The organism is Aureimonas fodinaquatilis (assembly GCF_008369445.1).
GTDB classification, from domain to species: domain Bacteria; phylum Pseudomonadota; class Alphaproteobacteria; order Rhizobiales; family Rhizobiaceae; genus Aureimonas; species Aureimonas fodinaquatilis.
Genome location: NZ_VTWH01000002.1, coordinates 114,584 through 229,926, shown reverse-complemented (window position 1 = coordinate 229,926; position 115,343 = coordinate 114,584). Strand labels below are relative to the sequence as shown.

Below are 115,343 nucleotides of genomic sequence, written 5' to 3'. Positions count from 1 at the left end.
GAGACTTGGCCTTGAGGAATGCGAGTTACGTTGTTCATGGCGTTGTCCTGTCTGAGGCTTCGGAGCTGGTTCGTCCTGCCAGCCTTTTCCGTTCAGCCAAGTCGCTGGATGGCGAGTGAATGTTTGGTCTTCGAGACGGCGCTCTTCGGCGTATCGCTGAGCACCGTGAAGAATGGCCTGGAATTCGAAATCCTTCCGGGCTTTGGCGAATGCCTTCTCCGCTTGGCCCCTGCCGACCTTCCGAGGATACGCTGCCCAGAACTGCTCGAACTCTTGTTCGGATTGGCTGCGAGAGGCCCCCTTACGCGCGGGTATATCTCTCGCGGGTGGATGGGGGTGTGTTTGGGGGGTCTGGGGGGAAAGAGAGGGGGAAGGAGGGGGAGCGTCACTACCGTCACAAGCGTCACTTTCCGTCACTTGTGACGCTTTGTTACGCCTGTAGCGCTCTTGCCGAATTGCTCCCGCCGATCTCTGTTTGGGAAGTTCCGCCTCAATAGCTTCCGCCGCTACGAGCGCATGCTCTATCGTTAAGCCAGCGGCAATCATTCGACGGATAGCGGCAGCGATGCTCATGACACGACCTCGACCGTAATGCCGTGGTTGTCCTGCATAAGCTTTGCCTTGAGGCGGAACACAGGCGTGATTGTGCCTTTGCCGCCTTTGTTGCCCTTCACATCGACAACGCGCTCACGGCCCGTAACGCTGTCGTAGAAAACGAAATCAGCGTTGTAGACAGCAACGATCTGGCCGTTCTCGCCCTTGAGGACGAACGGCACCTGGTGGCGGATGTTGGACACCTCGCCTTTTTCTTCTCGCCTCTCCAGCTTCAGAAAGTAGTTGTACTCAGCCTTGCTATCGAACTTGATGCCGTTGTGTTCGACACGTACGTTGCCGTATTTCGACCGCCGCGGCTTGCCTGTCATTGCACGGAAATCGGTTTCGGAAATGATTGAGGTCATAGCAACCTCGGCTGCATTCCGAGTTCCTGCATATACAGGTCTAGGATTGCTTCTTGCTCTTGGCGCTCATTGGTGTCCTGCTTGCGCAGTGCGATGATCTTGCGCAGAACCTTAGTGTCAAACCCGTTGCCCTTGGCCTCGGCGTAAACGTCCTTGATGTCATCCGCGATTGTCTTCTTCTCTTGATCCAGCCGCTCTATCCGCTCAACGAACGAGCGAAGCTGAGTGCGGTCGTTTTCCTCAATACCGTTCGTTGCCATTGTCGTTCGTCTCCTTGATGCGTTGTTCGTCCGGCGTTTCTGAGCGAAGCTCAGGGGCGATCCATTCCGCCAGATCGGCAGCTCTCGTCCTGAGCAATAGCGCCCAGCCGATCCGCCGATTGATTGATATGCATCGCCGCCAGCCGCGCGGTTTCTGCGCGAAAGTCGGCATGTTGTTTCCTCGCGGTAATGACTGCCTGCATCTCCACGATCTCGCGGTACTCGATGCGGCTCGCCTCATTGTCCCAGATCGCCCGCACGCGGCGTCGGGTCCATTTGGGGTTAACCTTGGAAAGGGAACGATAGGCGCGCTCAAGCATGGATTTAACCGGCTCGCGGATACCGCGTTCGCCAATCACTTCATCCATCAAGTGCGCTGCTGTCGTGTCAGACATTTCCGTATTCCTGGGTGAAAATTCCAAGATCTTGGGTGAAAATTCCGCGTTCATGGGTGGCTCCAATGTCAAATTGATCGACATGGAGAGAGCCGCTGACGGAAACCTTCTTGAAAACTGCAAAGACCCGCCGAACACGGGCACTGAGGGCTGCTGCGCCGGCAAGCGCGCTGCCCATGATCCGAACAGCCCCGGCAAGGGCGACGGATCGGAATTTGAAACCTATATCGCTGGCTTGATCGCCAATGCGCTGATCGCCAAGCGATGGAGGGAGAGGAAAGCTAGTCATTCAGATAGCATCCATAACTATGCCGATGACTACGCAGACCGCCCCAATAAGCATGCCGACCACCAGCGACGCCGGGTCAAAACTCTCCAGTGTATTTCTGGCGATGAGCTGACCAAAATAGCCAAAAGTGCCGCCAGAAACGGTGGCAATCAAAAACCTCATCGCGCATCCTCCACACGCAGAAGTCGCGCAGCCTTAACCAGCGACAATCCATCCTTGGCTGGACGCGGGATATGAGCGATGGGAAAGCCTTCTTTGGTGATGATCACGAAAGGCGCTCGTCCCATATCTCGGCAAAGGCGAAGGGCGACAGAGGGTGTCATGCGAACCTCGAAGGTGCCGCATGTTGAGCCGGCTGATACTCAGGGTTGATGATCCGAATGCAGCGAGCACGGGAAAACGATCTTTCGATATGGCCGCGCTCTTCCAACGCCACCATCAATCGATGCGCGCCGCTTTTCGACCGAAGGCCAATTGCCTCGACCATTTCCTCACACGAAGGCGCAATGCCATGCTCGTTGATGTAGTCGCGGATGAATGCCAGCAGATCACGCATGCGGGCGGTCATGGTCATGGGGTTGCGCGGGCGATGCTCCATCCGTGCATGAGCGTCCCGGACAACTTCCGGGTTCTGCTCAAGGTACTTGATGACCTGATCTCTGGAGCGAAGGGGCTGGAACGTGCTCATGCTGGCGCGCCTTCAGATAGAGGGCGGCGAGCACGATGACGGCTGCGACGAGGATAAAGGTCTGGCCTAAGATCGTGGCGAGAAACGCCACTGGCCCTCTCGACATCCAGAACGCGAAGAGGCGGGCACACCTTCCACTGGCTCACAGCCTGATAAGTTATGCCAAGCCGCGCTCCGAGAGACACCGCCCCTCCAGCGCTGACAATTGCGGCCTGCAAGGCCGATAACATGGAGTTTTTATCGCTCATGCCCAATACAAGCATGACTTGCTTAATAATGCAAGCCAGTCTTTTGTGGACGGCGATCAACTTGCATCGCACTACAACAGTATGAACAGAACGCTCGGAAATGTGATCCGGACTGCTAGGAAGCAGCGCAAGAAGACCCAGAAGGAAGTTGCGGCAACCCTCGCTGTGACTTACCAGGCCGTGGGCCAGTGGGAACGCGGCGACAACGAAATAAGCATGACCAACTTACGCAAGTTGGCTGGTTTTCTTGGAATAGACCCTGTTTCCGCCCTCTCTGGCGAATTGCGTTTCGTTGACATAGAGCAAGCCTTGAACGAGGTTCAGCAGGTCACAGATCCTGCACCAATGCCAGATCGAGGCCCGAAGGACGTTCCCGTTCAGGGCGTCAGCTATGGCGGTGGCGATTCAGACTTTACGACCTACAGCGATGTTGTGGACTACGTAAGGAGGCCTGTCGGTATTGCCCACGTCAAAGACGTTTTTGCCCTGCATGTTCTAGGAACCAGCATGGAGCCGCGCTTCGAGCCGGGCGACTTAATCTATTGCGGTGGGCGGGAGCCAATCCCCGGCGATGACATCGTGATAAAATTGAAGCCCGAAGCGGAACATGAAAACGGCAAAGGTTTCATCAAGCGGCTTATTGGTCGTCAGTCCGGGCTTCTGATCTGTCGGCAATTCAACCCCGCAAAGGAGGTTGAATTTAAGCTCGCCGACATAGATCGCGTATACCGCGTAATCCCAGCGAAAGAGCTTCTCGGCTTTTGATTTCTCGAGCATCTCGAAAAACCCCTTGAACTGATACAGCGTCTCCCGGCTTGCCCTCGCTTTTGCAGGCTTGGCACCGCAGCTTTGCGACAAAATCTCGCATCGGCCCGCTCTGACGCCTGCACACCCTTTCGAGATCGTGAGTATTCAGCCACTTCTCTCGACCACAATCACTGCACTCCACTGCCAAAGCCTTTAAATGCCACACTGGCGGGCTGTATCCCGTCATATCTGCCCTGCTCCGTTCCCTTTATGTTCTCATTATTGATTCGTCAGCGGCGAGAGTCGAGTCTGCCATCTTCATTTTTTATGCAAGTTTCGCTTGCACTTTTATGCAAGCAGTGATTGTATGTCTCCAACACAGGAGATGACCCATGCAGCCCATGAAGATCATAGGCCCCTCGCAAGCCGACAATAACCGGCGCGTTGATGGCATCATTCAGGCGGTGAAATACGCCGTCTACATCGCGCTTATCATGATCCTCGTTTTAATGGGGCTCTACGATGTCTGAGGTGAAGCACACGCCCGGGCCATGGATAATTATTGGAGAAATGGTTGAGCACGGCTGCTGCTGGGATGCCGCCATATCAGCAAAAGTCCCTCTCGGAGATGGGAAATATGGAGGCGATAAGGCTCTGATTGCGGAATGCAATATTGAGAATTCCCCCCTGATCGCCGCAGCTCCTGATCTGCTGACCGTGGCAATAAGGTTGGCTCATGCGGCGAGCATGGAGCCAGGAAAAGACAGGCTGGCTGCGTTTCAGATTGTGGCCGACGAAGCCCGCGCCGCCATCGCAAAAGCGGAGGGCCGGTCATGAGCCGCACAGCCAATCATCCCAGCCTGATCATGGCTTCCATCCTGACAGCCACCCTTTCCTACCTCACTGCAATCTCTCCCATTGGCGAGATCATTGCTGCTTACTGGAGGGCGATGTGATGGCTCGTGAACAATATCCAAGTGAAAAGGCAGAGCGCTTTCAAATACGCCTACCAGACGGACTGCGCGAGGAAATCAGATCAGCAGCAGAGCGTAATGGCCGCAGCATGAATGCTGAGATCGTCCACCGCCTGCAAAGCGTCGGGTCATTGCGCGATCAGTTCGCGGGTCAGGCTTTGAGTGGTTTTCTGGGCAATAGCAAATCACTCGGACTTCAGCACTATCCGGCAGAGGCGGCAGGCGCAGCCTACCGCGTAGCTGACGCCATGATTGCAGCTCGCGAGGTCAAGCCATGATCCGCGAATACGCAAAACCAATCTTGGAACTCCTGACAATCGCTCTGTTCATAGGTGCGGGATACGTCTTCGCACAGCTCGGCAGCGATTACGTCCTGGAGTCCCGTCAATCCTTCAATTCATCCTACGCAGAGGTGCAGAAATGATCCCCTCTTGGATAAATCAACCCCATGTTGAGCTGTATGTCGAGGATATCCCTATCATCCTCAATGGCTATGAAATCGACGCCTATTTCAATGCGACGGTGACATTCTACCTCGAGGAAGCAGGCAACTTCGACATTGGAGAAGCCTTCATTGAAACGAGCAAGGCATCCGGCAAGCAACGGGTTGTTTCACTGCAAAGGATCGAGAACGCCCGCAACGGCCATTCGGTCAATCTTGAGCACCACTTGGATGACTGTCTCTGGGAGCACTGCCTGAAGCCTGCCACGTCCGACTGGATCATGGACAAGCTTCAAGAGGAAGCCCGCAACTGGGAAGACCCAGACCAAGAGCGTGACATGCGCCTCGGCTACGATCTGCTGGAGGCTGCGGAATGACGCATCGAGCCAGCACCATCATGCCAGAGCCGACAATCGTCGCTCCTGATTACGCCGGATACACCGAGTTTACCGCTCGTGCTGCGATAGCCGACCTGATTGCAGAACACGGCCATGCCAGAGCGCGTCAACTCATCAAGCAATTCATGGATGAAATGGAGGCCCGTCATGTCGGAAGCCATTGATATGCGGCATCACAACAATCCTCCAGAGGCAACACCTTTTGAGATTTCCCGTGACGAGATTGAAGCGCTGTACGAGGAAGCCAAGCACTGGCTGGACGGCGACGACATCGTTGAGCATGCCGTTGCTGAGCAGGTGTCAAAGCTCATGGACGAAATCCGCAAAGCCATCAAGGCAGCGGATAACCGTCGCAAGGAAGAAGTGAAGCCGCTGGATGATGCCAAGAGCAAAATTCAGGCTCGTTACAATGAGCTGATCGGCGAGACGAAAAGCGTCACCGGCAAAGGCCCGATGGCTCTAGACGCCTGCAAAAAGGCGCTCGCTCCATATCTGAAGAAGCTGGATGATGAAAAGCGGGCCATCGCTGAGGTTGCGCGCATTGTGGCTGATCGAAAGCGCGAAGAAGCTGAGGCAGCTATTCGCGCCAGCCGTGAAGCTGATCTGGCACAACGTGAGGAAGCCGAACGCCTCCTGCGTGATGCACAGCAGGCGGAAACCGCTGCGCGTCGAGCCGCGAACGACAAGGCCCAGGCCAAGGGTGGAAGCCGCGCCACATCTCTGCGTACCAGCTATGTCGCTGAAGTTGTCGATATGACGGAGTTCGCCCGCTTCTGCTGGAAAAACCATCACGAAGAACTGTCGCAGTTTTTCCGCACTTTGGCCCAGCGCAAGGTGGATGCGGGGACGCGCTCCATTCCTGGTGTCGAAGTGCATGAGCATCGGAGTGTTGTCTGATGAGCATCGTCACAAGCCCAACAATCAATAAACTGATGACTTCCCTGCTGGCCTTTCAAGGCAAAGTCGAGGGCGTCCATAAAGACAGCAAAAACCCGCATTTTAAGAACAGCTATGCCTCGCTTGAGGCCGTGGTGGAGGCTGCGCGCCCACACCTTCAGGAAAACGGCATAGTCTTCAATCAAGCACCTGGCATCGTGGTCGATGGCTGCATTGAGGTAACGACACGCCTGACGCACGCCGAAAGCGGTGAGTGGATGCAGTCCACCATGCATGTGCCAATGTCCAAGCGTGATCCACAGGGTGCGGGATCAGCGATGACCTACGGCCTGCGCTATTCCCTGATGGCCGCCCTAGGACTGCCACCGCTGGATGATGATGCGGAGAGCGCTATCGACCGTAATCAGCAGCGGCCAAAACCCACGGCCCGGGTCAATGACCGCAATGCTGTAATTGCCGACACCATGATTGAGGCGATGAAAATCTCGCCGGATCAATTGGCACTCGAGAAATGGTGGATGAAGCAAAAATCTGAGATCGAAGACCTCGATGAGGTGAGCCGTAACCGTGTTCTGAACACGGCTCGTGACCTGAGGAAATCCCTGCCCAAGGCAAGCACGCTGGAGGCCGGGTGATGACCACACGAGTTATAACCAACGAAATCCAGCGCGATGCTCTAACCGCGCTCATTGCCAGCCGACCGCTGCCATTCACAGCCGAGGTCGTCAAAGGCAAGCGCCGCAGCGTTGAGCAGAACAGGCTTCAGCGCCGATTGCTCAACGAGATAGCCGCTCAGACGGATCAAACCCATGAGGAAGTGCGTGCTCTCTGCAAGCTGACAATCGGCGTGCCGATCCTGCGGGCAGGAAGCGAACTGTTCGCCGAAAAATACGACCGCTTGATCAAACCAATGCCCTACGAGCGCAAGCTTGAGATGATGGCAGAACCTATCGATTTTCCGGTAACGCGCCTCATGAACACAGCGCAGAAGACGGCTTACATTGAAGGCATCTATCGGGTGTTCTCAGAGCAAGGCGTGATCTTCAGCGAAGATCAGGAGCGCGCACGATGATTACGGCCATCAAGCATCGTCGTGACGCCCTGCCCCGGACATCACCTCATCGCGGCATCTTGCACAGCATTATCCAAGCGCACACGCACGAGGATCTACGCGCAGCGATATTCTGGAGCGGATGGGAACAGGATCTTCGCCGGTCATGCCGCGAACTGGCGGTGAAGCAATGACCCGCCGCGAGTTCACCAGAGAAGTTCGGGCCAAGATCGTGGATCGAGCAAGGAATGCCGACGGCTTTGTCGTCTGCGAAGGCTGTGGCCTCGTGCTCAAAAAGAAACCGTACCAGATCGACCACACGATTCCGGATGCCATGCATAGAGACAAGAGCAAGCCGCTCAAGCCGGACGACGGCAAGCTGCTTGGTCAAGCCTGCTGCCATGCGCCCAAAACGAAGAAAGACGTTGCCGACATTGCCCGCGCCAAGCGCCTCGAAGCGAAATTCGACGGGTTCCAAACAGACAAGAAATCTGCCCTCAGCAAGCCGGAAGGCTTCAAATTTGACTGGGGCCGTGGCCGCTACGTGAAGACATCAAGGGAGACGCAACCATGATTACCGCATGCCTCCTTTTCATCCCGCTCGAATTCGCCGCCGTCGCATTTCTCTGCGGTCTGGCTGGCTTCAACAACCGTCCAGCTCGAACAGGAGCAAAGCCATGACACAGGCAAAGCACACGCCTGGACCTTGGTCCGTGTTCATTGACGATAGTGGCGGTCAATGGACTGGCTGGCCTTTGTCAATATCCGCCGTCAACGAAACCGACAAAACAGTCGTACGGACAGGCGGGCAATGGCCATACGAGTGGGATAATGCAACAAGCCAGAGAGAAGCTGTTGCAAACGCCCAGCTGATTGCCGCAGCGCCTGATCTGCTGGAAGTCCTCAAGCGCATTGATAGCGTCATGGATTTTTCCGGCACCCAATATTCGCAATTCGACGGGCTGCAAGAGCAGATGCTTGCCGCCATCGCAAAAGCTGAGGGCCGGTCATGAAGCTCGCGATCATCCTTACCGGCATCGTGCTGGCATCCCCTGCTCTGGCAGAGACACCATCCAAACCTGTCGAGCAGCCCAAGCAAACACTGGTGCAGAAATGGTTCAGCACGAACCAGCAGTCACAGCACCAGGCGCAGGCTCAAACCCAAGGACAGACCCAGCAGCAGAATGCGACAGCCAATGCGACCGGAGGCAATGCTGCCGCATCGGCCAACAACGGAGGCGTCAATGTCACGTCGAAAAACGTCACGGTTGTCGCGCCGTCCATCAGCGGCAATGGCGACACGAATGCGGTATCGCTCGGAACGCCCTTTGGTGCAGTCGGATTTGCACTTCCTACTGCGGGTTACAAGTCAGGACAGGTGGTCCGAAATATTATTTCCATCGGAAATGATAGAGCCTTGCTCTACACACAATGCAGTATCCGGGAAGCACACGCCACGTTGATGCTCAAAGGTGTCCGCTGCGATCTTGCGCGGGCTGGGCGTTATCAGGAGCTGGCCGCTTACGAAGCGTCATTGAAGCCGGTTGCCGTCAAGAAAGCCCCTGCGAAAAAGAAGGTGCGGAAGGCGAAAGCCAAGCCTGCATGTGGCTGCAAATGACGGGGCTGCGCGTTCTTATTGGCGGTGAGCACAACGGCGTTGTGCGCGATGCATTTATCGCGCGAGGACACTACGCTGTGTCGTGTGATTTCTCGCCATCAAAGGTCGGCGGTCCTCATCATCAGGGCGACTGGTCTGACATAGAGGGCGATGGCTGGGATTTGGCCATCTTCCATCGCACATGCACATTCTTGGCCAATTCCGGCGCAAAGCATCTGTACCTGAACATGAGCAAGAACGGTGGCCTGAACGAGGATCGCTGGCTTGAGATGGGTCGGCATGCATGGGCGTTCTGGCATCACATGCAGAACTGCCCTGTACGCTTTGCCGCATGGGAAAACCCGGTGATGCTGGGATATGCGCAGCTCATGATCGGCAAGCCTGATCAGATCGTCCAACCTTGGTGGTTTGGCCACGATGAAAACGGCCCGGACAACGTGAAAAAAGCAACAGCTTGGCGGCTTAAAGGTGGCCTACCGAAGCTGGGCCCCACGGGGACATTGGATGGTTCCACGGCACGCGACGAAGTTCATCAGATGGCACCCACCGCAGACCCGGAGGAACGACGCATGGCGCGATCCAAATTCACGCCTGGGCATGCCGAGGCAATTGCAGAGCAATGGGGCGATTGGGTCCGGATGTGCAAGGAAGCCGAGCTTCTGGAAAGGAACGTCGCATGACCACAGACACAAAGCCATTGGCGGTGAGTGATGACCTGAAACAGCGGCTGCGGCGCGATTTTGGGGATTGGGTGGCTGATCCAACATATGACACGCGCATCGAAGCAGCCGACCGCATTGAAGCACTGGAAGCCCGCAATGCAGAGTTGGAGGCGGGGCTTCATCCATTTGCAGAAGCCGCAGAGCTAGCATTGATCAGCGGTAATCCGCCCGGAAACCACGTTGATGCCAACAGATTTTTAAAAGCCCGCGCCCTTCTGAAAGGAACCGACCATGACGGATGAACCTCTGAGGATAGAGGAAGACGTAGATTTAGCCGTCTTTATGGCTCTGGGGCTCAAACCGCATGCCACTGGTCGGTTTAGCCAGCACCAAACCATCCGAGACACCCCAAAACCTATGAAGACAGCCAAACGCAAGCGCCGGGACAAGTCCAAGGCTGCGCGCAAGGCTCGGCACGTCGCGAGGAAATCACAATGACGGTTGAACTGAAACAAGCCGTTGAGCGGGTGGTGTTACTACTGCGCAATCCGTCCTTCTTCCATGCCACGACGTTTGAGGACCGCGAGGATATCCGCACTGTTCTGAACGCCCTATCGACTGCCCGCCGTGATGCTTTCGAGGAAGCGGCAAAGGTGGCATTAACATTCGAGGATTGGGGCGACTATTCCGGTCTTCTGGAAACGGCATCAATTCAGATCGCCGAACGCATTCGATCCCACGCTGATAGCGATGAGCCCGCTGCCGATACCGACAATGAAGCTACTCTGAAAGACCGTATCGAAAATGCTGTGCAGGCCATGTCCGAGACACACAGGTCTTGGGAAGCGCGGTGTCACTCTATTATGGGAGCGCTTGATTACGATTTTGGTTGGAGTGACCCGAAGATGGATGCGGAGCCCGCAGCCGATACCGGGCAGGCGGTGACGCTGACTTATACCAACTGGCGCGGCGAAACAGACGCCCGCTCCATCGTGCCGATAACCGTTTGGTTCGGTTCCACTGATTGGCATCCCGAACCGCAATGGCTACTCAAAGCCTTTGATGTTGCCAAAGAGGCAGAACGTGATTTTGCGCTCAAGGACTTTGGACACCCCGCCCCGGTCGATGCTGAACGGATAAGGATTGCCCTGCGAAATATTGCTGAAGGCAATCTGGGAAGCGGCCCCGGTCAGGCAAACTATGAGCGAATACGTCAGGTCGCCATAGCTGCCCTGCGCAAGCAGGAGGACGGGGAATGACCGCAATCCGCTGGAAACTGTTCAAGCTCATATCGCGCATTGGATGGGCAGTTTGCCCTGAGCCACATAGATCGCGGCTTCAAAGGGCAATGCCGACTTGGCGTGACGTGGAGGCCAAACGATGACCATCCTTGAATTCATCTTCTCATCGTTCTGGACGTTTGCCGGAACAGTTATGTTGATTTTGTGCATTGGGCATGCGGCTTCGGTGATCGCACTGGCAATGCGAGGGAAAGGAGGGTGAGCATGAGCGCGCAGCTTGAACGCGTAATTTCTCCTGCCGCTGCTGTGGAAAAGCTGTTGATGGCGGGTGTCCGTATTTCCGAGCGCGCTTTGAGGCGAAAAGCAAGGGAGATCGGGGCGTACAGAGAGGTTGGGAGAGAGATGTTTTTTCTTCCGGAAGACCTCGACAGAATAATGGAGCCAAAATGCTCGAACTTAAAAAACGTCCGAAAAGCCCGTACTGGTATGCCCGCGGCACGGTCGGCGGTCGCAGGGTTGAAATCAGCACAAAATGCGAAAAGCTTGCCGACGCTAAAGCCTCGCTCCCCGGCATCATCGCGGAGTTATGCGCCGATACGTATGATCAACAAGCCGAGTTAACGTTCATTCAGGCGCTGGATCTGTATGAGAGGCAACATCCGAACGCGCGTTTTCTGAAACCTGTTCGACGGCATTTTGCTGACAAACTGGTATCGGAAGTGACGAACGCAGAAATGCGCCGAGCAGCAAATGCGCTCTACCCCGGTAGGTCACCAGCGACAATCCGACGGCAATTATACACGCCTGTGAAGGCCATTCTGAACTGCGCCGCAGAGGATGACCTATGTGTCGCCCCTCGCATCAAATCTCCAACTGGCGATAGGAAAAGAACAGTGTTTACTACCCCAGCTCAAGCCGATGCCATCATTATTTCGATCAGCAAAAACGCGAACGCTTTTCTTCCTGCGCTCGTGACAATGCTCTTCGGTCAGGGCTGCCGAACCGGTGAAGCACTTTCTCTGGATTCTCGTGACGTATCACTCGACCACAAGTACGCAATTCTTCGAAACACAAAGAATGGCGAGGAGCGCAGGATTTCGTTAATTCCCCGCGTTATCGCCGCGCTATCCACGCTGCCCACAGTCGGTGTGGATGGGCCTCTTTTCAGGCGTCACGATGGGATGGGTTTTTCAATGCGAAATGCTGGTGGTGGTCAGATAGCCAAACCATTTGCACAGGCTGTGAAGGATGCGGGGCTGGACGAGAACACGATAACCCCGCACGTCTGCCGTCACACCTGGGCGACATGGTTTTACGCTCAGACCAAGGATGTTCGAAGGTTGCAAGATGAAGGCGGCTGGAAGTCGGGAGAGTGGCAGCGATACACCAAGCTTGGCACACCGTCCCTTGCATTGGACGCGTTGAATTCTGGATGGGATTTTCGAGAACTGGGGGAGAATTGGGGGAATGAGGCCCTGAGAGCCTGAGAAATAGGGATTTTCTCTCCCCTGCTAAGGGAGTATACCGGTGACGGTATCGTGGGTTCGAATCCCATCCTCTCCGCCATTTCAGGCCTTTAAGCAGGCTTTCCCCCACCACTACCTCTGTATTAAGAGTGCCGAGCGAAGCAGAATTTGCAGGAACATGCGCACTGAGGTGGGGAAATTTGTAAAAGCTAAAAACAGCGCCCATTTAAATTTAATTGGGCGCTTTCCTGGAAGCGCTTGGAAAGCCTTCGCTTTGTCCAATGAGATTAGTCTTTGACACTCATAATTGTCACTGCCGTGGCGTCGTGCGCCCATAGAACATAGGTAGTGAAGGCTGGGTGAGGCCTAGGAGGTTCACTGCGGAAATAGAACCCGGATGTGTCCGTCTCCTCACACGACGGGCGGTAGCTAACATGCGCGCCAGTTTTAAAGCCGAAGACCGTGATTTCGTCTGCCTAAGTACCAACGCGACAACCATACATCCTTTCAATTTAAACCTCACATTCTTATGAATGTTTAAATTTCATATCATTGGCACTCATAAGCACGCGACCACTAGACAATTCATCTATATGATGTTTCTTTCCTGCCAATAATTGTAGGAGCATTCAGTGGGCGTTAGAAAAGAGCAAATGTATTGCAGGCATGAGGACAAGATTGTTCTCGCGGAACGCAACACCCCCAACCACATACTCCATTTATTGCTAACAGTTTTCACATTCGGGCTCTGGCTAATTCCATGGTTTTTGATGAGCCAAACGTCTCGCGCCCATTTCTGCCCAAGCTGCGGACGTCAAGCAGATGGCATGTGGCTCTATCGCAAGATGGAGAAGAAACGCAAAACCGAAGCGTTCAAGCAGAAGATGGAAGACGCTCGCAATCGCCAGGCCGGGTAGACAGGATGGGGCTTGGCACCCCGATCAGGCAGCCTTCACGTTATCATTCGCAGCAACATTTCTGGCTGCAGGGTTGAGCGATAATCCTCTCCTGCACCCATGCTGTATGGAATCACCGTTGCGGATCTGCCCGATAACCAACCTCGGCCTGCGGCGTAAGCATCTGGCGCGGCTGACGTCTCATGTAGCGCTACGTACATCAGGCCAGATTTGCGACCCTGATCGCTGTGCAGCTGGCCGATATGCGCATAAGCATATTTGGTCCGTCGTATATCCACCGGAGAGCTGAACCAGTTGGGCAGCAAATCTTCAGCAATTTGCAGATCGTAATCTGCGCCAGTTCCCTCCCGCCAGGAGAGCATGCCGAAATGGTTGCTCCGCGCGTAATCACCGTCATGTCAACTTTGCCAACAATAGGCGTCGATGGCCCGGGCTTTTCGAGGCAAAGCGAAGGCACTGGCCATAGAGCTAAGCCGTTTGGTTTAGCAGTAACGGCAGCCGGCTTGGATGCAGGTCTGATAGCGCCTCACGTCTGTCGCCACACTTAGGCAACTTGGTTCCACGCTCAAACCAAGGATTTGCAAATTCCATAAGGTGAAGGAGAATGGAATCTCGCGAGTGGCAGAGATGCACCAAACTTGGAACCCCGGCATTTGCATTTCATGCCGTGAATTTCGGGTGGGATTTTCGAGAATGGGCAGAATGAAGCGCGGTGATCCTGAGAAATAACGATCTTCTCCCCCTATTAAGGGAGCAAACTGGTGACGGTATCGTGGGTTCGAATCTCATCCTCTGGGCCATTCACGGTTTGCGACAATCCAGCTATACCGCTGAAAATCCGGTCTCGCCCGCTGTCCTTCGCGGCATATAAAAGACGGTCTGTGCGGCTGAACAACACTTCGTAAGGCTCACCCTTCAGTCTTTCAGAAATGCCAAAGCTGGCTGTAACTGAGAAAACCTCACCTCTGGATTTAAACTCCGTCTGGTTCAGGCGTTTGCGCAAATCACCCACGCGCTTTCGCGCTTCAGACAAACTCAACCCTGGGAACAAAATAGCAAACTCTTCGCCGCCGACACGCCCGCAGATGTCAACAGAGCGCAGATGCGATCGCAAAATCTCGCTGAACTCTCGCAGAACCGTGTCTCCGGCCGTATGACCGAAGCGATCATTAACAGATTTAAAGTGGTCGAGGTCACACAACACCATAGATGCAGGACCAGCAGCGAGCATCAGCGCGCCCTTGGCATTATCCTCAAACCCCCGGCGGTTCAAAAGGCCGGTCAACGATTCCGTATTGGCCAGAATGGCCAGCTCTTCCCGCAAATGGTCGATGGTCATCACTGCCAGGCCAAAATTAAGCAGAAGGCCACACATGACAGCGCCGACCATTGTCAGAGCCGCAAGCGCAAACCAATCGGGCACCGGACCTGACCCTGCAAGAATAACGATGTTCATCACCACCACGATGACGTGGCTGGTGAGGCCGATGAACAGACCTGCACAACCGATAAGTGCACCGATTGAGCGGCCTCTTGTTTTCAGAAAAAGCCGCAACAGAGCAACCTGCGGAACGATTTGCCCGGCTGCATATAAAATTGCGAGATGCTCTTTGTTGTCGAAGAGAATTACGGTCAGAAGTGAACAAAGTGCGCTTGCGCCAACGGCAGTCTTTATACGCAGATCACGACCGTAAAAGCCTCTCACTCCGGACCAAAGCAACCAGAACCCGAACACGATAAGGCCAAATGCAAGTGAGGCGACCGGGGCGGCAAGGTTGCCGATTTGAAACGGCAACAAAAGACCGCCGGCAGCCTGCGCTATGCAACCGACAAACCAGACGCGCGCTGAAATGAAGCTGCGATGCTGCCAGCAGACAGCCCCCCAAACCGCACTGAGAGCGATGCCGATCACAGCGATCATGACGTAAATTGTCAGAAAATCCAACCTGGGAAGCACATCGAGAAAGCTCATCGGGTCTTCGAACGTCCGGCCGTTTCAAACAAAAAGCCCCGAGCGGTCATAGCGCAGGTGCTCTCTCAGAATTTGCACTATCAAGCGCCATTACCAGCCGACCCATAGAGAAATTGCGGTGAGTGCCCGATGAATTCATTCACTAACTTGATTACTCTAGCTATTGGGTTTTTTTTGTGGCCCGTCCTAACAACGCATTTCGGCCGCTCAGAGTTGCCGTAGCTGAGAAATTCAATCTAGCTATCAAACATCTTTCGATTAATGTCTAAAGCATATAATCAGGTACATTAGAACCTGTAGTTGTGTCGTGCGGAGGATGTTGAATGAAACGCCGCAGTTTTTTGTCGATGGCTGTAACTGCTGTCGTACTGCCTGTTTTGCCTGCTCTTGCGCAGCAGGACATTCAGGCGCAAATCCGTGAGGGATACATCTACACCTACCCGATGGTGAAGAATTATCTGACGATGTATCAGTATGCCCTGGAACCGGGTGGCGCCCAATATAAAGGCCCGCTCAACAGCTTGGTCAGCATTGCAAGGGTCTACACGCCTGAGGACACGGCAATCATCACGCCGAATTCCGATACTCCATACTCCTTCATCGTTTTTGATCTGCGCGCCGAGCCAGTGGTGGTTACCATGCCGGCGATTGAAGATGACCGCTATTACTCCCTGCAGCTGGTTGATCTCTATACAAACAATGTCGACTATCCGGGTACACGGCTGGATGGCAATAAAGGTGGCGATTTCCTCATCACAGGCCCGGGCTGGGACGGTGTTGTTCCTCAGGGCATCAAACGGGTGATCGAAATGCCCACCGAGCTCGGTATTGGCATTGTGCGTACGCAGCTTTTCTCTCCTGACGATTTGAATGAGGTCAAGAAAATACAAGAGGGATACAGGGCACAGCTTCTGTCCGAATATGCCGGGACCGAAGCTCCGCCCGCGCCGAAAGCCGTTGACTGGCCACCAATATCGGAAGAATTGATGGCGTCAAACTACTGGCAACTGGCCGCATTCCTCCTGCAGTTTGCACCGCCATATGAAGGCGATGAAGCGCAACGGGAAATCCTGACCAATTTGGGCGTTGTCGCCGGCGAAGACTGGCCGCCTCAAAAACTGCCTGCGGACACGGTCTCGCAGATGAAAGCAGGCGCTGTAACGACGTATGACGAGATCAGAAACACTGCCGCGCAGATTGTGGATTCCTCAAAGGCATTCGGTTCCCCTGAGCAGATGAAGGGACAGTATATGGTCCGCGCCTCTGCCGCGCAGGGTGGCATATATGGCAACAGCCTGGAGGAAGCGCTCTATGTCATGTACGTCTTTAATGACGATCGAACTCTGTTGGATGCAACCCGCGACAGATACAGTCTATCCTTTGATGCGAACATGCTCCCACCGGTGGACGCATTCTGGTCAATAACCATGTACGATCAACCCAGCCAATTTCTGGTTGCCAATGAGATGGATCGTTACCTGATAAATTCATCCATGCTTTCTGGTTTGAAGAAGGATGATACGGGCCGGATCACCTTGTATCTCCAGCATGAAAGCCCGGGTCCCGAACTAGAGTCCAACTGGCTTCCCGCTCCGGCCGGCAAATTCTACGCTGTTATGCGGCTATATCTGCCGAAGGCTGATGCCCGCGACGGACGTTGGGTACCACCAAAAATTGTGCGGCGGGGCTGAACTGAATTCTTAGCAAACCTGCGGGGACCTGTCGAAGAACAGATGCGTGGGTCGTCATGAATTTCCACACGCCACAAAGCGTGGCCGTCAGTGGAACCATAAGGGGGCAATCGGTGAGATTTCGCAGCACACTTTTCACTCTGATGATGCTTTCAGCCTGTTTGCTGGCATCACCGAAGGCCAATTCTGGGCAACCTGATGCGACAGTTGAAGAAACGCGGGAAATCGCTCGTGATGCCTATGTTTACGGTGTGCCGATCGTCACTAGCTACGCTACAATGTACGCTTTCTCGGTGGACAGGAACAATTCCCAATATAAGGGACCGTTCAACTCACTCCTGAACATTGCACGCGTTTTCACCCCTGAAGACACCGCCTTTGTTACCCCGAACTCCGACACGCCCTATACCTTTATCGGGCTGGATCTGCGTGCAGAGCCAATCGTTCTAACGGTGCCGGCTATCGAAAAAGAGCGCTATTTTGTGTTCCAGATGATGGATATTTACACATTCAATTTCGATTATCTGGGCACTCGGGCAACGGGAAATTCTGGTGGCAACTATCTGTTTGCCGGACCGGATTGGGACGGGGAAATGCCAGATGGCATTGAGAGGGTGTTCAAGGCCGAAACGTCGTTCGTGAACATTGTGGGCCGCACGCAGCTTTTCAATCCCGCCGATCTGGACAATGTCATTGCCATTCAGAAAAAGTATCAGATTCGTCCGCTTTCTGAATTTTTGCAGACGCCCACCCCACCAGCGGCACCTGTTATTGACTGGGTGAAGCCTGTTAACCCATCGCCTCAAGAGCTGTCACCCGAGTTTTTCAACGTTCTTGCATTTGCACTTCAGTTCGCGGAGCCGGTGCACCCCACAGAAACTGACCTACGAAAACGTTTTGAACGGATTGGTATCGTGGCGGGCGAGCCGTTCGATTTCGCACAGCTTTCGCCAGAACTGCAGGATGCGTTGAAAGCCGGAATGGCGGATGGTCAGAAACAGATTGATGAGAGACGAGAGAGCCTCGGCGGCAATGTCGACGACCTTTTTGGCACCCGATCGTTCTTGGAAAATGATTATATACGGCGCGCCGTCGGCACTCAGGTCGGCATCGGCGCCAATTCCAAAGAAGAGGCAATTTACCCGCTTTATGAAAAGGATTCTGACAATCAGCGACTGGACGGTTCTACCGGCCAGTACCGCTTACGCTTTGCAGGAGGCGAATTTCCACCGGTGAATGCGTTCTGGTCGCTTACCATGTACAAGCTGCCGGAACAGTTTCTGGTCGCCAACGCGATCGACCGCTATCTGATCAATTCGCCGATGCTGCCTGAGCTGAAAAAGGATGCCGACGGCGGAGTCACGATCTACATTCAAGCGGAGTCGCCCGGAGCAGATCTACAAAGCAACTGGCTGCCTGCACCCGAGGGTCCGTTTATGCTGGCTTTGCGTTATTATCTGCCACAGGCTTCGCTCATTGATGGCACCTGGAAATCACCCCTCGTTGAACGCGTCCGATAAACCCGCAGGCAAAACCTCGCAACATCCCCTGCGCCGCTCATTTCAAGTGTTTTTGTGAGCCATCCGCCATTTGCATAGACGGTCGATCAACACTTTTGGCACACTCGCTTCAGCTTGCAAGCAGTGAGCGGTTGTGGCAATGGCACTCTATCAACCCTGGACCCGGTGCAATTCCGGGTGGCTCTTCCGGCCGCCGATCCGCCGGACACTCAAATTAAAACCCATACAGAATAAGCTCGGCACACTTCTGCTGGCCGCGTGGGTTGTATTGTGAGTCAATGTTTCCAACTGAATACCTGCGTCGCAACTGGTTCTCCAATGTCCGTGCCGATATCCTGGCCGGTATTGTTGTCGCACTGGCCCTTATTCCCGAAGCCATTGGCTTTTCCATCATTGCGGGTGTTGATCCACGCGTCGGGCTCTATGCCTCTGTGGTCATTGCCATTGTCATTTCCTTTGCCGGCGGCAGACCAGCGATGATCTCTGCGGCAACGGCGGCAACCGCCGTGCTGTTTGGCACTTTGGTGCGTGAGCATGGTCTGCAATATCTTCTGGCAGCAACCATTCTTGCCGGGGTGATCCAGATCGCTGCTGGCTATTTGCGCGTCGGCTATGTCATGCGGTTCATCTCGCGTTCGGTGATGACAGGCTTCGTCAACGCACTCGCCATTCTGATCTTCATGGCACAATTGCCCGAGTTGATCGGAGTGACGTGGCAGACATATGTGCTGATTGCCGCTGGCCTTGCCATCATCTACCTGTTTCCCAAATTGACCAAGGCTGTGCCGTCGCCTCTTATCTGCATTCTGCTGCTGACCGGATTGTCAATTGCGTTCGGCATAGACGTGCGCACTGTTGCGGATCTTGGCGAGTTGCCGGATGCGCTGCCAGTGCTGCTGTTTCCAGACATTCCGTTGAATCTGGAAACGCTTTGGATCATTTTGCCAACATCTGTCGCTGTTGCCGCTGTGGGCCTCCTGGAAAGCCTGCTGACAGCTTCCATTGTCGATCAGATGACGGATACAACCAGCGACAAAAATCGTGAAAGCATTGGTCAGGGCATCGCCAATATCGCCAGTGGTTTTTTCGGCGGCATGGCGGGCTGCGCGATGATCGGCCAGTCCGGCATCAATGTCAGGTCGGGCGGACGCACGCGCTTGTCCACATTCACTGCCGGGGCTTTCCTCCTGTTTCTGTTGATGGTGTTGGGGGATATTGTGGGGCTGATCGCCATGCCAGCGCTCGTTGCCATCATGATCATGGTATCAATCGGCACATTCCGCTGGTCGTCATTGGCCGACCTTGGTCACCACCCTCGCCGTTCCAGCATCGTCATGCTTGCAACGGTGATCACCATGGTTTTCACGCACAATCTGGCGCTCGGCGTTGGCATAGGCGTTCTGTTGTCCGGAGTGTTTTTTGCATGGAAGGTCGCGCAGATCTTTCGGGTTGGTTCGAGCCTTTCGAGCGACGGCACACAGCGCCATTACCGCGTTGAGGGGCAAATTTTCTTCGCTTCAGCCGATGAGTTTCTGGCCGCGTCCAATTTTACCGAGCCGCTGCAGAAGGTCATTATCGATGTCAGCCAATCACATATCTGGGATTTGACCGGCGTAAACGCCATCGATCAGGCAGTGTTGAAATTTCGAAAAACGGGCGTGGACGTTGAGCTGATCGGCATGAATGATGCAAGTGCAACAATCATGGACAAGCTCGCCGTGCATGACCGCCCTGACGCCATGCAAAAGGTTCTGGGACACTGATCGGCTGTTATGCCGCATCAGTGCCCTGGTACACCAGGCTGGCAGTTGAGGGATCGTAGATGTAATTGGTAATTGTGCCGTCCTTGATCTTCTCAACTGCGTCATCAGAAAAGAATAGCGGTTGTGCCGAACGACTTCGGCGCCCGGCCTTCGATTTCAGGATTTTTCAATGCGCCGGGAACGCCATTCCAGCTCCACCGTTTGAATAGGCTGACTTTCTTTGAAAAGGCGCTGGACATGGACGTCATTGAGCTCCCAAGAGTGCGGGCCGCCGCAACAGTATCAGCGCAGGAGGCTGAGCTTGTTTACGTCAATGACAGTGAAGCGGGATTTACCCGGCGAAAATCCGGAACAGGTTTTGCCTATTACGACAGCGATGGAAAGCGCGTTTCTGATAAGGTAACCGTGGCTCGCCTGAAGGCGCTGGTTATTCCGCCCGCATGGCAGGATGTCTGGATGTGCATCGACACCACCGGACATATCCAGGCAACCGGACGGGACCAGAAAGGCCGCAAGCAATACCGTTATCATCCATCCTGGACCCAATGCCGAGATGCAGCCAAATTCTCCAGCCTTGCGGCTTTTTCCAATGAGCTGCCCAAACTGCGTCAGCAGGTGGATGCCGACCTCAGGCGGCATGGCTTGCCGCGAGAGCGGGTGATTGCCTCGGTAATATGGCTCTTGGACAACACGCTTATCCGCATTGGAAATGATACCTACCGCCGCGAAAACGCCAGTTTTGGCCTGACAACGCTTCGCAATCGCCATCTGGAAATTGAAGGATCCGCCTTGCGCTTTGCGTTTAAAGGCAAATCCGGCAAGCAGTGGAACCTGAAACTCTCAGATCGTCGCATTGCAAATGTCGTGCGGGCCATTCAGGATCTGCCCGGGCAAAATCTGTTTCAATATATTGATACAGACGGTTCACGCCGCAAAATCAATTCGCATGATGTGAATGAGTATATTCAACAGGCTATCGGACCTGCCTTCAGTTCAAAACATTTCAGAACATGGGGCGCCACTGTGTTGGCCACTTTGGCTTTTGCGCAAGAACCGCTTCCCGAAACCAAGCGGGGTCAGACCATTGCCCTCAATGCAGTGATTGATCATGTGGCAGCCCAGTTGCGAAATACACGCAGTGTGTGCCGTCGTTGCTATGTGCACCCGGATGCGGTGAATGCCTGGCTGGATGACACGCTGCACGACAAAATCAAGGGCATTCGTTCCCGACTGAAATCGGTGCCCGATGGCCTCGATCCTGACGAGGCCATCGTAAGACGCTGGTTGAACAGCGCGAAGTAGGAAAGGCTACTCCGCCTCTTGCGGCGGGGCGGCACCATCCTCCGGTGATATTGCAGGCGCAATGTCCGTCTGTGGCGGTTCCACTGGAGATACACCATCAGCGGCAGGCCCTGCAGGTTGCGTTACCTGCCCCTGCCCCACAGTATCCTGCACAACCCTGTCTGTTGAAAATGGTTCAGGCGTAACAGTTCCATCTGCCGCCGCCACACGCCAGACTGTATTTCCTGCATCATCGGCAATCAGCAGCGCACCTGTACCGTCCATCGCCAAACCTACAGGACGGCCACGGGCTTCATCGCTCTCCAGAAATCCGGTCACAACATCCTGGGCTTCGCCAGCGGGCTTTCCATCAACGAACGGTATGTAGAGAACCTTGTAGCCGTTGAACGTGTTGCGGTTCCAGCTTCCGCGATTGCCCACAAACGCGCCTTGCGCAAATTCTTCCGGCATTGCGGAATCATTCGTAAAAGCCAGACCCAATGCGGCCACGTGGCTGGACAAGGCATAGTCAGGCGCAATGGCCGTTTCCACAAGATCAGGTCGCGGCGGGTAAACCCGCTCATCCACATGCTGGCCGAAATAGCTCCATGGCCAGCCATAGAATCCGTTTTCCTGCACTGATGTCAGGTAGTCAGGCACAAGGTTTGGTCCCAGCTCGTCCCGCTCGTTGACAACGGTCCAGAGTTCGCCCGTTTCAGGATGAATGTTCAATCCATTCGGGTTGCGCAATCCTGAAGCAAACACCTTGGCTGCGCCGGTTTCACGGTCTACCTGCCAGATTGCGGCCCTGCCCTTTTCCGCCTCAAGTCCTCTTTCGCCCGCATTGGAATTGGAGCCAACAGAAGCGTAGAGAAAGCGGCCATCCGGGCTGAGAGCCAGATCTTTGGTCCAATGGTGATTGATAGGGCCACCGGGCAGAGGTGCCAATATTGTCGGCTCTGCCGTGATTTCAGTTGCGCCCAGTTCATAGGGATAGGAAAGGATGGCGTCGGCTGCTGCAACATAAAGTGTGCCATCATGCCAGGCGATGCCAAATGGAGAGGTCAGTCCGGTCAATAGATCCACGCGTTCATCAACCACGCCATTGCGATCGGTATCGCGCAACAGTGTAACGAGATTGGTTTCCTTCTCGTTGCCGCCGTCCCCGGCCGCCATGGCCATGATCCAGTCACGCACCACATCCTTCGGGCGGTTGAGCGGCTTGCCGGGTGGCGCTTTGGACTGCACCACCAGAACATCGCCATTGGGCAGAGTGTGAACAGTGCGAGGATTGGCAAGATCGGTAGCGTAAGGTGCAATGACCAGCCCTTCCGGAACGGTCGGGGTCTGCCCCTCCTGCCAGCCGACAACTTCAGCCACTTTCAGGTCGGGAAGCAAACTCTGCGAGGGTGCTGGAAGCACCGGGTCCGGCCCAATCTGCTGACGTATATCAAAATTGTCGGAATCGCTGCATCCGACAACAACAAATGAGGCACCTGCCAGAAGCGCGGCAACGTTGAGCTTACGCATAATGGCCTCCAATCCGGCCGAAAAGGCCAGCTGCGCACATGGCGACAGCCGTGAGAATGGATAGTGCCAGCCCATAAGGAATAACGGCCGTAATGCCGTCGGCCGTGTGAACAAAATTGTTGACCAGCGCGAGCAGCAGAACAGCCGCACCGGCTATGTAATACGCTGCCTTATGGCGCGTTCCGCCAGTGAAAGCTTCCAGAACACGCACCAGCGCAGCCAATACTCCGAAAATAATACCGGCAAAGAGCAGCCATTCGGAAAAATGCAACCAAAGAAGATTTGCGGTCTGCCAATAGGCGACATCGGTGACGATGGTCAGGCTGAAGGCGGCAATTGGGAAGGCCGATATAATTCGATACGCTGAACCGGCGAAAGTTGGCGGCGCATATTTTACGTAAGGGTAGCTGCTCATTGATGATTGCCCTGAAGTTTGTTCACTATCCGGTACGACCGGTGGGCCAAATGGTTCCAAATTTGTTGGGCACCTTGAAGCAATCGTGAATAAGCGCGGGTGGGCAAAAGACTATTTGTCCGGGTCAAGCTTTGCCGAAACCGCTTCCCGCTTACGCCTCGGCAGCCATTTCATCGTCAAAATGAATCCGGAAAGAAAGAAACAGACGACATTCGTCAGAATGATTGGCCATTCCATACGCAGGAATCCAAAAGCCGACCAGAGTGCAAAGCCAATGACTGTGACGGTGTACATCCGTTTGGAAATGGCTTCGGTATCGCCCGTTTTGATAATCTTCCACGCCTGCGGCACGAAGCTTGTCATCGAGCAGACAGATGCGAGGTAACCTATGATCAAAGCCATATCCATCTTTCAGCTCTTGCTCATGAAGCTTCAATTTTGACGGGAACGGATTTTGCTGCCGGAGTTTTGCTTTCATCGGCAAACTGCCAGAGCGGTATCAACGCATTGCATTCCGGATAATAGCCGGCAAGCGTTCCCTCCGGAATGTCGTAATCTATGAGCTGCAAGCCATCCACGCTTCTGGCGATCCCGTCATCCACCGCAGCGCAAAGCCGCACAGAGGCGTCTTTCGCAATTCCCAAACGCTGCCTGTCATTGGCATTGATCATCAGGACCATTCGAGATGCATGAATGCCACGAAGCCTGTCGGCCATGCCATAAATGGTGGTGTTGAACTGGTCATTCGAGCGCAGGGTCATCAGCCGAAGAACATCCGGCTCGTCACCCGCATCGAAGCTGGCATGCAGCGCCCTTGGCAGCTTGAAATTCGCTTTTCCGGTATCAGTTTCCCAAACCCGCTCGCGAGCGGGAATCTGCCTTGGGAAACCGCCCGGCACATTCAACCTGTTGTTAAAATTCACAAAGTCCCCAGGAAATATCGCTGCAATTTCATCTCGGACAAGCGCGTAATTCCCAGCCCATTCTGACCAGGGTACTTTTGGGTTGGCCTTCAATGCAGCCATGGCAAGCCGCGCCACAATTTGTGGCTCTGAAAGCAGATGCTCGCTTGCCGGCTTGTGCACCCCGTGTGAGGCGTGAATGCAGGTTGTGGAATCCTCAATCGTCACAATTTGAGGCCCCGAGGCCTGAACATCAATTTCAGGCCGCACAAGTGTCGGCAATATGTAGGATGCATGGCCGGTTACAAGATGAGAGCGGTTAAGCTTGGTTGCAACTTGCACCGAAAGATCCAGCCCGCGCCATGCTGCTTCCATCAATTCGGTTTCCGGCACAGCGCGAACAAAATTGCCGCCCAGGCCAATGAACCCGCTGATTTTTCCGTTCAGAATTTCCTCGCAAGCCTCGACTGTGTTGAGGCCATCTTTGCGTGGCGGCGCAAATTGATACCGTTCCGCCATTGCGTCCAGCGGCACAAGCTCCGCTTTTTCCGATATTCCGACAGTGCGCTGGCCCTGCACATTGGAATGCCCGCGTACGGGGCAGATGCCAGCACCCGGCCTGCCGATGTTGCCGCGCATCAGCAGAAGGTTGATCAGCATCTGCACATTGTCGACGCCCAGCCTGTGCTGGGTCAGGCCCATGCCGTAAATGGCGATCACTGATCTGGCATTGGCATATGTCAGCGCGGCTTCCTCCAACGCGCCGCGGGTCAGGCCAGCTGCCTGGGCAATTTCATGCCAGTCGGTGCCGCGAACCTGCTGCTCAAACTCATCAAATCCATGCGTGTGTGCTTCTATGAAATCCACATCCAGAACGCGCTCGCAACCGGCCCGCTTCGATTCATCATCGAACGCAAACAAGGCTTTAGCCATTCCCATCATCACGGCAATATCGCCACCGGCACGCGGTTGATAATATTGCGTTGCAATCTGTGTAGGAGAATTGGTCAGCATCTGACCAACACGCTGCGGACTGATGAAAGATTCCCACCCTCGCTCGCGAAGCGGATTAAAAACCACGATTGGTACGTCGCGTTCGCGAACTTCCTGAAGACTGTGCAAAAGACGCGGGGCATTTGTTCCAACATTCTGCCCGAACGAAAGAATGCAATCGGTGTGGGCAAAATGCTCCAGCAACACGGTGCCAACCGGTGTGCCGATGCTCTGCGGCAGGGCTACCGAAGTTGTTTCGTGGCACATGTTGGAGCTGTCCGGCAGATTGTTGTTGCCATACAGGCGCGCCAGCAATTGATACATAAACGATGTTTCCAGACTGGCGCGTCCGGACATGTAAAACACGACACTTTCCGGAGTGTATGATTGCAGCCTGGCACCAATATCTGCAAAGGCCGCGTCCCAGGAAACCTCGACATATTTGTCGGTGGCCCGGTCGTATCGCATCGGGTGCGTGAGGCGACCCTGATTTTCCAGGTCAAAATCCGACCAACCCAGCAACTCCGACACGGTATGGCGGGCAAAAAACTCTGGTCCCGTGCGGTTTGACGTCAAGTCCCAGAAAGTCGCCTTTGCGCCATTTTCGCAAAACTCTGCCATATGGGGTTTGCCAGGTTTGGCCCAGGCACAACTTGTGCACATGTAACCACCGGTCTTGTTGTGGTCGCGCACCAGCGCGGGCAGAGTGGACAAAGCCTTTTGTTCGGTGGAATGCTTGACGAGAGATTTGACCGAACCCCATCCGCCGGTCGGCTGATCATAGGGTGTAAATGTTGCTCGATCAGACATCAGCGTTCTCCGGACTGGCTTCAGGAATCTAATGTTGCCTTGCCAGTAAGGTTCCCGCTGTTTTGCAGTTGCGGGACCGGACATCCGATCTAGAAGCTTCAGCTATCCCAGGAAATTTCCAGAGGAGCGGTCACAGCAAATTCAAGACCTTCGCGATTATGGGAGACGGTCACGTCACCACGCAACTCGGCCGCCAGCACATTTTGAATAAGCTTGGAGCCAAACCCCTGCCGGGTCGGTGGAAACACTTCCGGCCCGCCGCTTTCCTTCCACCAGAAATGCAGGATCGGGTCTGCATATTCTGCAATCGACCATTCGATTGAAACGCGGCCGCTCGATGCGGATAAAGCACCGTATTTGGCTGCATTGGTGGCAAGTTCATGCAGGGCCAGTGACAAGGCAAGCGCAGCCCTTGGCGACAATCGAACGTTGGGCCCGGAAATTTCAAACTGGTCAGCATCATAAGGTGCTGTTGCCTGGCGAATAACCGCCCAGAGGTCCGCGCCATCCCAAGTTTCACTGTGCAGAAGATCATGAGCCTTGGTCATGGCCATTATGCGGCCATTGAACGCCTGAATGGAAGCGGCAACATCGGAACTGCCGCTGAATGTCTGCCGGGCAATTGCCTGCACGGTTGCAAAAATGTTTTTAACCCGGTGCTGCATTTCCTGCGCAATAACACGCTGCAAACGTTCAGCATGCTTACGCTCGGTAACATCGCGCGCAATTATCGATGCCCCTGTGACCACTCCATGTTCGTCTTTGATTGGCGAAACGGTCAATGCAACGTCGACTATGGTGTTGTCTTTTCGCACCCTCTGCGTATCGAAAGGTGCGAGAAATTCGTCGCGTCGCATGCAATCGATCGTATCCGCTTCCTCGCCACTGCGGTCCGCGGGCACCAGAATGCTGAGTTTCTGGCCAATCACCTCTTCTGCATCGTAGCCATAAAGCTTTTCTGCTCCAGTGTTCCAACTGGTGATGATCATCTCAAGGTCGGTCGCCAGAATGGCTTCCTGCGATGATGAAATGATTGAAGCCAGACGCCGCCCTTCATCCTCGGCACGCTTTCGATCGCTGATATCCGCAACAACAGCAAGCGCCTTCTCAGGAACGCCCTGCTCGTCGCGGATAAGCCCGACAGAGTTTCCGACCCAGACCAGCGATCCATCTTTGCGGACGTAGCGCTTTTCAATGAAAAAATCGCCTTCCCCATCAATTAGCCGGCTGAACAATATCTGGTTTTCATGCAAATCGGCATCATAGGTGATGTCCTGCATGTTCATTTGCAGCAACTCCGCCTCTGAATAGCCGACAATCTCACAGAAGCGCCGGTTCACCAGGGTCATTTGCCCTGTAAGATCGGCAACGGCGATGCCGCCAGAGGCTTGAGAAATGATTGCTGCCAACTGCTGCTCATTTTCTTCCAGAGCTGCCTGAGCCAGCACCCATTCTGTCGTTTCATTGACAAGGCAGAGCACGCCTTGAATGGCGCCCGCTTCATCACGAACGGCCGAATAGGACAGATCAAAATAAACAGTTTCAGGATAGCCGTGACGTTCGGTGTAAAACGGACGGCCCTTGCAGGAAAACGTCTCTCCAGTTTCACGCACCTTTTCAAGCAAGGGGCCAAGATCATCATTCCACCGTTCCGACCAGTTTTCCCGGGCGGGGCGGCCCAATGCACCAGGGTGCTTGACGCCAATTGTCGGTCCATAAGCGTCATTGTAAAATGTGACGAACTCCGGTCCCCAGAATAGAACGATCCGGGAATGAGCGGGCAAAATCATGTCCACCGCGAAGCGAAGTGAAGCTGGCCAGCCAGCCGGCGGCCCGACTGGTGATTTGCTCCAGTCGACCTCCTGAATGAGCTTAGCCAACTCTCCTTCGCCGGGGCCGGAACGCGAGTTGATCAAGCTGGCTACTCCACACGCTTACATGTCAGATGAACATCTGAAAACTATACCTTTTGTAAGTGTCATAGGTGCTGCCTCGCTCATTGGAAACCATTATCGCCAGTGATTGACGAAATGTCGCAGCAGCTGGAACCAGAAATGGCGAAGAGGCGGAAAAATTCAGGCAGGCTGCGGCAGTAACTGGAACAGATCCAGAAATGTTTGCGCGGCGGCAATATCGCCCTCAACCCCGACAGTGCCCTGTGCCATTTGCAACGACAGTGGAACGGGGCCGTAAACTGCGGCTGCCATGCCATTTCCACTGCTTTTCAAAACAAATGGAGCTTTTGGACGGGCAACAGCAACCGTAACCAGTTGATGATCAACTATGCTAGCCTCGAAAGCTTCCTTGCCGAAGGCGAAGCCTGCAAGATACTGACCTTCCTGAACGCGCTGGCGCTGCAGATTCACACCCATGGAGATCATCAACGCCGTGGGGCTGATGAAACGAGACGGGTCATGCCCGGGAATGGTCAATGCCCACCGGCATAGCGCTTCCAGAACCGGCAACAGGCCGCGCCCGGCTTCGCTGAGGGAATAGACGCCCAGACGCTCATCATGCTCCACAACGCCCGCCTTCTGCAGTTGCACAAGTCTCGCGGTCAGCACCCCGGCGGTAATTCCCGGCAAACCATGCCGCAGCATCTGGAAGCGCTTGGGCACAAACGTCAATTCTCGCACAACCAGCAGTGCCCAGCGGTCACCAATCTGGTTCAGTGCGTGAACTGCCAGACATCCCTCGTCATAGCGCAGGCGCATATCGTCACTTTTTCTCGTCATATTTTCGTACTATCGGTTTCTTTTTAGGACTACAAGGTTCACATTGCCAAAAACGATTCACAGGGAAAATCGGGAGAGGAAATAACCATGACCTATTACACCGGGACTATAGCCGCGGTGCCAACAGACAACCGGCAAAAATTCATCGAGCATACGCAGGCCGCGTGGAAGTTGTTTCAAACCTACGGCGCCCAGCGGATGGTTGAAAACTGGGGTGTGGATGTTCAAAAAGGCAAAGTGAACGATCTGTATGGTGCGGTGAACGCCAAAGACGGAGAGAGCATTATCTTCTCGTGGATTGAGTGGCCCAGCAAATCTGCTGCGGATGCCGCGTGGAAGAAAATGGAAACCGACCCGGCCATGCAGCAAATGCCTGAAATGCCGTTTGATGGAAGCCGGATGATCTTTGGCGGTTTCGAACCGGTTCTGGCGGAAGGCACAGACAAAGGCGTTGGCTATGTTCAGGGTTTCGCGCTGGCGGTGCCGGAAAAAAACAAGGCGGCATACACCGATATGGCCAAAAACGCCTGGGAAACGATGTTCCGGCCACACGGATGCACCGGCATAGTTGAGGCGTGGGGAACGGATGTTCCGCATGGCAAACAGACAGACTTCTATCGGGCCAGTCTGGCGGAAGACGGCGAAGTGCCAGTTTTCAGCTGGTGCGCATGGCCGGACAAAGCCACCTGTGAGGCCGCAGCCAAGGCTATGGAAGCCGATATGCAGGGCCAGGAATTTCCTGAAATGCCATTTGATGGAATGCGAATGATGTGGGGCGGTTTCGAACCGGTTTTTGACTCGGCAAAAGCCGTTTAAGCCTCATTCGTCGTCAGCACTCCATCCGGTTTGGTTTGGGCCTTGCGCAATCATGCGCAAGGCCCAAACATCAATTGGAAACCGCAGCTTCAGCTAAATCAAAATCGTAATACTCATTCATTACGTCTTGATAATCATGACCTTTCAGAAAATCAAAAACTTTCTGACTGGGCGGTGTCGGGCGTATTGCGATAAGCGCTTTTGCCAGACCTTCCGGGTCTTGCTGCAACTGTATCGGCAACACAGTGCCCCATTCCAGGCTTTTAATCCGCGATGCAATAGCACCGATGTCAAAGGCCACCGGGTACAGCCCTGCCGTTAGAGCTTCGCTCAACGCGTAAGAGTAGGTCTCCGGGCAGATTGATGAGAGAAATATAATATCCGCACCGCTTTCAATTATTTTCTCGGTGACATGATTGTTGTCATAACGCCCCAGAATATTGACATTGGCCAGTGTTTTGAAATCCTGAACCCGAATAACGTCACCCAGTATTGAAAAGCGCAAAGGCAGGTTCATTCCCGACGCCAGTTGCGCGCAATCGAAAATGACATCTTCGCCCTTATGCACATTCAGGTGCCCGAGCAGCAGAATGTTCTGAATGCGTTTTTCCCCTGCCGGTCTGCTGGCGCGCTTTTGCAACCGCTCGATTGCCGCATTGTCCCGCTTTTTCTCGGGATGCGGGCGAACTGTGAATTTCAAGTCAGGGAAATAGCGGTTCATGCGGTTTGCCACATCAATATCCGGCACAAAGCGCTGCCTTGCATGCCGCAGCAGCCTGTAGGACTTGCTGCGCCAGTCGCTGATCGAGGTCGCGCCAAATGGCCTGTCTGGCGCAATACATGCATTGCAGACATTTTCCGCTGGCTCGCGGCAATAATCTCCGTATCGGTTCACCAGAAAAATTCTCGGGCAGACCGAGAAATAGTCATGCAGGGTCACGTCGTATGGCACCCCTGCGCCAAGACATGCCAGTTGCAGCCAGTCGGCGGTGTTCGATGGCATATCGATGGTGTGATGAATGTGCACGAGCTTTACGGAGTACCGATCAAACAAGCGGGACAGAACAGACGGGTCGGATTGAGTGCTGATGGATGCAATGCGGGTTGAACCGCTGTCATCCACCATATCGACCGCAATATTGCTGCGATTGGTTGTATCGGCCACGAGCATGAGGGTGGGAATATGCTTCCGCCGCATGACCCTGGCCAGGTCTGCCACATGGCCAGTCGTGCCGCCTCCCCAACTGTGCGTGACAAACATAACCGCATCATCAGCCCTGGCTCTGGTGCCCTGCACTGCGTGATATGGAATATCGGAAAGCACCCGGCCGACACTGTTCAGATATGCGTAGCCGCTGCGAACATCCGGTTCCAGATGCGCGCCTTCCGCCCATTCATTCCAGGCATTGACGCATATGAACCGGCGGTCTTCCGGCAATGTCACATTGGCACGGTAAACGAGCGCTTCCAGCCATGACTGGAACCTTTCCGGCGTGCTGCCATGCAGGACATGGGCGCGATAGCCATAACGCGCAGTGTTGTCCCAATCGGGAACAATGGAGGGAAAGCGCGTGAAAGCTCCCGCTGGAATTTCCTTTTCATAATGCGCGGCAATTTCATCGTAGGAAAAAACCCTGCCGGCAATATCGCCGTAAGAGTGCACGGCTGCCGTAATGTCCTTCACGGCACCATTTGTCCAATCATACAACACCCGGTCGGCACCCGCATCCATGCCGAACTGTTCAGGACTGCTGGCCCCAGCCGCCAGTGTAGCAACCAGATAGGGCGCTTTCAGCCCGGCCTTTTCACACTCCTGCGCCCAGATGGCAATATACTCTTCGGGGTTGACCATCGACGAAGGGCGATAGACGTGCAGCATGGGTCTGCCGTCCACGGTGATATAGCGCTCATCCTGAAAAAACGGGATCAGATATTGAATAAACGCCCGCGCATCGTCGGCTGAGTAGTTCTGACCGAGCAGAACTTCCCGCTCGCTGCCATCCCAGCGTCTGGTCCAGTTTTCATTGGCCCAGCAAAAGCAGAACGGCATATTGATGTCTTTATTGGCCAGAAGATCCTTGACGGGTTCCTCCAGAATAAGCTCGCCTGAGAACCAGTAGTGATAAAAGATCAGGCCATGCACGCCAGCTTTTTTCATCAGGTCTGCTTGCTGACGCAAAATCCTGTCATCTTCAATGTGGTAATAGCCAAGGTCTGCATGCGGCACGCGCTGCTGGTAGTGCCCTTTGAAAAGCGGATTGGCAGCCCTGACTTTTGTCCACTCCGTAAAGCCTTTGCCGTGCCATTCATCGTTTTTCGGGTTGGGATGAAACTGCGGCAGGTAATAAGCCAGTATTTTCACGTCGTTGTGGACGATCGAGGTGGAATAGTCCTCTTGCTCTTCGGCAAAATCTGCCGGAACATCGTATTGGGCATGGTGCAATTGAACAATATCGCCCCGGGCATCTGCCAGCAGCGAAACAGCCAGACGTTCCAGCATATGCGCAACGTTGCCATCATCTGCATGAGGCTGGGCGTCAAAGTCCTTGTAAGTCAGCGGCAGAGCCAGAAAATCCTTCAACGCATCAGCGCGGGCCCAGAACATCACACCAGCCGGCAAATTAACCGGCGGCGTGTCGAACTGGGCGTTGCCATCTTTTCGTGAAAGAATGGTCCGAACCCATGCGCTTCCCTTGTCATCACCGTGGGAAGCCGCGTCAAGCTCGGGATGATGCTGAGGCACAACAAGCTTGACCTCGGGCGAAACAAGGTGAAGCACTTTCGACGCATAGGCCGGCACATCGCCAGCGCTGCCCAACAAGCTGTCCAGCGCCAGCTCACGCAGGACAGTGTCGATCTGCTGGTCGGCCTGCGCGCCCGCATGGAAATGGCCAATCACATCATAGGCCGTCAACTCAGTGCCGAACTCGACTGTCAGCGGTGCGATTTCAGGCGCACTGTCAGGCACCGCGCGAACGGTAAATTTGCCGGCCTGCGGCAGAGCAGTTCTGACGAACTCGATGAAGTCAGGCTGGTTCAAGCGCTCCACAACAGAAACATAAACGTCAAACGGGGCGGCTATACGCGACAGCCGAAACGCAACATCCGCAACAGCCTCACGCGAGGACACATGCAGGTGTACGGCAACGCTTCCTGTTGCGGCAGGCTGCAACACGGTATTTGCATCTGCGAAAATATACTGCGGAACAACGGCAGACGGGCGAGCGACTTCGGTGCTGACCGCTTCGACAAAAGCCTTACGCGCGGCCAATCTTTGCGGAAGCTGGCCGGACACTGTCCACCAGGCAGCTTTGGCCGCTTTGCGGCTCAACCGCCTTGCCCGCGGAAAATTATGGCTGACATTGCGCAAGGGCCCGGTGGCCCGCCACATTGTGCTGCTGACGATATCCTGAAGCTGGGCCTCGGTTTGTTGGCGAACCGACGTCTCCTGCTCACGCAGAACGATCTGCTCTGCCAGATTCTGTTCAGTCTGGCGCAATGTCTGCATCAACAAGCCTTCGGCATGCTCGGCCCGATGCAGCTTTCTGGTCAACGCAGCTTCGCGAAGTCTGGCAGTTTCCGCCATATGGCCCAGCACTTCAGGCCCGGCAATCTTTTCCAGATGCCTGATTTGCAGCCGGCCCTGTTGTTCTTTCAGTGAATGAACCAGGGCACTGCCACGGCTGGAAAAAAGTCGGCGGACAAGCGCTTCAAGCTGGGGCGTCTTTGCCATTTCAAACAGTGTCACCAGTTCCGGTGGCAGATTGTTGCCAACTCCCAGAACTCCGAGCCCAAAACTGTGCTTGAAACTGAAAGACGGATGGTCCCTGGACAACTCTTCCCACAGCTTCCAGACACCGAAGTTATTCTGCCGGGCCTCAATGTCGTGGAACAGCACGACACCCCTGTCGGTCAGCGTCGAACGCCAGGTCTCGAAATCCTTCCGGACTGCGTCGTAAGTGTGCGTACCATCAATATGCAGCAGATCTATTGAACTGTCCGAGAAACAGGCCCTCGCTTCGTCAAACATTGCGCGCAGCAGAGTTGAAAACGCGCCATAACGCGGGTCGTGATAGGTTGAAAGCTCTTCAAACAAGCCCTCTTCGACTTGCATATGAACATCGCCGTGCCATGTGTCGACCGCCGTTGCCACCGTGTCCAGTTGCAACGCGGAAACAGCCTGACACATTGCGCAATATGAATTGCCGCGATGTGTGCCGAGCTCCACCAGTCGCCGAGGCTGAAGAACCTTCACAAGCCAATAGGCAAAAGGAATGTGCCCTACCCAATGCTCATAAGGCACCAACCGCTCAGGATACCAGAAATACTCATCACCGATTCTAAGATCTTGGATAATGCGACCGAGCAAAGTGCTGTCATTTTCTGACAGTTGTTCGGGTATCAGGGGCTTCTTCACACTCGCTCCGATATTGAACTTTGATAGGGAGATGGCAGGACTGGGTAAATAGAACATCCCCCGCACACTACAATCATGAATCTTACGAAAAACCCAACCTGCGGTATTATGGCGATCGAAACGGCAATATTCAGGCAAATGCCAGGCCGGCAATTGGCCATGGCTGAAAACAAAAAAGCGTCTGCGCAGCTTTTCCGCTGCGCAGACGCCTTGTTACGCCCTGAAAGACTTTATCAGAAAGGGCTGTCCGGGAAATAATATTGCTCGGCGTTTTCCGGAGTGATCAGCCTTGAACCAATGATGAACCGGCCTGATACAGGTGCGTTGGACACAAAGTTCAGTGCGGTCATTTCAATGGCTGAGGAAATCAAAGCCGGCGGATATGTCACGTTAACTGGCAACTGCTTGTCGCCATCCATGATGCGTTTGACAATTTCCTTCATGCCAGCACCACCAATGACCCACATCTGGTCACTGCGGTTGGCTGCGGAAATGGCCTCAAGCACACCAATGGCCATGTCATCATCTGCTGCCCAGACTGCATCGATCTGCGGATATTTGGAAAGGTAATCCTGCATGACGTTGAAAGCGTCATCGCGGTTCCAGTTGCCGTGCTGCATATCCAGGATTTCGACGTCAGAGCCTTCCAAAGCCTTCTGGAATGCCTCTACGCGTTCATTGTCCAGCGTGGTTGGAATGCCGCGCAACACCACAATCTTCGAACCGGCTTCCAGATTGTCGCGGAAATATTCACCGGCGACACGGCCAAATGCTGTGTTGTCGCCAGCGACATACAGATCTTCAATGCCTTCCTGCGAAAGGCCGCGATCCACCACGGTCACGAACTTTCCGGCATCCTTGACCGCCTTGATCGGCGCAGTCAGCGGTTCGGACTCAAATGGCAGCACCACAAGCGCATCAATATTGCGGGTGGCCATCATGTCTTCAATGTCGTTGACCTGCTTGGCTGAAGCACCGGCAGTGGAAAGAACGAATTCCAGATTGGGATAGGTTTCGCTCAGACGTTTGATTGTGTCCTGTGCGTGCCAGTTCAAACCACCCATGAAGCCGTGTGTTGCCGATGGGATGGAAACACCGATAATCGTCTTTTCAGCATCTTGTGCCACGGCCATGCCGGTGCCCAGGCCCATTACCGCTACCAGCGCTGTGGCTGCCTTGAACAGGGTTCTGCGTTTCATGTCGTTCCTCCCTTGCAATTACCGCTCGTCGGCGGCGCGTTTTTCTCGCTGCAACACAACAGCAAGCACAATGATGACCCCTTGGATTGCCCCGTTGAGATAGGGGCTGACCAGATTGGCCAGATTCAGAATATTGTCGATCAGGCTGAGAATGAGCACGCCGACAACGGTGCCCCAGACCCGGCCACGCCCGCCTTTCAGCGCGGTGCCACCAATAATCACGGCAGCAATGGCTTCAAGTTCCCACAAAACACCGGTTGAACCGGAAGCAGAGCCAAGGCGCGGCACATACAGCACCACTGCCAACCCGACCAGAATGCCCAGCAGCATATAGGTCAGAAGCCGGACACGGTTAACGTCGATGGCCGAATAGCGCGCAACACGGTCGTTGGAACCGGTGGCTTCCACATGGCGGCCGAACCGGCTGTGCCGCATCATCCATTCACCGGCAATTGCAACAATGGCAAACACGATGATCGGCCACGTGATCCAGCCGATTCCGCCATAATAGACCGGGCGGTAAAGAGTGCGCAGGCCATAATCCAGGCTCAGCGTGCCACCATCGGCAAGCCATGTCACCAGAGAGCGGAAAATGCCCATGGTGCCCAATGTAACGATGAAAGGCTCAATACCGGCTTTGGTTACCAGCGCACCGTTGAGGTAGCCAGCGGCGATGCCGCCAATCACCGCCACCCCCATGCCCAGAACAATGGTTCCCCAGGTAACACCAACACTGGGCACAAGCGCGTTCATGGCAATAATGGCGACACCGGCCAGAAAGGCCGCCATGGAGCCAACGGACAGATCAAGTCCACCCGCAGTGATGACAAAGGTCATGCCAACGGCAATCATGCCAATAAAGGCCGATCGCGCCAGAACATTGGTAATATTGGCCGGGGCAAGAAAGGCGCTGTTCAGCATCGCGCCCAGAATAACCAGCGCTACAAGGGCGATCAGCGGACCAAGCGTGTGGAGATCAAGCTTCTTCATGCGGCCTCTCTGCCCACGCCCATTGCCAGGCGCACAATATTGTCTTCGGTGATCGCATCACCCGAAACTTCACCCGCCAGTTGCCCTTCGCGCATGACAAGCACCCGGTCGGAAAGGCCGATAACCTCGGTCATTTCACTGCTGATGACGATAATGCTGAGCCCGTCTTCGGCCAGCTTGCGAATGAATGCGTAAATCTGGCTCTTGGTGCCCACATCAATGCCGCGTGTCGGCTCATCGATGATGATGATGCGCGGCTCGGGCAGCATGGTCTTGGCCAGAAGCAATTTCTGCTGGTTGCCGCCCGACAGTTTGCCCGCAAGTATGGTGGGGCTGGGTGCGCGGATATCAAATTCCTGCGTGGCGCGTTGCAGGGCCGCTTCTTCAGCCTTCCTGTCCACCCGCCAATTGCCAAACCGCTCCAGCGTTGCCAATGTCAGGTTTTCCCGCAGGCCCTTGTCCAGAAGCAAACCGGCTTCCTTGCGATCTTCTGTCAGATAGGCCAGCCCGGCATCAAACGCATCTCGCAGGTCATTGATCCTGACCGGCTTGCCCTGCACTTCAATTTCGCCCGTGGCAGGGCGCAGGCCAACCAGCCCCTCTGCCAGCTCGGTGCGGCCGGAACCGACAAGCCCCGCAATGCCAAGCACTTCCCCGCGCCGCAGCACAAGATCAACATCCTTGACCCGGCCCGGAACCGTCAGCTTGCGAACTGTCAGTGCCGGCTCCGATGAAGGGTTGCCTTTGGGCGGGTAAAAATCTTCCAGTTTGCGGCCAACCATGGCTGTGGCCATGCCGCCTTCATCCAGTTCACCACGAACCGCCTGGCGCACCACGCGCCCGTCTCGCAGAACGGTGATGCGATCGGCAAGGTGCGCCACCTCATCCAGACGGTGTGAGCAATAGAGAATGGCAACGCCATCGGCACGCAGCCGATCAATCTGCTCATAAAGTGTATGAACTTCACGATGTGTCAGAACCGCGCTTGGCTCATCCATGATCAAAACGCGGGCATTGCGCGCCAGGGCCTTGGCAATTTCCACCATCTGCCGGTCCGGCACAGAAAGGTCTCGAATGACGGCGTCGGGCGAAATGGACGTATTGAGGCGCCGCAGCAACTGCTCTGCCTCCTGCCGCATAGCCGTGTGGTTCAGCCGCCAGCCACCCAGCTCTCGCCCCAGAAATATATTGGCTGCAACCGTCAGATCCGGCGCAATGTTGAATTCCTGATGGATGACAACAATGCCCTGAGCCTCTGCCTCTGGTCCGCTGGCAAAGCGCACAGGCTTGCCATTCAACAACACATCACCCTCTGTCGGATCCAGAAATCCGCCGAGAATTTTCATGATTGTTGATTTTCCAGCTCCGTTCTCGCCGATCAGCGCGTGCACTTCACCGGCTTGAAGCGCCAGGTCAACATTGTGCAGAACCCGAATGGGACCAAAGCTTTTGGAAACATTGCTGAGAGTCAGAACCGCCAAGGCTACACCTCCACCCAAGCGCCATCGCGGCGGGAAGATGCCTGCGCTGCCGCAATGAACGCCATGCCCGACAAAGCGTCTTCCAAACCCGGCACGCGGGTTTGAGCCGCATCGTCACCGCGGATGATGGCCGCGATATCGCGATACAGGTTGGCAAAGCCTTCCAGATACCCTTCCGGATGGCCGGGCGGCGTGCGGAAGGACAAACTGCGATCCTGTGTCCGTGTGTGCATCTGGGCAGGGCCGTTCTTCGGAAACAGCATAAGCCGTTCGCAGTCCTGCAATTTCCATTCCAGGCCTGCTTCACTGCCGAAAATTCGCAATGACAGGCCATTTTCCTGACCAGTGGCGACCTGGCTGGCCCAGAGGCCGCCTTTGGCACCACCAGCGTAACGCAAGGCAATGCGTGCATCATCATCCACTGCGCGCCCCGCAACCATGCTGGACAGATCTGCCGACAGGTGACCTGGCGTCATACCGGTGACAAATTGCGCCAGTTGCCAGGCATGTGTGCCAATGTCGCCAATGGCACCCGCGCCAGACCGCGCCGGATCTGTGCGCCATTCAGCCTGTTTGCCTGCCGCCGGGTCGGTCAGCCAGCCTTGCAGATATTCTGCCTGCACCAGACGAATTTCACCCAGCCGACCTTCCTGCACCAGCGCGCGTGCCTCGCGCACCATCGGCATGGCGCAGTAATTGTGCGTCAGAAAGAACTTCGCGCTGCTGGCCCGAACGGCATTGGCAATTTCCTGCGCCTGTTCCTGCGTCGCCGCCAGTGGCTTGTCGCAGATGACATGGATGCCCGCCTGCAGAAACGCGATCGCCGGAGCCGCGTGCAGATTGTTGGGTGTTACGATCGCCACCGCCTCGACACCATCCGCGCGCCCGGCCTCTTCCCTGGCCATGTCTTCAAAGCTGTTATAGCTGCGAATTCCCAGTTCTTCGGCACTTGCAGCGGCGCGCGCGGCGTCTGATGACAAGGCCCCGGCCACAAGCTCAAACTCGCCATCCATGCGCGCGGCTATGCGGTGAATGGCGCCGATAAAGGCGCCCGTGCCACCCCCAACCATTCCCAGGCGAATTCTGCTCATAGCCCCAACGCCTTCCTGACGGCCTGCGGGTCAATGTCCGAAGCGGCAAAGTCGTCAAATGCATGCGGCGTGACGCGAATGATGTGGTCGCGAACAAAACGCGCGCCTTCCCTCGCCCCATCTTCCGGATGTTTCAGGGCGCATTCCCATTCAACCACGGCCCAGCCGTCAAAACCATACTGCGTCAGTCTGGAAAATACGCCCTTGAAGTCCACCTGCCCGTCTCCCGGGCTGCGGAACCGTCCAGCCCGGTTTGCCCATGACTGAAACCCGCCATACACGCCTTGTCGCCCTGTCGGATTGAACTCGGCATCCTTGACGTGAAACATCCGGATCCGCTCATGATAAATGTCGATGTTCTGAAGATAGTCCAGTTGCTGCAGCACATAGTGCGACGGATCGTAGAGCATATTGGCCCGGGCATGATTGCCGACCCGCTCCAGAAACATTTCAAAAGTTATGCCGTCGTGCAGATCTTCGCCTGGATGAATTTCGTAGCAGACATCGACGCCATTTTCTTCCGCCAGATCAAGCAACGGCCGCCAGCGCGTGGCCAGCGTATCAAACGCCATTTCCACCAGACCCGGCGCACGTTGCGGCCACGGGTAAAGATACGGCCATGCCAGTGCACCGGAAAAAGTTGCCATACGATCCAGGCCCAACAGACGGCTGGCGCGAATGACCTTGCCGACCTGATCAACCGCCCATTCCTGCCGCGCCTGCGCATTGCCCTGCACCGCCTGCGGCGCAAAAGCATCAAACCCGGCATCATAGGCGGGGTGAACGGCCACGAGCTGACCCTGCAAGTGGCTGGAGAGCTCGGTCACCTCCACTCCATTGTCGCGAGCAATTCCCAGAAATTCGTCGCGATAGTCAGCGGATGTGCAAGCAAGATCCAGATCGAAAATACGGGCGTCATTTGTGGGCACCTGCACGCCAAGGTAGCCGCATTCGGCCGCCCAGCGGGTCAGGCCGACCCAACTGTCAAACGGCGCGTCTGCACCAACAAACTGCGCCAGAAACAGCGCCGGGCCCTTAATCGTCTGCATGAAATCTCACTCCCTGCCTATAAGCTGCACTGGACTGCAATCGATTGCAAACGATTTCTTGCAGCCCGATGCGCGAAGCCATATTGTCGCGCCATGAACAAGAGGCAGACCATAGCCGGCAGGGCCAGATTGTCGGATGTTGCGAAGGTTGCAGGCGTTTCCGCTGCAACCGTGAGTCGCGTTCTTTCACGGCCTGACCTTGTGGCTGACGCCACGCGGGAATCAGTCATGCAAGCGGTGGATGCCACCGGCTACCGCATGAACCACGCTGCAAGAAATTTGCGCAAACAGCGCACAGGTTGCGTGGTGGCGCTTGTGCCAAATCTCGGCAATCCGTTCTTCGCCAAAATTCTGGATGGTATGGGCCGGGAACTGGCACGGTGCGGCTACAATCTGCTGGTGGCTGACACGCAGGAAGATGCAGCGCCGCAACTGGCGCTGCACCGTTTTCTGGACCCTTCACGCGCGGATGGCATTATTCTGCTGGATGGTCGCGCCAGCCTTGGCAACATGGCAGGAAACCCGGACCTGCCGCCGGTGATTACTGCCTGTGAATGGATAGAGGGCAGCCACCTGCCCCGCGTGATACTGGACAATGGCACAGGATCGCGGCAGGCGATTGAGCACTTGCTGGCACTAGGGCACAATCACATTGGCCTGATCTGCGGACCTCCGGAAAATGTTTTGCACAAAGCCCGGCTGGCAGGCGCGCAACAGGCGGCGCACAGTGCACGTCTGACTTTGTTTCCCGGAGATTTTAGGCTGCAGGCGGGGCAGCAGGCGGCACAAAGCTGGCAAATGCTTTCCCCGGACCAGCGACCAACAGGCATATTGGCCTTCTCCGATGAAATGGCCTGTGCCTTCATGGCCAGCCTGCAAAGGGCGGGCTACAGCATACCAAAGGATGTTTCGATCATCGGCTTTGACGATATTGAACTCGTTTCTCATCTTTCGCCGGCGCTGACCACTGTGCATCAGCCCAAGCGCGAATTGGGCCGCAATGCCGCACGGGTCATCCTGAACAGCATTGCAGGAGAAAGCGTGGCTCAAACCACGCTTCTGAAACCTGAGCTCATGATCCGGGAAACAACGGCTAGGCTCTAAAGGCCAAGAAATTTGAACGCTTCTTTTTCCTTGAACTCCGCGTTGGCCTCGCCGGAGAATATGTTTCTCTGGTCTGCGCCAAGATCAAGCTTCATTGTTTTTCCGGTTTCCGGCGAAAAATCCAGTTTGGTCAGATCAACCCAGAACACATTCGGCGTCATGGCAGATTCGAAGAAATATTGCAGGCTGGTCTGATCGGACACGCTGCGCCAGCGTGTGGATGAGATATTGGGCTCTTCCGGTGTGGAAATGCCAAGTGGCACCGACACATTGCGAATGACGCTGAAGGCACTGGCCAGCGTTTCCACCCTGTCGTCAGTTTTTGGTATTGCACCGGCATAGAACGAGGCGCGCGTAAAGCGGTCGGATGCCCGGTTGGTTCCGGGAAGCATCACCGTGCCACCAATCTGCTGCCAATAGCTGTTCAGCGCCAATTGCTGCTCAAACAGTGGAGAATTGGTCATGACATTGTAGTCCGGGCTGTGGTGTATGACCTGCTTGCCATCCACATACTCAAATATAGCACTGTCACCGCCAGCATCCGAAATGGAAAGATGCAGCGTAGCAAGCCTGTCCTCACCCGGTACATTGGCCGTAACAATGGTGAACGGCTCATCGCGCAGCGCATCAACGGCTTCCTGCACCGTGGCGTAATTGTCGAGCACATATTGCGCCCACGCTGAAATCGCCAGGCCCGGGCCGGTGCCATCGAAATGCGGATATTCCGATTCCACAAGCCACAACATGTTGGCAACAAGGCCGGCCTCATTCATTCCATCTGTGGTGGAAACGTCGTATCCGCTGGCAATCACGCTGCCATATCTGGACGTCCACTTGATTGAGTTCGGGCCGGCCTCACCTGAACGGTCCATGCCGCGTGGAAAAACCCACAGGTTCGTGCCGACATCGACCTTCCAGTCCATGGATCTGGCGGTAATGATCTGATCGCCGCCGCCCTTGTAGACAAAGCGCGTGCACGCATCGGCCATCAAGGTGCTGCTTAGGAACACTGCGGTGCAAATTGTTGCGATGGAGCGCTTGCGCAAGAACATGACATCATCCCCTAACCCGTGATGACGGGTATAAAGGCCGCTTTGTGCGACAATGCCAAGTCAATTTCGTCACATAAATGATTTTCCGGCAAAGCTTTCCAGACTAGGTCTTGAAAACAAAGGCCGCACCCAGCGCGATAAAGCAAAATCCAATCAGATGGTTGATGGTAATTGCCTCTTTCAGCCAGAAAACCGAGAAGCCGGCAAACACCATCAGGGTGATGACTTCCTGCATGGTTTTAAGCTGGGCTGTCGAGTAATACTCGCTTCCCCAACGGTTGGCAGGCACAGCCAGACAATATTCAAAAAACGCAATTCCCCAGCTGACCATGATGGCAATCATCAGCGGAGAAGCCTTGTGCTTCAAATGCCCATACCAGGCAAACGTCATGAAGATATTGGATACCACCAGCAAAAGCGGCGTCAGAAACATATTCATTGTCATGGTGGCCGAACCCGTGGAGTTGATACGCGCTGGAGCATTTCTCGTTGAAACGTGACCATTTCAACGGCAAGATAATGAAACATTACAAAAAGTTAGAGCGGTTCAGGTGAACGAAATCATCACCTGAACCGCTCTAATACAGCAGTTTCAACTTCAATGGGAAGCGGTATCGCATCTGGTCGGAAAGGGGTTGCCGCACGGCCCTGTTGTTGAGCCGCACGGCAGTTTTCATTCACAATGTCAGAACTGGCGACCCAGTTTGTGGTCCACCGAATGCTTGTTGGCGCCGTGGATGAAGAAGAAAAAGGTGATAGCCGCCCAGAGGATGGATTTCTCAGCGCCCGAAAAGCCTTCGGCCTGAACCACCCAGTGGAAGTACACCGTTACCAGCAGAACGACCGTTGCAGCCAGTGCTGCGGGCCGAGTGAACAGGCCGATGACCAGCAGAAGACCACCCAGAAATTCGGTTGCGGCCAAAAGTGGCGACCAGAACGCACCTGGATAGAAGCCAAGGTTTTCAACCATTCCAGTCATCCGGAACGGATCCATGATTTTGGGGAAACCGTGCACCATCAGTGCCGCTCCGCAAATCACCCGCAACAGGGTTTCGGAGGGCGCACGCAATGCATCGTAAAATCCGGCCAAGGCGGGAATACGCTCGCCAACGCGTGTTTCAATATTTGACATGTCAGATCCTTTTTCCGCGGCTGTCAGCCTGCGGCATAGCAAAATGAAATTGAGTGGTAAGTCAGATCAGACTGTCAGTTCGCGCGGTGGCCGTTCCAGCCTGCCGCCTGCACTGCCCTGCGGCAAAAGATCGATGGTGTGCGCAAGCAACATTTTGTCCGCCATGCGCACAGCATCTGATTGCGCAGCATGCAAAACAGCCTTGCCAAGGCACGAAGTCTCTGCCGGCGCTTGCTTGGCAACGCGTGCATTTTCCGTGTCGATGCTGCACACGCGGATGCTCTGCTGCGAGGGGCAGGTCACTTCCGCCGCCACTGCAACACGCAAGGGAGCCGCCAGACAGGCGGCCACCAAGAAGAGCAGAAAGATTTTCAATATCGCCGACACAAGCCAGCAGTTAGATTTGGAACGGCAGGTTGTCAATCCTTCGCCCGGATTTCCTGCCCGCGCCCCTCACCTCTGGACCGGCGCGATACGCGATCCAGCACAGCATTGACCAGCCTCGGCTCATCTTCAGAATAGAACGCCTTGGCAATGTCCACATATTCGGAAACGATGACGGCCACCGGCACATCCTTGCGGCTGGTAACTTCGTAAGTGCCAGCGCGCAGAATTGCCCGGAGGGTGGTGTCCAGCCTTGCAAGTGGCCAGTCCGCGGTTAAAGACGAGTGGATCAGCGGGTCGATGGTCTTTTGTGCACGCACGACTCCTGACACAATGTCTCGAAACCACGCAGCATCGGCCTCACGGTACACATCGCCATCAACCTCCTGGCCCAGCCGGAAGGCTTCATGCTCTGCAACCGTGTCCAGAAGGCTCGTGCCGCCAACATCCATCTGATACAGCGCCTGCACAGCTGCCAAACGCGCCGCGCCTCGCTTGTTGGCTAAGCGCGGCGGTTTGGGAAAAGCATCGGACATGGCTCAGGCTCCGAACGATTTGCGCAGGTCGATCATGGTCAGCGCCGCTGCTGCAGCCGCTCCGCCCTTGTCCTTGCGCGCAACGATGGCTCGCTCCAGCGCCTGTTCTTCATTTTCAACCGTCAGTATGCCATTGCCAATTGCAACGCCTTCCATCGAAAGGTCCATCAGCGCCCGGCTGGATTCATTGGCAACAATTTCGAAATGGTAGGTTTCGCCGCGTATGACGCAGCCCAGCGCAACATAGCCATCATAGGACGTGCCGCCGACATCTTCTCCCGCCAGCGCCATGGTGACGGCCGCGGGAACTTCCAGCGCGCCCGGAACGGTTACCACGTTAAACGTTGCCCCGGCGGCTGTCAGCGCCGCCTTGGCACCTTCCAGAAGATGATCGGCAATATGCTCGTAAAAACGAGCTTCAACGATGAGAATGTGCGGAGCAGATGACATTACAAATACAAATCCTGAACAGAAGCCGGCAAAATGGACCGCGGAACCTGAAAGATTTCCGGACGCGACCCGATTTCACACATGTGCTTGAATGGTTTTACAGCACCCGTTATCCCGCAGACTGTGGAATACCGGTGCCGAACAGACGCTCGGCATAGCGCGCAATCTGGTCAACCTCAAGATTAACCACATCATCTTTTTGTCTTTCGCCCCAAGTTGTGACACCGAGCGAGTGCCGGATCAACAGCACATCAAAAATATCGTCGGCAACGCCGTTAACCGTCAGCGACGTGCCATCAAGGCAGATCGAGCCTTTCTGGGCAATGAAGCGCTTCAGATCCTGCGGGGCGCGCAGCCTGAACCTTGTCGCTTCACCTTCATCCTGAACATCGACAATGCTTGCTTTACCATCCACATGGCCCGAAACAAGGTGCCCGCCAAGTTCGTCACCAACACACAGCGCCCGCTCCAGATTCAGCCGGCTGCCGGGCTGCCAGGCGCCGGCTGTTGTCAGACGCAGGGCTTCTTCCCATGCCTCAACCTCGAACCAGCGTTCATTGGACCCGGGCGCGGCCAGTTGCGTCACCGTCAGACAGACGCCCGCACAGGCAATGGAAGCACCAATGGCGATCGTGGACGGGTCATAAGCAGTTTCCACGCGAAAGGCGCGCCCTTCGTCCAGTTCGCGTACCGCACTTATCTGGCCAATATCGGTAATAATTCCGGTAAACACTAGCGATCCCTTCTTTCATATTCGCACCAGACATCATCGCCGAAGAAATTTTGCTCTGTCAGGCTGTAGTGCTGCAAATGCGCATTTGTCAGCGGCGAGGCAACCCCTTCTGCACCAACAATCACGGGCGAGCGTACGACGATCAGGCGATCCGCCAGGCCTGCGGACAATATCGCTTGCCCCAGCCTGTGCCCGGCTTCGTACAGCACGGTGGAAATTCCGAGGCTGGCAAGGGATGCGAAAAAGCCTGCAAAATCCTGCCTGTCATTGATGTCCAGCAATCGGCACCCCGCCGCCAGATACGGCGCTTTGGCGGCTTCGCCAACCTCTGCCGACACAGCCAGCAGTGTTGGAGTCTGTTTGGCTGTTCGTACCAGCTTGCAGCCTGGCGGCGTAGCAAGCAGCGGGTCATAGACAATGCGCAGCGGTGAACGATCCTCCAGACCCGGCAGACGGCAGGTCAATTGCGGATCATCCGCCAGAACCGTTCCAACCCCAACCAGAATTGCGTCGCTGAAGGCGCGCTGCAAATGTGTCTGACGATTGGCGATTGCGCCACTGATGGCAACCTGACCAGTACCAGCCCGACCAATCGCGCCATCAGCCGACTGTGCAACCTTGAGTGTCACGTAGGGTCTGGCATGCTGGACACGGCTGAAAAAACCGCTCAGCGGCTCTTTCGCAGCCTCTGCCTCGACGCCGAGGGTAACACTCACCCCGCCTGCCTGCAAAATGGCGAAACCGCGGCCATCCACCCGCATATCAGGATCTTGCAGCGCCACAACAACCCTGGCAATCCCGGCACGCACCAGCGCATCGGCGCAGGGCGGCGTTACACCATGATGCGCGCACGGCTCCAATGTCACATAAGCAGTTGCGCCGCGCGCCGCTTCACCCGCTTCCTGCAGGGCCAGCACTTCACCATGCGGCCGCCCACCCTTTGCAGTCACGCCACGGCCAACAATCTTCGGTTCATGGCCGTTGTGCTGCGCAACAATCAACACCCCAACCGAAGGGTTGGATCCGGTCAGACCGACATGGCATCGAGACAGGCGAATGGCAGCGGCCATGTAACGGCGATCCGCTTCAGTCGCCACACCGTTAACGGGTGACATGGCCGGCGATCAGTCCTTTTCCTTGACAGGCAGCGTCGCCAGTTCCTGGATCAGCGCCTCAAAATCCCTTGCCTCGCGAAAATCCCGGTAAACCGAGGCAAAACGCACATAGGCAACGTCATCCAGTCCGCGCAAGGCTTCCATAACCAGAAGCCCGACATCTTCCGAACGCACTTCACTTTCACCCGAGGACTCCAGTTGCCGGACAATACCGGAAATCATCCGCTCCATCCGCTCACTGTCAACCGGGCGCTTGCGCAAAGCGGTTTCAATGGATCGCGCCAGCTTATCGCGCTCAAACGGCACTTTGCGGCCAGAGCGCTTAAGCACGGTCAACTCACGCAGTTGAACCCGTTCGAAGGTTGTAAAACGCCCATTGCAATCCGGGCAGGTCCGCCGACGGCGAATAGCCCCGCCGTCCTCTGCGGGGCGTGAATCCTTGACCTGCGTTTCCTGTGATCCGCAATATGGACAGCGCATGGTTTATCCAAGGCTGGGGTAAATCGGGAAACGGTCTGTCAGTGCCAGCACCTTTTCCTTCACGCGGGTTTCAACAACGGCATTGCCTTCCGGCGAGTTGGACTGCTTCAGCCCATCCAGAACCTCGACAATCAGTTCGCCGACTTCGCGGAACTCTGCAGCGCCAAAGCCGCGGGTTGTCGCTGCTGGTGTACCAAGACGCACGCCGGATGTGATGGTTGGCTTTTCCGGGTCATTCGGCACGCCATTCTTGTTGCAGGTAATTCCCGCACGGCCAAGTGCAGCTTCCGACGCCTTGCCATTCAGCATTTTGGGACGCAGGTCCACCAGCATCAGATGCGTGTCTGTACCACCCGAAATGATGTTGAGACCCCCTGCGCGCAGTGTTTCAGCCAATACTTTGGCATTCTCCACTACTGCCTTGATATAGCTTTTGTATTCCGGCGTCAGAGCCTCTTTGAATGCCACCGCTTTACCGGCAATGACATGCATCAGGGGCCCACCCTGCAAGCCTGGGAAAATTGCCGAATTCACTTTCTTGGCAATGTCTTCATCATTGGTCAGCACCAGTCCGCCGCGCGGTCCGCGAAGGGTCTTGTGCGTGGTTGATGTAACGATGTGTGCATGCGGAAACGGGCTGGGATGCTCTCCCGTTGCAACCAGACCGGCAAAATGCGCCATGTCGACCCAGAGATACGCGCCGACAGCATCTGCAATTGCGCGGAAGCGCGCAAAATCAATGCGGCGGGAATAGGCAGAACCGCCCGCTACGATGATGCGGGGCTTGTGCTGCTCTGCCAGAGCTGCAACCGCGTCGTAGTCAATCAGGCCTGTTTCCACATCCAGCCCATACTGAACCGGGTTGAACCAGCGGCCGGACAGATTTGGCTTGGCACCATGTGTCAAATGCCCGCCGGCATCGAGGCTCATGCCCAGAATGGTTTCACCCGGGCTGGAAAGGGCCATCAGAACGGCCTGATTGGCCTGACTGCCGGAATTGGGCTGAACATTTGCAAAGCCGCAGCCAAAAATTTCCTTGGCACGTTCAATCGCCAGTGTTTCAGCTACGTCCACATATTCGCAGCCACCATAATAGCGACGCCCCGGATAACCTTCTGCATATTTGTTGGTCAAAACAGAGCCCTGCGCTTCAAGCACAGCGCGCGAGACAATGTTTTCAGAAGCAATCAGCTCAATCTCATGCTGCTGGCGATGCAGCTCGCTTCTCATGGCTGCAAACAATTCCGGATCGCTGGCGGCGATACCGTCTGCAAAAAAGGCCTCATGACGGTGCGAAGGTTGTTCTGCGATGGCCTGCGACATATCGATTGCTCCGACTAGATAGCGCCAGCGCGTTCCTCTGCTGGCGAGTTGGCTGCGGTCTATCATGGAAAGATCGCCCGCGCCAATATCGACTTGCTGTACCAACAAGAAATGCCGGAAGTCCAGGACTTCCGGCACCAGCACATCTAACGTTAAGGCCGTCACGCTTCTACGGCCAAGAATGTGAAGCACTGTAGAGTCAGACCATTTCTGCCGATCGCAGGATCACAGGAAGTGGTCTGGCCCCAGAAGTTTCACCATCCGCCTTTTTCAGTAGGTGATGCCGGTAACGACCTGCTCACCAGGCTGGTAGGCAACGGGGCGTGAGTCCGACATGGCCAATTGCTCTGATCCATCCATGCGATAAATATCGTCGCGGAACTGCACCACGGTTGGATCAGTTGCCCACGCCGTCAGATAGGTGAAGTGCAATGGCACCGGATTTGAAATGTTGATGTCCTGCCGTGTTCTGGCAGAAACAACCTTTTCAATTGCCGAACGATCCCAGCCCGGCGTATCGCGCGCAATCCACACAATCAGGTCACGCACATTCTGCACACGCACGCAGCCCGATGATTCAAACCGCATCAATTGCGAAAACACGCTCTGCTGCGGTGTGTCGTGCATGTAAACGGCATGCGGGTTCGGAAAGTTGATCTTGACCGAAGACATGGCGTTGTTTTTGCCCGGGTTCTGCCGGAACAGATAGCGTGCAGCTTCCTCGGTGTTCCAGTCGATTTCAGATGGAGGAATAACCCGACCATCCGAGGCGTAGATGAAAATGTCGTTGCGTTCCAGATAAGTCGGATCGGTCCGCATCAGCGGAATGATGTCCTTGCGAACGATCGATGTTGGCGCATGCCAATATGGGTTGAGATTCAGATTGGTAATGCGCGATTGCAGAATTGGCGTCTGGCGGTCAATCTTGCCGACAACGGCCGTATGACGCTGAACAACATTGCCGCGCTCCACCGCCTCAATCGAGGCCGCCGGAATGTTGACCATGACAAAACGCTGTGCGTCGTAGCTCTGCTTCTGCAACCGGTTGAGATTGGTCTGCAACTGACCAAGCCGCACTTCGGCCGGCACATTCATTGCCTGATAGCTGTGCGCCGCCACGACGCCGTCTGCTGGCAGGCCATGGCGCGCCTGAAAGCGCTTAACGGCGGCATCAACATAAGTATCGAATGCAGGAGATTGTCCGGCTGTGCGGCTCAGATCTCCGGAAATTGCCAGACGCTCACGCAGTGCCATGACATTGGGGTGCTGAACGCCAAGACGAAGTGTCTGGTCTTCCGGAACTCGTCTCCACCCGCCAGACATTGCGATCTGCTGATATGAAGAAATTGCCTGCTGCATTGCCGACGATGTGTTCGGCGAAAACACCGGCTGGTTCGAGGCAACTGTTGCCACATTGGCCGAGCGGGTGTCGAACTGATCGTTCCATCCGCCGCGGTTGGGCGCCGTCAGAACACCGTCAATCGCCGACTGCGCCAAAGCGCTGCCTGGCAAAGCTGCAATGCCGGCAGCGGCAGCCGCTCCGGCAACCACGGTGCGGCGGGACACTTTGGCCCGCGCTAACCTGGAAATGGCATCAACCATTCAAACCCCCTGCTTGTTGACCCGGACGTCTGGGCAAGCCGGACCCGAATTTTTCTGCAAGCCACGGCATTATGGCTAAAGAGTGGAAAACAAAATGTTAAATTACGCTATTGCGCCAACGTTGCATTTTTAGCGCGCCTGAAACGTCAGAGCCGATACATGATTGTATCGTTCCAGAACCGGTCAAGTCGCTGCAAAGACCGGTTCATTTTCTGAAATTCCTGCTCGTCCAGCCCGCCGACCTTGTCGATCGAGCCGATATGCCGATTATAGAGCTCGGTAACGATTTCAGCAACTTCCAGCCCGGCCTCGGTCAGCGACACGCGCACCGCCCGCTTGTCGCTGGAGGATTTCTGATGATCGATGAAGCCGAGTTCAACCAGCTTTTTCAGATTGTACGACACATTGGAGCCAAGGTAGAACCCGCGAGAACGCAACTCGCCAGCGGTGAGAATGCTGTCGCCTATGTTAAAAAGCAGCAGCGCCTGCACGGCGTTGATGTCAGTTCGGCCGTTGCGGTCAAACTCGTCCTTCACCACGTCCAGCAGGCGGCGATGAAGCCGCTCCACCAACTGCAACGTTTCCATATACAGCGATTTCAAATCGCCGCGATCTTCCATGGGATGATCCTGAGCGGTCTGGTGAAATCTTTGGCCTGTCATGCGGTGTACTCCGACACTCATACGTCACAACACCGCAACTGCGGCAGTACTGCGAAAGATGATGCGGGTGTCAGTCTGAATCCGCTGTTAAAATTTATTCTTAACGGCGCGTTACCAGAACACTTCCCGTTGAAGCACTGGCATTTCAAAGCGGGAACAGTGCGACAAAACAGCGTGTTAAGGCAGTTCAGGACATTGAGTGTTCGCCTGGACCGCTTCAAGCGTTTTTAACAATGCAATTAACAATTGGTTATTGATCAGGCCAGTTTGCGGCTGGTTACAACAGTCGCCAGCCACAAAAGCAGAACAACCAGCAAAGCCACTGCGTGAAGGCCGATCATTACACTGTTGCCGAAAAAGCCCGGAACTGCGCCGTAAATCGCGACATCAATTCCTACAACCGCGATCCAGAGAACGAGACCCCAGGCCGTAAAGAGCCACAGGCCCAGACCTGTTACCGGGTACAGCACAGCCAGACTGGCAGTGGCCAGCCGCCAGCCGAATGGCATCTGGTCAAAGCGCCAGAGCTCCTTGTCGAATATGCCGACAATGCATATCCAGTAGAAAATTCCTGCGACGAAAAATGTTGCCCCGACAACGCGATATAGAATTTTGATAATCTTTTTTATCAAAATTTTCCGGTCTAGAAGGTCCTGATTTTTCTGCATCTGCACACCAATTAAACCACAGTTCCGGCAGTGATTGGCCAGCGAATGCGCGCGAAACAAAAGATAGAAATGTTCCAGCTATTTCGTTTCGCGCCGAACCGTCCTAGTAAGTCTGCCAAAGTTCCCAACAGGCGATCTCACAGGGCGTGAGTCGTCAGGGATTCAATTTTTGGTTGTATAGTTTTATAAGCAGTATCGAAAGGAAAAGTCTGATGCACAGGCGCGATCCGTCGGAGTTAACACCCGCAATCGATGCTGCAACAGGCGGACGCCGCTACCGCAGATTGAGGCAGCATGACTGGTCACGCCGCCTGATCCGGGAAACACAAATCGCCTCTTCCGATCTGATATGGCCGGTCTTTGTCCGGGATGGAGATGGTGGGCCGGAACCGGTGGAGTCGATGCCGGGTGTTTTCCGCTATTCGGTCAAAGGCGCGGTAGAGGCTGCCTTGCGCGCCCGGGATCTGGAAATTCCGGTTATTGCGCTGTTTCCTTTCAATGACACAGCCTGCCGGGATGAGGATGGCAGCGAAGCGCTGAACCCGGACAATCTGGTGTGCCGTGCCACGCGCGCCATAAAGGCCGCGGTGCCGGAAATCGGCATATTGTGCGATGTGGCATTGGACCCATACACAAGCCACGGCCATGATGGTCTGTTGCGCAACGGGCGCGTTGTCAACGACGCCACAGTTGAAGTGCTTTGCCAGCAGGCATTGATCCAGGCTCAGGCGGGATGTGACATTATCGGGCCATCGGACATGATGGATGGTCGCATTGCCATGATCCGCTCGGCTTTGGACGAAGCGCATCTGGGCGACACGATGATCATGTCCTATGCCGCCAAGTATGCTTCGGTGTTCTATGCGACATTTCGCGATGCTGTGGGCTCGTCCGGCGTTTTGAAAGGCGACAAGCGCACTTACCAGATGGATTATTGCAATGGCGCCGAGGCCCTGCGCGAAGCCGCGCAGGACATTGCGGAAGGTGCGGATATGATCATGGTCAAGCCGGGCCTGCCCTATCTGGATGTGTTGACCCGTATGGTGCAGGAGTTCAACCTGCCCTGCTTCGCCTACCAGACCTCCGGCGAATATTCGATGATCATGGCAGCGGCGGAACGCGGATGGCTGGATCGTGACGCTGCAATGCTGGAAGTTCTGACGGCATACAAGCGAGCTGGTGCATCCGGCATCCTCAGCTATTTTGCACCTATGGTTGCGGAGCGCTTTTCAAAATAACCACCCGTTCTTGCATAAAGGCGTGGCCTATCCCATTTTCAGGCGAACAAATTCGCTTTTATCAGGAACAAGCAATGAGCCAGACTGTCGATTTGGAATCAAATGCAATTCTGAATGATGTGCGCGCTTTCAGCAGCGTCCGCACAAGACGCATTCTGGCATTCATGGTGGATTTTACCATCGTGCTTCTTCTGCTGATTCCAGCAGCAATCGTCGTTGGCATTCTGGGTGTCATAACCTTTGGCCTCGGCTGGCTGCTCTATGCTGCGCTTCTACCGCTGGTGGCAATTCTGTATGTCGGCTTCACCATGGGCAGCGGAAGCCAGGCAACCATTGGCATGCGTCTGTTTGGTATACGCCTGATGCGGCTGGACGGCGCGCCGGTGGATTCGGTGTTTGCCGTTCTGCATGCGGTGCTGTTCTGGGCGTCGATTGCCACTCTGACGCCGCTGGTGCTCCTGTTCTCGCTGTTCACCCGGCGCAAGGAACTGCTGCACGACTATCTTCTGGGCACCGTGGTCATTCGAAACATTCATGATCTAAAGGCTTAGTGGAAATTTTATCCATTTCGCATCCTAAGTCCTTTCGTCACCTTTCCCTCCGCTTCAGTTTGGGTCAAACTGGTACTGTAGCGGGGCAAAGGTGCACCGCGTCGTCGTGAGTTGTGAGAGATGACTGCACATCATCCGCAAACACCGCAGTTTTTTCTCACTGCGCCGGCGGTCTGCCCGTATTTGAACGGCCAGATCGAGCGCAAGGTTTTCACGCATCTTGTTGGCAACCGCGCCGCCGAGCTGTTGGATGTGCTGACCCAGGGTGGCTTTCGCCGCAGTCAGAACATTGCCTACCGCCCCGCTTGCGAAAGATGCCGTGCCTGCGTTTCTGTGCGCATTCTGGTGGATGAGTTTCAACCGTCCCACTCCATGCGCAGAGTTTTGCGCACCAACCGCGACCTGGTGGGCCGGATGGGCCCGGCGGTTGCGTCCAGCGAACAGTATTCCCTGTTCAGAAGCTACCTGGACAGCCGCCACGCCGATGGTGGAATGGCTGAAATGTCCATGTTGGATTATGCCATGATGGTGGAAGACAGCCAGGTGGAAACCCGCATTATTCAGTATCGTCAGCGCGGGCCGGATTCCAGCTTCACCACAGTGTCAGATGGCGATCTGGTGGCCGTGGCCCTGTCCGATGTCATGGCTGACGGGCTGTCTATGGTGTATTCCTACTACAACCCGTCAATGCCGCATCGCAGCCTTGGCAGCCTGATGATCCTTGACCATATTGAGCGCGCACGCGCGCTGGGCCTTCCATATCTCTATCTTGGCTACTGGGTCGAGGGTTCGGCCAAAATGGATTATAAGATCCGCTTTCTGCCACAGGAGCATCTGCGTCCATCCGGCTGGGCGCGATATGAAAAAACCGGCGACCAGACAGCCTAGGCCACCGTCGTTGAGGCCGGAGCGCGCTGGCTACCGACCCACAAATTTTCCGTTTTTAGGGAAGCCCTTGGGCACCAGTCGGCCAGCCTGCGCCCTGTCGCCGCTCCACTCAAACAGTTCCGCTTCAGAGCGGCTGTAGGTGCGGCCGGCAGAATCCACCCAGGTCAGGCCATCGGCAATGTTGAAGATGCGCAGGTCGGAAATCCCGCCATCCTTGTAGCGCTGCAACCGCACACCCTTGCCGCGTGTCATTTCCGGAATCTGGCTGAGCGGAAACACCAGCATTTTCCGATTTTCGCCCACGGCCGCCACCCTGTCGCCCTCAACGCGCAGGGCCAGTGCCAGCCGCGCATTGTCGGAAACATTCAGCACCTGCTTGCCGCGCCGCATACCGGACAGCAGCTCATTTTCGCTGACAATGAAACCATTGCCCTGGTTCGAAACAATCAGCCGCTTTTCAGCCGGGTTCACAACAAAGCCCGACACAATATCCTGATCATCCTCCAGCTCGATAGCCAGTCGCACCGGGTCACCATGCCCGCGCCCGCCAGGCAGTTTGTCCGCTCCCAGCGTAAACGCTCTGCCATTGGTAGAAAGGAAAATCAGCTTGTCAGTTGTGTGCGCCGGAAATGCCAGCTTTAGAGCATCGCCTTCCCGGAACTGCAGTGTAGAGGTGTCGGCCAGATGTCCGCGCATGCCGCGCAGGAAGCCTTTTTGCGACAACACAATGGTAATTGGCTCACGCTCAATCAGCGCTTCAGCAATCACATCCGACATGTGGTTAGGCGCGTCGGCGAACAAAGTGCGGCGCTTGCCCAGTTTGGTCTTTTTGGAGAAAGTTTCCCTGACCGCTCGCACTTCTGCGGCAATGGCACTCCATTGCAACTGGGCAGAGGCCAGAAGCGCCTCTTTTTCCTGCTTCTCTGCGCTCAGCGCGTCAAACTCGCGCTTCAGCTCCAGCTCTTCCAGCTTGCGCAAAGACCGCAAACGCAGGTTCAGGACTGCTTCCGCCTGAACATCCGTCAGCTCAAATGTGCGCATCAATTGCTGTTTGGGCTCATCTTCCTCACGGATGATCCGGATCACTTCATCCAGATTGAGGAAAATGATGAGATAGCCGGCAACAATTTCCAGCCGCCGTTCAATCTGCCCAAGGCGAAACGCCGCCCGGCGCACCAGAACCTCTCGCTGATGCTCCAGCCATTCCACCAGCACATCGCGCAGCGACATGACTTTGGGAATCTTGCCGCCCGACAGAACATTCATGTTCAACGGGATCCGGCTTTCCAGATCCGTCAGCCGGAACAGGGATTCCATCATCAATTCGGGATCAACCGACCGGCTGCGCGGCTCCAGCACAATGCGAACATCTTCGGCTGATTCATCGCGAATATCGGCCAGCAACGGCAGCTTGCGGGCGACCAGCAGATCGGCAATTTTCTCAATCAGCCGGGACTTCTGCACCATGTAGGGAATTTCAGTTACAATGACGACATAGCCGCCACGGCTCTGCTCTTCCTTTTCCCACCGCGCCCGCACGCGAAACGAGCCGCGACCCGTGGCATATGCCTCCCGAATTGCGGCCTGACCTTCGACCACCACGCCGCCAGTGGGAAAATCCGGTCCCTGGATATAGCGCAGCAGAACATCCACGCTGGCATCCGGTGTTTCAATCAGCTTCAGCGCGGCATCGCATATCTCAGCCGCATTGTGCGGCGGTATCGACGTTGCCATGCCAACTGCAATGCCGGTTGCGCCGTTGGCCAGAAGATTGGGGAATGCGCCGGGAAGCACCACCGGCTCTTGATCTTCTTCATTGTAGGTGGCTTTGAAATCCACCGCATCTTCATCCAGACCGCGCAGCAGAAGCGTTGCCACTTCGGTCATACGGGCTTCCGTGTAGCGCATGGCAGCGGCGCTATCACCATCCACATTGCCGAAATTGCCCTGCCCGTCGATCAACGGATAGCGAATAGCGAAATCCTGCGACAGTCGCACCAGCGCATCATAGATCGAGCTGTCACCATGCGGGTGAAACTTGCCCATCACATCGCCGACAATCCGGGCGCATTTCTTATAACCCTGACCGGGGTCCAGCCGCAGAATGCGCATCGCATGCACAATGCGCCGGTGCACAGGCTTCAGCCCGTCTCGCACATCCGGCAGGGCGCGGCCCATAATTGTGGACAAGGCATAGGCAAGGTATCGCTCTTCCAGCGCCGCCTTCAGGTCAACCGGTTCAATGTCACCGCCGCTTAACGGGCCGTCCGCTTTTTTACCCATATTTCATCGCGTAATGGACGCTGGCAAAAAGCACAAGCGCCGGTCGAGGTTATCCAACGACAAACATAAAATCGTCGCAGCTTTGCGGCATTCCTTGCGTTTTCGCATTGCCATATCGTCCGCCCGCCCCATAAACCGAAGATGGAATTTTGCGATTCACCAATCCCCGGTTGAATCAACGTACGCTTATGAAGAGGGTAATGAACCAATGTCTGCAATTCGCTCCCGCCGCCTGCTTTCCGGTCTGGCCGCCGCCCTTCTATGCTCCACCTCCGCATTTGCCGCCGATGGCGAAGCGCTGGGCCAGCGTCTCAAGGACCTTGCCGCCGCGCAGGATATGGTCGTCAATTACACGGCCGCGGAGACCAATGGCGACGACGTCGTATTGAAAGGCCTGACGGTTGGTCCGGCAGACAGCACCGTCAATCTGGGCGATGTGACGTTTGAAACGGTAACAGGCACACCGGAAGACGGCTTTAAAATTGAGCGAGTGGCGCTGGCCGATGTTGAATCGGTTGATGATACCAGCAGCTTCCACCTTGGCAGCTTTGTTGGCGAAAACATCGTGCTGCAAGGCACAGTCGCCAATGCAGACGCGCTTCCAACCAGCTTTTACATGGAAAAGCTGGCAATCAGCGACGTTGCCATACGCGACAAGGGCGAGGACATTTCAACCATCGCTGAAATCACTGCCGACAACACCATTACCGCTGAAGGCAATATGAGCGGAAGTTTTGTGCTGACCGGCCTGGTGATCAATACCGAAGATAATGAAAACACACAGGCACAGGCGGCATCACAGCCTCTGGCTGAAATGGGCTATTCGCCAATTCGCGCGAATATGAACGGCAGTGCCGAGTGGCACCCCGGCACGGGCATGCTGACGCTGGACCCGATGACCATTGAACTTGAAGATGGTGGCAAGCTGGACTTCACCTACACCATCAACGGCTATACACCGGCATTCATCCAGCAATTGCAGCAGTTGCAGCAGCAAATGGCGGCCGCTCCGGAAAACAATGAGGGTGCCGGCATGGCGATGCTGGGCCTGATGTCGCAAATTCAGCTGATCAATGCCAACCTGGCATTCACTGATGACTCGCTGACGCCAAAATTGCTGGACTATTTTGCCGGCAAATCTGGTCAAAGCCGGACAGAATTTGTCAACACGCTCAGCTCGCAGCTGCCAATGCTTCTGGCACAGCTGCAAAATCCGGAATTCCAGACCAAGGTCTCAGACGCTGTGACACAGTATCTGAACGATCCGAAAAACATCACCATCTCCATTGCGCCTCCGGCACCTGTGCCAGCCACGCAAATCATTGGTGCTGCGGTTGGTGCGCCCCAAACGTTGCCGCAGGTGCTGAATCTTGATGTGATTTCAAACCAGTAGGTCTCATTTCGTTGAAACGGTTACGTTTCAGCGAAAACAATTCGACCTTGAAAAATCCGGGGCGTTTGAGCCGATCATTGCGATCCGGCTCAAACGCCCCGGATTTATAACTTGCCGATCAAGTCTCAGGCCTTGGGCTGAGGAGCAACCCGAACGCCCAATTCCCGCAGCTGGGTCGGTGTCGCTTCCGCAGGTGCATTCATCAGCAGATCATAGGCCTGCTGGTTCATCGGGAACATGGTGATCTCGCGCAGGTTTTTCACGCCGCAAAGCAGCATGACGATGCGGTCCACACCGGCTGCCATTCCGCCATGCGGCGGTGCGCCATACTGAAACGCGCGATACAGCCCGCCGAAGCGCTCTTCCACGTCATTGCGGGAATAGCCTGCAATTTCAAACGCTTTCACCATGGCTTCCGGCAAGTGGTTGCGAATGCCTCCGGACGCGATTTCAAAGCCATTGCAGACGATGTCATACTGGTAGGCTTTGATTGACAGCGGGTCCTGCCCTTCCAGTGCATCCATTCCGCCCTGTGGCATGGAAAACGGGTTGTGCGAAAAGTCGACCTTCTTTTCTTCTTCCTGCCATTCATAAAACGGGAAGTCGATAATCCATGCCAGCTCGAACCGATCACGGTCGATGAGGTTCAACTCTTCGCCAACGCGGGTGCGCGCGGCACCGGCAAAATCGACAAACTTCTTCGGGTTGCCCGCCACAAAGAAGCAGGCATCCCCGGCCGCAAGTCCCAGTTGGGTGCGAATGGCCTCTGTCCGCTCATCGCCAATATTCTTGGCCAGCGGGCCGGCACCAGACAATGCACCCTCTTCCTCACGCCAGAAAATATAGCCAAGGCCGGGCTGACCTTCGCCCTGCGCCCAGGAATTCATTCTGTCGCAGAATGCGCGCGAGCCACCGGTTTTTGCCGGAACCGCCCAGATTTCCACTGCCGGGTCAGAGGCAATCATGTTGGCGAAAACCTTGAAGCCCGAGCCGGCAAAATGCTCGGTCACAGCTTCCATTTCAATCGGGTTGCGCAAGTCTGGCTTGTCCGAGCCATATTTGCGCATAGCATCATCATAGGGAATCCGGCGAAACGTTTGGCTCACCGGCTTGCCGTCGGCAAAATCCTCGAAGATTCCGCGAATCACCGGCTCCATCGTCTGGAAAATGTCTTCCTGCGTCACGAAGCTCATTTCCAGATCGAGCTGGTAAAACTCGCCCGGCAGGCGGTCTGCCCGTGGATCTTCATCACGGAAGCACGGCGCGATCTGGAAATAGCGGTCAAAGCCGCTCATCATGATCAGCTGCTTGTACTGCTGCGGGGCCTGCGGCAGCGCATAGAACGAGCCTTGATGAATGCGGGATGGCACAAGAAAATCGCGAGCGCCCTCTGGCGAAGAGGCAGTCAGAATGGGCGTGGAAAACTCTGTAAAGCCCTCATCCGCCATGCGGCGGCGCATGGAAGAGATGATCTGCGTACGGCGCATGATGTTGCGATGCAAAGTCTCCCGCCGCAAATCCAGAAAGCGGAATTTCAGGCGCGTGTCTTCCGGATAGTCTGGCTCGCCGAACACCGGCAGCGGCAGTTCCCTGGACCGGCTCAGAACTTCAATCTCGCTGGCAAACAGCTCAATTTCGCCGGTTGGCAGTTTTGCATTCACCGTATCAGCCGAACGCGCCTTGACCTCGCCGTCAACACGAATAACCCATTCGCTGCGCACCTGTTCAGCAGTGCTGAATGCCGGCGAATCAGGATCAACGACAATCTGGGTCAGGCCAAAGTGGTCACGCAGGTCGATGAACAGCAGGCCGCCATGGTCACGGACACGGTGGACCCAACCGGAAATGCGTACTGTGCTGCCCACATCAGGGGTACGGAGGGCCGCGCAGGTGTGGCTGCGATAGCGATGCATGGTCTTCTTCTTCCCGGCTCCGGCAAGGGAGCCAAACTGGTCAACGGATTAAGCCCTAGATTTGCCGCGGAAAAGCGCATGGCATTCTCCTGATGTCAAGATTTGGCTAAGCAGCATGAACACGCTTCAAACCACGGCTGCAATGCACTATGAAAGCGCCCATGGAGCCAATCACCTCGACAAGCGCGCTTGCGCAAGCCTGCGACACTTTGGGCAAAGCTGAATTTGTAACCGTGGATACAGAGTTTATCCGCGAAACAACGTTCTGGCCGGAGCTGTGCCTGATCCAGATGGCCAGTGATGAGCTGGCGGTTCTGGTTGACCCGCTGGCACCTGGCATGGACCTGACGCCATTTTTTGAGCTGATGGCCAATCCTGCGGTTATCAAAGTGTTTCACGCAGCGCGGCAGGATATCGAAATTATCTACAAGCAAGGCGGCATAATACCAGCACCCTTGTTTGACACGCAGATAGCGGCAATGGCCTGCGGTTTTGGTGAGGCAATTGCCTATGACCAACTGGTGGCGCGCACAACCAACGGCCATATCGACAAAAGCTCGCGCTTCACCGACTGGCGTGCCCGCCCGCTTTCACAAAGTCAGCTTGATTATGCGCTGGCCGATGTAACCTATCTGCGGGACGCCTATCGTGCGTTGAAGAAAACGCTTGCTTACAAGGACCGTGAAGACTGGCTGGCCGGTGAAATGGCCACGCTGTCTTCGCCCGAAACCTATGACATGCCACCCGAACTTGCGCATACGCGGATTAAAGGGCGAATCAAGAAGCCGATAGAACTGGCGGTTTTAAAGGAAATTGCCGCCTGGAGAGAGCGTGAGGCCCGCAACAAGAACCAGCCACGAGGCCGTGTGTTGAAAGATGATGCCCTGATGGAGATTGCGCAGCAACAGCCACGCACGGAAGAGGCGATGGCACGTTTGCGCAGCATTCCACGCGGTTATGAAAAATCACAGTCCGGGCGCGATCTGCTGGCGGCCACGGCCCGCGCGCTGGCCCTTCCCAAGGCCGATCTTCCCGTTTTGCCGCGCCCGCAGGTGCTGCCGGAGGGCACCGGTGCCGCGGTTGATTTTCTGAAAGTGCTTTTGAAAATCGTGACCGAGGAAGAAGGTGTTGCCGCCAAACTGATTGCCACCAGCGACGACCTGGAGAAGCTGGCAACCAAAGGTGAAGAGTCCGGCGTGGCTGCTTTGTCCGGATGGCGCCGCCGCCTGTTCGGTGAAAGAGCGTTGGAACTGCTGGCCGGAAAATCCGCACTGGTTTACCGAAACCGCAAGGTGGAAATCGTCCCGGTTCCGCCATCAGGCTGAACGCTGCAAATTGTCATTTCTGATTGCACTTGACACGCAACGGGAAACACCGTTGCATGAAGTGGTTGACTGGTCCAACCAGTTTATCAGGAAGCGCGATGACAAGCCTTGGTGAAACCCCACTTCTGGCAGAGTATCCGGCCTTTCAGGAAGCGATTGTCAAACGCCCTATCCGTGATGTCATCGCGGATAAAATTGCCATGTTGATTGCCAGTGGCATTTTGCAAGTGGGTGACGCGCTGCCAAGCGAGCGTGATCTTGCCGTATCCCTGAGTGTCAGCCGTGATGCTGTACGCAGTGCAGTCCAGGCGCTGGCAGCCAGAGGCATTCTGGAAATCTCGCACGGGGCGCGCACGCGGGTTCTTGCGGCAGATGTCGGGCCGGTCATGGTGGGTCTGGCGCAGGCGCGCGCGGTTGACGCCTACGACATCGACTCTGTGCATGCAGCCCGCATGCTTGTGGAGCGGCAACTGGTGCTGGATGCAGCGCTGAGGCACAAAACGCCTGTTGTCAAAAATCTGCATCAACTCTTGAACGCCCAGCGCGCCACGTTGAACGACCCGGTGCGGTTTCTCATCTGCGACCGGGAATTTCATGTGGCAATCTATCAAGCCTCGGGGAACCGGCTTCTGGCCGATTTCGCCACGGATTTGTACACTTACATGATGGAACACCGCCGCCGTGCTGTCGCACAGCAAGGCGCTGTCGAGCAAAGCTACCATGAGCACTGCGCCATCGTGACTGCACTGGAAGCGGGAGACGGCGAAGCCGCGGCAGCCGCATTCTCAGTGCACACGGGACGCATTTACGCAACCACGCAAATGCTGCTGGAGAAAGGGGTTCGCAAAAGCTGATGCCTTTTTCCGGTCAAGCAGCGTTTGTCCAAATGTTAATTTCTGGGAGGAAACATGGAACGCAGATCACTTCTTAAATTCGCCGCCGGTGCCGCCCTTATGGCTGGCACAGGCTTGTCGGTCGGCCGGGCCTTTGCCCAGAACAAAGACATTGTCTATCTGACGCCAGGGCTGGACCTGCCTTTCTGGCGCTATCTTTCCAAGGGTGTAGAAGCGGCTGTTACGGCCAAAGGCTTTGGCTTTCAGGCGCTGGATTCGCACAACAGTGCCCAGACACAGCTTCAGAATGCACAGGATTCCATCGCCAGAGGCGTGGCGGGCATTGTCATCTCACCTACGGATTCCTCCACCGCACCCAGCGTTCTGCAGCTGGCACAGCGCGCCAATATTCCGGTGGTCATTGCCGATATCGGCACCAATAGCGGCGACTATTCGTCCTTCATCATCTCCGACAATTACGAAGGTGCCCATGATGTTGGTACGGCTTTGGCCGCGGCGCTGAAGGAAAAGGGCTGGGAAGGTGGATCTGTGGGCATTGTTGCCATTTCGCAGGCCCGCAAAAACGGCCAGGCCCGCACCCAGGGCTTTCTGGATGGGCTGAAGGAAGGCGGCTTTACCGGCAAGCAAGCGGCGTTGCAGCAGATGCAAAGCTACACCACAGACGAAACTTTCAAGTTCACGCAGGATATACTCACGGCCAATCCGGACCTTCGTGGCTTGTTTGTTCAGACCGACCAGCCGGCGCTTGGCGCATTGCGCGCCATCAAAGCCGCGCGCAAGGATGGTGAAGTGCTGGTTGCCGCCTTCGACGGTATTCCCGACTTTGTGCCGCTGCTGGAATCCGGCGAACTGGTCGTTTCCGGCATGCAGCAGCCATACCTCATGGGTGTGCGCTCGGGTGAGGCTATGCTGGATGTATTGGATGGCAAGACGCCGGAAAAGGAAATCACGGTTCCAATTCTCGCCATTACCAGCACCAACATTGCGCAGGAACTGCCAACGGTTAAGGAAACTGTTTTCGCCAACGAAGTCTGATTGAACAATGGCCGCGCAGCTATGCGCGGCCATTTTTTTCGCGGAGTGCAAGCGTGGCGCAGCCTGAAACAGCCTATAGACCTGACAGTGTAGGACACCTGCTTGTCGCACAGGGCATAACCAAGACATTTGATCGCACCAAGGCTCTTGCCGGGGCAAATTTTGACCTGGCCGAGGGCGAGGTGCACGGCCTGCTTGGAGCCAATGGAGCGGGCAAATCCACGCTGTCCAAGGTGATTTCCGGCCACTACACGCCAGATTCCGGCGAAATGTTCTACCGTGGCCAGCCACTTCGCCTGCGCAACACGCGGGAAGCCCTGCAGGCGGGCATTGCCATTGTGATGCAGGAAACCAGTCTTGTGCCCGACCTGACTGTTCTGGAAAACATATTCCTGCCGGAGCTGGGTCGGCCGGGCCGCCTTGATTATGCTGATATGCACAAACGCGGCGAAGCCATTCTGGCTGAGCTTGGGCAGGCGGAAACCCTGCCGTTCGACCGGGAGGTGCGCAGGCTTTCATCTGCGCAGAAGCAGCTGGTTGAAATTGCCAAGGCACTGGGCGTGCAGGCCAAGCTGATGATTTTTGATGAGCCGACAGCCTCACTCAGCCCAGGCGAAGTCGAACGGTTGTTTGATGTCATGGCGCGCCTCCGGGAATCCGGGCGTGGGCTGGTGTTTGTTTCGCACCGTCTGGAAGAGGTGTTTGCAATTACCGACAAGGTCAGCGTCATGCGTGAAGGGCGCACTGTCATGCAGTCGCGCCGCACGTCAGAATTGAGCCAGGCTGATCTGGTTCGGGCAATGGTTGGCAGCGAGTTGGGGGCGATTTATCACCGGCCGCCATCCGCCCCTGCCAGCGCGGAACGTCCTGTGGCGCTGGAAGTGAAACATCTTCGCTCGACGCCCACGGTTCGCGATGTTTCATTCTCTGTGCGCAAGGGCGAAATATTGGGCTTGGGCGGCCTTGTTGGCGCCGGTCGTTCTGAAACCATCGAGGCTGTTTACGGTTTGCGGCCAAGACATGGCGGCGAAGTCTGGCTGAATGGCAAGCCATTGCCTGCCGAAAAGCCGGACAATGCCATTCGTGCGGGAATGGGCTTCGTGGCCGAAGACCGCCGCACCCAGAACATCGTGCCGGACTTTTCGGTCAAGGAAAATCTTCTCCTTGCCCATCTTGGCGGCCAGCGCGGCTTTTTCTGCAATTACCGCTCGCGGGAGAAGCAGATAGCCGAGTTGCTGGACCAGCTGGGCCTGCCGGCAGAGCGTCTGCTGGATGCCAGCATGTTGAATTTTTCCGGCGGCATGCAGCAGAAGATCATTATTGCGCGTTGGCTGCTGCTCAAGCCCGACGTGCTCATTCTGGACGAGCCGACAAAAGGCGTCGATATCGGCACCCGAGCCACAATTTATGCGCTGCTGCGCGACATTGCGGCCAAAGGCGTGGCGCTGATTATCGTTTCATCCGATTTCGAGGAATTGCTCGGCCTCAGCGACCGTATTGTAGTTATCAGCGATGGGCGTTCCATCGCCGATTTGCCAAGTGACGCGTTGGATGAGGAAAAACTGACACTGTTGGCCGCACCCAGAACCTCGATGGAGCGCAACACCCATGTGCTGAACAAGCTGGCGCAGCAGCATGGCGGTGCAGGCTTCTGGGTTTTGCTGGAGGCAGAAAACCTCATCTGCCTTAACACGGTTGTTGAACAACCCGGTGCCGACCCCGGATTCAAAAGTGGCGAGGCGCGCAAATTCAGCCAAACGCACATACCACTGGCGCTTGAACTGCGGCAGAGTGAATTTGTTGAAGAAGGCGATGGCGAGCGCAGCACGCTGCTTGTGCCCATTCAAAGCGCGCGCGGCCATGATTTTGGCTGGGTTGGGCTGACCCTTCCGCGCAACGCGCCAAAACCGGCACCGGAACAAATCAGAAAAAGCATTATTGCCATGGCGGAAACCCTATGAACAAAAACGCTGCAACTGCCGAAGGTCCGGGATTGGCGCGCCATGAAAAACCGGGCGTGCTGAAGAAACTGGTGCAAAGGCTGGAAGTGCGCATGACGCTTCTGGCGCTGGCCATTGCGGTGTGCCTGTCATTCATGTCGCCCTACTTCCTGACGCAATCCAACATCTTCAACATTCTGGACCAGTCTGTCGTCATTGGCATTGTGGCCGTAGGCATGACCTTTGTTATTCTGACCGGCGGCATCGACCTGTCTGTTGGCTCCGTTGCCGGGTTGACCGGCATTGTGCTTGGCCTTGCCCTGCGCGAAATGCCAATTGTGCCAGCCATCGCCCTGGCGGTGGCATGCGGCGGGTTTATCGGCCTCATCTCCGGCCTGTTGATCAACGTGTTCGGCCTTGCAGCCTTTGTCGTGACGCTCGGTGTCATGGCTATTGGCCGCAGCCTTGCCTACATCCTGTCCGGGCAGACCGCCATTTCCACCATCCCGGATGCCATGCAGGCACTGGTTTACACCACTGTGCTGGGAATACCGACCAACGTTCTGTTTCTGCTGTGTCTCTATGTGGTTGCGTGGCTTTACCTCACCTACACGAAGGGCGGGCGCACCATCTACGCCGTCGGCTCCAATCAGGAGGCAGCGCGCGCTGCCGGCCTGAATGTGCTGTTCTACTCGGTCCTGCCCTATGTCATCGCCGGCGCGCTTTCGGCGGTTGCCATCACATTCTCCATCAGCCAAATCCTGTCGGCAGACCCGTTAATGGGCAATTCCATGGAACTGGACGCCATTGCCGCCGTGGTCATCGGCGGTGCCAGCCTGTATGGCGGGCGGGGTTCAATTGTGGGCACCCTGTTTGGCGTCATCATCATGGTCATGATCCGCAACGGCCTGAACCTGATGGGCGTTTCGCCGTTCTGGCAGGGCACCGCCATCGGCACGATTATCATTGTTGCACTGCTTGCAGAGCGTCTGATCAGCACAAGGGTCAATCGATGACAGCACAACCCACTCTTTCCGTAAGCCTTTTCGGCACTGACGAGCCGGTGGAGCCGCTGCGCATTCTGCGAGCCGGTGAACTGACCGCTGAACTGGATGCGGGGAATCTGCGCCACATCCGCTATGGCGGTGTGGAAATCATTCGCGCTATCTCGTTCATTGTGCGGGACAGAAACTGGGGAACTTATAACCCGGCAATCAGCGACCTTGTTGTGGAAGAGGACGCCGATGGTTTCACCGTAACCTACACAGCCATGGCCAGGGATGATCGTCAAAGCTTTGGCTACACGGCCCGCATTATTGGCTCTGTCAGCGGCGAACTGGAGTTTCACGCAGAAGGCGCAGCGCAAACCAATTTTGAAACAAATCGTACCGGCTTTGTTGTGCTGCACCCAATTATCGGCGTGTCCGGCAAGCCGGTTCGCATTGAACATGCGGATGGCTCCACGGAAGATTCAGAATTTCCGGATCTGATAGACCCTGTACAGCCGATGATGAACCTGCGCGCCCTGACTCATGAAGCTGCGCACGGGCTTTCTGTCACCTGCCGCATGGAGGGCGACATCTATGAAATGGAAGACCAGCGCAACTGGACGGACGCTTCCTACAAAACCTATGTCCGACCACTGGCGCTGCCATGGCCCTACACCCTGCCCGCTGGCGAAAAGTTGCAGCAATCTGTCAGCCTGACGGTGTCCGGTTCGGCTGGTTCCAGCAATGAAGCATTGTCCAGCATATTAACACTGGAGGAGACCACCAGCCTTGTGCCGCCTCTGGGCATAGGCCTGACACCGGAAGAGGCAGACAGTGCAGAGGCGGCATCCGACCAATTGCGCGCAGCCAATCCAGCCCATGTCGTCTGCTTCTATAATCCGCAGCTTGGCCACGGGTTCGATGAGCTGAAAAAACTTGTTGGCGCAGCAAAATCGATCAGCAATTTGCTGTGGCTGGAAGCGGTTGTTGTTTCAGTCGACCAGTTCGAGGCAGAGTTGGCAGACCTTGGCCGAATGGTGGCAAAGCTTGGCAATCCGTTTGAAACTGTGCTGGTATCTCCCGCGCCGGACCTGAAATGCACTTTGCCCGGCAGTGAATGGCCGGATGCTCCACCGCCGCGCGCATTGTTTCACGCTGCCCGTCAGGCTTTTCCGGGCGCGCGGCTGGGCGGCGGCATGTTCAGCTACTTCACAGAGATGAACCGGAAGCACCCTCCGGTGGATCTGCTGGATCTGGTCAGTTTCACCACCACAGCCACGCTGCATGCAGGCGATGATCATTCCATCATGGAGGGTCTGGAGTCCCTGCCCGCTATTGCTGCCAGCGCCGCCGCAATTGCGGCTGGCAAACCTTTCGCCGTTGGGCCAAGCGCCATTTCCATGCGCATGAACCCTTATGGCGATGCGCCAATGGCCAACCCGAACAATATTCGGCAGGCAGCCAACTTTAATGACCCCCGCCAACGGGGGCTTCTGGGTGCAGCATGGGCCATTGGCTTTTTCTCACGTTTGGCAAAGGCCCATGCCAGCACCATAACGCTTGGCGGAGCAACCGGCGCATTCGGTTTGCTCCATGCACCACAAGATTGGCCACAGCCCTATTTTGATGAAAATGGCGGCTTGTTTCCAGTTTACCATGTGGTGGCTGGTCTTGCGCAGATGGGTGGCTCGGCCATGCTGAATGTCCACGGACCGGACAATGTGGAAGCCATTGCTGCCCACTCAGGTGACAAGACCGTGCTGTGGCTGGCCAACCGCTTTGGCGAAGAGACGACCGTAAAGCTGCCTGCGACACCGAAAGATCTGTTTTTATTGGATGCGGACAGTTTCGCCCAAGCGGCACAGGAAGAAGATTCCCTTGATAGCATGACAAAAGCCTTTAGCGCCAAAACCTTGACCTTGCCTCCTTATGCAGTTGCACGCCTGCGCTGGTAGTAATTCATTCCAATGCAAAACAACGCATAGGTGAAATACACTTAATTACACACTATTTTATCTTAATATTGTTGTAGCTGTACGGCAGGATCGATATACGGACCGGAATCGTCGGCATTTCTTGTGATAAAGTCAGTAAACTTCGTCACCGAATGAGCCGGCGCGTCCTCCCCGGTATGTCGGAAAGTTAAATGACAGATTCTACAATTGAAGGCCAAGGCAACGATTCTGAGTTGCTTGGCCGGATTGCCGCGTCCATCGAAGAATACAAGCTGATCCGTCAGGAATTGGAAACGCTTGATGGGCTTCTGGGTAAACTCTTCGGACAAAAAAACGAGATACCGGCCGATAATGTTCATCAGAACCCGGCATTTCTAAATGCCATTCTGCGAAAAGCCTCTGACACCCAGACGTTTGTTGAGAGCGTCGTTGCAGCACCCGTTTCACATAACGTGGTCACACCGAAGTCTCCTGCAATAGAAGTTCTGTACTCTGACAGAAACATCCAAAAAACCTTTGATGGCGTATACAACGCCATGTGGAACAACTCACGAATGTTCAACTCGCCATTGGCGTATGCCACCGCGAGGGAGCAGCAGGTTTTTCAGGAAATTTTACTCTCACGCCCTGCCGAGGGTTTAAATGTTTCCGGAAGGTATTCCAGTATTCTTAATGGCGAAATTGTCTCAAACTCCACAAATGCAGAAAAAAAAGCTCACGCGACGAATGATTTAAACAGGCAAATTATCACATCACTACTGTCATTTTCTAATATACTGGAGACGAAACCCTTTTTTGTTGCTGAAAATGGCGGAGATCTTATCAAGTCATATCAGTCGATTTTGCAGTTTGTTCTGGAAAGTTACGTAATTGGCAATAGCTTGCTCACTTATTCAGATACGGATGGGCTGAGCTTCGGCCTGTCCGGAGCTTCTCTGACAACTGCGGGATTTGGAATTGCAGGAATCAACGGGCTTCAACTGGCCTACCAGTTGCTGAACACAAAAAGTGACGGCCAAAATTCATTGGAAGCCTGGCGTGATGGGCTTCGGATTAGCAGCACCGCGACGCAAATTTTACGCGGTGTGTATCTTTCTGAAAAAGGCATGGATGTCCTCGGAACCGTCTCTGGCAGCCAGATGGCTGCGCTGAATGGTCTGGCCGGACTTGCAAACATCAGCGCGGAAATCCTGGATATCATTGATGCTGGCGTCAATGACGGTGCGTCTGCGGACTATGTTGTTGCAGCAAGTTCCGGCCTGGCAATGCAGATCATGGCTGGCCTTCTCGTTGCATTTGCACCGGCATCGGGTGGATTGATCACAGCAACGATGTTGTCGGGCATCAACCCGAAAACACTGTACTATGCAGCCCAGTTTGGAGAAATGGCCGCTGCCCAGACCTGGAAGTATCGTGATACGAAATGGCAGGGCGATCTGGCCCTGGCCAGCTACTTCAGCAACATGCAGCGCGAATTCATTCTGCGTTCAATGCCGATCGCGTCCCTGTTCAGCGAATTTCCACATCTGGGAGATGATAACGGCAGCAGTATGCGCCGCCTGATACTTGAGGAATACCTTCCCAAAACCGGCAGCTCCAAAGAAAAGGCAATAAACCTGTTCTGGAGCGATGGCTTCGACTCGCGCGAGAAAGAAGTTCAGCATGAATATGTGATGCTGCTGCGTCAAATGTCGAGCAAGGTGGAATCCAAACGGGTCATTGCCGTGACCGGACAAGAACTGAGAACCGATATGGCTATGGTCTCGGCATTGCTGGGCGGCGCTTTTGCCAATGGCGTGAACAGCAACCGCAACTATTTTTACGACAGCCAGAAGCTCACACCCAACGAAAATGGTATGATCGGTCGAGGCTTGGACGGAATTGCCATCAATCTGGAGTCCAGCGCCACGGAACAGTATTTCCTGTTCCTGACACCTGTCATGGTCACCACCGATAAGGAACGGTATGAGACGAGCGTAGGTAAAACAACAATTTATGGCACAAAACTGCCGGAGACTCCGCACAGAATGGTCATCACCGATGGCGCAAGTGCGACAACGGCTGATGTTCGCAACTTTGCATCTTCGGCCGCCTATGCACCTGTTTCGAAAGACCAGGGTCTGGTGTCCGGGGTGGACGGGGGCCTCCGAATGGAAATGGGCCCTGGCAACGATATTGTCATAGCCGGGGCACGCGCAATGTTTGCCAGCGGTGGCGATAATTTTGACGGTGTCGATTATCGCTTTGCTATGAGCTCATTCACCGCACAATCCCCCGGGCTGCGGGTCAATGGCATTCTCGACCCAAACAGATTTGCGCAGGAATATCAGGTCAACAAGAGCGGTTATGGCACTTTCCATCAGGTTAAACTGATGGAAACAGAAATTCAGGAAGGTAAATCCAGACGCGTCGTCATCACCCGCACGATTGAGACTGTCCGTGATGTTTATTCAAACTCGCAACAGGACCTCCTTCATCTTGTTGAATGGATTTACGGCACATCGCACTGGGACAGCATGTCCGGTTCGAATTTCGATGAAACTCTGTTTGGCGATGGCGGTGATGACATTCTGGCCGGGAACAACGGGAATGATCAACTTCTCGGCGGCACGGGAGATGACCGTATTGACGGTGGCCAAGGCTATGATCTGATCTTTGGTGATGCTGGCAATGACGTGCTGGTTGACACGGGAGACGATTCCAGGCCCGCACCCGTTGATCCTAAAAAGCCTCATGCACCTGTGCACACTGGCGACACGCTGATAGGCGGCGACGGCAATGACACAATACGCGCCGGAGCTGGAGACGACGTCGTGTTTGGCGATGAAGCGTCAGGCAAAGATGCCAGCGGTCGTATCTTACAGGCTGGAGCCGGCGTGGTTTACAACGACGTTCTGAGCGGTGAAGACGGCAATGACACGATTGATGGCGGCTTTGGCAGCGACACAATCGATGGAGGCGCCGGCAATGATCAGATATTTGGCGGCGCGGGCAGCGACGTGCTCCGTGGCGGATTGGGCAACGACACAATCTGGGGCGGCGATGGCCACGATACCATCTCCGGCGGTGACGGCGAGGATGCGCTCTATGGCATGGACGGCGATGACACGATTCAGGCGGGGTCTGGCGCCAGCGTGTTGATTGGCGGCGCAGGCCGGGACAAACTGCGCGGCGGCTTGGGGCATGATGTGTTGAGCGGCGGCGAAGGCAGCGATACCTTGCTGGGCGGTAGCGGCAACGACATTCTGTTTGATGATGGCCGCGACAAGAACGCGCCCAACGAACTGTATGGAGAGGATGGCGACGACATTCTTGTTGCGACGGATGCCACTCTGTACGATCTGTTTGATGGCGGTGCCGGTCGCGACACGCTGTCCATGCGGTTTTCAACCAAAGGCGTCGACATCAACCTAGAGCGCAGAACTGCTGATTTGCTTGGTGGGAAAACACCCTCCAAAGACACTGTGCGCAGCATCGAATGGGTGGAGGGTTCGGAGCAAGACGACATTCTGACCGGCAACACAGGCGACAACAGGCTGATTGGCCGAGGTGGCAATGACACGCTGACGGGCGGTTCGGGCAAGGATATGCTGTTTGGAGGTCAAGGCCGCGACGATTTGCTGGGCGGCGCTGGCTCCGACATTATTGATGGCGGCGAAGGAGACGACTACATTTTCGCGCGCGGGGGTGACACCATGTTCTTCGATGGTGCATTCGGGCACGATGTCGTGCAGGCGGAAGATGGTGGCAACCTGACAGACAGTCTGTTCATCTTCACCGGTATCGATTATCGAAATCTCTATTTTGTCAGGCAGGACAACAACCTGCTGATACGGCGTGAGCAGACGATGCATCTCGTGGACAAATCCGAATATATGGGAACGTCCGGGGTTTTGATTGTCGATTATTTTGCTGGCACCAATGCGGACAAGGTTGCTTTTGCCGATCAGGCCGGTAAGGCCCTTGTCGGAACTTCCGTTGAATTGCTGACAACGGCCATGGCGTCGGCGGTCGATGCATCCATGGACCCTTACGGCTACAGCGAATATATGAAGCCGATCTGGGATCAGGCCTGGATTTCCATGCCTGCCGCAGCCTGACAGTGTGCAGAAGCGTTCCGGCATAATCGCCGGAACGCTTTTCAACTGACCTCAAGTCGCAACGTGCGTTCCACCACCTTGGAAAACTGTGCAAACCTGGCTCTTGGCCGATCTCCCGCCAGATCGCCCAGGTCCTGCGGCACCATCAACGTGAAGCCGCCGCGTGGATCCTGAATCCACTTCAGGCGTGGCAGTACACCCGGCATGGCGGCGGTGAGAGGAAACACGACGCGGAACAGCGAGCCAAGAATGCGCGCGCGCTCCAGAAGCCTTGCCGACATCATCCGCGCCGGATCGGGCAGAAATGTCTGGTCGAAAGAGCCTTCATATCGAAAGTAATTGCACAGGCCGAGAAATGTTCGTCCATCGTGATCCAGCGCCGGAATGGCGGTGTGCACGGTGAATGAAAGACCCTGGCTGCCACGATAGTCCGGATGGGCGCGCCAGCTCACATCCGCCATCAGGCTGGCAGCGTGGCGCAGTCTCTCTTCCTCAGCCGTTTCATCAATGCCAAGAATGTTAAAGGTCTCGTCGGCAAAGCGGAGCAATTCTTCATTGTGAAGAGGCGAGCGCGACCGCAGAAAAGACAGCTCCCGCGCTGTCTCCATCAACGCATCCTTTGCCACTTCCTCTTCCGGCAGCAACGAGTGCAGATAGCCTTCCCGCACGCCATAGGCGGATATGATGATGTCGGCTGGCTGCAAAAGATCAATAATCGTCTGCATTGTCACCGCACCATATGCCAGCAGAGGGCGGCGGCTGCGGGAAACCACATTGATGCCAGTCAGCTTTTCCGGATCCGTTCGCACCACTAGCGCCAGGAAATCGGCAATTTCTTCCGGCGTTATGCGGTAACCATGCATGATATGCAGGGGGTAGCCCACCTGTTCCATGTGCAGGCGGGCTAAATTGCGCCAGGTTCCGCCAACGGCGTAAAATGTGCGTCCGGGCGATATTTCGGCGAACTTGCTCGACGCTATATGCTCATCCGCAATCTCACGCGCCTTGCCAAGGTCTTCAGAAGCCATATCCCGCAGGCGCAGACCGCCCAGCGGCAATGTCACACCGGTGCCAATGCTGCCATTGGCCACTTCCACCAGCTCAAGGCTGCCGCCGCCAAGGTCGCCCACTATTCCGTCCGGCGCATAAAAGCCCGCCAGAACGCCTTCTGCCGCAAAGCGCGCTTCATCCGCACCAGACAGTATGATGATGGGCCGGCCAATGGCCTTTTCTGCTGCCTGAATGAACTCCGGCCCGTTCGAGGCCTCCCGCGCAGCCGCGGTGGCAATGGGATAAACGGTTTCGCACCCGGCCTGCCTGGTCAACGCGGCAAACCGCGTCAACGCCGCCAATGCGCTTTCCACTGCCTTGTCTTCAAGCTTGCCGGTTCGGGCCAACCCCTTGCCCAAACCGCTCAATACTTTTTCGTTGAAAAGCTGCGTGGGTGCGCGGCTGTTCCCCTCGTACATGACAAGGCGAATGGAGTTTGAACCAATGTCGACCACAGCCACGGGCGAACGCCCGGGAATGCGACCTTGTCCTGTTAGATCAATCGAAACGGGAGTGCTCCGCGCGTTGCCTTGCTATGAGTCTGGGCGCATTTGACTTCAATGCCTTGCCGCGGCCCGACAGACTCGGATTGGTCATGAAATATCGCTGGGCGTTGAACGGTGGCTCACTGCCTGATGGTTCAATCCGCCGGGATGTGCCATCCGACAGCACCGACCAGCTCTGCTGATTGTCCAGAATATTGCCCAGCATGATTTGCGAAAGAACCTGACTGTGCACGGTCGGCGTCGTGATCGGGATCATGGTTTCCACTCGCCGGTCCAGATTGCGTGGCATCAGGTCTGCCGAACTCATGTAGACGAGAGCCTTTTCCGATGGCAACCCTTGACCGTTGCCAAAACAGAAAATCCGGCTGTGTTCCAGAAAACGGCCGACAATGGATTTCACACGGATATTGTCTGAAAGCCCCGGCACGCGCGGGCGCAAGCAGCAGATTCCGCGGACGACAAGATCGATTTCCACACCGGCCTGACTGGCGCGATACAGGGCATCAATAATCTGTGGATCGACGAGGGAATTCATCTTCATCCAGATCTGGCCGCCACGACCAGTCCGCTGATGCTCCACCTCTTCCTCAATGTGCTGCAAAATGCGTTTGCGCAATGTCAGCGGTGAAACCGCCAGCTTGCGCAGCTCATTTGGCTCGGCATAGCCGGTGATGTAGTTGAAGATCATCGACACATCATGCGCAATGTCCGGATCTGCCGTGAAATAGGAAAGATCGGTGTAAATTCTGGCCGTTATCGGGTGATAATTGCCTGTGCCCATATGAACAAAGGATGTGATCCGGCCTTCTTCGCGCCGCACCACCAGCGAAAGCTTGGAATGGGTTTTCTTTTCGATAAAACCGAAAACCACCTGCACGCCGGCGCGCTCAAGATCACGAGCCCACTTGATGTTGGCCTCCTCGTCAAAACGAGCCTTGAGTTCAACCAATGCGGTGACTGATTTTCCGGCTTCCGCCGCGTCTATCAGCGCGCGCACAATGGGCGAGTCATTGGAGGTGCGGTAAAGCGTCTGCTTGATGGCAACAACATTGGGATCAGAGGCGGCCTGCCGCAGAAACTGCACCACCACGTCAAAGGATTCATACGGGTGGTGAACCACGATATCCTTTTCCCGGATAGCGGCAAAGCAATCGCCATTATGCTCGCGGATCCGCTCCGGAAAACGCGGTATATAGGGTTCGAATTTCAAATCCTCGCGCGGGGTTCTGACAATCTGCGACACGGAATCCAGCGCCAGAATGCCTTCCATGATCGACACCCGGTTTTCCGCAACGCCCAGTTCGGTGGCCACGAAATTGCGCAGGCTTTCCGGCATGATCGGGTCGAATTCAATGCGGATAACAGAGCCGCGCCGCCGCCGTTTCAGCGCCGTCTCGAACAGGCGAACCAGATCTTCCGCCTCTTCTTCCACCTCGATATCGGAATCGCGAATGATGCGGAATGTGCCCTGCCCGCGCACGCGATAGCCGGGAAACAGACGTCCGATAAAGGCGGCAACAACAGTTTCCAGCGGCACAAAGCGAAACTCGCCGCTTTCCGAGGGCGGCATTTCGACAAAGCGCTGCAGAGCCACCGGCAGGCGCAACAAAGCGTTCATACGGTGGGAGTCGCGTTCGCGCACCAGCGAAAGCGCCATGGAGAAGCCGAGATTGGGAATGAATGGGAATGGATGCGCCGGGTCAATCGAAAGCGGTGTCAGCACCGGAAAAATCGTTTGATCAAAATGATCTTCCAACCAGTCACGATCAGCCTTTTTCAACTGATCTGCGCCGATGATGTTGATCTTTTCCTTACGCAGCTCTTTTGTCAGTTCGGCCAGAGTTGTCTGCTGGTCGGCCTGCAGCAATTCCACTTCGTCCAGCACACGGTCCAGTTGTTCCTGCGGCAAAAGCCCGTCAGCACTGCGCACCGGAATTTTTTCACGAACCTGCCCTGCCAGCCCGGCCACGCGCACCATGAAAAATTCGTCCAGATTGCCGGCCGAGATGGACAAAAAGCGCAGACGCTCCAGCAGCGGATGATTGATGTTGCGTGCTTCCTCAAGCACCCGCCGATTGAACTGAAGCCAGGAAATTTCGCGGTTGATAAAGCGGTCGGCTGGAAGCTCTTCCAGCACAATTTCCGGCTCAACCGGACGGGCAGTAGCCTGAACCACACCGATTGCCTCCATAAGTGGCAAATCGGGAATTCGGGAAGCAACGCCATCAGTGTCACCGCGGGCAGCAATCATCGCAGCGGTTGCCGCGCTGTTTCCAACAAGACCGTCCACAATGGCTGCAGCAGCCTCTTCCACTTTCTTCAGCTCAACCGGGGGTTGCAGCTTCCTGCGCGGTTGGCGCGGTTGACGTGACTGGGTGGGCTTTGCAGCACGGGTGACTTTTTTCGGCATATCGTCCACGCGAATCTTCTCCCGCAATTTTATGGCAGAGTGTACCGGGCGCATAGACAAAAGCCACGACGGTTTCGTGACGCTTTGCGAATATAAATTCTACAGGCTTTCAAGCGTTATGACGATCACCTGAACCGCATAAACTTCAATTTCGTTGTACGGCCTGTAGTAGGCGCTCATCGCTTCAACGGGAAATGCTGGTCTTCTCTATCGCATCGTCCTGTCGTTGAAGCTTATCGCTTCAACGGGAAATGCTGGTCTTTTCTTGGTCGCATTGTTCTATCGTTGAAGCTCATCGCTTCAACGGGAAATGCTTGGGACAGAAAGCTGTCGCGAAACCATAGCACGTGTAACCTTGCGCCCGGTTGCCAGGCTTTCCCGGTCCAGAGCATCCACCAATTGCTCTGCCGCCACCACCGACCGTTCCATGCGTGAAAGAATGAACGCGAACATGCGCGGGTCAACCTCTATCTGCCGGTCCGAGAACAGCTTGACGAAGACCCCTTCCAGAAGCGCATCATCCGGCGCCTGAAGAGAAACAATGGTTGCCGCCCGAAGGCGGGAGCGAAGATCCGGCAGGCGAAAGCGCAAACTGGAAAGCGGTTTGCGTGAGGTCACCAGCACCGTGCCCAACCCCATGCGCGCCGCATTCACAATGCCGAACAATGTTTCCTCTTGCGGCTTTTTCCGGTCCAGATCATCAATCACACAGGCAAAACCCGGTGTCAGATCAAAAGACTTGCCACGCTGTGGCCGCTGCGCGCCGGAAGACGCGGCCCACGCCTCTGCCAGATGGGTTTTGCCGCTGCCCGGCGGGCCCACAATTGCCAGTACCGGATGCGGCCACTGAGGCCAGCTGTCCACTGCATGAATGGCCAGGCGGTTTGCATCCGTTTCAATCAGATCCGCCCGATCAAAGGATGGTCGGTGCGGCAGTTCTAACGGCAATTGCCGCAGCTCTGTCACCTGTCATCCCCTTTGTTCAACGTGTAACCACCGTTCACATCCGCCGACAGGTCAAAATTTTCCACCATAGTGGCGGGTTGAGCTTCCAGAGTGCGGCCTTCGTAGACCTCGCTTTCCAGATATTTGCCCAGCATGAAGCGCACAATCACTCCCACCGCCGCAGCCGCCGGTACCGCTATCAACAGACCAACAAAGCCAAACATGGCACCAAAGGCAAACAGCGCAAACATCAACCATACCGGATGCAGCCCGACGGATGCACCCACCAGTTTGGGCTGAAGAATATTGCCCTCAATAAACTGGCCGGAGAAAAACACTCCCGCTGTGGCTGCCACCCAGAACCATTCCGGTGAGAACTGCACCAGCGCCACACCCACTGCGATGATCAACCCGAGGGCCGAACCCACATAGGGTATGAATGAGATGACCCCGGCAAAAAAGCCGATGAGCAAGCCGAAGTTGAGACCAACCAGCGTCAGACCCACCGCGTAATAAGTGCCCAGAATCAGACAAAGGCTGCCCTGTCCGCGCACGAAACCGGCCACAGATCGGTCAATTTCCCGGGCAAGGCGGCGCACCGTTACAACATGCTGGCGTGGTACCCATGAATCAATTTTTGCGATCATGTTGTCCCAATCGAGCAGCAGGTAGAATGCAACCACCGGCGTTACGACAAACAATGACAGGAAGTTGACCACGGCCAGGCTGGATGTCCACAGCTGCCCGGCAAACGAAGTGAAAAAGCTGGAACTTTGCCGCACGATTTCAGAAAAATCCTGGCTGAGGCTTTGTTCCTGATCCTGAAACAGCCAGGAAAGCGGACCGGTTCGGGCATCAATAGCCAGCTTTTGCAGGCCTTGCAGATATTGCGGCAGATTGGCCGCGAAAGACCCGATCTGGCTGCCGATGACCGGAACCACCACCAGCATGATGGCGATGATGAGCACCAGAAACAGCACGAGAATAACCAGAGAGGCGGTCAAACGCGACAGGCCTTTGCTGGTGAACCAGTCGGCAATAGGGTCGAGAAAATATGCCAGCACCATGCCCAGAACAAATGGCAGCAGAATGGAGCTGAACAGCCAGAAAAATGCCAGAACGCCCGCCAGAGCGCCTGCCCAGAACATTGCCTGACGCCGGATAAGGCGGGTCCGATCCTCTACCATTTAGCTATCATACTCTCCAACGGGCATTTCACCACTGTTATGAGATGGCAGCGCCATGGCAGGCGGTCAAGTGATGTTGTACAGCCGCATTCAACGAAAACTCTGCATAAGCCACTTGTTTCCGGGCGCTGCATCTGTCAACCGAATTGCAAAGAAGAGGCTGGACGATGACGGATAACGAAAAAACGGGTCTGACCTACCGCGATGCGGGTGTGGATATTGATGCGGGCAATGAACTTGTTCAGCGGATAAAGCCTTTGGTGCGCTCTACCCGCCGCCCCGGCGCAGACGGCGAAATTGGCGGCTTTGGTGGGCTTTTTGACCTGAAGGCCGCGGGCTTCAAAGATCCGGTGCTGGTGGCGGCCAATGATGGCGTTGGCACCAAGCTGAAAATCGCAATCGACACCGGCCTGCATGATACAATTGGCATAGACCTTGTGGCCATGTGCGTTAACGACCTTGTCGTGCAAGGTGCCGAACCCCTGTTTTTTCTGGACTATTTTGCCACCGGCCGGCTGGACCCCGTGCAGGGGGAAGCCATAGTGGCAGGCATTGCGAATGGGTGCAGACAGGCAGGCTGCGCGTTGATCGGCGGCGAAACGGCCGAAATGCCGGGCCTCTATGCCGAGAAAGACTATGATCTTGCCGGTTTTGCCGTTGGCGCGGCAGAGCGTGGGCAGTTGCTGCCCAGCGCCAGCCTTGCTGAAGGTGACATTATTCTGGGTCTGGCCTCATCAGGCGTTCACTCCAACGGCTATTCGCTGGTTCGCCGCATTGTTGAAACCAGCGGTGCAGATTACGACGCGCCTGCACCTTTTGACACCAGCCGCACACTGGCTGCGGCCTTGATTGAACCGACGCGGATTTATGTGCGCTCCATTCTGGCCGCCATACGGCAGAATGGTGGCGTCAAGGCTCTGGCACATATCACTGGCGGTGGCTTCCCGGAAAACATTCCCCGGGTTTTGCCCGATACGCTTCGTGCCGACATTGATCTTGATGCAGTGGACACGCCAAAGGTTTTCCGCTGGCTGGCACAGACGGGCAATGTTGCGCAAAGCGAGATGCTTCGCACATTCAACTGTGGGATCGGCATGATTCTGGTGGTCAGTGCGGCTGATGCCGAAGCTGTCACTGGCATCCTGCAGGCAGAGGGTGAAACGGTTGTGACCCTGGGCCGCATTTTGCCGAGGGGCGAGGAAGCAGCGGTGACATTTAACGGCGCGTTGCAACTGGCATGAGCAGTCCAGCACCTAAAAAGCGGGTCGCCATTCTGATCTCCGGGCGTGGCTCAAACATGAGTGCATTGCTGGAGGCGGCACGCGCCGATGATTTTCCGGGAGAGATTTGTCTGGTTCTTTCCAACCGGCCAGATGCCAAGGGTTTGGAAACAGCGGCAGCCGCCGGTATTGCAACCCTTGCGGTCGATCATAAGCTGTATGCAAACCGTGGCGACCACGAGGCGGCGATTGCAGAAGCTCTGGATGCTGCCCGGCCGGACATTATCTGCCTGGCTGGCTATATGCGCATTCTCGGGGCCGGATTTGTGGCGCGCTATAAAGGGCGGATGATCAATATTCACCCGTCTCTGCTGCCTTTGTTCCCCGGCCTGCACACCCATGAGCGCGCCTTGCAGGCGGGCATGCGGGTGCATGGCTGCACGGTGCACTATGTCACCGAAGTTATGGATGGCGGGCCAATCATTGCGCAGGCAGCTATTTCAGTGCTGGCCGATGATACGCCTGACAGTCTTGCACAGCGCCTTCTGCACGCTGAGCATCAGCTCTATCCACATGCTCTGGCGCTGGCGCTCAACGGTCAGGTTTCCATGGCAGACGATAAAGTGGTTCTGCACGGAACAAGCCGGTGCGAGACCATTTTGATATCGCCAGCAGTCTAGACCGTTTCAACGGGAATATTGTCAGCAGGCCGGATCCAGATTTTTGTGTCGTGAAACGCTGCTCCGCCAAACGGCGCAGGCGATTCCGCCCCAACCAGAATATTAATCCCCTCACCCAGTTCAAAGGCGTGATTGGGCCATAATCCCTCATGGACAACCACACCGGGGCGCACCGTATCGCTGGCTTTTGCGGTCAGAACCAGTTCGCCCCTTTCATTGCCAATTCTCACCCGCTGCCCGGTTGCCAGTTGCAGCGCTTCCATATCCTGCGGGTGGACCAGCAGTTCCGGCCTGCCTTCCCGCTCCAGCGAGCCCTTTGTTTCCGCAAAACTGGAATTCAGGAATTGGCGCGCCGGGGATGTGGCCAGTTTGAACGGATGTTCCGCGTCCGCCGCTTCCAGCACATCCATATGATCAGGAAACTCCGGCAGGCTGGCATAGGGGCCAAGAAGGCCCATGCTGTCTGGCGGGCGAATGCCCGGCCGCATGCCCAGCCAGTCGGGACGGAAGCGGAATTTGCCGTCCGGCCAGCCAAATCCGTTCAGAAAATGCGCATCGTCAAATTCGGGCTGTACATCCAGCCATTTTTTCTGTTCCAGCTCGGAAATGGTGCCGCGATCACTGACCTGCAAAAGCTGGTCGATCAGTTCGCGCTCGGTCATGCCAAAGCCGGGCATATGGCTGACGCCCAGCCGCTTCGCCAGTTCCTCGACCACGAAATGGTTTGAACGAACCGTCTCAGGCGCGTCAATAACCTTGGGTCCAAGCAGAATGTGGCTCTGCCCGCCACCACGGTAAATATCATCATGTTCCAGAAACATGGTTGCGGGCAGCACAAGGTCGGCCAGCCGCGCCGTGTCGGTCATCACCTGCTCATGCACAGCGGTGAACAAATCATCGCGCAGCAGACCTTCCCGCACCAGCCTCTGCTCCGGGCAGACATTGGCGGGGTTGGTGTTCTGCACAAGCATTGCGGTTACAGGCGGGCCACCCTGCAAGGCTTCACGATCACCCGTCATCACCCGGCCAAATTTTGACTGGTCCAGATGCCGGATTGATGGATCGGCAAACGCGGTGCCTTCAATCAGCGACTTGTCCATGCGGAATATGCCGCTATTGCTGTGAAAAGCCCCGCCGCCTTCATGCCGCCAGTGGCCATAAACAGCGGCGATACTGGAAACAGCATGCATGGCAACAGAGCCGTTGCGCTGGCGGGTGAAGCCATATCCAATACGGAAAAAGCTGCGCGGCGTTGCGGCCAGCATAGCGGCAAAGGCTTCGATCTCCTCGACCGTCAGACCGGTGATTTCTGAAGCCCATTGCGGAGTGCGGCTGCGCAAATGCGCCTCCAACCCCGCGGGGTCATCGGTATATTCTGCCATATAATGCCGGTCCGCAGCACCATCGCGAAAAGCAATGTGCATCAAAGCGCAGGCAAGGGCGCCGTCTGTACCGGGCCGCAGTTTCAAGGCCATGTCAGCCTGTTTCATCGTGGCATTGTCGTAAATATCGACCACCACGATTTTTGCCCCGCGCTCTTTGCGGGCGCGTATGGCGTGGGTCATGACATTAACCTGCGTGGCCACCGCATTGGTGCCCCAGATCACCACGCAATCAGATTTTGCCATTTCTTCCGGGCTTACCCCCCGCATGGCACCTGCCCCGGCATACCAGCCTGTCCACGCCGTGTTGACGCAGATAGAGCCGAACTCACCGGAATAGCGCTTGGCATGGCGCAGGCGTTCAATGCCATCGCGCTGCACCAACCCCATTGTGCCCGCATAAAAGAAAGGCCAGACCGCCTCGGAGCCATATTTTGCCTCTGCCTTTACAAAGGCATCGGCAATCATATCCAGCGCATCGGACCATTCAATATTACGCCACTGGCCATCACCCTTGCGGCCAACCCTTTGCATAGGATGCAACAGCCGGTCAGGATTGTGCACACGCTCGGCATAGCGGGCCACCTTGGCGCAGATCACCCCGGCGGTGTAACTGTTTTCCATCGCGCCGCGCACCCGGCCAATGGTCCTTGCATCAAGCACATCCACTTCCAGCGCACAGGTGGAAGGGCAGTCATGTGGACAGGCGGTGAACGCCCGTGAATTTGGCAGTGGCTTGTTCATGGAGCGATTATAAACCAGAAAAAGGCGGCAATCTTATTCAATTGCGCCATGGATGCATTTATGCAGCTTATGGCAAATCTGGCCGGGGGCGGCTACTCACCGAACCGGCCTGCCCGCAATTCTGAAGCACTGGACCTGAAATTTGAACTATCGTCACGCATTTCACGCCGGAAATTTCGCAGATGTGCACAAACACGCTCTGCTGGCACGGCTGGTCGATTACCTGAAACGCAAGGACAAGCCATTTCGGGTTTATGACACCCATGCCGGAATTGGCGTTTACGACCTGACCGCTGATGAAGCTGTGCGCACTGGCGAGTTTCATCAGGGAATTCAGCGCGTGCTGGCCAGTGATGCCGATCAACATCCACTGCTGAGCGATTATCTGGCTATTGTGCGAGAGTTGAACAAGCAGCTTGAGCTCCCATCCTATCCCGGTTCGCCCTATATTGTGCGCCAGATGTTGCGGCGGCAGGACCGGCTCTCGGCCTATGAACTGCACCCTGCGGACTTCAAAACGCTGGCATCGCATTTTGCTGGTGACGTGCAGGTGAAAACCATAGAGCTCGATGGCTGGCTGGCCTTGGGCGGACATGTACCTCCCAAGGAAAAACGCGGTCTGGTGTTGATCGACCCCCCATTCGAGGCGGTGGACGAGTTTTCCCGCATTGTTGAGCAGCTTTCACGCGCATGGCAGCGCTGGTCCAGCGGCATCTATGCCATCTGGTATCCAATCAAACGCCGGTCGGTGGTGGAAGAGTTTCACCGGCAGCTTGCGCAAAGCGGCATTGCCAATATTGTTGCGGCAGAGTTTTGCCGGGAAAGTGATGCTGATGAGCATCGGCTTGTCGGATCTGGCCTGATTGTCATCAACCCGCCCTATGTCTTTGCGCAGGAAGCGCAGACGATTATGGATATTTTGCAACCATTGCTGGCAATAAGCCCAAATGCCCGCGGTACCATCAAAACGCTGGCTGGCGAACGCCAATGAAATATTATACTCTTGGTTGCAGCTAAAGCATTTGTCGTTGAAGCGGAATCGCTTTGGCGGCAGCACACTGCGTCAAACAAAGAGTTGGACTGTTTCCGACGATCTGAGATCGGCCGAAACGGGCTGATACTGAGGGGAACTGGCAGACATGAGTTCGGGCAAATTTGCAGGCGCTTTCGCCTTGATTCTGGCAGCGGTGGCGACCTGGCCTGCAGCTGCGGCAGATTATTATCGCACGGTGCCGCAGGGGCAGGTTTATGACAATGTCCGGCCCAAGGTGCCTGAATGTAATGACCCGCGTGTTCTGGCCAAGGTGGAAGACCAGTTTGAATATGGCGCGCCGCGCGTTCTGCATGCACCGCTGAGCATTGTTGAATTTTCGGCTTTGCAGGAAAAGGCCTATTTCCCTTCGAATGATATTCGCACGGTAGAGCGGCGTTATTGTCAGGGGCAGGCTCTGGTGACCGGTGGCGACTACAAAGGCGTAACCACGCAGAACTATTTCTACTATGTGATTGAGTATCCTATGGGGTTTGCCTCAATCGGCTGGCGCGCGGAAGGTTGTTTCCTGGGTTATGATGCGTGGCTGGTCTACGGTGCCAACTGCCAGTCACTGCGACGGTTCTGAAGCATTTCCGTTGAAACGTCTTCGTTTCAACATCAGGACAATGCGACCAGGAAAAAGCCCGAGCATTTCCGTTGAAACGTCTTCGTTTCAACGTCAGGACAATGCGACCAGGAAAAACCACGCATTTCCGTTGAGACGTCGTCGTTTCAACAGCGAGACAAGGCAAAAAGCAAAATGCTTTGATCAGAATTTCAGCGCAACGCCCGCCCGTATGGAGTGTTCATCATATCCTGAAGATATGGTGACATTCCCGAGATCATAGCTGCGGCTGTTGAAATCTGAATAGCGATACTCGACGCGCGAGGTCACATTCTCGCCCAGGGCAGCTTCAATACCGCCGCCAAGCGTCCAGCCGAAATGTGTTGCGCTGTCCTGCGCACCGGGCACTGAAAGTTCATTTTCAGCCACTGCAACGCCGCCCGTGGCGAACAGAAGAATAGGGTCGTAAGTTACACCGACACGAGCGCGCAGTGAACCGAATGCGTTGGAACTGGACGTAATGGGCGTGCCGGAAACAAAGCTGGCGCTGCCATCGACATTGCTTGCACCGGCATCTGCCTCGATGCCATAGACCAACCGATCAGACTGAAGATTGTAGCCTGCATAGACGCCGCCGATAAAACCTTCAGAGCTTATGCGCGCGCCCGGTGCATCAACCTTGGCGAAATTGTACCCAACGAAGCCGCCAGCATATGGGCCACTCCATGTGTGCGTCGGGTATGAAACGACAGGAATATCCAGGTCTGTCAAAGGCGCAGCATCGGCGGCCAGCGCCGGGCCTGCACCCACCGCCAAACCTGCAATTACCAGCGATATGACGCCGAGCCGAGACATTTCATGTGCCTTTCAAACCAACGCTTTCATCATAAACAACATTCCACGTCGCGAAAATGGCAAGCCGGTAACAGTGACTTTAAAAGCGAACCGGCAAAATGCCGGTAAGACTTCATCATTTGGCTGCAATCTCGCATGCAGCATCTTATATGGTGTGGGCGCGCTACAGCCGCAACAATTGGCAAACTGGATGTAATGTGAATGGCAGACGAGTTCGACCCTGCGAACGATGATCTGGAACTGGATGACGATATCGAGGATAGCGCCGAGCCGGTGACTGTGGCTGCGCGGGCGGCAATTGAGTGGGACAATGGCGGCCCTGCTATCGGCCAGGACTTGAGCGGAGCGGAACTGATTGCCGCTTTTGTGCGGCGGTTGCCCAATTCCCCCGGCGTTTACCGGATGTTCGATACGGCCAATGAGGTGCTTTATGTCGGCAAGGCCAGATCGCTAAAAAAGCGGGTCGGCAACTATACCAGGCTCGGCGGCCACACAAATCGCATAGCACGGATGATCCGCGCAACTGCACATATGGAATTTGTCACCACACGAACTGAAACCGAAGCGCTGCTGCTCGAAGCCAATTTGATCAAGCACTTGCGCCCTCGTTTTAATGTTTTGCTTCGGGATGACAAGTCATTTCCCTATATCCTGATACCGGCGGATCACGAAGCGCCAGCAATTCTGAAGCATCGCGGAGGGCGCGCGCGCAAAGGCAATTATTTCGGCCCGTTCGCTTCTGCAGGTGCTGTGGGGCGCACGGTGAATGCGCTGCAAAGGGCGTTTCTGCTGCGCACCTGCACGGACAATGTCTATCAAACCCGCACGCGGCCCTGCCTTTTGTATCAGATCAAGCGCTGCTCCGGGCCATGCACGGGCGAAATTTCCATCAGCGACTATGCCGGGCTGGTCGGCGAGGCAAAGGATTTTCTGTCAGGTCGATCCATGCAGGTGAAGCAGTCCATGGCCGCAGCCATGCAGGAAGCCTCGCACGAACTGGATTTTGAACGCGCCGCGATCTACCGCGACAGGCTGGCATCGCTGTCGCACATTCAGAGCCATCAGGGCATCAATCCGCAGGGCGTGGAAGAAGCAGATGTCTTTGCCATTCATCAGGAAGGCGGCCTCACCTGTATTCAGGTTTTCTTTTTCCGCACCGGCCAGAACTGGGGCAACCGGGCCTATTTTCCGCGGGCGGATTCCTCGCTGGAACCCGGCGAGGTTTTAAGCGCCTTTCTGGCGCAGTTTTATGATGACAAGCCGCCTGCACCGTTGATCCTGCTACCAATAGAAGTTGAGGATCAGGCGCTACTTGCCGAGGCACTGTCAGCCCGCGCCAACCGCCGTGTGCAACTGGCGGTTCCGGCTCGCGGTGCCAAGCGGGATCTTGTGGAACACGCGGCCAGCAATGCCCGCGAGGCTCTGGGCCGCCGGCTGGCGGAAACATCTTCTCAGGCGCGGTTGCTTGCCGGAACGCGGGAAACCTTTGGCTTGGCCTATGTTCCCCGGCGCATCGAGGTTTACGATAATTCTCACACCATGGGCACCAATGCGGTGGGCGCCATGATTGTGGCCGGGGCGCAAGGTTTTGCCAAATCGCAATATCGCAAATTCAACATTCGCAGCACCGACATTACCCCCGGCGATGATTTTGGCATGATGCGCGAGGTCATGACCCGCCGCTTCACCCGAATGCTGAAAGAGCACGGGTCAGCCGGGCCTGTGCCGCCGGTGGTGGATGATGAAGCCGCAGAGCCGGACATGCCGGCATGGCCAGACCTTGTGCTGATTGACGGCGGCAAGGGGCAGGTTTCCGCCGTTCGTCAGATTCTGGCTGAACTGGGCATTGAAGATAAGGTGACCACCATTGGCATTGCCAAGGGAGTGGACAGAGATGCGGGGCGTGAGCGGTTTATTGTGCAGGGGCGCGAAGAATTTTCGCTGCCACCGCGCGATCCGGTGCTTTATTTTGTTCAACGCCTGCGCGATGAAGCCCATCGATTTGCCATTGGCACGCATCGCGCCCGCCGCGCGAAGGAATTTACCAGCAATCCGCTGGATGAAATTTCCGGAATCGGCCCCTCGCGAAAACGGGCGCTGCTGCACCATTTTGGCACGGCGAAAGCAGTTGCCGGTGCCGGGTTGAGTGACCTGCGGAAAGTGGAGGGAATTTCAGAGGCGACAGCGCGCCTTATTTACGATCACTTCAACGGCGCATAACGGCGCTGTCGTAGAATAGACCTGTCAACTTGCGTGTTGCATGTTGACGCAGCGCCCCCTGACGGGTTCAAAGGGGGGTAATTTTCAGACAGGCGTATCTTCCATGTCCTCCAGGGCCTTGAACATTCCCAATATCCTCACTTACTCGCGCATCGTTGCGGTGCCGCTGGTGGTGCTCTGCTTTTTCGTGGAAGGCCGGTTGCACGGGTCGGACACGGCGCGTTGGTGGGCCATGTTCCTGTTTATTGCAGCAAGCATCACCGATTGGCTGGATGGCTATCTTGCACGGGCGTGGAAGCAGACGTCGAATATCGGCCGCATGCTGGACCCGATAGCCGACAAGCTGCTGGTGGCAGCGGCGCTTCTGCTTCTGGCAGCAGATGGCACCATTGCCGGGTGGGCAATCTGGGCAGCAATCGTGATTCTGTGCCGCGAAATTCTGGTTTCGGGCCTGCGTGAATATCTGGCGGCGCTAAAGGTCAGCGTGCCGGTGACCCGCCTTGCCAAATGGAAAACGGCTGCGCAGATGGTTGCACTGACATTTCTGCTGGCCGGCCCGGCAGGTGATAAACTGTTCCCGTTCATCACCGAGTTGGGCATTCTGTTTTTATGGGTGGCGGCAATTATCACACTTTATACCGGGTATGATTATTTTCGTGCGGGCCTGCGCCATATAGACGTCTAGAAGTCCGTCTAAAATCCTCTCAGCAAGTTGCAGGAGGCAGAAGTGAAACTGGCTTATTTTGCATCTATCCGGGAACGTATTGGCGTTGCAGAGGAAACAGTGTCGCTTCCGGCCGGGGTGACAACAGTTTCCGATCTTCTGCGCTGGCTGGAATGCCGGGGCGACAACTACTACCACGCATTGCAGCCGGGCGAGCTGGTTCGGGTGGCGATAGACCACCAGCATGTGCAACAGGATACCCCGATTGCCGGGGCTACCGAAATCGGCTTTTTCCCGCCGATGACGGGTGGCTGACCTGATGTTCCGGGTTGTCGTCCAGTCGGAGAGAATTGATATTGCAGCAGAAACTGCAAATCTATCCTCAGACGGCGCAGCCGGGGCCGCTGTTGTGTTCTGCGGCTATTGCCGGGATGAAGGTGGCCGCCTATCCGCGCTGGAACTGGAACACTACCCCGGCATGGCAGAACGGGAAATTCAGAACATTCTGGCAGAAGCTGCGGCACGCTGGCCTTTGATTTCGGCCTGTGTGGTGCATCGTTTTGGAAAAATAGCCCCAGGTGAGGAAATTGTATTTTCTGGATGCACTTCTGTTCACCGGCATGCGGCATTTGAAGCGGGTGCCTATGTCATGGATTTTATGAAAACCCGGGCCCCATTCTGGAAACGCGAACATTTGCTGGATGGCACCGTCGGCGCCTGGGTGGATGCCAAGGATGCGGATCTTTCAGCCACAGACCGCTGGCACAGGCTTTAAAGAAAAAAGGGGCGTCCTGCTGATGTGCAGAACGCCCCTTTTTTTCAGACGTCTGAAATTCAGCCAACAACTTCAGTGTCGGAGAACCAGTAGGCAATTTCCTGAGCTGCAGTTTCCGGCGCATCAGAACCGTGAACCGAATTTTCACCGATCGACACTGCAAACAGCTTGCGGATTGTGCCTTCATCGGCGTTTGCAGGGTTTGTTGCACCCATAACTTCGCGGTTCTTGAGAATGGCGTTTTCGCCTTCCAGAACCTGAACGACGGTTGGTCCGGAAATCATGGTTTCAACCAATTCACCAAAGAATGGGCGCTCTTTGTGAACCGCGTAAAAACCTTCAGCCTCACGCTGGCTCATCCAGACGCGCTTGGAAGCAACTACGCGCAGACCGGCTTCCTCCAGAACCTTGGTGATAGCGCCAGTCAGATTGCGGCGGGTCGCATCCGGCTTGATCATGGAGAAAGTGCGTTCAATAGCCATGTGGCTGTTCCTCTATAACAGACTTGATTGGATGGCGGGTCTATAAAGCCAGCGCATCCATGCGGCAAGTGCTCATCACTTCAGGCCGCCGTGATCTTTCGACCCTCGCCGTCAAACAAGTCGAGACACCGCTCAAACCATTCAGAAACGCTGTCATCAGGTGCCAGCGGGCGCACGCTGGAGGTGATGCGCAGCCATTGGAACAGACCGAACACAATATAATCGGCAAAACCGGACGATTTGCCGTTCAGGAATGGCTGACGTTTCAAAGTCAGGCGCATTGGTTCAAGCGAGCGGGAAAACTCGTCCAGCCGGGCGGGGTCACGATTGACAACATCTTCCAGACGCATGCCAAAAAAAGCTTCTCGCGTGCGGCGGAAATGCTCTTTATCCACCTCGTCCAGCAGCGAGTAAATGTCCATCAATGCGGCGGAAACAACAAAGGACCGGATGTGGACATGCGACCAGCTTTCGACAAACCGGGCCATGGCACGGCCGCCCTCTCCGCCAAACAGGCTTGGACGATCGGGGTAAGTGGTTTCGAGATATTCCGCTATGGCGAAAGAATCCTGCACCACATCCTTGCCATGGCGCAGCACGGGCACCGTGCGGTCAAAACCGTCTTCGACATGGCGCACCTTGGTAAACGGCACTGGCAGACTGGTATATTCCAGACCCTTGTGGCGCAAAGCCATTCTTGCTTTCCAGCAATGGGGTGAAAATGGTCTGGTCACATCATGACCGACAAGCTCATAGAGAAAAATTTCCATCGAACGCCCCTGTCTGTTGCCGCGCTTCCATCGTCACAGATGGCATAAACTTTCGCAACTGCACACTGCGCTCTTTTCCCGCTGGCCAAGGCGTGGCAAAAGCAGCGCATGCTTCAGATCAACGACCTCTCCGCACGCGTCGCCGGACGCCTTTTGATAGACCATGCCAGCCTCGCCATTCCAGATGGTGTGAAGGCCGGGCTTGTGGGGCGTAACGGTGCTGGAAAATCCACGCTTTTCCGCCTGATCACCGGCGATCTTGCTTCGGAAAGCGGCAACGTGTCGCTGCCCCGCAATGCACGCATCGGGCAGGTAGCGCAGGAAGCGCCGGGCACGGAAGATTCGCTGCTTGATATTGTTCTGCAAGCCGATGAAGAGCGCGTCGCTCTGTTGGCAGAGGCGGAACTTGCCACGGATCCGCACCGCATCGCGGAAATTCACATGCGGCTTGCCGATATTGAAAGCCATTCTGCAGAATCGCGCGCCGCTTCAATTCTCAGCGGCCTTGGCTTTGGCCCGATTGCGCAATCGCGCCCGGTGTCTTCGTTTTCCGGTGGCTGGCGCATGCGCGTTGCTCTGGCTGCTGTGCTGTTTTCCCGCCCGGATCTGTTGCTGCTGGACGAGCCGACAAACTACCTCGACATGGAAGGCACGCTGTGGCTGGAAAATTTCGTGGCCCGCTACCCATACACGGTTCTGATTATCAGCCACGATCGCGATGTTCTGAACAATGCGGTGAACTCGATCATCCATCTGGATCAGAAGAAGCTGAATTTCTATCGCGGCTCTTACGACCAGTTTGAGCGGCAACGGGCCGAAAAAATGGAGCTGTTGCAGAAGCAGATCACCAAGCAGCAGGCCGAACGCAAACATATGGAAGCGTTTGTTGAGCGGTTCCGGGCAAAGGCCAGCAAGGCACGGCAGGCGCAAAGCCGGCTCAAGGCGCTGGAGCGTATGCAGCCGCTGGCGGCCATTGTCGAAGAAAATGTTACGCCGTTCGTGTTCGACGCTCCGGATAAAATGCTGCCCTCGCCGATCATCCGGATGGAAAATGCGCAGGTTGGCTACACACCCGGAATGCCGGTGCTGAAAAACCTGAACCTGCGGATCGACCATGATGACAGAATCGCTCTGCTTGGCTCCAACGGCAACGGCAAATCGACATTTGCGAAGCTGATTGCCGAGCGATTGAAGGAAGATAGCGGCACGGTAACGCGCGCAAGTGGCTTGCGCATATCGTTCTTCGCCCAGCATCAGATTGATGATCTGCGCCCGGACGAAACGGCGGTGCAGCATTTGCGCCGCGCCCTGCCCGATACGCCGGAATCCAGGTTGCGGGGGCGCGTTGCGCGCATGGGGCTTGGCACGGATAAAATGGACACCATTGCCGACAAGCTGTCGGGCGGTGAAAAGGCCCGGCTGTTGATGGGTCTTGCCACGCTGAACGCGCCGCATCTGTTGATTCTGGACGAACCGACAAACCATCTGGATATCGAAGCGCGCGAAAGTCTTGTGCGGGCGCTGAACGACTATCCCGGTGCTGTCATTCTGATCAGCCACGACCGGCACATGGTCGAGGCAACCATGGACAGACTGTGGATTGTCGGCGATGGCACGGTTTCGCGTTATGATGGCGATCTGGAAGACTACAAGAAGCTGGTGCTTTCCGGGTCGAAGGCCGCCTCACGCGAAGAGCGGGAGCAAGTCGCGCCAGAGGAACTTCCGGTATCCAAGGTTGAGCAGCGCCGGAGCGCGGCTGAAAAGCGTGAGGCTTTGAAGCCTTTGCGCAGGCAGATCACCACGCTGGAAACGCAATTGTCCCGATTGCAGAAGACCATTGCAGATCTGGACGAAAAGCTGGGCGATCCGGCGCTTTACACATCCAGCCCCGCCAAAGCCACGGAGTTTGCCAAGCAAAAATCCGTGGCTGAGCGCACTTTGGAAAAGGTTGAACTGGAGTGGATTGAAGCGTCGGAGCAGTATGACGCGGCAATGGCGGACTAAAGCATTTCCCGTTGAAGCCTTTGGCTTCAACGACAGGACAATGCGACAAGCAAAGAAGTGCATTTCCCGTTGAAGCCTTTGGCTTCAACGAAAGGACAATGCGACAAGCAAAGGAGTGCATTTCCCGTTGAAGCGTTAGCTTCAACGGCAGGACAATGCGACAAGCAGATAAGCATTTCCCGTCGAGGCACTTGGGCTTCAACGACAGGACTGATCAGGCGTTGCGGACCCAACGCCGGTCTGTGCCCTGCTGCCAGTAAACCACGCTGTGACCTGCGGCCTTTTCTGTCTTCCACCGCTCCCGGGCAACAGTAAGTTGATCGGCGTCATGCCCGTCAAACAGATAGATGCCGCGCACGTAAGGCTCCAGAGTTTGCGGGCATGCACCCTCCACCAGAAAGCGCACTTGGGCGTCATTTGCATTCTGCGCCGGGTTTATGGTCAGCAAAATCGGCTGCAGTGCGCTGTTGCCTTCCGCATCAGATCCGTGCGGAAGGAAAGCTTCGTCACGGTAAACCCACAAATGCTGATCCAGCGCATCGCGGCGCTCTTCCGTGGCGGCCTGCACCACTACACGCCACCCCCGTGCGAGGCACTTTTCCAGAAGGTCCGGCAGGGCTTCCTCCAGCCGGCTTTCTGTCAAATGGTAGAAAAACACCTCGGCCACAGGGCGGTTACTCAGCGCGTTTCATAATGGTCGGCAACAAGGCGGTTGAGCAGCCGGACGCCGAAGCCGGAACCCCAGGACTGGTTGTATTCCGACGAGGGTGAAGACATTGCGGTGCCTGCCACATCCAGATGTGCCCACGGCACTTTGTTGACAAAGCGCTGCAGGAATTGCGCGGCGGTGATGGAGCCAGCCGCACGCCCACCGCCAATATTGCGGATATCGGCAAACTTGCCCTCAATCATCTTGTCGTATTCCTTGCCCAGAGGCATCCGCCAGACTTTTTCACCGGTGACAGTGCCCGCCTCGTAAAGCCGTTCGGCAAGCTCGTCATCATTGGCGAAGAGTCCGGCATAATGGTTGCCCAGTGCCACGATGATGGCGCCGGTCAATGTTGCCAGATTGACCATGAATTTCGGCTTGAACCGCTCCTGCGTGTACCAAAGCGCATCCGCAAGAACCAGCCGACCCTCGGCATCGGTGTTCAGCACCTCAATCGTTGTGCCGGACATGGCAGTTACAATGTCGCCTGGGCGCTGCGCGTTCCCATCCACAACATTTTCCACCAGACCGACAACGCCGACAGCATTCACCTTGGCCTTGCGGCCAGCCAATGCGCGCATAAGGCCGACAACGGCGGCAGAGCCGCCCATGTCACCTTTCATCTCGTCCATGCCTGCCGCAGGTTTGATGGAAACACCACCTGTGTCAAACACCACGCCCTTGCCAACGAACGCTACTGGCGCTTCACCTTCCGGGCCGCCGTTCCACCGCATGATGACCATGCGTGGCGGCATGGGCGAACCCTGTGCAACGCCGAGCAACGCAAACATTTTCAGCTCGCGCATTTTCACTTCGTCCAGGACTTCCACTTCCAGGCCGTAATGCCGCAAGGCTTCAATGCGGCGGGTATATTCCACCGTGGTCAGAATATTGGCGGGCTCATTCACCAGATCGCGCGCCAGTACAACGCCTGCACCGACTGAATCAATTGCCTCAAAAGCGGTGCGCGCAGTATCCGCATCGGCCGATGCAAAGGAAATAGTCGCTGTCTTGCCGGACCCGGCCTCTACATCGGCATCGTCGGTCTTTTTGGATTTATAACGGTCAAACTCATAAGCGCGCAGCAGAACACCAAGCGCCATGGCCGCAACATTTGCCCCGGAAACCGGCTCGTCGATTTCAGCGCGTATGAGAATATTTTCTGCGCCCTTAATACCGGCCATGGCGACACCGCCCAATTTTAGCCAGTCTTCTTCTGTCAATTCGGCTTCACCCTTGGTGCCCAATACAAGCACCTTGTCCACTCCCGGCTCGTCGGGTGCCAGCACCTCCAGCGTAGACAACAGCTTACCCTTGAATTTCGCTGCCGTTGCGGCCCGCGCAATCTGATTCTTCAACGCCTCGGAAATGGAAGCAGGCAAAATGGCGCCATCCCCTGCCAGCAGAACCATGACGCCCTGGGCGGGTGCTTCAAGCGACGAAAAAGCAATTAGCGGCGTGGAAGCCATGTGCAGAACTCCGGAAATTGGGAGATTTATCGAGAATCATCATATGGGCGTCAAAAATTTCAACGCCACCCTATCTTGGAAATGCAGCGCTTCTTTGCAAGAGAGTTCTCACGTTCATACTTTGTTAGCCATGATTGTTCGCCCTTCTTTAGCCAAGGTAGCTCATTCTATAACGAGGTTGATGCAATCACTGATTTTGCAGCCAACACGCCGGATGTTAAATGCGTCGGGAAACAGCGAGTATTCATGCGGTCGATGACGCTACTGGAACGATATATCTTCAAGCGCGCAGCCTTGTTCAGCCTGGCATCGCTGGCAGCGCTGGTTCTTGTCGTCTGGGTGGTTCAGGTTCTGCAGCGCGTTGATCTGGTTCGCACCACGGTTGGAGCCGCCAGCGACATTCTATGGATAGCCTTGATGTTGATGCCCGATCTGGCGGCGGGCGTCCTGCCTTTCGCCATATTGGTCGGTTCCATACAGGCGCTCAATTCATTGAACGCAGATTCGGAACGCTCTGTCATGGCCGCTGCCGGTGCATCGCAATATCTGATCGCCCGGCCCATCATGCTGGTTGGCATCATTGCGGCGGCGTTGGTGCTGTTCAACTCCAACTATGCCGGACCAAAAGCCTCAAAGGCTTTTCAGGACGGAATTCGCTCCATCAACGCCAATGCCATTTCGCTGTTTTTGCAGCCCGGCCGGTTTGAACGCATTCAGGATGGCCTGATCATGAGCGTTTCAGACACGCGCGGTGCAACCATTCGCGGCCTGTTTCTGGCAGATACGCGCGACCCTGAAATGGACGTCAATTATTTTGCGCAGGAAGCCAACATTGTCGATCTGAACGGCGAATCTTTTCTGGTGCTGAAAAACGGCCAGCTTCATCGCCGCACGGCAGATGACAAGGCCATATCGGTAATTGAATTTCAGACCTACGCCTTTGACCTGGCTGATCTGCGCCCGGTTTCCTCACGCGACTGGGTGCGCATGTCAGAGCGCAGCACGGGCGAACTGGTCAACCCCGATCCAAATGATCCGCTGTTCCAGACGCACCCCAACCGCTTTATTGAAGAGCTGTCACAGCGGCGCAGTGACTGGCTGTATGCGCTGGCATTTGCTCTGTGGGCCGTAGCAGTGGCCAGCCCGCCCCGCACCAACCGTCAGGGTCCGGGCGCCACGATGATCATCGGACTGGGTGGCGCTCTGCTGCTCAAGGCGGCGGGCTTCATGGCAGTGTCGCAGGTTGAAAAGAACACCGCCCTTGTGCTGCTGGTCTATGCCCTGCCCATCATGGGCATTATCACCAGTCTGGTGCTGCTGCATCGAAACACCAATATCGTGGAATCGCGCTTTGTGCATGCGGTGGAAGCCGGCTTGCAGAACGCCATGCGGTTCGCTCAAAAGCTGCTGCCCGGCCGCCGCCGGCAAGGACGTGCAGCATGAACCGGCGCACCATAAACCTCTATTTCATGCGGCTATACATCAGCAATGTGGTGGCAATCTTTGCCATGGTGCTGGCGCTGGTCTATCTGGTTGACCTGATAGAGCTGAGCCGCCGCGGTCGTTTCGACGGCATTGACTTTGCCACTGTAGCGGCAATTTCTGCCTACCGCGTCCCGGCCTTTCTGGAGCAGGCGTTTCCGTTCATCGTGCTGTTTGCCTCTATTTTCACGCTGGTTTCGCTGAACCGCAAAATGGAGCTGGTTGTTGCCAGGGCCGCGGGCATTTCCATCTGGCAGATTTTGCTGCCATTTCTGGCCGGGTCGCTGCTGCTTGGCGTGTTTGCCACGGCCGTTTACAGCCCGCTGGCAACGGTGGCGCAAAACTGGTCTGCCGATCTGGAAACGCAGTTTGCCGGCGACCGGGCAGATGACAATGCCAACCGCACGCCATGGCTTCGCCAGAGCGGCAACGGGGTCAACTCCATCATCGGCGCAAAGGCCGTGTCTGCAGGCGGCAGTGAGCTGGGCGGCGTTACGGCCTTTGTGTTGAATGACAATGGTATTGCCAGTGAGCGGATTGATGCGCCCAACGCCACGCTTGGCAGAGGTATGTGGGTTCTGCACCAGCCCGTTGTCACCCGTGTGGGCTTTTCGCCGGAACAGCGGGCATCCTATTCCATTCCGACAACCCTGTTGCCGGAATATATCGAGCAACGGCTGGCCAATCCTGAAACCATTTCGATCTGGGAACTTCCAGGCAAAATCGAAGCGGCAAGAAGTCTTGGCTATAATGCCGACGCATTTTCCATGCGGCTGTTCACATTGCTGGCCAAACCGGCACTGTTTATGGCAATGACGCTGGTAGCGGCCACCGTGGCCGTGCAATATTCTCGTACGGGGCAATCCACAGCCACAATCATAGGTGGTGTTGCGGCTGGCTTCGTGCTTTATGTCGCAACATTTCTGGCGCAAGCGCTGGGAAGCAGTTCAGTAGTTCCACCCGCTGCAGCGGCGTGGTTTCCGGCCATGGCGGCAGGTCTGTTCGGGGTAACAGTCCTGCTCCATCAGGAGGATGGGTAACATGATCGCGAGGGGGACTTCGCGCCGCTCGAGCGCCCGCAGACAGTTGTTTGTTAAAGGCGCATTGCTGGCTGGTGTTGCCTTGGGCGCGCTTGTTGGTCAGGGCGATGCCGGATACGCACAGGAAAGCCTGGAATCTCTGGGTGCCAACGTTAATATCGAGGCGGGCGAGCAACTGTTTCTGGAGGCAGACACTGTTTCCTACGACAGCGAATCCGCAACGGTAACGGCGTCTGGCGGCGTTCAGATAGATTATGGCCAATACAAGCTTGTTGCTCGCGAGATTGTGTATGATCAGAATCTGAAGCGACTGGTGGCTGTTGGCGATGTGGAATTGCTGGAACCGGGTGGCAACAAGGTTTACGCCGACGCCATTGATGTGACCGATGATTTTGCCGATGGCTTTATCGAGGCACTGCGCATTGAAACACCGGACAATACGCGCCTTGCCGCAGCAGAAGCGGTGCGCGAATCCGGGTCGGTTACAACATTTGAGCGCGGAGTTTACACCGCCTGTGAGGCTTGCGAGGCAAACCCGGACCGCCCACCTCTGTGGCAGGTAAAGGCGCGCCGCATTGTCTGGGATCAGAAGAACCAGATCATTCGCTATTATGGTGCAAGGTTCGAACTTTATGGCCTGCCCTTGGCCTATCTGCCTTACTTTGCCTCCCCAGATCCTACGGTCAAGCGCCGCAGCGGCTTTCTGGCGCCTGAGTTCCGCCAGTCCGATGAAACCGGTTTTGGCTTGCGCGTACCTTACTTCCTTGCAATTTCCGACAGTTCGGACGCCACGGTTGCCGGCACCTATTATTCGCGTCAGGGTTTTCTGGGCGAAGTGGAATACCGCAAGGCGTTCGGCAACGGTTATTTCACGTTGCAGGCAGCGGGCATTTCGCAGAACAATCCGGACAGGTTTGACGATTTCTGGTCAGATGGCATTACCAGCTTTGAAGATGTGCCAGGCAAAACCCGTGGCATGATCGGCACCACTGGTCGCTTTGCCCTGAACGAACAATGGACGTTCGGCTGGGATGTTCTGGCCCAGAGTGATCCGAATTTCTCCAATGCCTATGAGATCGACAATTTTTCCGACATTTATCGCTCTTCGGAAATTTATCTGACCGGGCTTGGCAGCCAGAGCTTCTTTGATCTGCGTGCTCAGAAATTCGACGTCCAGACTTTGAACACCTTCAACGAGGAGGTGCAGCCCTACATTCTGCCATCGCTGGACTACCAGTATATCGCCGAGCAGAAGATCCTGGGCGGACAGGTGCAGTTGGACGCCAACATCACCAATATTCGGCGGGACAACACCTTCCCGGCTTCGCTTCTGATCTGCGAAGAACCGTTTTACGATGAAGGGCGCTGCACCGGATCCGGCGTATTTCCATATCGGACAGACACTTTCCGGCAGAACACGCTGGAAGGCGACTACGCACGCGCCACCGTGGAAACAAGCTGGAAAAGCGAATACATCACCGATGGAGGGCTGGTGCTGACCCCCTCCGTGGCAGGACGAGGCGACCTTTACACCGCCAAAATGGAATCGCCTGGCTATGATTACGGCTCGCTGTACAGCGACCTTGGTGCCATTTCGATCAACGAAACCGGTGCGCGCGGCATGGCAACCGCAGCCATTGAGGCGCGCTATCCCTACCTGATCGAAACAGCCAACACATCGCATGTGTTTGAACCGATTGCACAGTTGCTGATCCGCCCGGATGAAATGGACGCTGGAAAACTGCCGAATGAAGATTCGCAGACGCTGGTTTTCAATTCGACCAACCTGTTCAGTCACGACAAATTCACCGGCTATGACCGGATGGAAGGCGGCACCCGCGCCAATGTCGGAATTCAATATTCCGGCGTGTTGGGCGGTCGCTATTTCCTCAACGCCATTGCCGGCCAATCCTACCAGCTTGCTGGCAAAAACCCATTTGCGGCAGATGATCTTTCGCTGGTGGGTTACGATTCCGGTCTGGAAACCGACCGCTCGGATTATGTGTCCGGCGTTGCTCTGACTTTGCCGGTTGGCGTGACTTTGAGCGCGCAGGGCCGGTTTGATGAAAGCAATTTCGATCTGCGCCGTGCCGATCTTTCATCATCCTTTGCCGCCGGGCGTTTCAGCGGCTCGGTCACCTATTCGCAGATTGCGGCGCAGCCTATCTATGGATTGCCGGTGGACCGGCAGCAGGTTCAGACCAATGCATCCGTGCGCTTGACCGATACGCTGCTTGCCTTTGGGTCGGTCGGCTATGACATCGAGAATGACTCGATCATTTCCAAATCGTTCGGCGTTGGCTACGCGGATGAATGCTTCAGCCTGATCGCCACCTATCAAAGCACCAATGACCGCTACCAGCTCGCATCTTCCGAGAGCACCGTCATGGTTCGGCTGTCTCTGCGCACGCTGGTGGAAACCGACTTCAATTACAATCTTGGCAATGACTAGAGCCAGACGTGCCGCAGCATATTGAACAACGGGAAAAAATTGCTTTTTTCAGGTGAAAGCGGCTATTCTGGCTTTTCAACCAGATGGCGTTTTCACTCAATATGGCAGCAAACGCCAGATAACGCGGTTTTATCAGTTGCAACTACGGATTTTGCCGGAAACGATCATTCTTTTGCCAAAACAGTTTCGTACAGGCAATAAAGCAGATAATGAAGCGGCTGATTTGAAGAGCGGGAGCCTGAATCCTTGATGACCTTGAAACGCATATTTGCAAGCAGCGCACTCGCTTCGATGGTTCTGCTCGGCTCTGTCAGCCTGAGCGCCGTTGTCACAGATCAGGCGGTGGCCGCTACGCAGATCAGGGTTGTGGTCAATAAAGAAGCCGTGACCTCCTATCAGGTCCAGCTTCGGCAGGCATTCCTGAAGCTTCGTCGCTCGCCCGCTACGGCCGAGGCTGCGACCAATGAGCTGATCGACGAAGTGATCAAGCGGCAGGAAATGCGCCGTCGTGGCGTAAGCGTGCCGGATGCTGCGGTCGACGCAGCTTTCGCCAATTTTGCCAAACAGAACAAACTGTCAGAGGCGCAGTTGGGCCAGGTTTTCTCGCAGGCTGGTTTCACCGCTGCCGGATTCAAAGAATATATTCGCGTGCAGATGGGCTGGGGCCAGGTTGTGCGCATGAACACGCAGCAGGCCGAGCGGCTGAGTGAACAGGATGTTGTTCAGCGGATGCTGCAACAGGGCGGCAAAAAGCCCTCCACCACTGAGTATATGTTGCAGCAGGTAATATTTGTGGTGCCGGAAGGCAGCGCAAAGGAACGCCGCACCGGCGAAGCCAATTCCATGCGCCAGCGCTTTCGCAGCTGCAACGAAACTGTGCAGCTTGCACAAGGTCTGCGTGATGTGACTGTGCGCGATCTTGGCCGCATTACCCAGCCGGAGTTGCCACCACGCTGGAAAGACGAAGTTTCGCGGCTTTCCACCGGCGGAACAACGCGGCCCCAGGTAACCGAGCGCGGTGTGGAATTTATTGCCGTATGCAGCGCCCGCAACGTTTCCGATGACCGTGCGGCGCAGCTTGTTTACCAGGCGCAGGATCTTGAATCCTTGAGCCAGAACGCCGAGCCGGATGCGGCCCTTTTGAAAAGACTGCGTGATGCGGCAACCATTGTCCGTAGATGATATCATTGCCAGGGTCAGACATGCAGCCGATTGCAATTTCAGTTGGTGAGCCGTCTGGCATTGGCCCGGATCTGATTGTTTCCTGCTACGCAGACAGAAAAAAACTTCAATTGGCGCCATTTTTCGTGTTGGCCGACCCGGTGATGCTGGCCGGGCGCGCCGAGCGGCTGGGTATCAGGGTTGAAATCGCCAATCTCGATTCTCCACAACATGCTGCCGCAACATTTGCCAACGCCCTGCCGGTCATTCCCCTGCACAACACGCACCTGGACAGCCCGGGGGAACTGAAATCCGAGAACGCTGCGGGCACGGTGGAGGCAATTGAGCGTGCCACCGCTTTTGTGCTTGGCGGTGAAGCTTCCGCGCTGGTGACAGCCCCGATTGATAAAAAGGCACTGTATGATGCCGGCTTCAATCACCCCGGCCACACGGAGTTTCTGGCAGAGTTGTGCGCGCGGTCCAGCGGGCGGCAGATTCAGCCGGTCATGTTGCTGACAGGGCCTGAGCTTTCCTGTGTTCCTGTGACCATCCACATTCCGTTGAGCGAGGTTGTGGGCGCGCTGACAACAGAATTGATTGTCGAAACAGCGCAGATCGTGGTGCGGCATTTGCAGATGGATTTTGGCCTTGAAAAGCCGGTTCTGGCAGTTGCCGGGCTGAACCCCCATGCGGGCGAGCGTGGGGCGCTGGGCATGGAGGATATTTCCGTCATTGTGCCTGCGGTGCAAAAGTTGCAAGGCATGGGCATAGACGCCACCGGGCCGCTTCCTGCCGATACGATGTTTCATGCGGAAGCGCGTTCGACTTACGATGTCGCCTTGTGCATGTATCATGATCAGGCGCTCATCCCGGTTAAAACGCTGGGCTTTGATCAGGCAGTGAACGTGACACTTGGCCTGCCGATCATTCGCACATCGCCCGACCACGGAACTGCGATGGGGCTAGCCGCATCAGGGCGGGCCAGACCGGACAGTTTCATTGCCGCAATTGATCTTGCAGCACGCATGGCCCAATCGCGGCATAATTTTCGGACCCATACACAGTGAACACCTCTCCAACGCTGCCTCCCTTGCGTGATGTTCTGGCGGCGCACGGGCTGGACCCACGCAAAGCCCTTGGCCAGAATTTTCTGCTGGATTTGAACCTGACCGGAAAAATTGCCCGGCAGGCGCAAGTGAGCAGCCAGGATGTTGTGGTTGAAATCGGCCCCGGTCCCGGTGGCCTGACCCGTGCTTTGCTTCAGGAAGGCGCGGCAAAGGTTATCGCGATTGAAAAAGACCCGCGCTGCCTGCCTGCTCTGGCTGAAATCTCCGCCGCCTTTCCGGGCAGGCTGGATGTGATTGAGGGTGATGCGCTGCAATGTGATCTGGCAGATCTGGCTGGCGGGCCGTTCAAGGTTGTCGCCAATTTACCCTATAATGTTGGCACACAGATTTTGCTGGATCTGCTGACGGTCGCAGACTGGCCACCGCTGTGGACATCACTGACTTTGATGTTTCAGAAAGAAGTTGCCCTGCGCATTGTTGCCGGCGCTGATGATGCCCATTACGGCCGACTTGGTGTCTTGTGCGGTTGGCGTTGCGATGCCAGAATTTTATTCGATCTTCCGCCTCAGGCATTCACGCCACCGCCAAAAGTCACATCTGCCGTGGTGCAGCTTGTGCCACGCCAGCAACCTTTGCAAGCCAATCTGGCGACGTTGGAAAAGGTTACGGCGGCGGCCTTTGGCCAACGTCGCAAAATGCTGCGGCAGAGCCTGAAAAGTCTGGGTGGAGAAAATCTGCTGAAACTGGTGGGCATCGATCCGCAACGGCGGGCAGAAACCCTTTCAGTGGCAGAGTTTGTGTCTCTGGCAAATGCGCTGTGAAGCAACGCAAATGCCGCAGATTGTTTGGCAGAGCGTTTCAGGTGGACGAAAAATCACATGAAACGCTTCTGAAGCCCACTATTCTTCCATCAACCGCTCTGCTTGTTCCAGAAGATCAGCGGTAAAATCAAACAGGCCGGGGCGGCGGTCGCGGCGCAGACGTTCTGCGTTAACAATCGATAGAACGGCGGCAAATGCGCGATCCAGATCGTCATTGATGACAACATATTCGTAGTCGCGCCAACGCTCTATTTCCACCTTGGCATTGCGCAGCCGCATATTGATGGATTCGGCGGAATCTTCCGCCCGCCGGTTCAAACGCGAGCGGAGCTCTGCCATTGAAGGTGGCAGAATGAAGATCGAGACAATGTCGGCCTTGGCCTGGTCCTGCAACTGGCGCGCGCCCTGCCAGTCAATATCAAACAGCATGTCCCGGCCTTCACGCATGGCCTTTTCTGCTGCTTCGCGAGGCGTTCCGTAAAAATTGCCATGCACTTCTGCCCATTCCAGCAGCGCGTCGCCATTTCTCAGCCGGTCAAATTCATCATGCGTGATGAAGTGGTAATGCACTCCATCAATTTCGCTTGGGCGCCGCTTGCGTGTTGTTACACTGACGGACAGGGAGAAACGGTTGTCCTGCTCCAGCAAGCTGCGCGCAATGGTGGATTTTCCTGCACCTGATGGAGAGGAGATAACAAGCATCAACCCGCGCCGGGCAATCGGCAGCGGGGATTCGGTGTCAACGAGCGGCCTCATTCGATATTTTGAACCTGTTCCCTGAATTGGTCCACAACGACCTTGAGCTGGAGACCGATTGCCGTCAGCGACGTCGCGTTGGATTTCGCGCACAGTGTATTCGATTCGCGGTTAAATTCCTGTGATAGAAAATCGAGCCTGCGCCCAACTGCCCCACCTTCCGCCAGCATAGTGCGGGCGGCGGCAATATGCGCGCGCAATCTGTCCAGTTCTTCCTGAACATCCGCCCGGGTGGCCAGCAACGCGGCTTCCTGTGCCAGGCGACCTTCATCCAGCCCGATGCCTGTACCAAGCAAAGCTTCGACCTGCGCTTTCAACCGTGCCTGAATGACGGCAGGTCTGCGCGCATCATCCGCTTCCGCAGCAACCACCAGGCTTTCCATTTCATCCAGACGGCGCATCAGCACCTGGGCAATCTCCCGCCCCTCGGCCTGCCGCGCACTGATCAACCGGTCCAACCCACTGGCAAACGCTAGCAGCATCTCATCCAGCAGCGGCTTGTCCGGCTGCACCACCATGTCCACCGGCTGGTCAATAACCCCGCGCAGCGCCAGCAGGCCATCTGCCGTTGGCAGAGCCGCATGCCCATTAGCAACCAGACTGTCACAAACCGCAGCATAGTCCATCAACACCGCCATGTTGACGGCAGGTGTGCTTTCGCCAATCGATTTTTGCAGCTGTAAGGAAATTTGCAGATTGCCACGGACCAGATGCCCGGACATCATCCGGCGTATGTCAGGTTCCAGAGCTTCATAACCTGAGTTCAGGCGGATTTTGGCATCCAGCCCCTTGCCGTTGACCGAACGAAGCTCCCAGGCGACAAGCCGTCCCTGAATGTCGGTTTCAAAGCGGGCAAAGCCCGTCATGCTGGCAACGGGCTTTCCCATATTACGGCACTCTTTCAAGCTTACTCAACCAACTCGGCGTCACTGTTTTCAGCAGCGGCAGCGGCACCGCGCGCCCGCATCACTTCCCGGTATCGTGCAACATTGCGGTTGTGCTCTGCCAGCGTTTGGGCAAACACATGCCCACCCTCACCATCAGCCACGAAATACAGGTCGTCGGTTTCCAGCGGCTTCGCCACAGCTTCCAGCGCAGCGCGCCCGGGATTGGCAATCGGGCCAGGTGGCAAGGCCGGTATGACATAGGTGTTGTATGGCGTGTCGCTTTGAATATGAGACCTGCGCAGCGGTTCGCCTGACGGCTTACCCGCGCCGCCCCAGATTCCGTAGATAAAGGTTGGATCCGATTGAAGCCGCATGTTCTGGCGCAGCCTGTTGATGAACACAGAAGCCACATGCGGCCGTTCCGCATCAACACCGGTTTCCCGCTCGACAATCGAAGCCAGCGTTACAAACTCTTCAACCGTATCGATCGGCAGATTGTCCACCCTGGTGGCCCATATCTGTTCCACCATCGCAGTGTGCGCATCCGACATCTGCGAAATCAGCTCGTTACGGCTGGTGCCGCGCGTGAATGTATATGTCTCCGGCAGCAGACTTCCTTCAGCCGGCATGGGTGGAAGATTGCCCATCAAAGCGTCGTCACCCTCAAGCCGGGCATAAATCTGCGCGACCGTCCAACCTTCCGGCACGGTGACAGAGTGCACGATCGATCTCCCGGCCACCAGTTTTTCCAGGACCTGCTGCATGGATGTGCCAGCGGGGAAACCATATTCGCCCGCTTTCAACTGGCCACCCGCACCGGATAGCCGCGCTCCTACCTGAAAAACCAGTGGATTTGAAATGATGCCGGCATTCGCCAGGCCGTCAGAGATTGTAGCCAGCGCTCCGCCACGCGGAACCATGTAGGTTACATCCTGTTGCAGTGGGCCACGCCCCTCAAACTGCAATTTGCCCCAGTAAAACATGGCCGCACCGCCAATCAAGGCAATGACGGCCAAGCCAAGCATGAAATTGATGAAAACGATGATGGCGTTGCGCGACCCGCGAGAACGACCTTTTTTGCGCCGCTTTCCAGTGGATTCAGAATCCGGTGTTCTTCCGCCGCCTCTCGTCAGATCAGTCACAGGATACGAGCCTCTCAAATCAATTGATGCAGCAGGGTATTTCCGCTTTGCGATCCGTTCGCCGAAATACCCTGACTCAATGCTCTGCGGTTACCGCCCGGACGAAACCGTCTGACAGTTTCGCTCGGGTTACCGGATCAATATGGCGAAAGCCGGGTTGGACCATTCCAGGCGATGCCGTAATCGCCCGAAATGTTGAGCTCTTTGTTGCGCATTGCCCTGCTGCCAGAACGAGTCCGCTTCAGCAGGAAATGCTTCAGTCCGTAACCCGCTTTACAACCAGCGAAGCGTTCGTTCCGCCAAATCCAAACGAGTTCGACAATACAACATCAATCTGCCGTTCACGCTTGACGTGGGGCACAAGATCAATGGCGGTTTCAACCGAAGGATTGTCGAGATTCAGAGTCGGCGGCGCAACATTGTCGCGAATGGCGAGGGTTGAGAAAATTGCCTCCACCGCACCGGCAGCACCCAGCAAATGGCCAATGGCCGATTTTGTGGATGACATGGAGACGTGGCTTGCCGCATCGCCCAGCAATCTTTCCACCGCACCAAGCTCAATCGTATCGGCCATGGTCGAAGTGCCATGGGCGTTGATATAGTCGATCTGCGAAGGCTCCAGCCCTGCCCGCTTCAAAGCGGCGCGCATGCAGCGCTCGGCACCTTCGCCGTGTTCGGATGGTGCCGTGATGTGAAACGCATCACCGCTCAGACCATAACCCACCACTTCCGCATAAATCTTTGCGCCGCGGGCTTTCGCATGTTCGTATTCTTCCAGCACCATGATGCCCGCGCCCTCACCCATGACGAAACCGTCCCGGTCTGCGTCATAGGGGCGGGATGCCCTGGTAGGATCGTCATTGCGCATGGTGGAAAGCGCTTTGCATGCAGCAAAACCTGCCATGGAAATGCGGCAGACAGGAGACTCGGTTCCGCCGGCAACCATGACATCGGCATCATCCAGCGCAATCAACCTTGCCGCATCGCCAATGGCGTGCGCACCGGTGGAGCAGGCTGTAACAACCGAATGGTTCGGGCCGCGCAGCTTGTGCCGGATTGAAACATGGCCGGACGCCAGATTGATCAACCGACCGGGAATGAAGAACGGAGATATCCGCCGAGGACCCTTGTCGCGTAGTGTGTAACCCGCCTCAACAATGCCTTCCAGACCACCAATTCCCGAGCCGATAAGGACGCCGGTACGCTCTTGGTCTTCATTGTTTTCAGGATGCCAGTTGGCATCGGCCAAAGCTTCATCAGCAGCGGCGACCGCATAAACAATAAATGGGTCAACCTTGCGCTGTTCTTTGGGCTCCATAATCAGATCGGGAGAAAAAGTACCGTCGCTGCCGTCGCCCATCGGGATCTGGCATGCAATCTGGCAAGCCAGATCATCCACCTCAAACCCGGTGATACGAGCGGCGCCGCTTTGACCGGCCAACAGACGCTTCCAGCTTGCTTCTACGCCAGATGCCAGTGGTGACACCATGCCAAGGCCGGTAATTACAACACGCCTCATCAAGCACCCTTTTATACTTTACGCAGGCTGCCGGGCAAACGCCGCACAGCAGCAGGCACAAACCAGCGTCACACTGGCCACGCCGCGGTCAGAATTTGCCGGGCCTTTCAGCCCGGCAACGCGTAATGCACCAACGAAAGAATCAGCTCTGATTCTTTTCGATGAACTTGACCGCATCTCCAACCGTCAAAATCGTCTCGGCAGCGTCGTCCGGAATTTCAACGCCGAACTCTTCTTCGAAAGCCATGACGAGTTCGACCGTGTCCAGGCTGTCTGCGCCAAGATCATCAATGAAGCTGGCGTTATCTGTCACCTTCTCTTGTTCTACACCAAGATGCTCGACGACGATCTTCTTCACCCGTTCAGCGGTATCGCTCATATTATATCCTCTAATGAGTTAGTTTCGCCGTTCTCGTTAGACGCCGCCAGACGGTTAATCAAGCGGCCAGGCTGCAAAGTGCTGGCGTATGGCAGCTCCGCTCCTGAAAAACCGGGCCCTGCGCCTTGCAGCAACATGGCCCGAAAAGCTTTATCAGATCATGGCCATTCCGCCATTCACATGAATAGTCTGTCCTGTAACATAAGCTGCTTCGCCAGATGCAAGAAACAATGCCGCAGCCGCAATTTCTGCCGGATCACCCATGCGTTTCATGGGAATCGCAGACATAATTGATTCTTTCTGCTTTTCGTTCAGTTTGCCAGTCATGGCGCTTTCGATAAAGCCCGGCGCAATGCAGTTAACCGTCACATTGCGCGAAGCAATTTCCTGCGCAAGCGATTTTGAAAAGCCGATAAGCCCCGCCTTGGCAGCACAGTAATTGGTCTGGCCGGGATTTCCGGTAACCCCGACGATAGACGTGATGTTGACGATGCGGCCATAACGGCGGCGCATCATCTGATGTGTCAGAGCCCGGGTCAGGCGAAATGTCGCGGTCAGGTTCACTTCCACAACGCTGTCCCAGTCGTCATCCGACATGCGCACGAAAAGGCCGTCGCGAGTGATTCCGGCGTTGTTGACCAGAATATCCACTCCGTCCAGGGCGCTGTCAGCCGCTTCGGCCAACGCCTTCTGATCTTCCCTGTCGCCCAGATTGGCCGTGAAGACATGTGCGCGCTCACCCAGGGAAGCAGCCAGTTCGTCCAGTTTTTCCCGGCGCGTGCCATGCAAGCCAACGGTTGCACCGGCAGAATGCAGCGTGCGGGCAATTGCCTCACCAATACCGCCACTTGCTCCGGTGATCAGCGCTTTGCGCCCTGTTAAATCGAACATGCCACTCATTCTCCCAGCTTCTGCATCGCCGCCTCGACATCCGCCGGTGTGCCTATGGACAGGCTGGTCAGGCGTTTGTCGATCCGCTTTGCCAAGCCCGATAGCACTTTACCGGCCCCCACTTCAAATAGAGTATCAACCGCATCATCGGCCAGGAACATCATGCTTTCGCGCCACCGCACCTGCCCGGTCACTTGCTCCACCAGTTGAGCGCGGATCCGCTCCGGGTCGGAAACCGGTGCCGCCATGACATTTGCTATCAACGGCACGGTGGGCTGATGAATGTCCACACCCAGCAGCGCCTCGGCCATCTTGTCGGCGGCAGGCTGCATCAAGGCACTATGGAAAGGTGCAGATACCGGCAGCGCGATTGCGCGCTTGGCCCCCTTTTCAGAAGCCAGAGCCATCGCCCGCTCCACTGCGCCCCTGCTGCCCGAAATCACAAGCTGGCCGCCGCCATTGTCATTGGCAATCTGCACCGTTCCATCTTCGCTGGCCGCAGCACACACTGCTTCCAATGCGTCATTTTCCAGACCGATAATCGCGGCCATGGCGCCTTCACCCGCAGGCACGGCGGCCTGCATTGCGTTGCCCCGAATGCGCAACAGCCGGGCTGTTTCACCAATGGACAAAGCGCCCGCGGCAGCCAGTGCGGAATATTCACCCAGAGAGTGGCCTGCAACATAGCTGGCGCTTGCCAGATTGAATCCGCGTGATTCCATCGCCCGCAATGCGGCGAGTGATACCGCCATCAGGGCAGGCTGCGCATTGGCCGTCAAAGTCAGGGTTTCGTCCGGTCCTTCAAAAATCAACTGGCTCAGCTTTTCGCCCAGCGCCGCGTCAACTTCATCAAAGACTGCCCGACTTTCAGGAAATGCCTGGTAAAGCTCGTGCCCCATGCCAGTTGCCTGGCTGCCCTGCCCCGGAAATACCAATGCAAGTTTCATGTCAGCAAATTCCTTTTGTTGTTAACGCGGGTCAATGAGTATCGGAACCGGCCATGTCAAGCCAAGCCTTGCGAACTGAGGAGAAATCGCGTAAATGCCGCCACGTCAATGCTCGATTTGTCAGCCGGGGGCTGAACGGAAGGGCGGTTTCCGCCGTCGCATGGTCTGTAAGGCCCTGCATCGCTTCCCGTGTCCCTGCTCTCGACGTCTCAACTGACGCGCCTTTTCCATACCCAGCCCGCCAAGGGCTGCTTCCGGGAGAGTTGCAGAGGCTTAGCCGCTGTCAATCGAGCAGGATTGTGAAGCTAAAACACGGAAAGGCAACCATATGGCGCTCTATGAGCACGTATTTCTTGCCCGGCAGGACATTAGCGGCCAGCAGGTCGAAGCGCTCGTTGAACAATATCGCGGCGTGCTTGAAGCTAATGGCGGCAAAGTCGGCAAGGTCGAGAGCTGGGGTCTGAAGACCCTGACATATCGCATTAAGAAGAATCGCAAGGCGTATTACACCCTGATCAACATCGACGCGCCTTCGGCCGCTGTTGCTGAGATGGAACGCCAGATGCGTTTCAACGAAGACATTCTTCGCTACATGACCATTCGCGTCGAGGAGCATGAAGACGGTCAGTCGGCCATGATGCAGAAGCGTGATGACCGTCCACGTCGCAACGACCGTGATGGCGGCGACCGTCCACCACGCCGTGACCGGGAAGACCGCCCGCGCCGTGAGCGCAGCGAGGAGGCCGTATAATGGTTGATATCGCCCAGTTGCCGACACGCCGGCCATTTCACCGTCGTCGCAAGTCCGATCCTTTTGCAGCGAGTGATTCGCCGAAGATCGACTACAAGGACGTGCGTCTTCTGCAGCGCTACATTTCAGAGCGCGGCAAAATCGTTCCTTCACGCATTACGGCTGTTTCGCAGAAGAACCAGCGCGAGCTGGCACGTGCCATCAAGCGCGCCCGGTTCCTCGGCCTTCTGCCATATGTGCTGAAGTAAAATTCTGTCTGGCGGCGCCTGCGCCGCCAGACTTCGCCTTCCGTGGCAGGGGGCGAAGAAGCAAAACGCCAAGTTGGGGCAAAGGCTCCTAACTGCAAGATCTGCAGGACAGCGAAAGAACCAATGCATAAGTCCGCTATTCTCGTTTCACTGGCCACCGGCCTGACAAGCGCCCTGCTTTTCGCAGCCGTTGTCAGCCAGTCAGTTCTTGGCATCATCATTGCCATGCTGGCTCCGCTGCCGATTTTTATCGCCAGTCTGGGTTGGGGCAGTCTCGCTGGGCTTGTTTCGGCGCTTGTTGCGGGCGCAGTCTTCACCATCGCCACCGGTTCCCTTCTTGCCAGCGCCCCGCTTCTGGTCGGCATGGCGTTGCCGGCAGCATGGGTCGGTCATCTGGCCGGTCTTTCCCGCTCGTTCACCGCATCAGACAACACTGAATATCTTGAGTGGTATCCGCTATCGCATATTCTGCTGGCAATCACTCTTGCTTCTGCGGGTGCGTGCATCATCATCGGCTGGCTTATCGGCTTTAGCCTGGAACAGTTTGGCCTGTATGTCGTGCAGGCGATGGAGCTTGGCCAATCCGGCATGAGCGCCGAGGAACAACTGCAATTTGCCGACATGGCGCTTCGCATTGTGCCTTATCTGGTTTCCGGCATGCTTTTGTTCATCATGTGCGGTCTGCTCTATGTCGCGGGTTTCATCACCCGCGCCAGTGGCAAGCTTGCCCGCCCGGTGGATGATATTCCGGCCACGCTCAGCCTGCCCGGTTCCGCCTTGATTGTGCTGGCGCTGGTGCTGGCCGCATCACTTCTGGGTGGCACCGTCGGGGTTGTCGCCTCGGTTTTCACAGGGGCTTTGGGCATGGCCTTTGCCATGGTTGGCCTTGCAGCCATGCACCGGTTGACCCGCCCGGTTCCGGGCAGAATGCTGATCCTGTTCACCGTTTACTTTCTCATCCTGTTTACCTCGCTGCCGCTGCTCGCGTTCATGGTGCTGGGCATTGTCAACGTGGTTCGCAACAACTCATTCCGAAATTCAAACTGAAATTCTGAACTCAAAGGAAAATCCTATGGAAGTCATTCTTCTTGAACGCATTGCCCGTCTTGGCCAGCTTGGCGACACTGTGCGTGTGCGCGATGGTTTTGCTCGCAATTACCTGCTGCCAACTGGCCGCGCGCTGCGCAACAACGAGGCCAACCGTGCACGTTTCGAAACACAGAAGGCACAGCTGATCGCCCGCAACGAAGAGCGCCGGACCGACGCGCAGTCGATTGCCAGCCAGCTTGAAGGCAAGCGCATTGTCATCATCCGTTCCGCCGGTGAAACAGGCCAGCTCTACGGTTCAGTTTCTGCACGTGATCTTGCAGAGCTGATCAAGGCCGAAGGCTTCAACATCAGCCGCAATTCGGTGAACCTGAATCAGCCTCTGAAGACAATTGGTCTTCACTCTGTTTCCATCATTCTGCATGCGGAAGTTGAAGTTAAGGTCGACGTCAATATTGCCCGTTCGCCGGATGAAGCAGAGCGTCAGGCACGCGGTGAGCTTCTGACATCGGCTGATGCTATCTACGGCACCGATGAAGACGAAGTTGAAGCCGAGGATGAAGCGGAAGACGCGGACTCCGAAGAAGCAGAAGATGAGGAAACCGCTGCCTGATCTGGCAGTTTTCCCCAAGTTTTCCACAGCGTGGGGTCGGGATATAACTGCCCGGCCCCACGCTGTTTTTGATGATGCTGCCCGGCGCTTTTACCGTGCCCCATCCTGCGGCGTGCCAATTCACAGCGGTGACTTAATCCTGCGCTCACTCTAAAATGTCGTGTCTCGAAAAATAAGGTTGGCAGCTATGGCCGAAACGGCGCGCAAGGCCGAGCAAGATGGGCAGCTTTATCGCGAGGCGCCATCCAATATCGAGGCAGAGCAAGCTTTGCTTGGCGCAATTCTGGTCAATAATGATGCCTATTACATTGTTCATGACTTTCTGAAGCCAGAACATTTTCACGAGCCTTTGCACCGCGAAATTTTCGGCAAGGCATCGGAAATGATTCGCATGGGCAAGATTGCCAATCCGGTCACGATCAAAACCTTCATGGCGGCGAATGATCGGGTGGGTGATATCAGCGTCGCGCAGTATCTGGCGCGCCTGGCTGCAGAAGCCACAACCATCATCAACTCATCAGACTATGGCCGCGGCATCTACGACCTGGCGCTTCGCCGTTCGCTGATCCGCATTGGCGAAGACATGGTCAATGACGCGTTCGACGCGCCGTTGGACATGGAGCCAAAAAAGCAGATTGAAGAAGCTGAGCGCAAGCTTTTTGAGCTGGCTGAAACCGGGCGCTATGATGGTGGCTTTCAGCCGTTTTCCGATGCAATGGCGCTGGCCATCGAAATGGCGGGCGCCGCCAAGGATCGTGACGGCGGGCTTTCCGGAACCTCCAGCGGCATCCGGGAACTGGACCGCCGCATGGGTGGCCTGCAATCATCGGATTTGATCATTCTGGCGGGTCGCCCTGCGATGGGCAAAACCTCGCTGGCCACCAACATCGCTTTCAATGTTGCCAGTGCCTACGAGGCGGCAGAACAGGCCGACGGCTCTTTCAAAGCCAAGAATGGCGGGGTTGTTGCTTTCTTTTCGCTCGAAATGTCGGCAGAGCAGTTGGCCACGCGTATCATTTCCGAACAGAGCGAAGTTTCTTCTTCCAAAATCCGGCGTGGCAATATCACCGATGCCGAATATGCCAAGCTTGTTGCCTGCACCGAAATGATGCAGCGCGCCCCGCTCTATATCGACCAGACCGGTGGTATCTCCATTGCGCAATTGGCGGCACGGGCGCGGCGGCTGAAGCGGCAGCGTGGGCTGGATGTGATGGTGATCGACTATTTGCAGCTTATGCAAGGTTCGTCCCGGCGCGCATCCGAAAACCGCGTTCAGGAAATCACCGAAATCACCACCGGCCTGAAGGCCCTGGCCAAGGAACTTTCGGTGCCGATTATCGCACTGTCACAGCTTTCCCGTCAGGTCGAAAACCGGGAAGACAAGCGGCCACAATTGGCGGACTTGCGTGAATCCGGTTCGATTGAGCAAGACGCCGACGTGGTGATGTTTGTGTATCGCGATGAGTATTATCTCCAGAACAAGGAACCCAAGCCCGGAACGGATGAGCACCTGAAATGGCAGCAGCAAATGGATGAGGCGCGGGGCAAGGCCGAGGTGATCATCGCCAAGCAGCGTCACGGCCCGACCGGAACCGTTCAGCTGGCCTTTCAGGCCGAATTCACGCGGTTCACCGATCTGGCAGAGGATTCTCATTTGCCAGAGCGGTTTGAATAGAACTTGGAAACCGGGTAGCAGCCGCATATGGCCAAGGCAAAAACCAGCTTCATCTGCCAGAATTGCGGCGCGGTTTACACGCGCTGGCAGGGCAAATGCGATGCGTGCGGCGAATGGAACACAATTGTCGAGGAAAGCCAGTCGGGCGGCATCGGTGGCGGCCCGTCTCAGGCACGGCGCAAGGGCCGGCCCTCGGCATTGTTCTCCTTGTCCGGCGAAACGGAGGAAGCACCACGCATCGTATCCGGCATGTCGGAACTGGACCGGGTAACCGGAGGCGGTTTCGTACGCGGCTCGGCAATTCTGGTTGGCGGAGATCCGGGCATCGGCAAATCCACATTGTTGATGCAGGCCGCCGCGGCATTGGCCCGGCGTGGCTACAGCATTGTTTACGTTTCAGGTGAAGAAGCCGTGGCGCAGGTTCGGCTGCGCGCACAGCGGCTGAACGCGGCAGACAGCAACGTTCAGTTGATGGCGGAAACCAATATCGAAGACATTTTGGCCACGCTGGCCAGCAATGCCAAACCGGATCTTGTGATCATCGATTCCATTCAAACCATCTGGACCGACATTGCTGATTCCGCACCCGGTACGGTTACTCAGGTCCGGGCAGCGGCACAGACCTTGATTCGCTACGCCAAATCATCCGGCACCGCGGTGGTGCTGGTTGGCCATGTCACCAAGGAAGGCCAGATTGCCGGTCCGCGGGTGGTTGAGCATATGGTGGATGGCGTGATCTATTTTGAAGGTGAAGGCGGGCATCACTACCGCATTTTGCGCGGCGTCAAAAACCGATTTGGCGCAACCGACGAAATCGGCGTTTTCGAAATGGGCGATGGTGGCCTGCGTGAAGTTTCCAACCCGTCAGAACTTTTTCTGGGCGAGCGAAACACGCAGGCGCCCGGCGCAGCCGTGTTTGCCGGAGTGGAGGGCACACGCCCTGTTCTGGTGGAAATTCAGGCGCTGGTTGCACCATCCAACCTTGGCACGCCGCGCCGCTCGGTGCTTGGCTGGGATCAGCCACGCCTTGCAATGGTGGTTGCTGTGCTGGAGGCACATTGTGGTGTGCGGCTTGGCCAGCATGATATTTATCTGAATGTTGCAGGTGGATACAGGATCAATGAACCAGCGGCGGACCTTGCCGTGGCGGCTGCTCTTGTTTCTTCACTTTCAGGCATAGCTCTGCCCGCCGATTGCGTTTATTTTGGCGAGATCAGCCTGTCAGGTGCGGTCAGGCCGGTGGCCCATGCTGCACAAAGATTGAAGGAAGCGGAAAAGCTTGGCTTTCGTCAGGCGGTTTTTCCAACAGCCAGCGCAGAATTGCCGCGTTTAAGCGGCATGACATCCACCCAGATTGGGCCGCTTGCCGATCTGGTGGTAAGAGTTGCAAGCGGACTGAAGAAAACGAATGCTTGATTTTCACCGCATGCGCGAGTGTAAGACGGGGCACAAACCTCATTTGCCCAGACTGTACCGCAAAAGCCAGGGATCAGAATGAACATTACCTTGCTCGACATCGCGCTCGTCGTGATCACCCTTATCTCTGCCATCCTGGCCATGGTGCGTGGCTTCTCGCGGGAGGTGCTGTCCATCGTCAGCTGGGTCGCCGCCGCCGCAGCAGCATGGTACTTCTTCCCGCGTTTCACTCAATATGCCGAACCGTATATTTCCAACCCCACACTGGCCATGGCGGTCACCGCGCTGGTTATTTTTGTGGTGGTGCTGATTGTGGTTTCGCTCATCACGCTGCATCTGGCAGATTTCATCATCGACAGCCGGGTTGGTGCTATCGACCGCATGCTGGGCTTCCTGTTCGGCGTGGCGCGGGGCATTCTGCTCATGGTGGTGGCAGTGGTGTTTCTCAACTGGCTCAACCCGGCAGAACAGCATCCACAGATCGCAAATGCTGCCAGCAAGCCGTTTCTGGATAATCTGGGCAGCACCCTGGCCGGCAAAATGGACGGGCTGGTTGACTTTGCAAACTCCAAGCTGGGCACACCACCCCAGCCACCTGCTGGTGAAACCGCACCGCAACCGGCTGAAACGGAAGATGCAGGAACTATCGAAGACCTGATAGACGGCACGACGCAGCCTGCACCGGCACCGGCACCTGCGCCTGCGCCTGCCAACTAAAAGCGTTCCCTGTTGAAACGGTCATGGTTCAGCAGGAAGACGGTGTGCCAGAACCCGAGTGTTACGCGGGCGGAAGCAATTTCGGTGGTTTTGCGTTGGAAATTGCGTCCGCCAATCTTTATATTCGCGAATGTGCCTTTGAGCCCCCATATGCAGGGCACAACTTCAATTGGCCCGTGGGCCGGAAAATGAGTGGATAATGGAAAATCTTCCGTTTGAAGACTTGGACGGTGACACTCTGCACGAAGAATGCGGTGTATTCGGCATTCTGGGCCACCCTGATGCTTCAACCCTGACTGCCCTGGGCTTGCATGCACTTCAGCATCGCGGCCAGGAAGCCGCGGGGCTGGTGTCTTTTGACGGCAAGCAGTTTCATGCGGAAAAGCGCATGGGGCTGGTGGGTGATCACTATACCGACCCTTCGGTGCTGGCCCGCCTGCCCGGCCAGATGGCCATTGGCCATGTGCGCTATTCCACCACGGGCGAAACAGCGTTGCGCAATGTGCAGCCGCTTTTTGCCGAGCTGGAAGTGGGCGGCATCGCCATTGCCCATAACGGCAATTTCACCAACGGGCTGACATTGCGCAAGCAGTTGATCGCCGATGGTGCCATTTTCCAGGCAACGTCAGACACGGAAGTTGTGCTGCACCTCATCGCGCGCTCCAAACACATCTCGTCTTCCGACAGGTTTGTTGATGCCATACGCCATGTCGAGGGCGGTTACTCGATGCTGGCTCTGACCCGTACCAAATTGATTGCCGCGCGTGATCCGATTGGCATTCGGCCGCTGGTCATGGGTGAGTTGGACGGCAAACCGATTTTCTGTTCGGAAACCTGTGCTCTGGACATTATTGGCGCCAGATACATCCGCGATGTGGAAAACGGCGAAGTCATTGTTTGCGAAATTCAGCCCGATGGCTCGATCTCGATCGATTCCACGCGGGACGAAAAGGTCGGCCCGGAGCGGCTTTGCCTGTTTGAGTATGTTTATTTTGCCCGGCCGGACTCCATTGTTGGCGGACGCAGTGTTTATACGGCGCGCAAAGCCAT

The 115,343-nt window shown here is 56.0% G+C and carries 113 protein-coding genes, 1 tRNA gene and 1 other annotated feature (2 of these 115 running past the window's edge); of the genes, 61 read left to right on the top strand and 53 right to left on the bottom strand.

All coding sequences use genetic code 11. The features are described 5' to 3' along the window. The 4 genes from FPY71_RS07150 to FPY71_RS07135 all read right to left on the bottom strand — a co-directional run. Positions 1-38 carry the 5' end (the start) of a hypothetical protein gene (locus tag FPY71_RS07150; RefSeq protein ID WP_188052253.1) on the bottom strand. Its footprint begins 583 nt before the window's first position, so 38 of the gene's 621 nt are visible here — the first part of the coding sequence; the start codon lies at positions 36-38; its stop codon lies beyond the left edge, outside the window. A gap of 531 nt (positions 39-569) precedes the next feature. Then, the gene (locus FPY71_RS07145) at positions 570-959 is read right to left on the bottom strand and encodes a DUF1064 domain-containing protein (RefSeq protein WP_149299134.1); all 390 of its coding nucleotides are present in this window, start codon (positions 957-959) and stop codon (positions 570-572) included. Next, positions 956-1,219 (bottom strand): DUF2312 domain-containing protein, encoded by a 264-nt coding sequence (locus tag FPY71_RS07140; protein WP_149299132.1) that lies wholly within the window; start codon positions 1,217-1,219, stop codon positions 956-958. The genes FPY71_RS07145 and FPY71_RS07140 overlap by 4 nt, the downstream gene beginning before the upstream one ends. Positions 1,220-1,269: 50 nt before the next feature. Further along, positions 1,270-1,614, bottom strand: a complete 345-nt coding sequence (locus FPY71_RS07135; protein WP_188052252.1) for a hypothetical protein — start codon at positions 1,612-1,614, stop codon at positions 1,270-1,272. On the opposite strand from FPY71_RS07135, the gene FPY71_RS18455 reads away from it, so the two are divergent. Next, positions 1,604-2,140: a hypothetical protein gene (locus tag FPY71_RS18455; RefSeq protein WP_188052251.1), complete on the top strand. Its 537-nt coding sequence runs from the start codon at positions 1,604-1,606 to the stop codon at positions 2,138-2,140. The two genes, FPY71_RS07135 and FPY71_RS18455, sit on opposite strands and share 11 nt — an antisense overlap. Before the next feature lie 82 nt (positions 2,141-2,222). Here the strand turns inward: FPY71_RS18455 and FPY71_RS07125 are convergent, their stop codons facing one another. Beyond that, the gene (locus tag FPY71_RS07125; protein WP_149299128.1) at positions 2,223-2,591 is read right to left on the bottom strand and encodes a LexA family protein; all 369 of its coding nucleotides are present in this window, start codon (positions 2,589-2,591) and stop codon (positions 2,223-2,225) included. Beyond that, entirely contained in the window at positions 2,588-2,821 is a 234-nt protein-coding gene (locus FPY71_RS07120; protein WP_149300523.1) for a transcriptional regulator, read from the bottom strand. The genes FPY71_RS07125 and FPY71_RS07120 overlap by 4 nt, the downstream gene beginning before the upstream one ends. Before the next feature lie 63 nt (positions 2,822-2,884). On the opposite strand from FPY71_RS07120, the gene FPY71_RS07115 reads away from it, so the two are divergent. The 19 genes from FPY71_RS07115 (at position 2,885) to FPY71_RS07035 (ending at position 13,252) form a co-directional block, all read left to right on the top strand. Next, complete coding sequence (locus FPY71_RS07115; RefSeq protein WP_188052250.1) at positions 2,885-3,604, top strand: XRE family transcriptional regulator; 720 nt, start codon at positions 2,885-2,887, stop codon at positions 3,602-3,604. 374 nt (positions 3,605-3,978) lie between these two features. Beyond that, positions 3,979-4,116: a hypothetical protein gene (locus FPY71_RS18450; RefSeq protein WP_188052249.1), complete on the top strand. Its 138-nt coding sequence runs from the start codon at positions 3,979-3,981 to the stop codon at positions 4,114-4,116. Then, the gene (locus tag FPY71_RS07110; RefSeq protein WP_149299124.1) at positions 4,109-4,423 is read left to right on the top strand and encodes a hypothetical protein; all 315 of its coding nucleotides are present in this window, start codon (positions 4,109-4,111) and stop codon (positions 4,421-4,423) included. The genes FPY71_RS18450 and FPY71_RS07110 overlap by 8 nt, the downstream gene beginning before the upstream one ends. Further along, positions 4,420-4,542 carry a hypothetical protein gene (locus tag FPY71_RS18740; protein WP_281287488.1) on the top strand — a complete coding sequence of 41 codons (123 nt, stop codon included), beginning with the start codon at positions 4,420-4,422 and terminating at the stop codon, positions 4,540-4,542. Before FPY71_RS07110 ends, FPY71_RS18740 begins: the two co-directional genes overlap by 4 nt. Beyond that, a complete protein-coding gene (locus FPY71_RS07105) occupies positions 4,542-4,838 on the top strand; it encodes an Arc family DNA-binding protein (protein ID WP_149299117.1) in 297 nt (98 codons plus the stop codon). Before FPY71_RS18740 ends, FPY71_RS07105 begins: the two co-directional genes overlap by 1 nt. Before the next feature lie 142 nt (positions 4,839-4,980). After that, on the top strand, positions 4,981-5,379 hold the full coding sequence (locus FPY71_RS07100) for a hypothetical protein (protein ID WP_149299115.1): 399 nt from the start codon (positions 4,981-4,983) through the stop codon (positions 5,377-5,379). Beyond that, the gene (locus tag FPY71_RS07095) at positions 5,376-5,564 is read left to right on the top strand and encodes a hypothetical protein (protein WP_149299113.1); all 189 of its coding nucleotides are present in this window, start codon (positions 5,376-5,378) and stop codon (positions 5,562-5,564) included. The genes FPY71_RS07100 and FPY71_RS07095 overlap by 4 nt, the downstream gene beginning before the upstream one ends. Next, positions 5,548-6,297 (top strand): hypothetical protein, encoded by a 750-nt coding sequence (locus tag FPY71_RS07090; protein ID WP_149299111.1) that lies wholly within the window; start codon positions 5,548-5,550, stop codon positions 6,295-6,297. Before FPY71_RS07095 ends, FPY71_RS07090 begins: the two co-directional genes overlap by 17 nt. Beyond that, positions 6,297-6,932, top strand: coding sequence for an ERF family protein (locus FPY71_RS07085; protein WP_149299109.1), 636 nt, complete (start codon positions 6,297-6,299; stop codon positions 6,930-6,932). The genes FPY71_RS07090 and FPY71_RS07085 overlap by 1 nt, the downstream gene beginning before the upstream one ends. Continuing rightward, the gene (locus FPY71_RS07080) at positions 6,932-7,369 is read left to right on the top strand and encodes a hypothetical protein (protein ID WP_149299107.1); all 438 of its coding nucleotides are present in this window, start codon (positions 6,932-6,934) and stop codon (positions 7,367-7,369) included. Before FPY71_RS07085 ends, FPY71_RS07080 begins: the two co-directional genes overlap by 1 nt. A gap of 169 nt (positions 7,370-7,538) precedes the next feature. Next, positions 7,539-7,922 (top strand): hypothetical protein, encoded by a 384-nt coding sequence (locus FPY71_RS07075; RefSeq protein ID WP_149299105.1) that lies wholly within the window; start codon positions 7,539-7,541, stop codon positions 7,920-7,922. A gap of 103 nt (positions 7,923-8,025) precedes the next feature. Next, positions 8,026-8,361: a hypothetical protein gene (locus FPY71_RS07070; protein ID WP_149299103.1), complete on the top strand. Its 336-nt coding sequence runs from the start codon at positions 8,026-8,028 to the stop codon at positions 8,359-8,361. Next, complete coding sequence (locus FPY71_RS07065) at positions 8,358-8,966, top strand: hypothetical protein (protein WP_149299101.1); 609 nt, start codon at positions 8,358-8,360, stop codon at positions 8,964-8,966. The genes FPY71_RS07070 and FPY71_RS07065 overlap by 4 nt, the downstream gene beginning before the upstream one ends. Further along, positions 8,963-9,646: a hypothetical protein gene (locus FPY71_RS07060; protein WP_210246254.1), complete on the top strand. Its 684-nt coding sequence runs from the start codon at positions 8,963-8,965 to the stop codon at positions 9,644-9,646. The genes FPY71_RS07065 and FPY71_RS07060 overlap by 4 nt, the downstream gene beginning before the upstream one ends. Continuing rightward, positions 9,643-9,930, top strand: coding sequence for a hypothetical protein (locus FPY71_RS07055; protein WP_149299099.1), 288 nt, complete (start codon positions 9,643-9,645; stop codon positions 9,928-9,930). The genes FPY71_RS07060 and FPY71_RS07055 overlap by 4 nt, the downstream gene beginning before the upstream one ends. 192 nt (positions 9,931-10,122) lie before the next feature. Beyond that, the gene (locus FPY71_RS18575; RefSeq protein WP_210246253.1) at positions 10,123-10,887 is read left to right on the top strand and encodes a hypothetical protein; all 765 of its coding nucleotides are present in this window, start codon (positions 10,123-10,125) and stop codon (positions 10,885-10,887) included. Between the two features lie 428 nt (positions 10,888-11,315). Further along, positions 11,316-12,356 carry a tyrosine-type recombinase/integrase gene (locus FPY71_RS07045; RefSeq protein ID WP_149299097.1) on the top strand — a complete coding sequence of 347 codons (1,041 nt, stop codon included), beginning with the start codon at positions 11,316-11,318 and terminating at the stop codon, positions 12,354-12,356. After that, positions 12,321-12,435, top strand: a tRNA-OTHER gene (locus tag FPY71_RS07040). The genes FPY71_RS07045 and FPY71_RS07040 overlap by 36 nt, the downstream gene beginning before the upstream one ends. Positions 12,436-12,967: 532 nt before the next feature. Beyond that, a complete protein-coding gene (locus FPY71_RS07035; RefSeq protein ID WP_149299095.1) occupies positions 12,968-13,252 on the top strand; it encodes an LITAF-like zinc ribbon domain-containing protein in 285 nt (94 codons plus the stop codon). A 35-nt stretch (positions 13,253-13,287) separates the two neighbouring features. On the opposite strand, the gene FPY71_RS18570 is transcribed toward FPY71_RS07035, so the two are convergent. Together FPY71_RS18570 and FPY71_RS07025 are read right to left on the bottom strand one after the other, a co-directional pair. Then, positions 13,288-13,614, bottom strand: a complete 327-nt coding sequence (locus FPY71_RS18570) for a hypothetical protein (protein WP_210246252.1) — start codon at positions 13,612-13,614, stop codon at positions 13,288-13,290. Positions 13,615-13,997: 383 nt separating this feature from the next. Continuing rightward, positions 13,998-15,224 (bottom strand): GGDEF domain-containing protein, encoded by a 1,227-nt coding sequence (locus FPY71_RS07025; protein WP_149299093.1) that lies wholly within the window; start codon positions 15,222-15,224, stop codon positions 13,998-14,000. A gap of 323 nt (positions 15,225-15,547) precedes the next feature. On the opposite strand from FPY71_RS07025, the gene FPY71_RS07020 reads away from it, so the two are divergent. From FPY71_RS07020 to FPY71_RS07005, 4 genes are all read left to right on the top strand, one after another. Then, positions 15,548-16,915 carry a DUF1254 domain-containing protein gene (locus FPY71_RS07020; protein WP_149299091.1) on the top strand — a complete coding sequence of 456 codons (1,368 nt, stop codon included), beginning with the start codon at positions 15,548-15,550 and terminating at the stop codon, positions 16,913-16,915. 113 nt (positions 16,916-17,028) lie between these two features. Further along, positions 17,029-18,435, top strand: a complete 1,407-nt coding sequence (locus FPY71_RS07015) for a DUF1254 domain-containing protein (RefSeq protein WP_246160186.1) — start codon at positions 17,029-17,031, stop codon at positions 18,433-18,435. A 155-nt stretch (positions 18,436-18,590) separates the two neighbouring features. Next, positions 18,591-18,646: a sequence feature (sul1 is cis-regulatory element that is thought to sense ions involved in sulfur or methionine metabolism; They are found in Alphaproteobacteria), on the top strand. 67 nt (positions 18,647-18,713) lie between these two features. Next, a complete protein-coding gene (locus FPY71_RS07010) occupies positions 18,714-20,198 on the top strand; it encodes a SulP family inorganic anion transporter (RefSeq protein WP_149299089.1) in 1,485 nt (494 codons plus the stop codon). A gap of 237 nt (positions 20,199-20,435) precedes the next feature. Next, positions 20,436-21,500 carry a DNA topoisomerase IB gene (locus FPY71_RS07005; RefSeq protein WP_149299087.1) on the top strand — a complete coding sequence of 355 codons (1,065 nt, stop codon included), beginning with the start codon at positions 20,436-20,438 and terminating at the stop codon, positions 21,498-21,500. Between the two features lie 6 nt (positions 21,501-21,506). On the opposite strand, the gene FPY71_RS07000 is transcribed toward FPY71_RS07005, so the two are convergent. From FPY71_RS07000 to FPY71_RS06975, 6 genes are all read right to left on the bottom strand, one after another. Next, positions 21,507-23,009: a PQQ-dependent sugar dehydrogenase gene (locus FPY71_RS07000; protein ID WP_149299086.1), complete on the bottom strand. Its 1,503-nt coding sequence runs from the start codon at positions 23,007-23,009 to the stop codon at positions 21,507-21,509. After that, positions 23,002-23,424: a DUF2231 domain-containing protein gene (locus FPY71_RS06995; RefSeq protein WP_149299084.1), complete on the bottom strand. Its 423-nt coding sequence runs from the start codon at positions 23,422-23,424 to the stop codon at positions 23,002-23,004. The genes FPY71_RS07000 and FPY71_RS06995 overlap by 8 nt, the downstream gene beginning before the upstream one ends. A gap of 111 nt (positions 23,425-23,535) precedes the next feature. Beyond that, positions 23,536-23,826 (bottom strand): SemiSWEET family sugar transporter, encoded by a 291-nt coding sequence (locus FPY71_RS06990; protein ID WP_246160185.1) that lies wholly within the window; start codon positions 23,824-23,826, stop codon positions 23,536-23,538. A gap of 20 nt (positions 23,827-23,846) precedes the next feature. Then, entirely contained in the window at positions 23,847-26,129 is a 2,283-nt protein-coding gene (locus tag FPY71_RS06985; RefSeq protein WP_149299080.1) for an FdhF/YdeP family oxidoreductase, read from the bottom strand. Between the two features lie 98 nt (positions 26,130-26,227). Beyond that, entirely contained in the window at positions 26,228-28,045 is a 1,818-nt protein-coding gene (locus FPY71_RS06980) for a PAS domain-containing sensor histidine kinase (RefSeq protein WP_246160184.1), read from the bottom strand. A 159-nt stretch (positions 28,046-28,204) separates the two neighbouring features. Beyond that, positions 28,205-28,864 (bottom strand): winged helix-turn-helix transcriptional regulator, encoded by a 660-nt coding sequence (locus tag FPY71_RS06975; RefSeq protein ID WP_149299078.1) that lies wholly within the window; start codon positions 28,862-28,864, stop codon positions 28,205-28,207. A gap of 87 nt (positions 28,865-28,951) precedes the next feature. On the opposite strand from FPY71_RS06975, the gene FPY71_RS18650 reads away from it, so the two are divergent. Next, positions 28,952-29,680 carry a DUF1428 domain-containing protein gene (locus FPY71_RS18650; protein ID WP_149299076.1) on the top strand — a complete coding sequence of 243 codons (729 nt, stop codon included), beginning with the start codon at positions 28,952-28,954 and terminating at the stop codon, positions 29,678-29,680. A 70-nt stretch (positions 29,681-29,750) separates the two neighbouring features. Here the strand turns inward: FPY71_RS18650 and FPY71_RS06965 are convergent, their stop codons facing one another. From FPY71_RS06965 to FPY71_RS06940, 6 genes are all read right to left on the bottom strand, one after another. Beyond that, the gene (locus tag FPY71_RS06965) at positions 29,751-34,097 is read right to left on the bottom strand and encodes a glycoside hydrolase family 99-like domain-containing protein (RefSeq protein ID WP_188052248.1); all 4,347 of its coding nucleotides are present in this window, start codon (positions 34,095-34,097) and stop codon (positions 29,751-29,753) included. A gap of 233 nt (positions 34,098-34,330) precedes the next feature. Next, positions 34,331-35,296, bottom strand: a complete 966-nt coding sequence (locus FPY71_RS06960; RefSeq protein ID WP_149299073.1) for an ABC transporter substrate-binding protein — start codon at positions 35,294-35,296, stop codon at positions 34,331-34,333. An 18-nt stretch (positions 35,297-35,314) separates the two neighbouring features. Beyond that, positions 35,315-36,286, bottom strand: a complete 972-nt coding sequence (locus FPY71_RS06955) for an ABC transporter permease (RefSeq protein WP_149299071.1) — start codon at positions 36,284-36,286, stop codon at positions 35,315-35,317. Then, a complete protein-coding gene (locus FPY71_RS06950) occupies positions 36,283-37,767 on the bottom strand; it encodes a sugar ABC transporter ATP-binding protein (RefSeq protein ID WP_149299069.1) in 1,485 nt (494 codons plus the stop codon). Before FPY71_RS06950 ends, FPY71_RS06955 begins: the two co-directional genes overlap by 4 nt. Before the next feature lie 2 nt (positions 37,768-37,769). Next, positions 37,770-38,858: a Gfo/Idh/MocA family protein gene (locus FPY71_RS06945; protein ID WP_149299067.1), complete on the bottom strand. Its 1,089-nt coding sequence runs from the start codon at positions 38,856-38,858 to the stop codon at positions 37,770-37,772. Then, entirely contained in the window at positions 38,855-39,907 is a 1,053-nt protein-coding gene (locus FPY71_RS06940; protein WP_149299065.1) for a sugar phosphate isomerase/epimerase family protein, read from the bottom strand. Before FPY71_RS06940 ends, FPY71_RS06945 begins: the two co-directional genes overlap by 4 nt. 93 nt (positions 39,908-40,000) lie before the next feature. Between FPY71_RS06940 and FPY71_RS06935 the strand changes: the two genes are divergently transcribed. After that, on the top strand, positions 40,001-41,011 hold the full coding sequence (locus FPY71_RS06935; RefSeq protein WP_149299063.1) for a LacI family DNA-binding transcriptional regulator: 1,011 nt from the start codon (positions 40,001-40,003) through the stop codon (positions 41,009-41,011). On the opposite strand, the gene FPY71_RS06930 is transcribed toward FPY71_RS06935, so the two are convergent. The 13 genes from FPY71_RS06930 to FPY71_RS06870 all read right to left on the bottom strand — a co-directional run bounded on the left by FPY71_RS06930 (position 41,008) and on the right by FPY71_RS06870 (position 51,112). Further along, the gene (locus FPY71_RS06930; RefSeq protein ID WP_149299061.1) at positions 41,008-42,063 is read right to left on the bottom strand and encodes a linear amide C-N hydrolase; all 1,056 of its coding nucleotides are present in this window, start codon (positions 42,061-42,063) and stop codon (positions 41,008-41,010) included. The genes FPY71_RS06935 and FPY71_RS06930 overlap by 4 nt on opposite strands. Positions 42,064-42,166: 103 nt before the next feature. Further along, positions 42,167-42,508, bottom strand: coding sequence for a DMT family protein (locus tag FPY71_RS06925; protein WP_149299059.1), 342 nt, complete (start codon positions 42,506-42,508; stop codon positions 42,167-42,169). Between the two features lie 240 nt (positions 42,509-42,748). Further along, entirely contained in the window at positions 42,749-43,195 is a 447-nt protein-coding gene (locus FPY71_RS06920) for a DoxX family protein (protein WP_149299057.1), read from the bottom strand. 66 nt (positions 43,196-43,261) lie between these two features. After that, on the bottom strand, positions 43,262-43,522 hold the full coding sequence (locus FPY71_RS06915; RefSeq protein ID WP_149299056.1) for a hypothetical protein: 261 nt from the start codon (positions 43,520-43,522) through the stop codon (positions 43,262-43,264). 92 nt (positions 43,523-43,614) lie between these two features. Next, complete coding sequence (gene nusB, locus FPY71_RS06910; RefSeq protein ID WP_149299054.1) at positions 43,615-44,115, bottom strand: transcription antitermination factor NusB; 501 nt, start codon at positions 44,113-44,115, stop codon at positions 43,615-43,617. A gap of 3 nt (positions 44,116-44,118) precedes the next feature. Continuing rightward, the gene (locus FPY71_RS06905; protein ID WP_149299052.1) at positions 44,119-44,565 is read right to left on the bottom strand and encodes a 6,7-dimethyl-8-ribityllumazine synthase; all 447 of its coding nucleotides are present in this window, start codon (positions 44,563-44,565) and stop codon (positions 44,119-44,121) included. A gap of 109 nt (positions 44,566-44,674) precedes the next feature. After that, the gene (locus FPY71_RS06900; protein ID WP_149299050.1) at positions 44,675-45,298 is read right to left on the bottom strand and encodes a riboflavin synthase; all 624 of its coding nucleotides are present in this window, start codon (positions 45,296-45,298) and stop codon (positions 44,675-44,677) included. Then, complete coding sequence (gene ribD / locus FPY71_RS06895) at positions 45,298-46,413, bottom strand: bifunctional diaminohydroxyphosphoribosylaminopyrimidine deaminase/5-amino-6-(5-phosphoribosylamino)uracil reductase RibD (protein WP_149299048.1); 1,116 nt, start codon at positions 46,411-46,413, stop codon at positions 45,298-45,300. The genes FPY71_RS06900 and ribD overlap by 1 nt, the downstream gene beginning before the upstream one ends. 9 nt (positions 46,414-46,422) lie before the next feature. Beyond that, the gene (gene nrdR, locus FPY71_RS06890; RefSeq protein WP_149299046.1) at positions 46,423-46,893 is read right to left on the bottom strand and encodes a transcriptional regulator NrdR; all 471 of its coding nucleotides are present in this window, start codon (positions 46,891-46,893) and stop codon (positions 46,423-46,425) included. Between the two features lie 3 nt (positions 46,894-46,896). Continuing rightward, on the bottom strand, positions 46,897-48,216 hold the full coding sequence (gene glyA / locus FPY71_RS06885) for a serine hydroxymethyltransferase (RefSeq protein ID WP_149300519.1): 1,320 nt from the start codon (positions 48,214-48,216) through the stop codon (positions 46,897-46,899). A 270-nt stretch (positions 48,217-48,486) separates the two neighbouring features. After that, positions 48,487-49,818 carry a L,D-transpeptidase family protein gene (locus tag FPY71_RS06880; protein ID WP_149299044.1) on the bottom strand — a complete coding sequence of 444 codons (1,332 nt, stop codon included), beginning with the start codon at positions 49,816-49,818 and terminating at the stop codon, positions 48,487-48,489. A 146-nt stretch (positions 49,819-49,964) separates the two neighbouring features. After that, positions 49,965-50,480 (bottom strand): transcriptional regulator LdtR, encoded by a 516-nt coding sequence (gene ldtR / locus FPY71_RS06875; RefSeq protein WP_149299042.1) that lies wholly within the window; start codon positions 50,478-50,480, stop codon positions 49,965-49,967. A 257-nt stretch (positions 50,481-50,737) separates the two neighbouring features. Continuing rightward, complete coding sequence (locus tag FPY71_RS06870; RefSeq protein ID WP_149299040.1) at positions 50,738-51,112, bottom strand: DUF6163 family protein; 375 nt, start codon at positions 51,110-51,112, stop codon at positions 50,738-50,740. Between the two features lie 248 nt (positions 51,113-51,360). Between FPY71_RS06870 and hemB the strand changes: the two genes are divergently transcribed. The 3 genes from hemB (at position 51,361) to FPY71_RS06855 (ending at position 53,825) form a co-directional block, all read left to right on the top strand. Then, the gene (gene hemB, locus FPY71_RS06865; protein WP_149299038.1) at positions 51,361-52,386 is read left to right on the top strand and encodes a porphobilinogen synthase; all 1,026 of its coding nucleotides are present in this window, start codon (positions 51,361-51,363) and stop codon (positions 52,384-52,386) included. 74 nt (positions 52,387-52,460) lie between these two features. Beyond that, positions 52,461-52,937, top strand: a complete 477-nt coding sequence (locus tag FPY71_RS06860; RefSeq protein WP_149299036.1) for an RDD family protein — start codon at positions 52,461-52,463, stop codon at positions 52,935-52,937. Between the two features lie 120 nt (positions 52,938-53,057). Continuing rightward, entirely contained in the window at positions 53,058-53,825 is a 768-nt protein-coding gene (locus FPY71_RS06855) for an arginyltransferase (RefSeq protein WP_149299035.1), read from the top strand. A gap of 30 nt (positions 53,826-53,855) precedes the next feature. On the opposite strand, the gene parC is transcribed toward FPY71_RS06855, so the two are convergent. Beyond that, positions 53,856-56,108, bottom strand: a complete 2,253-nt coding sequence (parC, locus tag FPY71_RS06850) for a DNA topoisomerase IV subunit A (RefSeq protein WP_149299033.1) — start codon at positions 56,106-56,108, stop codon at positions 53,856-53,858. A gap of 208 nt (positions 56,109-56,316) precedes the next feature. Here parC and FPY71_RS06845 point away from each other — a divergent pair, with 208 nt between their 5' ends. Then, positions 56,317-57,501 (top strand): hypothetical protein, encoded by a 1,185-nt coding sequence (locus tag FPY71_RS06845; RefSeq protein ID WP_149299031.1) that lies wholly within the window; start codon positions 56,317-56,319, stop codon positions 57,499-57,501. Between the two features lie 125 nt (positions 57,502-57,626). Here the strand turns inward: FPY71_RS06845 and aspS are convergent, their stop codons facing one another. Continuing rightward, on the bottom strand, positions 57,627-59,414 hold the full coding sequence (gene aspS / locus FPY71_RS06840) for an aspartate--tRNA ligase (RefSeq protein ID WP_149299029.1): 1,788 nt from the start codon (positions 59,412-59,414) through the stop codon (positions 57,627-57,629). 161 nt (positions 59,415-59,575) lie between these two features. On the opposite strand from aspS, the gene rnd reads away from it, so the two are divergent. The 6 genes from rnd (at position 59,576) to FPY71_RS06810 (ending at position 67,512) form a co-directional block, all read left to right on the top strand. Continuing rightward, entirely contained in the window at positions 59,576-60,739 is a 1,164-nt protein-coding gene (gene rnd / locus FPY71_RS06835) for a ribonuclease D (RefSeq protein ID WP_149300518.1), read from the top strand. Between the two features lie 98 nt (positions 60,740-60,837). Next, positions 60,838-61,593: a FadR/GntR family transcriptional regulator gene (locus FPY71_RS06830; protein WP_149299027.1), complete on the top strand. Its 756-nt coding sequence runs from the start codon at positions 60,838-60,840 to the stop codon at positions 61,591-61,593. Positions 61,594-61,647: 54 nt separating this feature from the next. Next, positions 61,648-62,628 (top strand): substrate-binding domain-containing protein, encoded by a 981-nt coding sequence (locus tag FPY71_RS06825; protein WP_149299026.1) that lies wholly within the window; start codon positions 61,648-61,650, stop codon positions 62,626-62,628. A 53-nt stretch (positions 62,629-62,681) separates the two neighbouring features. Then, positions 62,682-64,589: a sugar ABC transporter ATP-binding protein gene (locus tag FPY71_RS06820; RefSeq protein WP_149299024.1), complete on the top strand. Its 1,908-nt coding sequence runs from the start codon at positions 62,682-62,684 to the stop codon at positions 64,587-64,589. Next, positions 64,586-65,584: an ABC transporter permease gene (locus tag FPY71_RS06815; RefSeq protein ID WP_149299022.1), complete on the top strand. Its 999-nt coding sequence runs from the start codon at positions 64,586-64,588 to the stop codon at positions 65,582-65,584. The genes FPY71_RS06820 and FPY71_RS06815 overlap by 4 nt, the downstream gene beginning before the upstream one ends. Next, positions 65,581-67,512 (top strand): D-apionate lactonase family protein, encoded by a 1,932-nt coding sequence (locus FPY71_RS06810; protein ID WP_149299020.1) that lies wholly within the window; start codon positions 65,581-65,583, stop codon positions 67,510-67,512. Before FPY71_RS06815 ends, FPY71_RS06810 begins: the two co-directional genes overlap by 4 nt. 62 nt (positions 67,513-67,574) lie before the next feature. Here the strand turns inward: FPY71_RS06810 and FPY71_RS18445 are convergent, their stop codons facing one another. Then, positions 67,575-67,871: a hypothetical protein gene (locus FPY71_RS18445; RefSeq protein WP_188052247.1), complete on the bottom strand. Its 297-nt coding sequence runs from the start codon at positions 67,869-67,871 to the stop codon at positions 67,575-67,577. Positions 67,872-68,618: 747 nt separating this feature from the next. On the opposite strand from FPY71_RS18445, the gene FPY71_RS06805 reads away from it, so the two are divergent. Further along, positions 68,619-71,612 carry a hypothetical protein gene (locus FPY71_RS06805; protein WP_188052246.1) on the top strand — a complete coding sequence of 998 codons (2,994 nt, stop codon included), beginning with the start codon at positions 68,619-68,621 and terminating at the stop codon, positions 71,610-71,612. A 41-nt stretch (positions 71,613-71,653) separates the two neighbouring features. Here the strand turns inward: FPY71_RS06805 and FPY71_RS06800 are convergent, their stop codons facing one another. The 4 genes from FPY71_RS06800 to FPY71_RS06785 all read right to left on the bottom strand — a co-directional run bounded on the left by FPY71_RS06800 (position 71,654) and on the right by FPY71_RS06785 (position 77,710). After that, positions 71,654-73,123 (bottom strand): Ppx/GppA phosphatase family protein, encoded by a 1,470-nt coding sequence (locus FPY71_RS06800; RefSeq protein ID WP_246160183.1) that lies wholly within the window; start codon positions 73,121-73,123, stop codon positions 71,654-71,656. Between the two features lie 37 nt (positions 73,124-73,160). After that, the gene (locus FPY71_RS06795; RefSeq protein WP_149300516.1) at positions 73,161-75,359 is read right to left on the bottom strand and encodes an RNA degradosome polyphosphate kinase; all 2,199 of its coding nucleotides are present in this window, start codon (positions 75,357-75,359) and stop codon (positions 73,161-73,163) included. A gap of 519 nt (positions 75,360-75,878) precedes the next feature. After that, positions 75,879-76,544 carry an HdaA/DnaA family protein gene (locus FPY71_RS06790; protein WP_149299016.1) on the bottom strand — a complete coding sequence of 222 codons (666 nt, stop codon included), beginning with the start codon at positions 76,542-76,544 and terminating at the stop codon, positions 75,879-75,881. Further along, positions 76,541-77,710 carry an AI-2E family transporter gene (locus FPY71_RS06785; protein ID WP_149299014.1) on the bottom strand — a complete coding sequence of 390 codons (1,170 nt, stop codon included), beginning with the start codon at positions 77,708-77,710 and terminating at the stop codon, positions 76,541-76,543. Before FPY71_RS06785 ends, FPY71_RS06790 begins: the two co-directional genes overlap by 4 nt. A gap of 167 nt (positions 77,711-77,877) precedes the next feature. Between FPY71_RS06785 and purM the strand changes: the two genes are divergently transcribed. Further along, entirely contained in the window at positions 77,878-78,951 is a 1,074-nt protein-coding gene (gene purM, locus FPY71_RS06780) for a phosphoribosylformylglycinamidine cyclo-ligase (RefSeq protein WP_149299012.1), read from the top strand. Next, complete coding sequence (gene purN / locus FPY71_RS06775; RefSeq protein ID WP_149299010.1) at positions 78,948-79,610, top strand: phosphoribosylglycinamide formyltransferase; 663 nt, start codon at positions 78,948-78,950, stop codon at positions 79,608-79,610. The genes purM and purN overlap by 4 nt, the downstream gene beginning before the upstream one ends. On the opposite strand, the gene FPY71_RS06770 is transcribed toward purN, so the two are convergent. After that, positions 79,607-81,736 (bottom strand): molybdopterin oxidoreductase family protein, encoded by a 2,130-nt coding sequence (locus FPY71_RS06770; RefSeq protein ID WP_149299008.1) that lies wholly within the window; start codon positions 81,734-81,736, stop codon positions 79,607-79,609. The two genes, purN and FPY71_RS06770, sit on opposite strands and share 4 nt — an antisense overlap. A gap of 142 nt (positions 81,737-81,878) precedes the next feature. On the opposite strand from FPY71_RS06770, the gene FPY71_RS06765 reads away from it, so the two are divergent. Both FPY71_RS06765 and FPY71_RS06760 read left to right on the top strand, forming a co-directional pair. Further along, a complete protein-coding gene (locus FPY71_RS06765) occupies positions 81,879-82,727 on the top strand; it encodes a 23S rRNA (adenine(2030)-N(6))-methyltransferase RlmJ (RefSeq protein ID WP_149299006.1) in 849 nt (282 codons plus the stop codon). Between the two features lie 148 nt (positions 82,728-82,875). Beyond that, the gene (locus FPY71_RS06760) at positions 82,876-83,355 is read left to right on the top strand and encodes a hypothetical protein (protein ID WP_149299004.1); all 480 of its coding nucleotides are present in this window, start codon (positions 82,876-82,878) and stop codon (positions 83,353-83,355) included. Positions 83,356-83,538: 183 nt separating this feature from the next. Here FPY71_RS06760 and FPY71_RS06755 read toward each other — a convergent pair whose 3' ends face one another. Then, complete coding sequence (locus FPY71_RS06755; protein ID WP_149299002.1) at positions 83,539-84,189, bottom strand: outer membrane protein; 651 nt, start codon at positions 84,187-84,189, stop codon at positions 83,539-83,541. A gap of 201 nt (positions 84,190-84,390) precedes the next feature. Between FPY71_RS06755 and uvrC the strand changes: the two genes are divergently transcribed. The 4 genes from uvrC to FPY71_RS06735 all read left to right on the top strand — a co-directional run bounded on the left by uvrC (position 84,391) and on the right by FPY71_RS06735 (position 87,848). Further along, positions 84,391-86,409 carry an excinuclease ABC subunit UvrC gene (gene uvrC / locus FPY71_RS06750; RefSeq protein ID WP_149299000.1) on the top strand — a complete coding sequence of 673 codons (2,019 nt, stop codon included), beginning with the start codon at positions 84,391-84,393 and terminating at the stop codon, positions 86,407-86,409. Positions 86,410-86,512: 103 nt separating this feature from the next. Then, on the top strand, positions 86,513-87,094 hold the full coding sequence (gene pgsA / locus FPY71_RS06745) for a CDP-diacylglycerol--glycerol-3-phosphate 3-phosphatidyltransferase (protein WP_149298998.1): 582 nt from the start codon (positions 86,513-86,515) through the stop codon (positions 87,092-87,094). 42 nt (positions 87,095-87,136) lie between these two features. Then, positions 87,137-87,388, top strand: coding sequence for a molybdopterin converting factor subunit 1 (gene moaD, locus FPY71_RS06740; protein ID WP_149298996.1), 252 nt, complete (start codon positions 87,137-87,139; stop codon positions 87,386-87,388). Position 87,389: 1 nt separating this feature from the next. Further along, positions 87,390-87,848: a molybdenum cofactor biosynthesis protein MoaE gene (locus FPY71_RS06735; RefSeq protein WP_246160394.1), complete on the top strand. Its 459-nt coding sequence runs from the start codon at positions 87,390-87,392 to the stop codon at positions 87,846-87,848. A 59-nt stretch (positions 87,849-87,907) separates the two neighbouring features. Here FPY71_RS06735 and ndk read toward each other — a convergent pair whose 3' ends face one another. Both ndk and FPY71_RS06725 read right to left on the bottom strand, forming a co-directional pair. Beyond that, on the bottom strand, positions 87,908-88,330 hold the full coding sequence (gene ndk / locus FPY71_RS06730; RefSeq protein ID WP_149298992.1) for a nucleoside-diphosphate kinase: 423 nt from the start codon (positions 88,328-88,330) through the stop codon (positions 87,908-87,910). A gap of 80 nt (positions 88,331-88,410) precedes the next feature. Continuing rightward, entirely contained in the window at positions 88,411-89,100 is a 690-nt protein-coding gene (locus tag FPY71_RS06725) for a glutathione S-transferase family protein (protein WP_149298990.1), read from the bottom strand. Positions 89,101-89,208: 108 nt separating this feature from the next. Here FPY71_RS06725 and FPY71_RS06720 point away from each other — a divergent pair, with 108 nt between their 5' ends. After that, positions 89,209-91,104, top strand: coding sequence for an ABC-F family ATP-binding cassette domain-containing protein (locus FPY71_RS06720; RefSeq protein ID WP_149298988.1), 1,896 nt, complete (start codon positions 89,209-89,211; stop codon positions 91,102-91,104). 214 nt (positions 91,105-91,318) lie between these two features. Here the strand turns inward: FPY71_RS06720 and FPY71_RS06715 are convergent, their stop codons facing one another. Beyond that, a complete protein-coding gene (locus tag FPY71_RS06715; RefSeq protein ID WP_149298986.1) occupies positions 91,319-91,771 on the bottom strand; it encodes a DNA polymerase III subunit chi in 453 nt (150 codons plus the stop codon). 11 nt (positions 91,772-91,782) lie between these two features. Further along, a complete protein-coding gene (locus tag FPY71_RS06710; RefSeq protein ID WP_149298984.1) occupies positions 91,783-93,282 on the bottom strand; it encodes a leucyl aminopeptidase in 1,500 nt (499 codons plus the stop codon). 246 nt (positions 93,283-93,528) lie between these two features. Here FPY71_RS06710 and FPY71_RS06705 point away from each other — a divergent pair, with 246 nt between their 5' ends. Genes FPY71_RS06705 through rsmA form a run of 7 tightly spaced genes read left to right on the top strand, consistent with a single transcriptional unit; the run spans position 93,529 to position 101,305 of the window. After that, on the top strand, positions 93,529-94,725 hold the full coding sequence (locus FPY71_RS06705) for an LptF/LptG family permease (protein ID WP_246160182.1): 1,197 nt from the start codon (positions 93,529-93,531) through the stop codon (positions 94,723-94,725). Then, a complete protein-coding gene (gene lptG / locus FPY71_RS06700) occupies positions 94,722-95,804 on the top strand; it encodes an LPS export ABC transporter permease LptG (protein WP_149298982.1) in 1,083 nt (360 codons plus the stop codon). Before FPY71_RS06705 ends, lptG begins: the two co-directional genes overlap by 4 nt. A 1-nt stretch (position 95,805) precedes the next feature. After that, complete coding sequence (locus tag FPY71_RS06695; RefSeq protein ID WP_149298980.1) at positions 95,806-98,256, top strand: LPS-assembly protein LptD; 2,451 nt, start codon at positions 95,806-95,808, stop codon at positions 98,254-98,256. Between the two features lie 52 nt (positions 98,257-98,308). Next, positions 98,309-98,506: a hypothetical protein gene (locus tag FPY71_RS06690; protein WP_149298978.1), complete on the top strand. Its 198-nt coding sequence runs from the start codon at positions 98,309-98,311 to the stop codon at positions 98,504-98,506. Then, a complete protein-coding gene (locus tag FPY71_RS06685; RefSeq protein ID WP_246160181.1) occupies positions 98,506-99,438 on the top strand; it encodes a SurA N-terminal domain-containing protein in 933 nt (310 codons plus the stop codon). The genes FPY71_RS06690 and FPY71_RS06685 overlap by 1 nt, the downstream gene beginning before the upstream one ends. A gap of 20 nt (positions 99,439-99,458) precedes the next feature. Next, on the top strand, positions 99,459-100,484 hold the full coding sequence (gene pdxA / locus FPY71_RS06680) for a 4-hydroxythreonine-4-phosphate dehydrogenase PdxA (RefSeq protein WP_149298976.1): 1,026 nt from the start codon (positions 99,459-99,461) through the stop codon (positions 100,482-100,484). Further along, entirely contained in the window at positions 100,481-101,305 is an 825-nt protein-coding gene (gene rsmA / locus FPY71_RS06675) for a 16S rRNA (adenine(1518)-N(6)/adenine(1519)-N(6))-dimethyltransferase RsmA (protein ID WP_149298974.1), read from the top strand. Before pdxA ends, rsmA begins: the two co-directional genes overlap by 4 nt. Positions 101,306-101,383: 78 nt before the next feature. Here the strand turns inward: rsmA and gmk are convergent, their stop codons facing one another. The 7 genes from gmk to fabD form a co-directional block, all read right to left on the bottom strand. Beyond that, positions 101,384-102,061: a guanylate kinase gene (gmk, locus tag FPY71_RS06670; RefSeq protein ID WP_149298972.1), complete on the bottom strand. Its 678-nt coding sequence runs from the start codon at positions 102,059-102,061 to the stop codon at positions 101,384-101,386. Further along, positions 102,058-102,948 carry a YicC/YloC family endoribonuclease gene (locus tag FPY71_RS06665; RefSeq protein ID WP_246160180.1) on the bottom strand — a complete coding sequence of 297 codons (891 nt, stop codon included), beginning with the start codon at positions 102,946-102,948 and terminating at the stop codon, positions 102,058-102,060. Before FPY71_RS06665 ends, gmk begins: the two co-directional genes overlap by 4 nt. Before the next feature lie 20 nt (positions 102,949-102,968). Further along, entirely contained in the window at positions 102,969-104,090 is a 1,122-nt protein-coding gene (mltG, locus tag FPY71_RS06660) for an endolytic transglycosylase MltG (protein ID WP_246160179.1), read from the bottom strand. A 256-nt stretch (positions 104,091-104,346) separates the two neighbouring features. After that, positions 104,347-105,609, bottom strand: coding sequence for a beta-ketoacyl-ACP synthase II (fabF, locus tag FPY71_RS06655; RefSeq protein ID WP_149298970.1), 1,263 nt, complete (start codon positions 105,607-105,609; stop codon positions 104,347-104,349). Positions 105,610-105,751: 142 nt separating this feature from the next. After that, positions 105,752-105,988, bottom strand: a complete 237-nt coding sequence (locus FPY71_RS06650) for an acyl carrier protein (RefSeq protein WP_102957906.1) — start codon at positions 105,986-105,988, stop codon at positions 105,752-105,754. A gap of 153 nt (positions 105,989-106,141) precedes the next feature. Continuing rightward, on the bottom strand, positions 106,142-106,879 hold the full coding sequence (fabG, locus tag FPY71_RS06645; RefSeq protein WP_149298968.1) for a 3-oxoacyl-[acyl-carrier-protein] reductase: 738 nt from the start codon (positions 106,877-106,879) through the stop codon (positions 106,142-106,144). 5 nt (positions 106,880-106,884) lie between these two features. After that, complete coding sequence (fabD, locus tag FPY71_RS06640; RefSeq protein WP_149298966.1) at positions 106,885-107,826, bottom strand: ACP S-malonyltransferase; 942 nt, start codon at positions 107,824-107,826, stop codon at positions 106,885-106,887. Positions 107,827-108,154: 328 nt separating this feature from the next. Between fabD and rpsF the strand changes: the two genes are divergently transcribed. The 8 genes from rpsF to purF all read left to right on the top strand — a co-directional run. Next, complete coding sequence (gene rpsF / locus FPY71_RS06635) at positions 108,155-108,577, top strand: 30S ribosomal protein S6 (RefSeq protein ID WP_149298964.1); 423 nt, start codon at positions 108,155-108,157, stop codon at positions 108,575-108,577. Next, positions 108,577-108,825, top strand: a complete 249-nt coding sequence (gene rpsR / locus FPY71_RS06630) for a 30S ribosomal protein S18 (RefSeq protein WP_039193423.1) — start codon at positions 108,577-108,579, stop codon at positions 108,823-108,825. The genes rpsF and rpsR overlap by 1 nt, the downstream gene beginning before the upstream one ends. A gap of 123 nt (positions 108,826-108,948) precedes the next feature. After that, on the top strand, positions 108,949-109,872 hold the full coding sequence (locus tag FPY71_RS06625) for a DUF2232 domain-containing protein (protein WP_149298962.1): 924 nt from the start codon (positions 108,949-108,951) through the stop codon (positions 109,870-109,872). A gap of 25 nt (positions 109,873-109,897) precedes the next feature. Beyond that, positions 109,898-110,485, top strand: coding sequence for a 50S ribosomal protein L9 (gene rplI, locus FPY71_RS06620; protein ID WP_149298960.1), 588 nt, complete (start codon positions 109,898-109,900; stop codon positions 110,483-110,485). 187 nt (positions 110,486-110,672) lie between these two features. Then, a complete protein-coding gene (locus FPY71_RS06615; RefSeq protein ID WP_149298958.1) occupies positions 110,673-112,160 on the top strand; it encodes a replicative DNA helicase in 1,488 nt (495 codons plus the stop codon). A 27-nt stretch (positions 112,161-112,187) separates the two neighbouring features. Then, on the top strand, positions 112,188-113,576 hold the full coding sequence (gene radA, locus FPY71_RS06610) for a DNA repair protein RadA (protein ID WP_149298956.1): 1,389 nt from the start codon (positions 112,188-112,190) through the stop codon (positions 113,574-113,576). A gap of 78 nt (positions 113,577-113,654) precedes the next feature. Further along, positions 113,655-114,293 (top strand): CvpA family protein, encoded by a 639-nt coding sequence (locus tag FPY71_RS06605; RefSeq protein WP_149298955.1) that lies wholly within the window; start codon positions 113,655-113,657, stop codon positions 114,291-114,293. Positions 114,294-114,492: 199 nt separating this feature from the next. Beyond that, on the top strand, positions 114,493-115,343 hold the 5' portion of the coding sequence (gene purF / locus FPY71_RS06600; protein ID WP_149298953.1) for an amidophosphoribosyltransferase. 631 nt of this gene lie beyond the right edge of the window; 851 of the gene's 1,482 nt are visible here — the first part of the coding sequence; the start codon lies at positions 114,493-114,495; the stop codon falls past the right edge of the window.

Coding starts and splice junctions, on each gene's coding strand:
- FPY71_RS06725 (WP_149298990.1), bottom strand. CDS start 89,100: ATGGAAATTTTTCTCTATGAGCTTGTCGGTCATGATGTGACCAGACCA.
- FPY71_RS07055 (WP_149299099.1), top strand. CDS start 9,643: ATGACCACAGACACAAAGCCATTGGCGGTGAGTGATGACCTGAAACAG.
- FPY71_RS06805 (WP_188052246.1), top strand. CDS start 68,619: ATGGATGTCCTCGGAACCGTCTCTGGCAGCCAGATGGCTGCGCTGAAT.
- rnd (WP_149300518.1), top strand. CDS start 59,576: ATGGAGCCAATCACCTCGACAAGCGCGCTTGCGCAAGCCTGCGACACT.
- FPY71_RS07025 (WP_149299093.1), bottom strand. CDS start 15,224: ATGAGCTTTCTCGATGTGCTTCCCAGGTTGGATTTTCTGACAATTTAC.
- FPY71_RS07110 (WP_149299124.1), top strand. CDS start 4,109: ATGTCTGAGGTGAAGCACACGCCCGGGCCATGGATAATTATTGGAGAA.
- fabD (WP_149298966.1), bottom strand. CDS start 107,826: ATGAAACTTGCATTGGTATTTCCGGGGCAGGGCAGCCAGGCAACTGGC.
- FPY71_RS07080 (WP_149299107.1), top strand. CDS start 6,932: ATGACCACACGAGTTATAACCAACGAAATCCAGCGCGATGCTCTAACC.
- FPY71_RS06650 (WP_102957906.1), bottom strand. CDS start 105,988: ATGAGCGATACCGCTGAACGGGTGAAGAAGATCGTCGTCGAGCATCTT.
- FPY71_RS06985 (WP_149299080.1), bottom strand. CDS start 26,129: ATGTCTGATCGAGCAACATTTACACCCTATGATCAGCCGACCGGCGGA.
- FPY71_RS07045 (WP_149299097.1), top strand. CDS start 11,316: ATGCTCGAACTTAAAAAACGTCCGAAAAGCCCGTACTGGTATGCCCGC.
- purM (WP_149299012.1), top strand. CDS start 77,878: ATGACGGATAACGAAAAAACGGGTCTGACCTACCGCGATGCGGGTGTG.
- ldtR (WP_149299042.1), bottom strand. CDS start 50,480: ATGACAGGCCAAAGATTTCACCAGACCGCTCAGGATCATCCCATGGAA.
- FPY71_RS06720 (WP_149298988.1), top strand. CDS start 89,209: ATGCTTCAGATCAACGACCTCTCCGCACGCGTCGCCGGACGCCTTTTG.
- rpsR (WP_039193423.1), top strand. CDS start 108,577: ATGGTTGATATCGCCCAGTTGCCGACACGCCGGCCATTTCACCGTCGT.
- FPY71_RS18575 (WP_210246253.1), top strand. CDS start 10,123: ATGACGGTTGAACTGAAACAAGCCGTTGAGCGGGTGGTGTTACTACTG.
- FPY71_RS06710 (WP_149298984.1), bottom strand. CDS start 93,282: ATGGCTTCCACGCCGCTAATTGCTTTTTCGTCGCTTGAAGCACCCGCC.
- FPY71_RS06705 (WP_246160182.1), top strand. CDS start 93,529: ATGCGGTCGATGACGCTACTGGAACGATATATCTTCAAGCGCGCAGCC.
- FPY71_RS07120 (WP_149300523.1), bottom strand. CDS start 2,821: ATGTTATCGGCCTTGCAGGCCGCAATTGTCAGCGCTGGAGGGGCGGTG.
- nusB (WP_149299054.1), bottom strand. CDS start 44,115: ATGTCCGATGCTTTTCCCAAACCGCCGCGCTTAGCCAACAAGCGAGGC.
- FPY71_RS06995 (WP_149299084.1), bottom strand. CDS start 23,424: ATGAGCAGCTACCCTTACGTAAAATATGCGCCGCCAACTTTCGCCGGT.
- FPY71_RS06695 (WP_149298980.1), top strand. CDS start 95,806: ATGATCGCGAGGGGGACTTCGCGCCGCTCGAGCGCCCGCAGACAGTTG.
- FPY71_RS06815 (WP_149299022.1), top strand. CDS start 64,586: ATGAACAAAAACGCTGCAACTGCCGAAGGTCCGGGATTGGCGCGCCAT.
- FPY71_RS06760 (WP_149299004.1), top strand. CDS start 82,876: ATGAGTTCGGGCAAATTTGCAGGCGCTTTCGCCTTGATTCTGGCAGCG.
- FPY71_RS06625 (WP_149298962.1), top strand. CDS start 108,949: ATGCATAAGTCCGCTATTCTCGTTTCACTGGCCACCGGCCTGACAAGC.
- ribD (WP_149299048.1), bottom strand. CDS start 46,413: ATGTCACCCGTTAACGGTGTGGCGACTGAAGCGGATCGCCGTTACATG.
- FPY71_RS07005 (WP_149299087.1), top strand. CDS start 20,436: ATGGACGTCATTGAGCTCCCAAGAGTGCGGGCCGCCGCAACAGTATCA.
- FPY71_RS07140 (WP_149299132.1), bottom strand. CDS start 1,219: ATGGCAACGAACGGTATTGAGGAAAACGACCGCACTCAGCTTCGCTCG.
- FPY71_RS06955 (WP_149299071.1), bottom strand. CDS start 36,286: ATGAAGAAGCTTGATCTCCACACGCTTGGTCCGCTGATCGCCCTTGTA.
- FPY71_RS06925 (WP_149299059.1), bottom strand. CDS start 42,508: ATGACAATGAATATGTTTCTGACGCCGCTTTTGCTGGTGGTATCCAAT.
- gmk (WP_149298972.1), bottom strand. CDS start 102,061: ATGAGGCCGCTCGTTGACACCGAATCCCCGCTGCCGATTGCCCGGCGC.
- FPY71_RS07075 (WP_149299105.1), top strand. CDS start 7,539: ATGACCCGCCGCGAGTTCACCAGAGAAGTTCGGGCCAAGATCGTGGAT.
- lptG (WP_149298982.1), top strand. CDS start 94,722: ATGAACCGGCGCACCATAAACCTCTATTTCATGCGGCTATACATCAGC.
- uvrC (WP_149299000.1), top strand. CDS start 84,391: ATGGCAGACGAGTTCGACCCTGCGAACGATGATCTGGAACTGGATGAC.
- FPY71_RS06935 (WP_149299063.1), top strand. CDS start 40,001: ATGAACAAGAGGCAGACCATAGCCGGCAGGGCCAGATTGTCGGATGTT.
- FPY71_RS06920 (WP_149299057.1), bottom strand. CDS start 43,195: ATGTCAAATATTGAAACACGCGTTGGCGAGCGTATTCCCGCCTTGGCC.
- FPY71_RS06685 (WP_246160181.1), top strand. CDS start 98,506: ATGACCTTGAAACGCATATTTGCAAGCAGCGCACTCGCTTCGATGGTT.
- FPY71_RS06930 (WP_149299061.1), bottom strand. CDS start 42,063: ATGTTCTTGCGCAAGCGCTCCATCGCAACAATTTGCACCGCAGTGTTC.
- FPY71_RS07090 (WP_149299111.1), top strand. CDS start 5,548: ATGTCGGAAGCCATTGATATGCGGCATCACAACAATCCTCCAGAGGCA.
- FPY71_RS07010 (WP_149299089.1), top strand. CDS start 18,714: ATGTTTCCAACTGAATACCTGCGTCGCAACTGGTTCTCCAATGTCCGT.
- FPY71_RS07060 (WP_210246254.1), top strand. CDS start 8,963: ATGACGGGGCTGCGCGTTCTTATTGGCGGTGAGCACAACGGCGTTGTG.
- FPY71_RS06825 (WP_149299026.1), top strand. CDS start 61,648: ATGGAACGCAGATCACTTCTTAAATTCGCCGCCGGTGCCGCCCTTATG.
- FPY71_RS06940 (WP_149299065.1), bottom strand. CDS start 39,907: ATGCAGACGATTAAGGGCCCGGCGCTGTTTCTGGCGCAGTTTGTTGGT.
- aspS (WP_149299029.1), bottom strand. CDS start 59,414: ATGCATCGCTATCGCAGCCACACCTGCGCGGCCCTCCGTACCCCTGAT.
- FPY71_RS06855 (WP_149299035.1), top strand. CDS start 53,058: ATGACTGCACATCATCCGCAAACACCGCAGTTTTTTCTCACTGCGCCG.
- FPY71_RS18450 (WP_188052249.1), top strand. CDS start 3,979: ATGCAGCCCATGAAGATCATAGGCCCCTCGCAAGCCGACAATAACCGG.
- FPY71_RS07145 (WP_149299134.1), bottom strand. CDS start 959: ATGACCTCAATCATTTCCGAAACCGATTTCCGTGCAATGACAGGCAAG.
- FPY71_RS06880 (WP_149299044.1), bottom strand. CDS start 49,818: ATGGTTGATGCCATTTCCAGGTTAGCGCGGGCCAAAGTGTCCCGCCGC.
- rpsF (WP_149298964.1), top strand. CDS start 108,155: ATGGCGCTCTATGAGCACGTATTTCTTGCCCGGCAGGACATTAGCGGC.
- parC (WP_149299033.1), bottom strand. CDS start 56,108: ATGGGTAAAAAAGCGGACGGCCCGTTAAGCGGCGGTGACATTGAACCG.
- FPY71_RS06810 (WP_149299020.1), top strand. CDS start 65,581: ATGACAGCACAACCCACTCTTTCCGTAAGCCTTTTCGGCACTGACGAG.
- hemB (WP_149299038.1), top strand. CDS start 51,361: ATGCACAGGCGCGATCCGTCGGAGTTAACACCCGCAATCGATGCTGCA.
- FPY71_RS18570 (WP_210246252.1), bottom strand. CDS start 13,614: ATGCTCTCCTGGCGGGAGGGAACTGGCGCAGATTACGATCTGCAAATT.
- FPY71_RS18650 (WP_149299076.1), top strand. CDS start 28,952: ATGACCTATTACACCGGGACTATAGCCGCGGTGCCAACAGACAACCGG.
- FPY71_RS07125 (WP_149299128.1), bottom strand. CDS start 2,591: ATGAGCACGTTCCAGCCCCTTCGCTCCAGAGATCAGGTCATCAAGTAC.
- FPY71_RS07135 (WP_188052252.1), bottom strand. CDS start 1,614: ATGTCTGACACGACAGCAGCGCACTTGATGGATGAAGTGATTGGCGAA.
- FPY71_RS18445 (WP_188052247.1), bottom strand. CDS start 67,871: ATGAACATTATCGGCCGGTATCTCGTTTTTTTGTCCGAAGAGTTTACC.
- purN (WP_149299010.1), top strand. CDS start 78,948: ATGAGCAGTCCAGCACCTAAAAAGCGGGTCGCCATTCTGATCTCCGGG.
- FPY71_RS06795 (WP_149300516.1), bottom strand. CDS start 75,359: ATGGAGGCAATCGGTGTGGTTCAGGCTACTGCCCGTCCGGTTGAGCCG.
- ndk (WP_149298992.1), bottom strand. CDS start 88,330: ATGGCTATTGAACGCACTTTCTCCATGATCAAGCCGGATGCGACCCGC.
- pgsA (WP_149298998.1), top strand. CDS start 86,513: ATGTCCTCCAGGGCCTTGAACATTCCCAATATCCTCACTTACTCGCGC.
- FPY71_RS06665 (WP_246160180.1), bottom strand. CDS start 102,948: ATGGGAAAGCCCGTTGCCAGCATGACGGGCTTTGCCCGCTTTGAAACC.
- FPY71_RS06845 (WP_149299031.1), top strand. CDS start 56,317: ATGTCTGCAATTCGCTCCCGCCGCCTGCTTTCCGGTCTGGCCGCCGCC.
- FPY71_RS06860 (WP_149299036.1), top strand. CDS start 52,461: ATGAGCCAGACTGTCGATTTGGAATCAAATGCAATTCTGAATGATGTG.
- FPY71_RS06785 (WP_149299014.1), bottom strand. CDS start 77,710: ATGGTAGAGGATCGGACCCGCCTTATCCGGCGTCAGGCAATGTTCTGG.
- rplI (WP_149298960.1), top strand. CDS start 109,898: ATGGAAGTCATTCTTCTTGAACGCATTGCCCGTCTTGGCCAGCTTGGC.
- FPY71_RS06770 (WP_149299008.1), bottom strand. CDS start 81,736: ATGAACAAGCCACTGCCAAATTCACGGGCGTTCACCGCCTGTCCACAT.
- FPY71_RS07020 (WP_149299091.1), top strand. CDS start 15,548: ATGAAACGCCGCAGTTTTTTGTCGATGGCTGTAACTGCTGTCGTACTG.
- radA (WP_149298956.1), top strand. CDS start 112,188: ATGGCCAAGGCAAAAACCAGCTTCATCTGCCAGAATTGCGGCGCGGTT.
- FPY71_RS06975 (WP_149299078.1), bottom strand. CDS start 28,864: ATGACGAGAAAAAGTGACGATATGCGCCTGCGCTATGACGAGGGATGT.
- fabF (WP_149298970.1), bottom strand. CDS start 105,609: ATGAGGCGTGTTGTAATTACCGGCCTTGGCATGGTGTCACCACTGGCA.
- FPY71_RS07085 (WP_149299109.1), top strand. CDS start 6,297: ATGAGCATCGTCACAAGCCCAACAATCAATAAACTGATGACTTCCCTG.
- FPY71_RS06755 (WP_149299002.1), bottom strand. CDS start 84,189: ATGTCTCGGCTCGGCGTCATATCGCTGGTAATTGCAGGTTTGGCGGTG.
- FPY71_RS07095 (WP_149299113.1), top strand. CDS start 5,376: ATGACGCATCGAGCCAGCACCATCATGCCAGAGCCGACAATCGTCGCT.
- FPY71_RS07000 (WP_149299086.1), bottom strand. CDS start 23,009: ATGCGTAAGCTCAACGTTGCCGCGCTTCTGGCAGGTGCCTCATTTGTT.
- pdxA (WP_149298976.1), top strand. CDS start 99,459: ATGCAGCCGATTGCAATTTCAGTTGGTGAGCCGTCTGGCATTGGCCCG.
- FPY71_RS07105 (WP_149299117.1), top strand. CDS start 4,542: ATGGCTCGTGAACAATATCCAAGTGAAAAGGCAGAGCGCTTTCAAATA.
- nrdR (WP_149299046.1), bottom strand. CDS start 46,893: ATGCGCTGTCCATATTGCGGATCACAGGAAACGCAGGTCAAGGATTCA.
- FPY71_RS18740 (WP_281287488.1), top strand. CDS start 4,420: ATGAGCCGCACAGCCAATCATCCCAGCCTGATCATGGCTTCCATCCTG.
- FPY71_RS07065 (WP_149299101.1), top strand. CDS start 8,358: ATGAAGCTCGCGATCATCCTTACCGGCATCGTGCTGGCATCCCCTGCT.
- glyA (WP_149300519.1), bottom strand. CDS start 48,216: ATGTCGCAGGCCATCGCAGAACAACCTTCGCACCGTCATGAGGCCTTT.
- FPY71_RS06990 (WP_246160185.1), bottom strand. CDS start 23,826: ATGGCTTTGATCATAGGTTACCTCGCATCTGTCTGCTCGATGACAAGC.
- FPY71_RS06945 (WP_149299067.1), bottom strand. CDS start 38,858: ATGAGCAGAATTCGCCTGGGAATGGTTGGGGGTGGCACGGGCGCCTTT.
- FPY71_RS07070 (WP_149299103.1), top strand. CDS start 8,026: ATGACACAGGCAAAGCACACGCCTGGACCTTGGTCCGTGTTCATTGAC.
- fabG (WP_149298968.1), bottom strand. CDS start 106,879: ATGTTCGATTTAACAGGGCGCAAAGCGCTGATCACCGGAGCAAGTGGC.
- FPY71_RS07100 (WP_149299115.1), top strand. CDS start 4,981: ATGATCCCCTCTTGGATAAATCAACCCCATGTTGAGCTGTATGTCGAG.
- FPY71_RS06960 (WP_149299073.1), bottom strand. CDS start 35,296: ATGAAACGCAGAACCCTGTTCAAGGCAGCCACAGCGCTGGTAGCGGTA.
- FPY71_RS06605 (WP_149298955.1), top strand. CDS start 113,655: ATGAACATTACCTTGCTCGACATCGCGCTCGTCGTGATCACCCTTATC.
- FPY71_RS06615 (WP_149298958.1), top strand. CDS start 110,673: ATGGCCGAAACGGCGCGCAAGGCCGAGCAAGATGGGCAGCTTTATCGC.
- FPY71_RS06830 (WP_149299027.1), top strand. CDS start 60,838: ATGACAAGCCTTGGTGAAACCCCACTTCTGGCAGAGTATCCGGCCTTT.
- FPY71_RS06905 (WP_149299052.1), bottom strand. CDS start 44,565: ATGTCATCTGCTCCGCACATTCTCATCGTTGAAGCTCGTTTTTACGAG.